Genomic DNA, 108,969 nt, shown 5'->3' on the forward strand with positions numbered 1-108,969 from the left:
AATGCGCGTCTGGTGGTCGAACTGATCCAGCCGATCGCCATGGACGAGGGCCTGCGCTTCGCCATCCGCGAGGGCGGCCGCACCGTCGGCGCCGGCGTCGTCACCAAAGTCGTCAAGTAAACAACCGGCGCGACAGGGCGAATATCATGGCCATGGACAACACCAATATCCGGATCCGGCTGAAGGCCTTCGATCATCGCGTGCTCGATTCATCGACCAGCGAGATCGTGAGCACGGCCAAGCGGACGGGTGCGCAGGTGCGCGGCCCCATCCCGCTGCCGACGGGAATCGAGAAGTTCACGGTCAATCGCTCGCCGCACATCGACAAGAAGTCGCGCGAGCAGTTCGAAATCCGTACGCACAAGCGCGTGCTCGATATCGTCGATCCGACGCCGCAGACCGTGGACGCGCTGATGAAGCTCGACCTCGCCTCCGGCGTGGACGTCGAGATCAAGCTCGGCGCCTAGGCGAGCGGACAAGGGAAGAAGGAACAGGACCATGCGTTGCGGTCTCGTCACCCAGAAGGTCGGCATGACCCGCGTCTTCAATGACGCCGGGGAACATGTGCCCGTCACCGTTCTGAAGGTGGACAATCTGCAAGTCGTCGCCGTCCGCTCGGAAGAGACGGACAAGTACGTCGCTGTGCAGCTCGGCTACGGTAAGGCCAAGGTGAAGAACGTGACCCAGCCGATGCGCGGTCACTTCGCCAAGGCGAAGGTCGAGCCGAAGAAGAAGCTCGTCGAGTTCCGTGTCGCCAAGGATGCAGTCCTTGAAGTCGGCGCCGAGCTGGTGCCTAGCCACTTCGTGCCGGGCCAGTTCGTCGACGTCATCGGCACGACGATCGGCCGTGGCTTCACTGGCTCGATGGTTCGCTGGAACTTCGGCGGTCTCGAAGCCAGCCACGGCGTGTCGGTCTCGCACCGTAGCCATGGCTCGACCGGTAACCGCCAGGATCCCGGCCGTACGTTCCCCGGCAAGAAGATGGCCGGCCACTACGGCAGCGAGCGCGTGACTACGCAGAATCTCAAGATCGTCGCCGTCGACGACGAAAAGGGTCTGCTGCTGGTGTCCGGCGCCGTTCCCGGCCCGGCCAACGGCTACATCATCGTCAAGGACGCGTCCAAGCGCGCCCGCCCCAAGGATGCACCGTACCCGGCCGGCCTGCGCAAGGCTGCCGAAGCGGCTGCACCGGCGGCCTGAGCGGCAAGGATAGGATCATGAAGATCTCCGTTAAGACCATAGAAGGCGGCAGCGCTGGCGAGCTCGATCTTGCCGACGCCGTGTTCGCCGTCCCCGTCCGCAAGGACATCCTGCAGCGTTGTGTGGTGTGGCAGTTGTCGCGCCGCCAGCAGGGCACGCACAAGACCAAGGGTCGCTCCGAGATCACGGCGACGGCCAAGAAGATGTATGCCCAGAAGGGCACCGGCCGCGCCCGTCACGGTAACGAAGCGGCGCCGCAGTTTCGTGGCGGTGGCAAGGCTTTCGGTCCGGTCGTGCGCAGCCATGCCAGCGATCTGCCGAAGAAGGTCCGCAAGCTCGCGCTGCGCACCGCGCTGTCGGCCAAGGCGGCCGAGGGCAAGCTGATCGTGGTCGATGCCGCGACGCTGGCTGAACCCAAGACGTCGAAGCTCAAGGGCCATTTCGGCGCGTTGGGCATCTCGAGCGTCCTGGTCATCGCCGGTGCCGAGGTCGACACCAATTTCGCCCGCGCCGCGGCCAACATCGCCCACGTCGATGTGCTGCCGCAGCAGGGTGCGAACGTCTACGACATCCTGCGCCGCGACACGCTGGTGCTGACCAAGGATGCCGTAAAGCATCTCGAGGAGCGTCTGCAATGAGCGCCAAGCGCTATCCGGCCGAGGTCGTCTCGCGGGCGCGGATGTACGAAGTCATCCGTTCGCCGCTGATCACGGAAAAGACCACCAACGGCTCCGAGCACAGCCAGGTGACCTTCCGTGTCTCGATGGACGCCACCAAGCCCGAGATCAAGCAGGCCATCGAAGGCCTGTTCAAGGTCAAGGTGAAGGCCGTCAACACCGTGACGGTGAAGGGCAAGACGAAGGTTTTCCGTGGCCGTCCGGGCGTGCGGAGCGACTGGAAGAAGGCGATCGTCTCGCTGGTCGATGGTCACAAGATCGACGTGACCACGGGCCTGTAGGACGGGGGAAGCAACAATGGCTTTGAAAACATACAAGCCGATCACGCCGTCGCTACGACAGCTGGTCATCGTCGACCGTACGGGCCTGTGGAAGGGCAAGCCGGTCAAGGAGCTGACGCGCGGTAAGAGCAACACCGGCGGACGCAACAACCATGGCCGCATCACCAGCCATCACATGGGCGGTGGTCACAAGCGCCGCCTGCGCCTGGTCGACTTCAAGCGCCGCAAGTTCGGCGTGACGGCGACGGTCGAGCGTCTCGAGTACGACCCCAATCGGTCGGCTTTCATCGCGCTGATCAAGTACACCGACGGCGAGCTCTCCTACATCCTGGCGCCGCAGCGCCTGAAGGCGGGCGACGAGGTCGTCTCGGGCGAGCGCGTCGACATCAAGCCGGGCAACGCCATGCCGTTGGCCAACATGCCGGTCGGCACGATCGTGCATAACGTCGAATTGAAGAAGGGCCGTGGCGGCCAGCTGGCGCGTTCCGCCGGCACCTACGCCCAGCTCGTCGGCAAGGACGCGGGCTACGCCCAGATCAAGCTGAACTCAGGTGAGCTGCGCCTGGTGCCGGGTGAGTGCCTGGCCACCGTCGGTGCCGTCTCGAACCCCGACAACCAGAACATCGTGATCGGCAAGGCTGGTCGCGCCCGTTGGCTGGGCATCCGCCCGGTCGTTCGCGGCGTCGCCATGAACCCGGTCGATCATCCGCACGGCGGCGGCGAAGGCCGTACTTCGGGTGGCCGTCATCCGGTTACGCCGTGGGGCAAGCCGACCAAGGGTAAGAAGACGCGCAAGAACAAGGCGACGGACAAGTACATCATCCGCCGCCGGCATGCGACGCGCTAGGAGATAGACAGTGGCACGTTCCGTTTGGAAGGGTCCCTTCGTAGAAGGCAGCCTGATCAAGAAGGCCGAGAAGTCGCGCGGCAGCATCCGCAGCGAGGTCATCAAGACCTGGTCGCGCCGTTCGACGATCCTGCCGCAGTTCGTCGGTCTGACGTTCGGCGTCTACAACGGCAAGAAGTTCATCCCGGTGAACGTCACCGAGGAAATGGTCGGTCACAAGCTCGGCGAATTCTCGCCGACCCGCACCTTCACCGGTCATTCCGGTGACAAAAAGGTGTCGAAGGAGTAACGCGCGATGAGCAAGCCATCCGCTCCCCGCCGCGAGGCGGACAACGAGGCCAAGGCCGTGCTGCGCTCCGTGCGCATCAGCCCGCGCAAGCTCGACCTCGTGGCCGCCACGATCCGCGGCAAGAAGGCCGCGACCGCGGTCAATGAACTCACCTTCTCGAAGAAGCGCATTGCGCTCGACGTGAAGAAGGCTCTGAATTCGGCCATCGCCAACGCCGAGAACAACCACAACCTCGACGTCGATCGCCTGATCGTTGCCGAGGCGTCGGTCGGCAAGGGCCTGGTCATGAAGCGCTTCCAGACGCGTGGCCGCGGCCGCGCGGCCGGTATCGTCAAGCCGTTCGCTCATCTCACCATCGTGGTGCGCGAGCGCGCCGAGGCGGAGGACAAGTAATGGGTCAGAAGGTCAACCCGATCGGCCTGCGGCTCGGCATCAACCGGACGTGGGATTCCCGCTGGTACGCCGAAGGCGGCGACTACGCGAAGATGCTCCATGAGGACATCCACATCCGCAAGGTGCTGCGCGAGCGGCTCGCCCAGGCGGGTGTTGCGAAGATCGTCATCGAGCGTCCGGCCAAGCGCGCCCGCGTCACGATCCACACCGCCCGTCCGGGCGTGGTGATCGGCAAGAAGGGCGCCGACATCGAGAAGCTGCGCGGCGACCTCGCTAAGATGACCAAGGGCGAAGTGGCCCTGAACATCGTCGAGATCCGCAAGCCAGAGATCGATGCCACGCTGATCGCCGAGAACATCGCCCAGCAGCTCGAGCGCCGTGTCGCCTTCCGTCGCGCCATGAAGCGCGCCGTGCAGTCGGCGATGCGCCTGGGCGCCCAGGGCATCCGCATCAATTGCTCGGGCCGCCTCGGCGGTTCGGAAATCGCCCGCATGGAATGGTACCGCGAAGGTCGCGTGCCGCTGCACACGCTGCGCGCCGACATCGACTACGGCACCGCCACGGCCTTCACCACCTTCGGCACCTGCGGCGTGAAGGTGTGGGTGTTCAAGGGCGAGATCATGGCGCACGACCCGATGGCGCACGACAAGCGCGCCGAGGAAGCTGCGCCGCAACGCACGCCGGCGCGCGTCGAGCGCACCGAGCAGAGGGACGCGTAAGTCATCATGCTGCAACCCAAGCGCACCAAGTACCGCAAGGCGTTCAAGGGCCGCATCCACGGCGCGGCCAAGGGCGGCTTCAATCTCGACTTCGGCTCCTTTGGGCTGAAGGCGATGGAGCCGGATCGCCTGACCGCACGCCAGATCGAGGCGGCCCGCCGTGCCATCACGCGTCACATGAAGCGTGCCGGCCGTGTATGGATCCGCGTGTTCCCCGACGTTCCGGTGTCGAAGAAGCCGGCCGAAGTCCGCATGGGCTCTGGCAAGGGCGCACCTGAATTCTGGGCGGCGCGCGTCAAGCCGGGTCGCGTTCTGTTCGAGCTCGAAGGCGTATCGGCGACGGTGGCTCGCGAAGCCCTGGCGCTCGCCGCTGCCAAGCTGCCGATCAAGACGCGCTTCGTTGCGCGCGTCGGCGCCTAGGGACGAGGGAGACTGACATGAAGGCCAGCGATCTGCGCCCCAAGACCAAGGACGAGCTCAAGAACGAGCTCGGCAACCTGCGTAAGGAAGCGTTCAACCTGCGCTTCCAGAAGGCAGGCGGCCAGCTTCAGAAGACTGCCCGCGCGCGCCAGGTGCGCCGCGACATCGCTCGCATCAAGACGGTGCAGGGCGAGAAGGCCGCGGGTTAAGGAGTCGTAAATGCCGAAGCGAATTCTCGAAGGCGTCGTCGTCAGCGACAAGATGGACAAGACCATCGTCGTCAAGGTCGAACGGCGCGTTCAGCACCCGATCTACAAGAAGTTCATCCGTAGGTCGAAGAAGTATCACGCGCACGACGAAGCCAATGCCTTCAAGGGCAAGATCGGTGAGATCGTGCGTATCCGCGAGTGCCGCCCGCTGTCCAAGACCAAGAGCTGGGAAGTTCTGGTCGAAGGCGCGAAGGCTTAAGCGGTCGGAGCAAAAGTCATGATTCAGATGCGAACCAACCTCGAGGTCGCCGACAATTCAGGCGCCCGTCGAGTCCAGTGCATCAAGGTGCTGGGCGGCTCCCGCCGCAAATATGCGAGTGTCGGCGACGTCATCGTCGTGTCGATCAAGGAAGCCATTCCACGCGGCCGCGTGAAGAAGGGCGAGGTCCATCGCGCCGTCGTCGTGCGCACCTCGTTCCCGCTGCGCCGCGTCGATGGCAGTGCGATCCGCTTCGATCGCAACGCCGCGGTCCTGATCAGCAAGCAGGACGAGCCGATCGGCACCCGTATCTTCGGACCGGTCACGCGCGAACTGCGGGCCAAGAAGTTCATGAAGATCATCTCGCTCGCGCCGGAGGTGCTCTAAGCCATGGCCAACAAGCTCAAGATCCGGAAGGGTGACCGCGTCAAGGTCATCACTGGCCGCAGCAAGGGCAAGGTGGGCGATGTCCTGCGCGTGCTGCCCGAGGAAAACCGCGTCGTGGTGTCGGGCGTGAACGTCATCAAGCGCCACACCAAGCCGAGCCGGGCCGAGTCCGGCGGCATCATCGAGCGCGAAGCTGCAATCCACGTTTCGAACGTGGCCCTGCTCGATCCGAAGTCCGACAAGCCGACGAAGGTCGGTTTCAAGTTCCTGGAAGATGGCCGTAAGGTGCGCTTTGCGCGCGCCTCCGGCGAGACCATAGACCGGTAGGAGACGGGTCAATGCCCGCGCGACTGCAAGAACGATACAGAGAGACGATCCGTGAGGCCCTCACGAAGGAGTTCGCTTACAAGAACGCCTTCGAAGTGCCGAAACTCGACAAGATCGTGATCAACATGGGCGTCGGCGAGGCGGTCAACGACCGCAAGGCCGTCGATGGCGCCGTAGCCGACCTGACGGCGATCACCGGCCAGAAGCCGGTCGTCACCAAGTCGCGCATCTCGATCGCGACCTTCAAGCTTCGCGAAGGCATGGCGATCGGCGCCAAGGTCACCCTGCGCCGCGATCGCATGTACGAGTTCGTCGACCGCCTGGTGAACATCGCGCTGCCGCGCGTCCGCGACTTCCGCGGGCTGAACGGCAAGTCGTTCGACGGCCGCGGCAACTTCGCAATGGGTCTCAAGGAACAGATCGTGTTCCCCGAGATCGAGTACGACAAGGTCGACATGGTCCGAGGCATGGACATCATCATCTGCACGACGGCGAAGACGGACGCGGAAGCCAAGGCGCTTCTCCGCGGTTTCGACTTCCCCTTCGTGAACTGAGGCCGGAGAAGAAAATGGCCAAGACGAGTTCAGTCGAGAAGAACAACCGGCGCGCCAAGATGGCGAAGCAGTACGCCGCCAAGCGCGCCAAACTCAAGGCGATGGCGGTCGACGACAAGCTGACGCCGGAAGAGCGGTTCGGGGCGCGCCTCAAGCTCGCCAAGCTGCCGCGCAACTCTTCGCCGACGCGCATTCGCAATCGGTGCGAGCTCACGGGTCGTCCGCGGGCCGTGTACCGCAAGTTCAAGCTGTCGCGCCTTGCGCTGCGTCAGCTCGCCTCGCTGGGCGCTCTGCCCGGCGTCGTGAAGTCGAGCTGGTAACGGGGGCCGTAGACCTATGGCAATGACAGATCCCGTCGGCGATTTGCTGACCCGCATCCGCAACGGCCAGTCGGCGCGCCTCGACAGCGTGACCGTCCCGGCCTCGCGCTTGCGGTCGAGTGTGCTCGATGTGCTCCAGCGCGAGGGCTATATCCGCGGCTGGTTCGAAGAAGAACTGCGGCCCGGCGTGAAGGAGCTTCGCGTCGAGCTGAAGTATGACAACGGTCGTCCGGTCATCAAGGAGATCAAGCGCGTCTCCACCCCGGGCCGTCGTGTCTACTCGAAGATCCGCGAGCTGCCGCGTCACTTCAACGGGCTCGGCATCTCGATCCTCTCCACGCCGCGTGGCGTCATGTCCGACGCCGAAGCGCGCGCTGCCAATGTTGGCGGCGAAGTTATCTGCAAGGTGTTCTAGCCATGTCGCGCGTCGGCAAAAATCCGGTTCCGATTCCGGCCGGGGTCACCATCGACCTCAAGGGCCAGCATCTCAAGGCCAAGGGCAAGCGGGGCGAGCTGCAGTTCACGGTGCACGACGACGTGTCGATCGCCCGCGAAGGTGATGCACTCGTCTTCAAGCCGCGCACCGAGAGCCGTCGCGCCCGCATGCAGTGGGGCACGGCGCGTAACATGGTGAGCAACGTCGTCCGTGGCGTGTCTGATGGCTTCACGATCAACCTCGAGATCAACGGCGTCGGTTATCGCGCCCAGGCCGATGCCAAGATGCTGAAGATGCAGCTCGGCTTCAGCCATGACGTCGAGATTCCCATTCCGGCCGGCATCCAGATCAAGGCGTTGAAGCCGACCGAGATCGAGATCAGCGGCGCTGACCGTCAGCGGGTCGGCCAGATTGCGGCCGAGATCCGCAGCCTGCGTCCGCCCGAGCCCTATAAGGGCAAGGGCATCAAGTACTCGACCGAGACGATTCGGCGCAAAGAAGGCAAGAAGAAGTAAAGGCGAGATCCATCATGTCCGATCGCAACGCTCTTTTCGCCCGCCGTCAGCGGCGCACGCGCTACGCGCTGCGCCAGGCTGGCGGTGGTCGCCCGCGCCTCAGCGTGTTCCGCTCGGGCAAGCACATCTATGCCCAGGTCATCGACGACCGTAAGGGCCTGACCCTGGCTGCCGCCTCGTCGCTCGACAAGGACGTCAAGGGCAAGATCAAGACCGGCGCTGACAAGGGCGCGGCTGCCGAAGTCGGCAAGCTGATCGCCCAGCGCGCCATCGCGGCCGGCGTCAAGGAAGTCGTCTTCGACCGTGGCGGCTACATCTATCACGGCCGCGTGGAAGCGCTGGCCAATGCCGCCCGTGAGGGCGGCCTGTCGTTCTGATCGGGAGTTAGTGCACATGGCTCGTTCACCCGGTGGTTCCGGCCGTTCCCCGCGCGAGCGCGAGAGGGGCCGCGATCGCGATCGCGACGAGGAAAACGAACTGACCGACAAGCTGGTCACCATCAATCGCGTTGCGAAGGTGGTGAAGGGCGGCCGGCGCTTCGCCTTTGCAGCGATTGTCGTCGTCGGCGACCAGCGCGGCCGCGTCGGCCACGGCGCCGGCAAGGCGCGTGAGGTTCCCGAGGCGATCCGCAAGGCTACCGAAGCTGCCAAGCGCGGGCTGATCCGCGTGCCGCTGCGCGACGGTCGCACGCTGCATCACGACGTGCGCGGCCGCTTCGGCGCTGGCAAGGTGACGCTGCGGGCTGCCCCGGCCGGTACCGGCATCATCGCGGGTGGCCCGATGCGCGCCATCTTCGAAACGCTGGGCATCAAGGACATCGTCGCCAAGTCGGTCGGCACGTCCAACCCGCACAACATGATCAAGGCGACCTTCAAGGCGCTCGAGCAGCTCAACTCGCCGCGCATGGTGGCGACCCGCCGCGGCAAGAAGGTCGGTGACCTGCTCGGCCGTCGTGAGGATGCCGTCGCCGAAGCGGCCGCTTAAGGAGCCGGACAATGGCCGAAGGCAAGAAGATCAAGATCACCCAGACCGGTAGCCACATTGGACGTACCGAAGATCAGCGCGCGACGCTGATCGGCCTGGGCCTGAACAAGCGCCATCGCAGCCGCGAGCTCGTGGATACGCCCGAGGTGCGCGGCATGATCAACAAGGTGCAGCACCTGGTGCGCATCGACGAGGAAACGCGCTGAGCGGCAAGCTTCGGCGCGGAGGTAGAGAACGATGAGACTGAATCAGATCTCCGACAACCCGGGTGCTCGCAAGGGGCGCATGCGCGTCGGCCGCGGCATCGGCTCGGGCAAGGGCAAGACTGCGGGCCGTGGCGTCAAGGGCCAGAAGTCGCGTACCGGCGTCGCCATCAAGGGCTTCGAGGGCGGCCAGATGCCGCTCTACCGCCGCATCCCGAAGCGCGGCTTCCGTCCGCCGCACCAGAAGATCTTCCAGGTGGTGAACCTCGGCACGCTGCAGAAGGCGATCGACGACAAGAAGCTCGACGCCGGCCAGGTGATCGACGCCGCCGCCATGCAGGCCGCCGGCCTGTTCAAGAATGCCGCAGACGGTGTGCGCCTGCTTGGCAAGGGCGAGATCAAGACCAAGATCGAAGTGAAGGTCGCGGGCGCTTCGGCGTCGGCGATCGCCGCGGTCGAAAAGGCCGGCGGCAAGGTCGAACTACCGCCCAAGCCCGTGGCCGAGGCGGCCTGAACCGGACGGCGTCAACGGGGGCGTCGTGCCCCCTTTGTGTCGTTCACGCGTGAGGTTCCATGGCATCCGCCGCCGAGCAACTTGCATCCAACCTGAACTGGGGCGCTATCGGTAAGGCGACCGAGCTCAAGAAGCGCCTATGGTTCACCGTGGCTGCGCTCGTTGTCTTCCGTATCGGCGCCTATGTTCCGGTTCCCGGCGTCGATCCGCATGCGCTGGCGGAGATCTTCCGCCAGAACGCCGGCGGCATCGCCGGCCTCCTCGATGTCTTCTCCGGCGGCTCGATCGGCCGCATGTCGGTGCTGGCGCTCAGCATCATGCCGTACATCTCGGCCTCCATTATCATGCAGATCCTCACGACGGTCGTACCGTCGCTCGAGGCGCTGAAGAAGGAGGGCGAGGCCGGCCGCAAGAAGATCAACCAGTATACGCGCTACGGCACGGTCATCCTGGCGGCCTTCCAGGCCTATAGCATCGCAATCGGCCTCGAGAGCCAGGTGGCCTCGGCCGGCCCCGTGGTGATCGATCCGGGTATCTTTTTCCGTTTCGTCACGACCGTCACCCTGGTCGGCGGCACACTCTTCCTGATGTGGCTGGGCGAGCAGATCACCGCGCGCGGCGTCGGTAACGGCGTATCGCTGATCATCTTTGCCGGCATCGTCGCGGCGCTGCCCGACGCCATGGTGCAGACGCTCGAACTCGGCCGCACCGGTGCCCTCTCTGCGCTGTTCATCATCGCCCTGATCGTGGGCGTAGTGCTGGTCGTCGCGGTCGTGGTGTTCGTGGAGACGGCGCAACGACGAATCGTGGTGCAATATCCCAAACGCCAGGTCGGCAACCGCATGTATGGCGGCGAAGCCTCGCACCTGCCGCTCAAGATCAACACCGCCGGTGTCATCCCGCCGATCTTTGCCTCTTCGCTGCTGCTCTTCCCGGCCACCATCGCCTCGTTCCAGGGCAATACTGCCGAGCCGGGCTGGATGCAGTGGATGTCGACCTATCTCGGTCACGGCCAGCCGCTCTACCTGCTGGCCTACATCGCGCTGATCGTCTTCTTCTGCTTCTTCTATACGACCGTCGTCTTCAACCCGAACGACACGGCCGACAATCTGAAGAAGAACGGCGGCTTCGTGCCTGGCATCCGTCCCGGCAAGAACACCGCCGAGTACCTGGAATACATTCTCAATCGCCTGACCGTGATCGGCGCGCTCTATCTTTCGGCGGTGTGTATCCTGCCCGAACTGCTGATCGCCCGTGGCGGTGTGCCGTTCTACTTCGGCGGCACCAGCCTCCTGATCGTGGTCTCGGTAACGCTCGACACGGTGACGCAGATCCAGGCGCACCTGCTGGCGCATCAATACGAGGGCCTCATCAAGAAGGCCCGCCTGCGGGGGAAGGGACGATGAACATCATCCTTCTGGGACCGCCGGGCGCCGGTAAAGGCACCCAGGCCCAGCGGCTGCAGCAGGACCGCGGGATGGTTCAGCTTTCGACCGGCGACATGCTGCGTGCGGCCGTGGCGTCGGGCAGCGAGCTCGGCCAGAAGGCTAAGGGCATCATGGAGCGGGGCGAGCTGGTGCCGGACGCGTTGATGGTCGGTCTGATCGAGGATCGGATCGCCCAGCCGGACTGCGCCAAGGGTTTCATTCTGGACGGCTTCCCGCGGACCGAGGCCCAGGCCAAGGCGCTGGACAAGATGCTCGACAAGACGAGCAAGAAGCTCGACCGGGTGGTCGAGATGGAAGTCGACGAGAAGGCGCTGACCGAGCGCATCGTCGGCCGGTTCTCCTGCGCCAAGTGCGGCACGGGGTACCATGACAAATTCAAGCGGCCCAAGGTCGATGGGGTCTGCGACGTCTGCGGCTCGAAGGAATTCAGCCGCCGCAAGGACGATAATGCAGAGACCATGAAGACACGCATGGCCGCTTACAGGGCCCAGACGGAGCCCCTGTTGCCGTACTACAGCGCCCGCGGGGTGCTGCGGAAGGTCGACGGGATGGCTCAGATGGACGAAGTTTACCGCCAGATTTCAGGGGTTTTGGCGGGGACTTGACAAGAGGGAGTTCCGTTGACTCGGGAGCGCAGGTACATATAATCGCGCGCTTTTCCGGGGCCAGCGGAACATGTGACGGGCGCGCGCGAGCGCGCCATAAGTCTTTGAAGGAGTTGAGACTTTGGCTCGTATAGCCGGTGTGAATATTCCGACCGCCAAGCGCGTGGTGATCGGGCTCCAGTACATCCACGGGATCGGTCTGGCGAAAGCCAAGGAGATCTGTGGAAAAGTCGGGATCGACCAGTCGCGGCGGGTAAACACGCTGAACGACGACGAGGTCATCCGCATCCGCGAGACCATCGACCGTGACTACACGGTCGAGGGCGACCTGCGTCGCGAAGTGGCGATGAACATCAAGCGATTGATGGACCTCGCCTGCTATCGCGGCCTGCGGCATCGCCGCGGTCTGCCGGTCCATGGCCAGCGCACGCATACCAATGCGCGCACCCGCAAGGGTCCGGCCAAGCCGATTGCCGGCAAGAAGAAAGTCACGAAGTAAGTCGAGGGGAACCGGATCATGGCCAAGGCTGCAGCCGCTTCGGGCGCCACCGCCGGCGCGCGTCCTCGTCGCAAGGAACGCAAGAACATCATCGCGGGCGTCGCTCACGTGAACGCCTCGTTCAACAACACGATCGTCACGATCACCGACGCGCAGGGCAACACGATTGCCTGGTCGTCGTCGGGCCAGCAGGGCTTCAAGGGCTCGCGCAAGTCGACGCCGTTCGCCGCCCAGATGGCCGCCGAGAATGCCGGCCGCAAGGCGATGGAACATGGCATGCGTACGCTGGAGATCGAAGTGCGCGGCCCCGGTTCGGGTCGCGAGTCGGCGCTTCGTGCGCTGCAGGCCGTTGGTCTCGCCGTCACCGCGATCCGCGACGTGACGCCGATCCCCCACAATGGCTGCCGCCCGCCGAAGCGTCGTCGCGTCTGAGTTCGATTTGAGTGGAGGCGGCGCTTCTGGCGCCGCCCGCTCCTGAGAAATGTATCGCGACTCCCTTCGGGAGTCGCCGAAACCACCGGTCTAGAGAGGTAGCCCTCGTGCTTCAGAAGAACTGGCAGGACCTGATCAAGCCGGAAAAGCTTGTCACCGAAGCCGGCGTTGATCCTGGTCGTACTGCGACCATCGTCGCCGAGCCGCTCGAGCGCGGTTTCGGTCTCACGCTCGGCAACGCGCTGCGGCGCGTTCTCTTGTCGTCGCTCCAGGGTGCCGCCGTCACGTCGATCAAGATCGACAACGTGCTGCACGAGTTCTCGTCGATCCCGGGCGTTCGTGAAGATGTGGTCGACATCGTCCTCAACATCAAGGCGATGGCCGTAAAAATGCAGGGCGATCGCCCGCAGCGTCTCTACCTGCGCGCCGTCGGCCCGGGTGAGGTGACGGCCGGCATGATCGAGCTGCCCGGCGACGTCCAGATCATGGATCCCAAGCACCTGATCTGCACGCTCGACGACGGTGCGTCGATCTCGATGGAGCTGATGGTCGCCACCGGCAAGGGCTACATCCCGGCCTCGGCGAACCGTCCGGAAGATGCGCCGATCGGCCTGATCCCGGTCGACTCGGTGTTCAGCCCGGTCAAGCGCGTTTCCTACAAGATCGAGAACAGCCGCGTCGGTCAGGTCACCGACTACGATCGTCTGTCGATGACGGTCGAGACCAACGGCACGACCCGTCCGGACGACGCTGTGGCGTTGGCCGCGCGCATCCTCCAGGACCAGCTCCAGCTTTTCATCAACTTCGAAGAGCCGCGCGAAGTCCGCAAGGAAGAGCAGCAGGACGATTTCCCGTTCAACCGCAACCTGCTGCGCAAGGTCGACGAGCTCGAGCTGTCGGTTCGTTCGGCCAACTGCCTGAAGAACGACAACATCATCTACATCGGCGATCTCGTGCAGAAGACCGAAGCGGAGATGCTGCGCACGCCGAACTTCGGCCGCAAGTCGCTGAACGAGATCAAGGAAGTGCTGGCCGGCATGGGCCTCCACCTGGGCATGGAAATCCCGGGTTGGCCGCCGGACAACATCGAAGAGATGGCCAAGCGGCTGGAAGAGCCGTACTAGGCCGACAGAAGGATATTAAGTCATGCGTCACGGAAATCGCGGCCGGAAATTCCACCGTACGGCAGAGCATCGCAAGGCGATGTTCTCCAATCTCGCGGGTGCTCTCATCAAGCACGAGCAGATCACGACCACGCTGCACAAGGCGAAGGACCTGCGTCCGATCGTCGAGAAGCTGGTCACGCTCGGCAAGAAGGGTAGCCTGCACGCGCGTCGTCAGGCGATCGGCTTCCTGCGCGATCCCTACGTCGCCGATAAGCTCTTCTCGACGCTTGGTCCGCGCTACTCCAAGCGGGCCGGCGGCTACCTGCGCGTGCTGAAGGCGGGCTATCGCTTTGGCGATGCCGCGCCGATGGCCGTGATCGAGTTCGTCGAGCGCGATGCCACTGCCAAGGGCCAGGACAGCGGCCCGTCGGCCGAGGCCGCTGAACAGCAGGCCGCGGCGTAAGCCTCACCTGCTTCAGACCGAATAGGAAACGCCCGGCCGCTCAGCCGGGCGTTTTTCTTTGCTCGGTTGTCGCCCGGTTCCATGCGACCGGGTAGCGGTTGAAGCCACGGAAGCGGGCGCGGCCACCGCGCTCCGGCGTGCCGTCGCGCACCAACCCATCGAGGCTGTCGACCAGGCGGGCAATGGCGATCGTGCCTTCCAGGCGTGCCAGCACGGCGCCGAGGCACATATGCACCCCCGACCCGAAAGCGAAGTGCCGGTTAGGCTCGCGGCCGGCATCAAAGCGATCAGGCTCAGGAAACTGCGCCGGGTCGCGGTTGGCCGCACCGATGCCGATATGGAGATAGGTGCCGGCCGCCAGCCGCTCGCCGCCGATCTCGAGGTCGGTCGTCAGGCGACGATTGCCGAGCTGGTTGGAGCTCTCGAAACGCAGACCTTCCTCGATACAGGTTTTCAGCAGCCCGGGATTGCCCTTGAGGCGCTGCAGTTCGTCGGGAAAGCGCAGCAAGGCGTCGATGGTATTGCCGATCAGGTTGGTCGTGGTCTCGTGGCCGGCGTTCAGCAGGAAGATACAGTTCTGCACCAGCTCGTCGTGGGTGAGCCGCTCGCCGTCGATCTCGCCATGGATCAAGGTGCCGAGCACGTCATGGTCGTCCGCCGGCCACTGGCGTCTGGTGGCCACCAGCTCGTCCAGATAGGCCGAGAACTCCGCCACCGCTGCGTTGCCAGCCGCCTGCCGCTCCGGCCCGGCGACAGGCTCCAGGGCACCCAGGATGGCGAGCGAATAGCGCCGGAAGGGTGAGCGTTCCCCGGCCGGCACGCCCAGCATGTCGCAGATGACTTCGACAGGGAGCTGGAAGGCGAAATCCTCGACCAGGTCCATGCGGCCGTCGTCGGCGTGCCGGGCGATGAGGCCGTCGACGATCGCCTCGATCCGGGGCTGCAGGGCGGCCAGGGCACGTGGGGTGAAGGCCGCCGCGAGGAGCTTGCGCACGCGGCTGTGCAGCGGCGGATCGTTGAATACCAGGCTGGTCGTGTGATGGCGGTAGAGCGGCGTGCCGACGCCGAACTTGGGTCCAAACTCCGCCTTCTTGTCGGAGCTCATGCGGGCGTCGCGATAGCAGACTGCGACATCGGCGTAGCGCGAGAGGAACACGCTGCCATCGGGCAACCGCTTCACGGGCGCGAAGCGGCGCAACGCGTGATAGCGGGGAAACGGATCGTCGAGGAAGGCGCGATCGAGGGCGGCGAGGTCGAAGCGTTCGGCGAACGCCCGGGCCTCGTCCGCGGGGAGTTCGATCAGGCCGGCGGTCAGAACTGCTCCTCGGAGAGCACAAAGACCGTGCGGCCGGCGGCCTTGAGCGGCCCCAGCTGCGCCAGCGCCGGTGGCAGCATGACTTCGGCATAGAAACGGGCTGTGACCAGCTTGGCTTCGAGGAAGGCTGGATCGCCGTCACGGGCTGCGAGCTTCGTCTGGGCGACGAGGGCGCTCTTGGCCAGCAGCCAGCCCCCCAGCGCTGTGCCGGCCAGTCGCAGGAAGGGTACAGAGCCCGCCAGCGCATTGACCAGCTCGGCCTTCACCGACTGCGCCACCCACTTGGTAGCATCCTCCAGCGCGTCCGCGGCTGATGACAGGCCGACGGCAATGGCCGCCAGATCGTCCCCCGGCGCCGCCTCCAGCTCCTTCACCTGGGCCCGCATCTCTGCGACCAGGCCGAGCATCGTCTCGCCGCCATCCTTGGCTATCTTGCGCCCGACTAGATCTCGCGCCTGGATGCCGTTGGTTCCTTCGTAGATCGGCAGGATGCGGGCATCGCGCAGGTGCTGGGCCGCACCGGTCTCTTCGATGAAGCCCATGCCGCCATGGACCTGCACGCCGGTCGAAGCGATCTCGTTGCCGAGGTCGGTGAACCAGGCCTTCACGATCGGGATCAACAGGTCGACGCGGTCCTGCGTCTTGCGCGCCGTCTCCTTGTCCGGGTGCTTCAGCGCACCGTCGATGCCGGCGGCCGTGTAGTAGCCCAGCGCCCGCATCGCCTCGATCTGAGCCCGCATGGACATCAGCATGCGCCGGACGTCGGGATGATGGACGATCGATACCGGCTGCGGCTGGGGGCTGCCGTCATCCTTGGATTGCACACGGGTGCGGGCGAAGGCGGCCGCCTGCTGATAGGCCCGCTCGGCGATCGCCAACCCCTGGACGCCGACCGAGAGCCGGGCGTTGTTCATCATGGTGAACATGTAGGAGAGGCCGCGGCCTTCCTCACCGACCAGATAGCCCACCGCGCCGCCATCGTCTCCGAAGGACATCACGCAGGTCGGGCTGCCGTGGATGCCGAGCTTGTGCTCCAGCGACACGCAGCGCAGGTCGTTACGCTTCCCAGGCTTGCCGTCGGCATCGACGAGGAACTTCGGCACGATGAACAGCGAGATGCCGCGCACACCTGCAGGCGCATCCGGCGTACGTGCCAGGACGAGATGGACGATGTTCTCGGCCATATCGTGCTCACCGTAGGTGATGAAGATCTTCTGGCCGGTCACGAGATAGTGGTCGCCACTCTTCACGGCGCGGCTCTTGAGCTGGCCGAGGTCGGAACCCGCCTGGGGCTCCGTGAGGTTCATCGTGCCGGTCCATTCGCCCGAGATCATCTTGGGCAGATAGGCGGCCTTCTGCTGCTCTGAGCCGTGATGGTGGATGGCGTCGATCGCCCCCTGGTTCAGCAGCAGCACGAGGCCGAAGCCCATGTTCGCCGCCTGCCACATCTCCTGTACCGTCGTGGCGAGCAGCCAGGGCATGCCTTGGCCGCCGAATGCCGGATCGAAGGGCAGGGAGTTCCAGCCGCCTTCGACGAATTCCTTGTAGATGCCAGCAAATCCGGGGGCGGTGCGGACCACGCCATTCTCGAGCTTGGCGCCGACCTTGTCGCCGTCGCGATTGAGCGGCGCCAGGCCATTGCCGGCGAGCTTGGCGGCTTCCTCGAGCACGGCGTCGATCGTATCGTCGGTCGCATGCTCATAGCCCGGCAAGGCCGCGACACCGGCAAGACCGGCCACCTCGCGCAGCGCGAAACGCATGTCGGCCAATGGGGCTGTATAAGTCATGTGTACTCCTCCGGGCCGCAATATGCCGCGATCGGTCGCTTTTGGCGACCGGCTCGGCTATTTTGGAACCAACATGACCGCTTCAGTATTGCTTGCCATCGATGGTCCTCGCGCGACCATTACCCTCAACGACCCAGCCAAGCACAATCGTCTCGATCCGGCCGGGCTGCGACTCCTGCGGGAGGCAGTCGATAAGGCCGACGCCGATCCGAACATCCGTGTCACGGTGATCACCGGCGCCGGCGATAAGACCTTCTGCTCTGGCTACGACCTGGGCTCGATCCCGGCCGGCGAGCGCCGCGACGAAGGCAGCGACGACAGCTTCGAGAAGGTCATGGACCGGATCGAGGCCATGCGCATGCCGACGCTCTGTGCGCTGAACGGCGGTGTCTATGGCGGCGCCACCGACCTGGCGCTGGCCTGCGACTTCCGTCTGGGCGTCAAGGGAATGCGCTTCTTCATGCCGGCCGCGCGCTTTGGCCTGCACTACTATCCGAGCGGGCTGCGCCGCTACACGCAGAAGGTGAGCCCGAGCTTCGCCAAGCGCGCCTTCCTGCTGTCGGAGGATTTCCACGACGCCGAGCTGCTGGCCGTGGGCTATCTCGACTGGCTGGTCGAACGCGCCGAATTCAAGGACAAGGTGGACGAGAAGGCGGCCCGGCTCGCGAACCTGGCGCCGCTGTCCATGGCGGGCATGAAGCGAGCCATCGAACAGTTCGCCCAGGCGTCACCCGATGTCCCCTCGATCCGCCAAAGCGCCAAGGTCTGTGCGACGTCGGAAGATCTGCGTGAAGGTCTTGCCGCCCTCAGCGAACGCCGGGCTCCAGCCTTCAAGGGCCGCTAGCCAGCGGAGTCGGGGAGCGACAGTTGCCGAAAGCATGCACAGGTTCGGCAATTTGTCGTTTTGGAGGCATTTGGCCCCTTAATCTTTGTGACGATCGCCAATGTTTCTCCCAGGTTAGTGAAGTATCTTGCCCTCCGGTGCGAAACCGAGATATGGCCGCTCACTCAAAGACATCATGCAACGCCGCTTAGCCGCTATCGTCCACGCCGACCTCGCCGGATTCACCCGGATGATGGAAGGGGCCGAGACCCGCACCTTCCGCCACCTCAAGTCAGCCCAGATCGAGGTTTGGCGTCCGGCGATCGACGTCGGTCGCGGCCGCCTGGTCGGCACGGCGGGTGACGCCATGCTGGCTGAGTTCGGCTCGGCCGTCTCGGCCGTGGGCGCCGCCATCGACATCCAGGAGCGCATGGCGCGCTTCAACGAGGCGTTGAACGAAGAACAGCGCATGCTGTTCCGTATCGGCGTGCACCTCGGCGAAGTGATCATCGACGACGAAGACCAGAACATCTTCGGCGACGGCGTCAATCTCGCGGCCCGTATTCAGGCGATCGCCGAGCCCGGCGGCATTGCCGTGTCGCGTGCTGTTCGCGATTTGGTGGAGTTGCGGGTCGAATACGCCTTCCATGACGGCGGTGAGCACCAGCTCAAGAACGTAAGCCGCTCCGTACAGGTGTTCCATGTGCGGCCAGCGCGACAGGCGCCCGGTACGACGACGCGCATGGTCCCGCAGATCACGCTGCGCTTCGAGGGGCCCGACTCCGCGGGCCGCAAGCATCTCTTCGAAGTGGCGATGGAGAAGCTGGTCGGTCAGCCGCAGGGCCTGTTCATCGGCCGCGCCGCTGATCAGTGCGAACTCGTCGTGCCGCATCCTACCGTCTCACGCCGGCACGCCAAACTCACCCTCGCCGGCGAGGCGCTGCAGGTCGAGGACCTGGGCTCGACCAACGGTACTGCGGTGAATGGCATCGCGCTCAAGGCTGGCGCACCGGTAGCCCTGCAAGCCGGCTCCAAGTTACGGCTCGGCGATGTCGAGCTGGTCATCCAGCATATCTAGCTGGATCCTGCCACCATGACCGAAGGCTCTGACACGCAGATCGGCAACACCCCGGCCAACCCGCCGGAGGACGTCGACTACGTTGCGCTGAAGCCTGGCCAGACGATCGGGCGCTACGAGATCCTGTCGGTGTTGGGGCAGGGTGGTTTCGGCATCACCTATCGCGCCCGCGACGTTCAGCTCGGCCGCGAAGTCGCGATCAAGGAGTATCTGCCGTCGGCACTTGCCGTGCGCCAGGACGGGGCGACAGTGCTGCCGCGCTCGACCCGAATGGCCGACGATTTCGGGTGGGGCCGCGATCGCTTCGTCACCGAGGGCCGCACACTTGCCAGCCTGCACCGTGTACCGGCGATCGTGCATGTCTTCGATTTCCTCGAAGCCAACGGCACGGCCTATATCGTCATGGAACTCCTCAGCGGTGAAACGCTCGAGGATCGCATCAACAAGAACGGCAAGCTGACGCCGGAAGAGGTCGACCGCATCCTGTGGCCGCTGCTCGACGGGCTGGAGCAGGTGCACAGTGCGGGCTTCCTGCACCGCGACATCAAGCCGGCCAACATCCTGCTCGATGCCACCGGCAATCCGACGCTCATCGATTTCGGCGCTTCGCGCGCGGCGATGGTCGGTCGCACCGCGGCCATGACCGCGATCTTCACGCCAGGCTATGCCGCGGCCGAGCAGATGACCTCGGCCAAGCAGGGTCCATGGTCCGACATCTACGGACTCGCAGCTACGATCTATCACGCGATCATGGGCAAGGCGCCGCCCAATGCCTTCGATCGCATGCTGGACGACACCTACGAGCCGTTGTCCAAGTTTGCGCCGGTGGGATTTTCGTCAGGTCTTCTGGCTGGCGTTGATGCCGGCCTGACGGTGGCGGCGCGCGACCGGCCGCAGTCGATTGCAGGCTGGCGGCCGATCCTCGGCATGACGTCGGCTCCCGAAGCAGGCGCTACCGTCGTCATGGGCAAGGATACCTCCACGCCCGCCACCCGCGTTTCTGTCCTGGGAGCGCCGACGGTTGCAGCGCCGTCGCCGCATGGGGCGTCTGGAGAACCGAAGAAGAAGACTGGCCTGTGGGTCGCGCTTGCCGCGGTATTGGTCCTGGCGCTGGGTGGCGGCGGCTATTACGCCATGGCGACCCGCGGTCCCGATCCGGAGACGGTGAGGGCTAAGGCAGCAGCCGAGGCCGCCGAAGAGGCGAAGCGCAAAGCACAGGCGGACGCAGACAAGGCACAGGCGGAGGCAGAAAAGCTGCGGGCCGAGAAGGCGCAGCAGGAGGCCAAGGCCAAGGCCGAGCAGGACGCCAAGGACAGAGCCGAGGCGCAGCGCAAGATGGAAGAGGACGCCCTGCGTCGGGCCGAGGCGGCATTCGCCGAGAAGAAGCGCGCCGAAGACGAGGCCCGGCAGAAGGCGGAAGCCGAAGAAGCGGCGCGCAAGAAGGCCGCCGAGGACGCACGCAAGGCCGCCGAATTCGCCGCCGGGAACTTCGACCATTTTGGCAAGACACTGAACCTGATTGTCATCAAGGGGCGGCCGGGTGAAATCAGGCTACAGGGCGCGGACTCGGTCGACGATCCGGAATTGCACAAGCTGGCGGTGAATGCCCTGGCGGAGCAGGCGCGCAACGTGCGCTGCCGCCAGACCGACCGTCTGACCGACGGCACGCCGCTCTATCGTTGCCTTATCACCAAGCGCACCGCCAAGGAGCCGCTGGCCGACGCGCCGGACTCCGAGCGCGATGACCTCGCCCTCACGTTGATCAAGACGGGCCTGTTGCTGGCGTCGTGTGATGCCCCGCGGTCTTATTCAGAGGCCGAAGACGATGCTCGTGGCCGGAAACTATATCTTTGGGGTAGAGTGAACGTTCCAGAGTACAAACGGAGATGTACCAGATGACTGCCTTGACTGCCGATACAGCAGCTCGCTCGTTCAGAAGAATCGCGGTTCGCGTTGTCGGCATGATCGCCGCCCTCGGCCTCGCCACCGGTTGCATGTCCGACGACCAGGGCCGGCCGTCGAACCAGGCGACGGGCACCGTCGTCGGCGCAGCGCTGGGTGGCGTAGTGGGCGGTCTCGCCTTCGGTTCGGTCGGCGGTGTCGTCGGCGGAGCGCTGATCGGCGGCCTGGCCGGCAATCTCGTCGGCAGGGCCCTGGACGACCAGGAGCGCCGCCGCCTCGCCGAGGCGACGCAGAATGCCTTCGTCTCCGAGACCAACGTGCCGACCACCTACACGGTCGAGCCGACCAAGACCTCGTCCTCCTCATCGACGTCGGCGCCGCCGACCATCGTGGCCGCCAAGCCGGTTGCTCCGGCCTCGACGCGCGCCGATGGCAGCACCTGCCGGCCGATCGAGCTGACGGCGACCAAGAACGGTCAGACCACCACCGAGACCACGACTTTCTGCAAGTCGGCGGGCTCGCAGGAGCTGAAGCCCGTCTCCGTCTGATAGAGCACAGTTGAACGAAACGGCCGGCGGTTTCTGATCGCCGGCCGTTTCCATTTCAGGTATCGGCCTCTCGACGCTGGCGGGGGCGACACAACTCCGACATGTTTGCGGGCGAGGAGTGGGAAATGGCAGGCAATCCGAAGGCAGCGAAGCTCAGGGCACTTCTGACGCAGGGTGAGTTTATCCTGGCGCCCGGTATTTATGACGGCATCTCTGCGCGCGTCGCCGATCGCATGGGCTTTCCGGCGCTCTATATGACAGGCTATGGCGCTACGGCCTCGATGCTGGGCCTGCCCGATGCCGGGCTCGCGACCTATTCGGATATGGTGGGCCGCGCCGAGATGATCTGCTCCGTGGTGGAAACGCCGCTGATCGCCGACGCCGATACCGGATATGGCGGGCTGCTGAATGTGCAGCGCACGATCCGCGGCTACGAAGCCGCGGGCGTTGCCGCAATCCAGATCGAAGATCAGGAGATGCCCAAGAAGTGCGGCCATACGCCGGGCCGGCGAGTCGTTCCAGCCGAGGAGATGGCGCTCAAGATCAAGGTCGCTTCCGACGCACGCCGTCACGAGGAAACGTTGATCGTGGCGCGCACCGATGCCCGCACCGCCCATGGGCTCGACGAAGCGCTGCGCCGCGCGCGGCTCTACGAAGAAGCCGGCGCCGATGTGATCTTCGTCGAGTCACCGGAGTCCGAGGCCGAGCTCGAGCGGATCGGCCGCGAAGTCACCAAGCCGCTGCTGGCCAACATGGTCGAGTTCGGCAAGACGCCGCGGGTCGAGGTCGATCGGCTGAAGAAGTGGGGCTTCGACCTCGCGATCTATCCCGGCCTGGGTTTCAGTGTCGCCGCCGAGGCGATGCGGCTTGCCTGGACGCATCTCAAGGATCGCGGCACCAGCAACGGTGTCGAGGTCCCGCAGTATCGTGACATGCACGAGCTGATGGGCTTCGCCGAGGTCTGGGATTTCGAGAAGCGCTGGGCGACATGAACGGCAAGCAGTTCCTCGAGATGCTGTCACGCCTGCCGGCCCGCGTCTGGCTGCAGGCGATCCTCGCGCTGATCGGCTTCGTCATACTGGCGGTGCTGGGCTTTGCGGTGATCGCAGGCGTCGCCGCGGTCGTATTGATCGTGCTGCTGGGCTTCAAGGCCAAGACCTGGATCCTGAACCTGTTCCGCCGCCCGCCGCCGCCCGAGCCGCCGGCGCGTCAGGATCGCAAGGTGATCGACGTGCAGTACGAGATCGTCGATCGCAGCAACGACCGGACGCCCCGGAACTAGAGCGTCACGGGGCGGCGCAGTCCTCAGAGCTGGAGGATCTTGCCCGGGTTCATCAGGTTCTGCGGATCGAGGGCGCGCTTGATGGTGCGCATCGTGTCGAGCTCGACTTTGCTGCGGTAGTGGGCGAGGTCCTCGACCTTGAGGCGGCCGATACCATGCTCGGCCGAGATCGAGCCACCGTGGCTCACCACAAGGTCATAGACGGCACCGCTGATGGCGTGGTGGTAGGTCATGAACTGCGCCTTGTTCCAGCCCGGCGGCGACTGGCAATTGAAGTGCAGGTTGCCGTCACCGACATGGCCGAAGACCACAGGGCGGCAGTCGGGCAGGGCCTTCTTCATGGCGGCGAGGCCCTCCGCCATGAAACCGGCGATGCGGCTCACCGACACAGAGATGTCGTGCTTGATCGAGGGGCCTTCGCGCTTCTGGCCTTCCGAGTGGTTCTCGCGGATCGCCCAGAAGGCGCGTGCCTGCGCTTCGTTCTGGGCGAGCGCTGCATCGAACACGAGGCCCTTTTCCATCGCCTCGCCGAGATAGGCTTCCATCTTCTCGGCGAGCCCGGTCTCGTTGACGCCGGGCCGGCGCGCCCGTGTCGACGACCATTCGAGAAGCACGTACCAGTCGTACTTCTCCTGCAGGGGATCGGTGGAGCCCGGGATATGATCGAGCACGAAGTCGATGCCCTGGCGTGCCATCAGCTCGCAGGAGGTGACGTTGTCTTCGGAGGCGGCGTGCGCACCACTCAGCAGCTCGACGGCAGCCTCCGGTGAGGGGACGGCGATCCAGGCCGTCGCGACATCCTTGGGCTTGGGCCAGAGCCTCAGCACCGCCCTGGTGATGATGCCCAGCGTGCCCTCTGCGCCGAGATAGAGATCGCGCAGGTCGTAGCCGGTATTGTCCTTCTTCAGCGCCCGTAGACCGTTCCAGACCTCGCCCTGCGGCGTCACGACTTCGATTCCCAGCACGAGCTGGCGCGCGTTGCCGTAATGCAGCACCTGCACGCCGCCGGCGTTGGTCGAGAGGTTGCCGCCGATGGTGCAGCTTCCCTCGGCGCCGAGGCTCAGGGGAAAGAGGCGGTCGTGCTGCGCGGCGGTCTCCTGGATGGTCTTCAGGATGACCCCGGCCTCGACGGTCATCGTGTAGCCGATCGTGTCGATATCGAGGATGCGGTTCATGCGGTTGAGCGACAGCACGATCTCGTGGCCGTCCTCGTGCGGCGTGCCGCCGCCCATCATGCCGGTGTTGCCGCCCTGGGGCACGATCGCGACCTTCTCGGCCGCACAGAGCTTCACGACGGCCGCCACCTCTTCGGTGGTGGCCGGCCGCACGATGGCCAGCGCCTTGCCGAGATAAGTCTCGCGCCAGTCGGTGAGATAGGGGTGCTTGCCGTCCTCGTCGAGGATGAGGCCCTTGTCGCTGACGATGGCCCGCAGGCGTTCGATAAGGTCGGTCACAGTCGCAGGATCTTGCCAGGGTTCATGATGTTCTTCGGATCGAGCGCGCGCTTGATGGAGCGCATCGTGTCGAGTTCGATCTTGGACCGATAGTGCGCCAGCTCGTCGATCTTCTCGATGCCGATACCGTGCTCGGCCGAAATAGAACCCGCCATGTCGCGGACCAGATCGTTCACGCCGCGCGTGATGGCCGGGGAATACTGGTGCAGCGTCTGGCGGTCCATGCCCACCGGCCCCATGAAGGAGAAGTGCAGGTTGCCGTCGCCGATATGGCCGAGCGGATAGGGACGGATCGACGGCAGGACGTCGTAGGCCGCCTTGATGCCCTTCTCGATGAAGTCGGGGATCTTGGAGATCGAGACCGAGATGTCGTAGCTGAGGCCGGGACCTTCGGCGCGCGATGCCGGCGCCACCGACTCGCGGATCACCCACATGTTACGCGACTGCGCTTCGTTCTGGGCGATCACAGCATCGAGGACGCGGCCGGTCTCCATTTGGTCGGCGAGGAACTGCTCCATCTTCTCAGACATGCCCTCGGCGCCATCGGCCTTGGGCCGCGACGAGGACCATTCGAGCAGCAGGAACCAGGGCGTATCGGCCTTGAGCGGGTCCTGTGTACCTGGGATGTGGCGCAGCACCATGTCGGTGCAGGCGCGGCTCATCAGTTCGCAGGAGCCGACATTGTCCTCTGACGCGGCATGCGCTTCCGACAGGATCTCGATGGCGGCCTGCGGATCGCGAATGGCGAGCCAGGCCGTTGCCACGTCCTTGGGCGCAGGCCAGAGCTTCAGCACCGCTTTGGTGATGATTCCCAGCGTGCCTTCGGCACCCATGAACAGGTGCTTGAGGTCGTAGCCGGTATTGTCCTTCTTGAGCGCACGCAGGCCGTTCCAGATGTCGCCGTTCGGCAGCACGACCTCGAGGCCCATTACCAGATTGCGCGCATTGCCGTAGCGCAGCACCTGCACGCCCCCCGCGTTGGTCGAGAGATTGCCGCCGATCATGCACGAACCCTGGGCGCCGAGGCTGAGCGGTAGGAAGCGGTCGTGGCTGGCTGCCGTCTCCTGCAGGGTCTGCAGGATGCAGCCGGCTTCGACGGTCATCGAATAACCGACCGGGTCGACGTTCAGGACCTTGTTCATGCGGCCGACCGACAGGACGATGCCGGTGTGCGAGGGATAGGGCGTGGCGCCGCCCATCAGGCCGGTGTTACCGGCCTGCGGCACGATGGCGATGCCGTTGTCGTGGCACAGCTTCACGACCTTGGAGACTTCCTCGACGTTTGCCGGCCGCACCACCACGGCGGCATTGCCCACGATCGAGCCGCGCCAGTCGGTGACGAAGGGTTGCTTGCCCGGTTCGTCCTGAATCAACCCCTTGTCGCCGACGATGGCGCGCAGCGCCTCCAGAAGGGCAGGAGTGACCGGCACGGTCGGAATCACAGGCGCAAGAACGGTATCGGGCATTGTTTCCTCTCGTTTGCCGCAGACTAGCCGTGCCGGCCGGTGCCGTCATCCGCGGCGGCGCGGCGGAGCCTGTCGTTGATCGCAAGGCCGAGGCCCGTCTGCGGAATGGGCATGACCGCGATGCGGCCGATGCCCGGCCTGTCGAGCGCACGCAGCATGGAGAAGAGGTTGGCTGCCGCTTCGCCAAGGTCCGCCGTCGGACTGAGATTGTAGGTCAGCATGGCGCCTGTGGGCACAGTCGGACCGAAAGCCAGTAAGCCTTCGTCGGCCGCAACGCTGATTGCCTCAAGCCGCACCGGCCGCTCTGGTGCGTAGTGGCTTTGCATCTGGCCAGGCGACTTGTGCGCGGCCTCGCCGTTCGGAATGGCGTCGCTGAGCGCAATCGGGCCGATCACCGCCTCGATCGACTCTCTCGTCGCGCCGCCGGGCCGCAGCAGGATCGGCGTTGCCGTCGAGAGATCGAGTACGGTCGACTCGACTCCGACCAGGCAGGGGCCGCCATCGAGGATCATCGGCACTTTGTCGCCCAGCGACTCCGCGACATGCTCGGCCCGCGTCGGGCTTATAGCGCCGCTGCGATTTGCCGATGGCGCGGCGACAGGACGACCGGCGGCACGGATCAGTGCCTGCGCCATGGGATGCGAAGGTGCACGGATCGCCACTGTATCGAGACCGGCCGTCGCCAGAAGCGAGATGGGCGATCCTTTGGAACGCGGCAGCACCAGGGTGAGGGGACCGGGCCAGAAACGGGCGGCCAGTTTTTCCGCCGTCTCGTTCCAGCGCACGAACTGCCGCGCTGCGGCAGCATCCAGCACATGGCTGATCAGGGGATTGAACTGCGGCCGGCCCTTGGCGTCGAAGATCGCGGCAACCGCACGCTCGTTGGTCGCGTCGCCACCCAGCCCGTAGACCGTCTCGGTCGGGAAGGCGACCAGCTTGCCGTCGCGTAGAAGTGTCGCCGCCTCGGCAACCGATTGCGCTGTCGGCTCGACAACCTTCATCGCGCCGCCTTGGTGCGGGCGATGAAATGCGGATTGAGGAACGGCGGATGGCCGTAGGTCAGGGGCTTGCCGCTGACCGTCACGACTTCACCGCCGGCGGCTTCGAGGACGCCCTGGCCCGCCGCCGTATCCCATTCGCTGGTGGGTCCGAAGCGCGGATAGATATCGGCTCTGCCTTCGGCGATCAGGCAGAACTTGAGCGACGATCCTGCTTCCAGCCGCTCGGCGACGGTGAGGTTCTGGGAGCGGAACCAGATATTGAGATCGCTGTAGATCGCATGGCTGCGGCTGGCGCAGGCCGTGAGGCCTTGAGGCGGCGGTGAGCGTGTAGCGATCGCGGTGAAGGCGCCGCCACGCTCGCGCTTATCGGCGCCGAGGCTGGCCGCACCGCGCCACAGGAGACCGGTCGCCGGCGCCAGCACGATGCCGAGCGTCGGGCGGCCATTCTCGATCAGGGCGATGTTCACGGTGAACTCGCCGTTCCTCTTGATGAACTCCTTGGTGCCATCGAGCGGATCGACCAGCCAGAACGGCCCGCCATCGAGCGTAGGCTTGCGGCCGGCCGCCATCTCCTCCTCGGCGACGATGGCTACACCTGGCGTGAGCTTGTGCAGCCCCGCCAGGATGACCGCCTCCGCCGCATGATCGGCATCGGTGACCGGGCTCTTGTCGGCCTTGTTACGCACGCCGAGATCGCCGGCGTAGATGCGCATGATTTCGACGGCTGCTGCTTCGGCGATCTCGGTGCAGGCGTCACGAAGGGTGGTAGGCGGGGGCAATAAGCGGGACATGGACCGCGGCCTTATAGACGGCGGAATGCCTGCCTTGACAGCAAACTTCGCTGCGCTCAGTATTTTAGAACAGCATTCTAATATATAGAACATCATTGGAGAAAGCAATGCCCGTGAAGGTGATTGGGATGATCGGGGTTGCTCCCCCTCAGGGCACGGCGTTGCATGTGATCGCGGGCGGCATTTCGCGGTCGTTCCTTCGCGAATTCGCACAGGCCCACGAAACCGCGGGCTTCGACTACGTCCTGGTTGGCTATTACGCCTCGTCGGCTGACGGCTTCGGCGTCGCGACTTACGCGGCCGCGCACACGGAGAAACTCTCCTACCTGATCGCCCATCGGCCTGGCGTCGTGGCGCCGACACTCGCTGCGCGTGCGGCCGCGACGATGGATCAGCTATCGGGTGGGCGCCTTGCCCTCCACATCATCGTCGGCAACAGCGATGCCGACCAGCAGCGTGAGGGCGACTTTTCGCCGAAGGAGGAGCGCTATCAGCGTGCCTCCGAGTATCTCGAAGTAATGCGCAAGGTCTGGACCTCGACGACACCGTTCGATTTCGAGGGCAGGTTCTACCGCTTCAAGGACGTGTTCTCCGAGGCCAAGCCCTTCCAGCAACCCTATCCGCCGCTGTTCTTCGGCGGCTCGTCTCCGGGGGCGATGGAGATGGGGGCCCGGCACTGCGATACCTTCGCCATGTTCGGCGAGCCGCTTGCCGAGACGGCCGAACGTATCGCCGAGTTGCGACGCATGATGCAGCCCAACGGCCGCCAGCCTCGCTTCAATGTGTCGTTCCGCCCGATCATCGCCGACACGGAAGGCGCGGCATGGGACAAAGCGAAGAAGATTCTCGCTGATCTGCAGGCGGGTGGCTTGCCGACCAAGCCGCAGGACAAGTCCGCCGAACGTCTGGTCGAACTCGCCCGTCGTGGCGACGTGCACGACGAGCGGCTGTGGATGCCGGTGGCTGGCGCGGCAGCCGGCAAGGGCAATACATCATGCCTCGTCGGAACGCCCGAGCAGGTCGCGGCGGCGATGCTGAAGTACTACCGCCTCGGCGTCGCTTCGTTCCTGATCCGTGGATTCGACCCGCTGGGGGATGTCGCGGATTTCGGTCGTGAACTCATACCGCGATTGAAGGCAGGTGCGCTCGAGATAGACCGCGAGCAGGCGGCTGCCTGAATACCTAGCCGCACTGACGACAAGACTGACAAACCATCGGGAGGAAATGTGTTCGGGAAGAAATTTTGCGGCGCCCTAGCGTGTGCCGTGGCTCTTACGTTTGCTTTTGCGGGCGCCGCAGTCGCGCAATACCCGGACAGGCCCATCAAGCTCATTGTTCCCTATCCACCGGGCGCCACGAATGACCTGCTGGCGCGCGTACTTGCCGAACCGCTGGCCAAGGAACTCGGCCAACCGGTGATCGTGGACAATAAAGGCGGCGCGGCCACGGCCATCGGAGCAACGGCGGCCGCAAATGCCGCGCCTGACGGCTACACATTGCTGCTCGGGACAGGCACTACCTACACGCTGAACCCGCTGCTGAAAAAGGGGCTGACCTACGACACCGACCGCGACTTCCGGATGATCTCGATCATCGCCGAGGTGCCGGTGGTGTTCATCGTCAATCCGCAGTTTCCAGCCAAGACGCTGGCTCAATTCGTCGACTATGCGAAGGCTAATCCAGGCAAGATCAACTATTCGTCGCCGGGCCTGGGATCGTCGCTGCATCTCGCGGCAGAGTTGTTTGCGCAGCGCGCCGGGATCAAGATGATGCACGTTCCGTATCCAGGCAGTGCCGGCGCCATGCGGGCGCTGCTGTCGAACGAGGTGCAGATGTTCTCCGAGGTGATCTCCGGTGCACTGCCGCAGATCTCGCAGCATACGGTCGTGCCGCTCGCCATCACGAGTGCCAAGCGACTAGCCGTCGCCCCGGGGATCCCAACTGTTGCCGAGAGCGGCTATCCGGGGTTCGAGGCGCTGGGCTGGTACGGCTTGACCGTCCCCAAGGCGACGCCGGCCGCCGTGGTGAGCCGGTTGGAGGCCGCAATCAACAAGATCCTGGCCAGCGGGGTTCTGCAGGCGCGCTTTGAATCGCTGGCGATCGTCATCCCGGGCCCGCAGGAAGCGGGATCGGCAGAGAAGTATCTCGCCAAGGACCGTGCGCTATGGGAGCCGCTGGTCCGTTCGCTGAACATCTCGCTCGATTGACAGTGGGCGCCGGCGGCATGGACACGACGGTCGTCAAGGCGCTGTCGATCCTGGAGGCCCTTGCCGCCAGCGCCACTCCGCTTGGCGTCACCGAACTCGCCAAGAGCCTTGGCCTTTCCAAGAGCAACGTGCACCGTCTACTGCAGACGCTGATGGGCCAAGGATATGTGGCGTCGATCGATCATCGATACACGGTGACGACGAAGTTGTGGGAGCTGGGCGCCCTCGTCATCGGTCGCCTCGATGTCGCCCGTGTCGCGGCGCCGACCATGCAGAGGTTGGTGGCGGAGGTCGACGAGACTGCCCACCTGTCCGTCCTCGATATGACGACCTGCGAGGTTGTCTCCATCCATAATATCGAGAGCACCCAACCGGTTCGTGCCTATTCACGGATCGGCCAACGCACGCCGGCGCATTGCGTCGCAACCGGCAAAGCCCTGCTTTCGGTTCAGCCGCTCGAGGCGTTGATGGCCTTGCCGGAGGAGTTGCCGCGCTTCACGCCGCACACGGTCTGCCGGCGGGCGGACTTGCTGACGGTCCTGGAGAAGGCGCGGCGCGATGGCTTCTCGACGAATGTCGGTGAATGGCGTGAGCAGGTCGGCGGTGCGGCGGCCGTGGTCTACGATCATGCCGACCGGCCTCTGGCCGCCCTGGGATTGACGGTTCCTGTGGAGCGTCTGCAGCCCGCAGTGATGGACCGCTACATCCCGCTTTTGATTACCGCGGCCAAAGAGATCTCACGACTGATGGGAGCGCCGTTGCAACGACGCTAATCCCTACGGCTTCAGAACCCGGCCGGCCACGGCATCGAGCTTCGCGACAATCTCGGGCGATCGAGCAGCCGGTGCGGTGATGAGCGCATGCTCCAATGCCCGGTCGCAGCCGGCGGGGCATACTTCGGGTCGCGTTTCCTTGAGGCGCGGCGCGATCATGGTGACTAGCGTCTTGGCCTTCTCGGCATTGTCGAGCAGGACACGCACGATATCGGCGACCTGCACATGGTCGTGATCGGGATGCCAGCAGTCGAAGTCGGTGACCATGGCGACGGTGACGTAACAAATCTCCGCTTCGCGGGCGAGCTTGGCCTCCGGCATGTTGGTCATGCCGATGACGTCACAGCCCCAGCTCCGGTAGAGCTTGGACTCGGCCAGGCTCGAGAATTGCGGGCCTTCCATCGCGATGTAGGTGCCGCCGAACTTCACGGGAAAGCCCGCTGCCTTGGCGCAATCGTGGACGGCATGCGCCAGGCGGTTGCAGGTCGGTTGCGCCATCGAGACGTGCGCCACCAGCCCTTCGCCAAAGAAGCTCTTCTCGCGGGCGAAGGTGCGGTCGATGAACTGGTCGACGACGACGAAGTGCCCCGGCGGCAGATCCTCGCGCAGCGAGCCGCAGGCCGAGAGCGAGAGGATGTCGGTGACGCCGACGCGCTTCAGGGCGTCGATGTTGGCCCGGTAGTTGATCGAGGTCGGCGAATGGCGGTGGCCGCGGCCATGGCGCGGCACGAACACGACATCGAGCCCGTCGAGGACGCCGAACAGGAACTCGTCGGACGTCTCGCCGAAGGGCGAGGCCACCCGCCGCCACTCGGCCTTCTCGAGACCGGCGATATCGTAGACGCCACTTCCGCCCAGAATACCCAACACCGTCATGCGCTTCTCCTCGTGGGCGTTGGTGTATCATCCCATCCAGCCAAAAGGGGAGATTTTCATGGGCAAGCTCGACGGCAAGATCACCATCGTGACCGGCGCAACGAGCGGCATTGGCCGCCGCACGGTCGAGCTTTTCGTCGCAGAGGGCGCCCGGGTGGTCGCCACCGGCCGGCGTGCCGAGCTCGGCCGCTCCCTGGAGGAGGCACTGGGCAAGGATCGCTGCGTGTTCGTGCAGGCAGATGCCACGCAGGAAGCCGATGTGAAGAAGGTGCTCGATACCTGCCTCGCCAAGTGGGGCCGGCTCGACTGCCTCTTCAACAATGCCGGTGGGCCGGCCCCGGTCGGCGGCATCGAGACCGTGCCGGTCGAGGGCTTCGATGCGGCCATGGCGACCCTGGTGCGCTCGGTGATGCTCGGCATGAAGCATGCCGCTCCGATCATGATGAAGCAGGGTTCGGGCAGCATCATCAACAATGGCAGCGTCGCCGCCCGCCGGGCCGGCTACTCGACCTCGATGATCTACAGCGCCGCCAAGGCCGCCGTCGTGCATCTCACCGTCTGTGTTTCCATGCAGCTCGGCGAGAAGGGTGTGCGCGTGAACTCGATCTCGCCCGGCGGAATCGCCACCGGCATCTTCGCCAAGGCGCTCGGGCTGCCGGCTGACAAGGCCGACGGTTACGCAGAGGCGGTAAAGGCCAGCATGGCCAAGAACCAGCCGATCCCGCGTGCCGGCATCACGGACGACATTGCGCACGCGGCCGTATTCCTTGCCTCCGACGACTCGACCTTCATCAACGGCCACGATCTCGTGGTCGATGGCGGCCTGGTCGGCGGTCGCCTGTGGACGCCACATCAGGAGGGTGTGAAGGCCATGCGTCAGGCCTTCGGCGTGGACGAGGTCTGACCTTGAGAACGCTGGCAGGCCGGACAGCCCTGGTTACTGGCGCCTCGCGTGGCATCGGTCGTGCGGTCGCGCTTTCGCTGGCAGAAGCGGGGGCAGCCGTTGCCGTGAACTATCGCGAACGTGCCGCCGACGCGCGCGACGTCGTCGCCGCGATCCGCCGCGAGGGCGGCAAGGCCATGGATGTGGCGGCCGACGTGTCCGACGCTAGTGCCGTTGCCGACATGGTGGCGGCGGTGGAGCGCGAGCTGGGGCCGGTCGATGTGCTGGTGAACAATGCCGGCCTCGCGATCATCCGCGGGATCGACGATCTCACCGAAGAGGAATTCGACCGCACGATCGCGGTGAACCTGAAGTCGGCCTTCCTCTGCACGAAGGCCGTCCTGCCTGGCATGCGCGTCCGCAAATGGGGCCGCATCGTCAACGTCTCTTCCGGTGCGGCGCGCGGCGCGGGAGGCATCGGGCCGCACTACAATGCCTCCAAGGCTGGTATGGAAGGCCTGACCCGCGGCTACGCCGCGCGCGTCGTGAAGGACGGAGTCACTGTCAACGCCGTGGCGCCCTCGCTGATCGAGACCGACATGGTCCGCTCAGGCCTCGCCTCGTCGCCGGACCGCATTCCGCTTGGCCGGTTCGGCACGGCAGAGGAATGCGCTCAGGCTGTGATGATGGTGATCGGCAACGCCTACATGACTGGCCAGACCGTCGCGCTCAGCGGCGGCATGTCGTTCCTCTAGCTACTTCTTGGGTTCGACATGGCCGCCGAAGGCGTGGCGCATGGCGGATAGCAGCTTGTTGGCCGTGCCTGCCTGGTCGCGTGACCGGAAGCGGGCGTAGAGCGCTGCCGACAGGACATCGGCCGGCACGGCCTCTTCGATGGCCGTGTTGATCGTCCAGCGGCCTTCGCCCGAGTCCTCGACGAAGCCCGAGTATTTGCCGAGCGCCGGATCCTCGGCCAGCGCCGACGCCGTCAGGTCGAGCAGCCAGGAGCTGACCACGCTGCCGCGCCGCCAGACCTCGGCGACGTCGGCGAGATCGAAGTCGTAGCGCCGCTCCTCCGGTATGTGCGGAGAAGAGGCCTTCTTCAGGATCTCGAAGCCTTCGGCGAAGGCCTGCATCATGCCGTACTCGATGCCGTTATGGATCATCTTCACGAAGTGGCCGGCGCCGCTCGGGCCACAGTGCAGGTAGCCGCGTTCGACCCGGGGGTCGCGGCCGTCGCGGTGAGGCGTCTTGGCGATCGTGCCGCCGCCCGGGGAAAGCGCCTGGAAGACCGGGTCGAGTCGATCGACGGCTTCCTTGGCGCCGCCGATCATCAGGCAGTAGCCGCGCTCCAGACCCCAGACGCCGCCGCTGGTCCCGCAATCGAGATAGTGGATGCTCTTAGCCTTCATGCCCCCGGCGCGACGCACGTCGTCGTGAAAGAAGGTGTTGCCGCCGTCGATGATCGTATCGCCGGGTTCCAGTAGCGTCCCCAGGTGGGCGACGGTCTGCTCGGTGATCTCTCCGGCCGGCAACATCACCCAAACGGCACGCGGCTTTGCGAGGCGGCGTACCAGGTCGGCAAGATCGGCGCCGCCCTGGACATGCTCGCCAGCCAAAGAGGCGACTGCCGCCGGATTTTCGTCGAACACGATGCATTCGTGTCCCTGCCGCGCCAGGCGCCGCACGAGATTACCTCCCATGCGTCCCAGGCCGACCATGCCAAGCTGCATCCGTCTCTCCCGTTCGTTTTCCGAGCCGCGCCCATGATAGGCTCGTGGCCAATGAAGACCATCATCGTCGTCATGGGCGTGTCGGGTTCAGGCAAGACAACCGTCGCTGCCATGCTGGCAGGGGCGTTGGGCGCACGTTTCCTCGAAGGCGACGACCTCCATCCACGCGCCAATGTCGAGAAGATGAAGAGCGGCACGCCGCTTACCGACGCCGACCGGCTGCCCTGGCTGCAATCGATTGCACGCGAGATCGACGTCTGGCGGGTACAGGGCGAGAAGGGGGTGGTCACCTGCTCGGCCCTGAAACGCGCCTACCGTGCCATCATCGTCGGAGATCGGCCGGAGGTGGCGCTGGTCTATCTCCGGGGGGCGCGCGATCTCATCCAGCGTCGCATGGCGGCGCGGCACGAGCACTTCATGCCGGTCGGCCTGCTCGACAGCCAGTTCGCGACCCTGCAGGAACCCGAGCCCGACGAACATCCGATCATCGTCGATGTCGAGGGCGTGCCGTCCGATATCGTCGCGGAGATCATGCGTCGGCTGGGGAAGTGATGCTCAAGATCCTGGGCAAGGCGACATCGATCAATGTCCGCAAGGTCCTGTGGACCTGCGAGGAACTGGGAGTTGCCTACACGCGGCACGATTCGGGGCCGGAGCTGACGCAGAACCCCAACGGCCTCGTGCCGGTGATCGTCGATGGCAATTTCGTGCTGTGGGAAAGCAACACGATCATCCGTTACCTCGCCAACAAGCAAAGCGCGGAAACCCTGCTGCCGCGCGATCCACGCCGTCGTGCCGAGATCGAGAAATGGATCGACTGGCAGGCGACAGAGTTCAACACTGCCTGGCGCTATGCCTTTTCGGCCATCGCCCGACGCAATCCCGCCTACGATGATCCACACCAGATCGAAGCGTCGAAGAAGGAATGGATGCGCATGGTCGGCATCGTCGAGGCGCAACTTGCCACGACGGGCGCCTACATCGCCGGCGATCGCTTCACGCTGGCCGACATCCCGATCGGCCTGTCGGTCAATCGCTGGTTCATGACGGCGATGGAGCGACCGGCGTTTCCAGCCGTCGCGGCCTACTATGGCCGGCTGAGCGAGCGGCCGGCCTTCCTGAAGCACGGCCGCAACGGCGTCGATTGATTGCCGCGGTCGGTCATTCCCGAACGGGCGGACCTTCCAGCACCAGCGGCGCATCGACGGCGGGCTTCACGCCGGGATCGAGGCGGGCGCAGCCGGCGCTCAGCCCATCGCCTGGCGCTTTCTCGACCGGCGCGATGAAGAGAGCCGAGACTTTCAGCTCGCCGATCTTGAGGCGGGCTTCGCTCAGCCATCGCGTCGCGCGTATGGAGGCACCACCCTTGTCGAGCCGGATCCAGCCGCAGAGCAGGGTGCTCTCACCTGAAGTGTCGATGCGCACATACGCCCGGTCGTCGCCCTTGAACGATCCGCCCGCGGTGTTCACCCGCCATTCGAACGGCACGGCGCGGTAGAGCTTCGCGTCCTCGACCGACACGTCGGTCCCGCCGATATAGTCAGTCCGCGCCAGCGATGGGTCGCGGAGCCAGCCTTTGTGGGCGGCAAAACCGAGGGTGAGCAGCACGACACCAAGCAGCAGGATCGCCCATCGGGGCATCGACGTGAGATGCATGGTCAGGCCAGGATCGTCGTCAGACCGCCATCGACCACCAGCGTATGGCCGGTGATGTAGGCGCCGGCGTCGGAGGCCAGGAGCAGCAACGCGCCACGCAGGTCTTCGGGCTTGCCCCAGCGGCTGGCCGCAGTACGGCGCTCCAGCATGTCGCTGAAGTCGCGGTTCTTCTGCAGCGCCACGTTGATCTCCGTGCGGATGTAGCCCGGTGCGATGGCGTTCACCGTGATGTTGGGGCCGAGTTCCGCCGCCAGCGTCTTGGTGAGGCCAACGACACCATGCTTGGCCGCGACATAGCCCGCCACCGAGGCGCGGCCGAGGATTGCCATGACCGAGGAGATGTTGACGATGCGGCCGTACTTGCGCTTCAGCATGTGGCGGCCGACTTCGCGCGCCACGACGAACTGGGCGACGAGGTCCGTCTCGATCGTCTTGCGAAACGTCTCGGTCGGTGTGTCGACGGCATCCTGACGGTAGAGGATGCCGGCATTGTTGATCAGCACGTCGATGCGTCGGTGCCGGCGCACGATCGCCTCGACCTGCTGGCAGACGGCCGCTTCGTCGGTGATATCCAGCGGCACGACATGGGCCTTGCCGCCCTTGCGCGTGATCGCGCGTACGGTGGTCTCGAGTTCCTTCACGGTGCGGCCGGCGCAGAGGACGGTGGCGCCAGCGCCTGCCAAGGTCAGCGCCATGTCGCGACCCAATCCGCGCGATGCGCCGGTCAGCAGAACGACGCGCCCCTTCATCGAAAACAGATCGGCCATGTTCCGCCCGCGCTCCCACTTCTTTGCTTTGCGGGGCGATCCTAGCCTATGAAAGGGGCCGCGAGATATCGGGAGAGAAGCATGGCGAAATCGAACAAGGTCGCGATCGTAACGGGCTCGGCGACAGGTCTGGGCGCTGCATGTGCGATCGATCTGGCAGGCCGCGGCTGGAACGTCGTGATCAACTACACCAAGAGCAAGAAGGAAGCCGACGCGACCTACGAGGCGGTGAAGGCCAAGGGTGTCGAAGCTATCCTGGTGCAGGCCGACATGGGCCAGGACGCGGACTGCAAGAAGCTCGCCGCCGAGACTATGAAGAAGTGGGGCCGTATCGACGGCCTGATCAACAATGCCGGTACGACCAAGTTCCAGAACCAGGGCGACCTCGACGGTGTGACGCCGGAGGACTTCGATCGCATCCTGAGGGTCAACGTCACCGGCCCCTACATGATGAGCCGGGCCGTCTATCCCACGATGAAGAAGCAGTGGGACGAGAACCAGGATCGTGGCTCGATTGTGAACATCTCCTCGATCGCGGGCGTGATGGGTGTCGGCACGTCGATCCCCTACGCGGCCTCGAAGGGCGCGCTCAACACGCTGACGCTGTCCCTGGCGCGCTGGTTCGGGCCGGCGGTTCGTGTGAACACCGTGTGTCCGGGCTTCATCCAGACGCGCTGGCTGCTGGGCGCTCTGGGCGAGGAGAACTATGAAAAGCTGAAGCAAGCCCAGGAACAGACGACGCCGTTGCGCCAGGCCGGCACGCCCGAGCAGATGGCCGAGGCGGCGATCTTCTTCCTGACCAGCGCCAGCAACATCACCGGCGAATTCCTGATCGTCGATGCCGGCACGCATCTCGGCGGCTTGCCGATGAAGGGCCGGTAGTTCGCTCCTGTCTTTCAGTCCGCCGCGTCGTTTGCCGCGGCGGCGTGCGCCCGCGCGAAGGCTTCGGCGGCTTTGTGGACGTGGCGCGTCGCCAGCAATGCCGCCAATTCCTCGTCACCGTCGATCACGGCGGCCAGGATGCCGGCATGTTCCTTCCAGTCCTCGCGGGCACGGTCGCGGCCGTTGATAGCGAAGGCGATGCTGGTGCGTTCACGCAGGGAGCGCATCACCTCCGTCAGCACCGAGTTGCGGCTGGCTTCGGCCAGGCGCTCGTGGAACTCGCCGTTCAGTCGCGCAAGCTGATCGGGCGTGCCGGTCTCCGCGGCCTCGTTGCCGCGCTTCAGCGTCTCGCGTAGCTGCGCCACGATCTCGGGGTCGTGACGGCGCGCCGCCAGGCGGGCGTTCTGGCCCTCCAGCAGGGCGCGGACTTCCACCAGCTCGGCCACTATCTCTGGCGTTATCTCGGCCACGGTGGCGCCGCGGCGCGGCTCCAACCGCACCAGCCCTTCGATGGAAAGGCCGAGCAGGGCCTCGCGCACCGGCACGCGCGATACGCCGAGATCGGCGGAGAGCCTGTCCTCGACCAGACGCTCGCCGGGACGGAACTTGCCTTCGAGGATCTGACCGCGAATCTGGTCGCTGACGACTTTGCTAAGAGAGGTGCGGTCGGCGGCCATGATCAGGCCTTCAAGGTCGCCATGAAGGCGGCGATGCCGGCTTCGCAGCAGGCGATGTCCTGTTCGCCGTTGCCGCCGGAGGCTGCGACGGAGCCGACGCACTGGCCGTCGACGAAGATCGGAAAGCCGCCCACGAACACCGTGAAGCGGCCTTCGTGCTGGGTGAAGATGCCGAACGCCTCTTCACCGGGATAGGCGTTCTTGTAATTGTCGGTGCGCTTGCGATGGCCCGCCGCGGTGAACGCCTTGTTCATCGCGATCTGGACGCTCGTCACCTTGCCACCGTCGAGCCGTCGGAGCGCAATCGGATAGCCCGCATTGTCGGCCACGCAGAGGACCTCGGGGATACCGAGCTCCTCTGCTTTCTTCTGCGCCGCGTCGAGGATGGTGTGTGCCTCGGCGAGGGTGAGAGTGTTGTAGGTATGCACGCTTCGATCCCTGGCTACGCTACGAGATTAGGCTGCGAGCTTCTTACCTTCCGCCTGCGGCTGCACCAGGAACTTGCGATAGAGGCCGTCGAGATAGAGGCGGCGCATCATGGTCGCTTCCTTGACGAGCCGGACGCAGGCCGTGCGCTGTTCGTCTGTGGTGGCGTACTTCTCCACGATCTCGAAGCCTTTCTCGCCATGTTCGGCATCAGCCACGATATGCAGGGTGAAGAAGGTCACCTCATCCTCGGCGAAGCCGTACTTCTCGAGGAGAGGCGGCGTGGTCTTGCTGTAGATGCGCGGCACCTGGCTTTCGAGGCCGATCAGCAGGCCCGACAGTGCTTCGACGAAGGGTTTGTGAGCCTGCGTGGCGCACCAGCTTTGCAGGCCCATGGTTTCGGGCAAGAGCTCACCATTGACCTGGGCTGCCAGGACTTCCGACCGCTTCATGCCGCAGGTCTCGGCAAAGTCGAGCAGGAGATCGGAATGACGCACGGCCGCGAAGTCGCCGGAGCCGACGAAGCCTTCTTCCTCGGTGATGTTCTCCAGCAGGAAGTGCTGCACGTCCCAATGCGGGCAGGAAGCGTAGACGACACCCAACCACTCCGAGAAGTGGCTCACATAATGGAAGTGCTGCTTTACCCACTCGCCCAGCAGCCGCCGGTCGAGCTTTCCCGAGGTCCAGGCCTCGCTCCAGGGATGTACGGCCGAATGACGCTGTTCGATCGCTTCTTCGAGAGCCTGACGGAACGCACTCTTTGCCATTTGAGGCCTCCTTCGGGTTGGAAGCATGATTGTATACAATTTTGCTGATATGAGTCAAAATTGAATCGAAATCCTCCAATATTGTATACTAAATATATGAAAACCGAGGATTACACCGGCGGCGACGCCTTCCAGACCGAGAAACGCACGGTTTTCTCGGGCGATTGGCTGCCGCTCTGCGCGGAGGCCCAGATCGGGCGTCCAGGGGACTTCCTGGCGGCCAGCGTGGGGGGCTGGAGCGTCTTTGGTGTTCGTGACGGGGAAGGCGTTGTACGCGTCCTCCGTAATGCCTGTCGGCACCAGAACATGCAGGTCGTGGGGACACCCTCGGGCAACTGCCAGAGCTTCCGCTGCCGCTTCCATGGTTGGACCTATGACCTTCAGGGCCGCTTTCTGAGCGCCCCAGCGCCAGTCGCCCCCAAGGATCTGCAGTCGACGGATCTGCATCTGGCCAACCTGGCCTGCACGACCGTCTCAGGCCTCGTGTTCTTCAGCCTGGGCTCATCGGCAGCCGCGCCAGAGCTCGGCGGCGATCTGCCAGCTTACGGCGGCACATTGGCGACCGATATCGGCTGCAACTGGAAAGTCTGCGTCGAGCATCTGCTGGCCGAGCACGGGCCATCATCGGACTTGCTGTGGCGTTGGCCGTTGCTGGCGGTGCGCCGGGCGGGAGCGCTCGCGATCGTCGAGCAGATCGTCCCGCACACGTTCCTGCGCACGCGACTCTTCACCCATGTCTTTGGTGGCGCTGTCGAAGAGCACACCCCGGCGGTGGGCCTCATCAAGCAAGCCTGCGAGCAGTTGCAGGCTGATCGAACTGCAGGAACTGCGTGCGCGAGTGACGGCGCATTGATCGTCGATTTCCACCGTCGTCTGGCATCGGCCTATGCGCAGGAACCCGCGGCAACCTGAACGTGCTGTGTCGTGGCCTGTCCGGAGAAGAGTTTTTCTTTCGGATAATCTCCCCTCATGGAGCGCTGTAACTCTTCTCCATGGCGCGTAAAGGCAGCAGGCCCAAGATCATCCGAACACATTCGGAGGTCCTGCCCCCATGACGCTGCAAGAAAATCTCGAAATCCTGTCCAACCTGTCCCACGTCACCGCCGACATGAACTATCTCGTGCCGATGACGGAGCGGCCGCGCAACTACACGTTCGATCCGCCGGCAGGCGTGCCGCGTACCAATGCCGAGCATGAGGCGCATGCGGTGAAGATCCGCGATGCCCGACCGATTGCCGATCACGTGTCGCTCGACGCCAATGGGTTCGCACTGCTGCAGCATCGCAGCGCGGTGAAGGATTTCTTCGACGATGAGGAAGTGCGTCGTGTCTACTATCCCGAGGTCGAGCGCCTCGTGAAGCAGGCGACGGGCGCCTATCGTGTTCACATCTTCGACCATACGACCCGCCGCCGCGTGCCCGACGCGGAGACGCAGGCCGATGCGCCGCGCCAGCCGGTGCGTCGCGTCCATATCGATCACACCGCGCGGTCCGGTCCGCAACGCGTGCGCGACCTGTTGCCGGACGAGGCAGAGGAGCTGCTGATGGGGCGCGTCCAGGTCATCAACCTGTGGCGGCCGATCAAGGGTCCGCTGCAGGATTCACCGCTCGCCGTATGCGACGCAACAACCATCCATTCCGACGATCTGGTGCCGTCCGATCTCGTCTACCCGCATCGTGTCGGTGAGACCTATTCCGTGAAGTACAATCCGACGCATCGCTGGTACTACGTGCCGCAGATGCAGACCGACGAAGCACTTCTCCTGAAGTGCTCCGATACGTCCACCGGCGTCCCCGCGCGCTTCACACCGCACAGCGCCTTCACCGATCCGACCGCGGCGGTTGACGCTCCGCCGCGGGAGAGCATCGAGGTGCGGACGCTGGTATTCCACCGCAGCTAAGACAGTTGAGGGCGTGCCAATGAGTGGCGCGCCCTCGACGACTACGCCGGGATTTCGTGGCCGCGGCCGATGTTGCGGATGATCTCGGTGAGGTGCGGCTTCACCTTGAGCAGCGCCTTACGGTAGGCGACGAGCCCCCGCAGCATCGCGCCGTCGCGCTTCAGAAGCGTATCGGCAAACTGGACCATGCGCGTGTTGGGCCAGCCATGCTTGCGCAGTTCGAGCAGCTTCAGGAAGGCTTGTTCTTCGTAACCCGGCGCATTCTGCGCCATGAGGATGGCTGCAGCCGCGGTCGAGCGCGAGACGCCGGCATGGCAGTGCACCAGCACATGGCCGTCGGGCCGCGCGTGGATGCGCTCGCCGAACGCCAGCACCTTCTCGATATGCGCCGGCGTGCAGGCTTCGAAGCCCGGATACTCCGCGACCACGTCGTCGAAGCGGATCAACTCGTGGTCGATCTCGAAATAGTCGTCGAGCGCCAGCGGGCGGGGCTCGTGGGTGTCGATGATCGACAGGACATGGCTGACGCCGACCGAGCAATGCTGCGGCAGCTCGGGGATGCCGCAGATGGTGACCTTGAAAGGGGGGAGGGACATGGGTTCCAGTTTATAGCAAGCCGCGGGTCATGTGCAGGCCGATGCCCAGCAAGCCGACGAGGAAGATGCGACGGAACATCTCGGGTGACAGCGCTTCGCGCGACTTTTGCCCGAGCCAGACACCGATCGACGTCGGTATCACCGCCGCAAAGCCACCGATGGTGTTGGTCGCGTCGAAGGCGCCTTGCCGGAAAAGCGCCAGGCTGAGCGCACCGATCAGGAAGATGAACATGATGCCCAATGCCTGAACGAGATCATCCTTGTTGATGTCGAGCGACTGCATGTAGGGCAGGAAGGGAACGGCGGAGATGCCGGTGACGCCGGCAATGGCGCCGCTGGAAATGCCGATCAGCGGATTGGCCCAGCGCTCGTTTGCCAGTGACACTTTGGGACGCCAGGCGAGCAGCGCGACCACCGAGTAAGCCGCCAGCATCACGCCAAGCCAGGCCGTGGCACGAGCCGACCCCAATTGCCCCAGAGTTGCGGCGACGAAGAGCAGAGCGGCGACACCGGGAACGGCGAGAGTCCAGAAACGGCGGAACAGGCGCCAGAAGCCGCCACCATAGACCGCCTGCCAGACGTTGGTGATCAGCGTTGGGATGGTCATGATCGCCAGCGAATCCTCGAGCGGGATGGCCAGTGTCATGAGGCCGATGGCGATGGGCGGGAGGCCGATGCCGATCGCACCCTTGGCGATGCCGGCGATGATGAACGCGCCGGCGATCACCAGCATCTGCACTTCGGTCATGTCAGCCCAGCACGCCTTTCGCCAACCGATCGAAGGCCTCCCAGAACAAGGCCCTGATATCGTCGGTTTCCATCATGATCTCATGGCGGGCGTGAGCGATTGTGAAGTGCTCGCCGTGACGGAGCCGGGCTGCAACCTGGGCATGGCTCTTGGGATCGATCAGCCGGTCTTCCCCTGCTGAGATCAGCAGCAGCGGAAGCTGGATGCGTTCGAGGTAGCCCGGTTCGAGCGCTGTGGCCATCGACCGGACCGCCTGGCGGCCCCAGCCCAGGGTCGGCCCGCCCAGGGCGAGCCGGGGATCGGCCGTGAACCAGTCGTCGGTAAAGCGGTAGCGCCGCTCGTCGTGAGTGACGAAGTTGGAATTGAACTCGCGGGCCAGCAGCATGAACGGTCCGGTGCCGAAGAGGTAGCGCTCCTCCACGATCGGGATTTCCGGCATCAGCATCAGGACGGACCGCAGCATGGCCTCGCGGTAGAGGGCGGTCATCGGCGAGACGAACAGCGCGGCGGACAGCGGGCCGGGTCCGTTCTCGGCGAGATCGCGCATCAGGATGTGGCCGCCCATGGAATGGCAGAGCGCCAGGACGGGCCGGGGCGCGACAGGCCCCACAACGCTGTCGAGGAACAGCCGGACATCGGCCATATAGGTGGTGAAATTGTCGATATGGCCTTTGCCGCGGTCGGCAAGGGGACGGTCGGACAGGCCCTGGCCTCGCCAGTCCATGGCGGCGACGGCATAGCCCCGCGCCAGGAGTTCGCCCACGATCTCGGTCGAATACTTCTCGATGAACTCTGCGCGGCCCGTCAGGACGACCACAGTGCCCCGAGCCGGACCTGGTCCCAGGCTGTTCCACCAGGCGTACCGGATGCGCGCGCCGGCGCGCTCAAGGAAGCCATAACGGTCCGCGGCCCGATAGGTTGCAGTGAGGGGGGGCGGCACGCTGGCTGGCGCAGCCGTCGGATCCTGATTGGTCATTCTTTAAGGCGTTTTGGCGAAGGTCTCCGGTCAAAGCCAGCGGAGAATTAGGCATTTTGGCCATCATCCCTGTCAGTCTCTTTACCGCTGGGGGAGGCGCGGGCTATAGATCGCGCCGTCGCCTGATCGCCTGCGAAGGGTCGTAGACGAGGAAATCTGGCGCAAGGAAACCTCCAAGAGGTCTGCCGCACTGCGTGGTAGTCGGCTCGTTTGGTGAGTCGATCCGGCACGGTCCTTGCGTCGACGTCAGTCGCCCGCAGGAGACATGCGACCGCGATCCCGAAGCGAGCATGCGCCATCGGCGGAAGCCGGAGCTGTCAAACCTTTCATGATGCGTCGGGGTCTCGTTCTTCTGGTTGCAGCATTGGCCACGGTTGTCGGCTGGCGCCTGCTCGATGGCTATCTCCAGGCTGCGAATGTCGAAGGTCCGTTGCATGGCGTGACCTACGCTCCCTGGGCGAAGGACCAGGACCCGCTCGAAGGCAAGTCGAGCGGCGTCTGGAGCTTCCTGCGCACCGCTGTGTCCGACGCACCGACACCGCAGATCAAGCCGCGCAAGGAGCAGATGGAGCGCGACTTCGCGATGCTCTCCGGCAAGGTCAACTACGTCCGTACCTATCGCACGACCGACGGCGGTGACGTGATGCCGGCCCTTGCCACGAAGTATGGGCTGAAGCTCGTCCCCGGCGCCTGGATCTACAGCGCCAACGAGGCCAAGCAGCAGTTCGGCCGCGAGGCTGGCGAGGTGAACGGCGAGGAAACCAGCGCTCTGATCCGTATCGCCAACCAGAATCCCAGCGTCGAGCGCGTGCTGGTTGGTAACGAGAACATCCTGCGCTGGGACGGCGAGCGCGACCGGCGCGATCCCAACGCCGTCAGCCCGGCGCAGCTCATCCGCGAGATCAGGAACGTCAAGCGCAACGTCAAGGTGCCCGTCAGCACCGCCGAGCCGTGGCACATCTGGGAGCGCTATCCCGAACTGGTGCGCGAGGTCGACTATCTCGCCGTGCACATCCTGCCTTACTGGGACGAGCAGTCGAGCTCGACGCCGCTCGAATACCTCAAGGAAAAGATCGGGCTGCTGCGCAAGCTCTATCCCAACAAGAACATCGTCGTGACCGAGGTCGGCTGGCCGTCGAACGGTGCGGCGCGCCGCAGCCCGGGCACCGGCCTGGTGAAGTATGCGACGCCGGCCGAGCAGGCCAAGAACGTGCGCGACATGGTGGCGTGGCTGCGCTCGCAGAACATCGACACCTTCGTCGTCGAAGCCGTCGATCAGCCGTGGAAGTCGTACGACCTCGAAGGCAAGGCGGGCGGCTATTGGGGCCTGTGGAATGCCGACCGGCAACAGAAGTTCGCCTGGAGCGGCCCGATCGAGACCTTCCCGCAGTGGATCTCCTGTGCAGCCTGGTCGCTGGGCGTCTCTGTTCCGCTGATGCTGCTCTTCCTGTGGCGCTGGCCGCGGATGGGCGCGGCGGGGCAAGTGGGCTTCTGCGCCTTGCTGGCCCTGTCGGCGAGCGCCGTGGCCTACGGCGCGTCGGTCGCCGCCGGGACCTACATGCTCACCTCCGAAATGGTGAGCTGGGCCGCGCTCGCCTTCTTCCTCGTGATCAGCCTCGGCATGGCCCTGATCCAGGCATTGGAAATGGCAGAAACGATCTGGCGTGGTCGTTGGACGCGCGAGGCGCTGCCGGCTGCCGAGATGATTGCCCGCCAGCCCGCCGATCGCCATTGGCCCAAGGTCTCGCTGCATCTTGCGATCTGCAACGAGCCGCCGGCGATGGTGATCCAGACGCTCGATTCGCTGCAGCAGCTCGACTACCCGAACTTCGAAGTCATCGTCATCGACAACAACACCAAGGATCCCGCGGTGTGGCGTCCGGTGCAGGACTACTGCGCCCAGCTCGGCGAGCGCTTCAAGTTCTTCCACTTCGACGTGATGAAAGGCTTCAAGGCCGGCGCGCTGAACTACGTGCTGAGCCAGACAGCGCCCGATGCCGAGGTGATCGGCGTCATCGACAGCGACTACATGGTGCGCCCGGATTGGCTGAAGGCGCTGGTGCCGTACTTCGACGACGCCAAGATCAGCTACGTCCAGGCGCCGCAGGATCACCGCGACTGGAAGGGCGACCGGTTCAAGGAGATGTTGAACTGGGAATATGCCGGCTTCTTCGACATCGGCATGTGCCTGCGTAACGAATACGACGCCATCATCCAGCACGGCACGATGACCCTGGTTCGCCGCTCCTGCATGGAGGAGATGGGCGGCTGGGCGACATGGTGCATCACCGAAGACACCGAGCTTGGCCTTCGGCTGATGGAGAAGGGCTACGGCGCGATGTACAGCCGCGAGCGCTTCGGTCATGGCCTGACCCCCGATCATTTCGCCGGCTACAAGAAGCAGCGCTTCCGCTGGGCCTACGGCGCCATGCAGATCATGAAGGCGCATGCCGGCAAGATGCTGGGCAACCAGACCAAGCTCACCTTCTGGCAGAAGTTTCACTTCGTCGCCGGCTGGCTGCCGTGGTTCGCCGATGCGCTGAACCTGATCTTCACCTGGGCGGGCCTCGCCTGGGTCCTGGCCGTCGTGCTGCCGCCGCTGTTCGGCATCAAGCCGGTCGGCCTGCCGCCGGCCGAGTTCATTGTGCCAACCATCGGCATCTTCGTCTTCAAGCTGGTCTACTCGTTCGGCCTCTACTTCGATCGCGTGCGCTGCACCTTCCGGCAGAGCATTGGCGCGTCGCTGGCGGGCCTGGCGCTCACCTATACGGTGGGCCGTGCGGTGATCTATGGCCTGGCGACCAGTCGTCTGCCCTTCATGCGTACGCCTAAGATGGACGAGCGTGCGACCTTGGGCATGGCGCTCGGCATGGCACGCGGCGAAGCCGTGCTCGCGGTATTGCTGTGGCTGGCCGCCATTGTGCTTTGGACCACGAACGGCGTCGTCAATCCCGAGGCGCGGCTTTGGGCCGTGTTCATGGTCGTCCAGTCGCTGCCTTTCGCCGCCGCTGTCTATGTCTCCATGGTCAATGCTCTGGAGCAGATGCGGCATGCCCGGACGGTGTTCGAGGCCACGCCGGCGGCCCCGGCGACGACCGCTCCCGCTCTGCAACCCGCACAGTAAGGGGAGGGCGCTTTTCCCTGTCGACTCAGTGAAAGCGTCTGTTAGCGTTTGATCATGCCCTCGATCGAGTCACCCGACGGTCTCGGCTCGCGCTCAGGAACGGCCCTGTTCCTGAAGCGCTGGCTGCGCCGCCCCTTCGCGATGGGCTCTGTCGTCCCCAGCGGCCGCTTGCTCGGCCAGGCGATGGCCGGAGCGGCTCTGGCCGCCATGGACGGACGCGAGGGACATGTCATCGAACTTGGCGCCGGGACCGGGCAGGTCACCAGAGCGTTGCTAGCGGCCGGGATTCCTGCCGACCGGCTGGCGCTGGTCGAACGTGAACCCGAACTGGCCGCCTTTCTGCGCCGCCATTTTTTGGGGCCGCGCATCATCGAGGGTGACGCCACGCGCCTTCCACATCTCTTGCAGGAACAGGGGCTCGGCTCGCCGGCAGCCATCGTTTCCAGCCTGCCGCTGCTGTCGCTGCCAGCCGAGGTCGTGAACGGTATCGTTCGCGGCGTTTTCGATGCCCTGCCGCGGGGTGGCGCCCTCGTGCAATTCACCTACGGCCCCAAGCCGCCGGTGCCACTCGCCCTGCGCGAAAGCCTGAGGCTCGTGGCAACGAGAGGCAAGCGGATATGGCGTAATATACCGCCGGCGGTCGTCTGGACGTTCCGGAGGCCTGAAGGCGCGTGAAATCGTTTCGTTTTGATCAGACGCTGCGCGACGAAGTCACTGCTCGTCTCGGCCGCTTCGACCTTCGTCGCCGTGTTGACGCCGGAGCGCTGAAACGAGCCGCGGTCGCGGTCGTCATTGTCGAGGCCGACCAGCCGGGTGAGGCGGCCTTCCTGCTCACCAAGCGCACGCCCAAGCTGCGGGCCCATGGTGGCCAGTGGGCACTGCCCGGTGGCCGCGTCGATCCCGGCGAGACGATCGAGCAGACCGCGCTACGCGAGCTGCACGAGGAGCTGGGCGTGCTGGCTTCGACCGACGACATCCTGGGCACGCTCGACGACTATCCAACACGCTCGGGCTATCTGATCGCGCCGGTCGTCGTTTGGGCGCCGGGCATCACGGTGGCTCCCAATCCCACCGAGGTGGCGGGCGCTTATCGCATCGGCTGCGGCGAGCTGTTCCGAGACGGCTCCCCCGAGATCGTGGCGATCGAAGAATCCGACCGGCCGATCATTCGACTGCCCTTGCCGGTCGCGACGGTGAATGCACCCACGGCCGCTTTGTTGTTTCAGTTCCGCGAAGTAGCTCTGGCCGGCCGCGACACCCGCGTCGACCACTACGAGCAACCCGTCTTCGCCTGGCGTTAGAATCGAAGATTGGCGTTCGCGGCGAGTGCCGGTCGCCGCTTCAGGAACACCGTCGTTTCCTGTTCCAGCACGGCTTCACCTCGCTGATTGATCGTGACCTGACGCACGCGCGCGATCCCACGGTCGGGTTTGGACGCAGAAAGACGCAATTCAACGATGTCGGTCACCACGCGCAGCGTGTCGCCGGGGCGCACGGGCCGGGCGAACTGAACCTCGCCGATGCCGGGTGATCCCAGGCTGCAGGCGCGGAACACGCCGAGGTCGAGCCAGAGGCGCAGCGTCACGCTCATCGTGTGCAACCCCGATGCGATCAACCCGCCATAGGTCCACTTCTTGGCGAACTCGACATCGATATGGAACGGTTGTGGATCCCACTGGCGCGCGAACTCGATGATGCCGGCTTCGGTCATCGTGAGGCCACCGCTCGTGAAACGGTCGCCGACCTTGAAATCCTCGTAGTAGCGATCCGTCAAAGGACCAGCTCCATGTAGACGGTGCCTGGGCACCGGGTTCCGATAACAGGATGTAATCGCGACGAGGCTCATCGGGTGATGAGCCTTCGTCACGCCCCTTATTTTGGCGCCGATTATGTCGAGTCTGAGACGTTGGTATCCGCGAGGCCGGCCGCATCGCGAGGCGGTGCGACAGGGGCGGGGTGGGATGCGGCCATTCTTCGGTCCTTGTGCTAGCCTGTCAGCGGAAACGAACTCGGAGACTTGGGATGCGGACTAATCCGACGCGACGCCGTGCATTGGCGCTGGCGGGTGCGGCAAGTGCAGCGCTGGCGGCCCCGGCAATCGCGCAATCGCCCTGGCCGAGCAAGCCAGTGAGGTTCGTCGTGCCCTTCCCACCGGGACAGGCGGCCGACATCTTCGCGCGCCTGATGGCCGAGAAGCTGACCGACATCTGGAAACAGCAGGTGATCGTCGAGAACAAGGGCGGCGGCAGCGGCATTCCCGCCACGGAATACGGCAAGGCGGCGGCCCCCGACGGCTACACGTTGATGGTCGTCTCGAGCGGGACGTTCGGCGTCAATCCCAGCCTCTATCCCGATCTGCCCTACAAGCCGCTCGTCGACTTCCTACCGATCTCCAACATCTTCCTCGTGCCGCTGGTGATCGTGGCCCACCCCACCCTGCCGGTGAATACGCTGGCGGAGCTGATTGCCCTCGCCAAGAAGGAACCCGGCAAGCTTTCCTATGCCTCGGCAGGGCCGGGGACGTCGCAGCATCTCAGCATGGAGCTGTTCAAGCTCAAGGCCGGTCTCGACATCGTGCATGTGCCCTACAAGGGCAGCGGACCGGCCATGGCCGATTTGTTGGGGGGCCACGTGAAGCTCATGATGGACAGCACCGCCTCGGCGCTGAACCATATCCGCGACGGCCGCATCAAGGCTTTGGCGGTGACGACGGCCCGGACGGCGCCACCGCCGCTCGACAATATCCCGCCCATCGCCAAGACCCTGCCGGGCTTCGATGCCGCCGGCTGGTCGGGCCTCGCCGCGCCGGCGCGGACGCCGCTCGAGATCGTGGCTCGGGTCAACAAGGACGTGACGGCGCTGCTGAACGACGATGCGGTGATCCGCCAGATCGAGCAGCGCGCCGCCATTCCAGCGCCGGGGTCGCCGATCCATTTCGCCGAGTTCATCAAGAAGGAAATCGACACCTGGGGCGAGGTCGTGAAGGCGACGGGAACGAAGCCGGGGACCTGAGCGCACCATGAAACTTTACAGCCTCAAGAACGGCGTCAATCCGCGCCGTGTCCGCATCTTCCTGGCCGAAAAGCGGGTGTCCGTTCCTGTCGAAGAGTTCGACATGGAAAGTGCCGGCCACAAGCAGCCGGCCTTTCTGGCCAAGAATCCACTCGGCACCCTGCCGGTCCTCGAACTGGACGACGGGACGCTGATCTCCGAATCGGTCGCGATCTGCCGCTACTTCGAGGAGATGATTCCCGAGCCGCCCCTGTTCGGCCGCTCCTCGCTGGAGCGGGCGCAGGTCGAGATGTGGAACCGCCGCATGGAGCTCGAACTCCTGCTGCCGACCATCGATGTCTTCGTGCACACCAACCCGTTCTGGGTCGGCAAGCGCACGCAGATTGCGGCGTGGGGCGAGCAGCGCCGCAAGGTGCTGGTGGAGCGCATGGGCTGGCTCGACCGGGAACTTGCAGGCCGCGAGTTCATCGGCATCGACCGATACAACATCGCCGACATCACCGCACAGGTGGCTCTCTTGACGGCGCGGGGCGCCCTGAAGCTCGCGATTCCCGAGGATCACGCCAACCTGACGCGTTGGTGGAACGCCGTCTCGTCACGCCCGACGGCGCGAGCGTAGTCATTTACTGCAGCAAGAAAAAAGGGACGCCCGAAGCCTCGGACATCCCTTTATCAAGGCGAGTCTAGGCGACAAGAAACAGACTGGCAACGCGCGACGCATTGCAATAGATGAGAGCCCCTTCGCATCAGATGGGGCACAGATGATCGCTTGCGGTTTGGATTTCGGGACGTCGAACTCGGCGATCGGCGTTGCGCGCGACAAGACAGCGGCGCTGGTGCCCGTCGAAGCAGACAGCACCCTGATGCCAAGCGCCGTGTTCTTCGATTACGAAACCAAAGGCCGGATGCTGTTCGGCGACGAGGCCATCTCGGCCTATGTCGAGCAGACCGAAGGCCGGCTGATGCGGGCGCTGAAGTCGATCCTGGGATCTCCCTTGATCGAGGAGGAAACCCTCCTGGGGGGCCGCAAGGTGCCGCTCAAGCAGGTCGTCGAGATCTTCGTTCGACACCTCAAGCACAAGGCCGAGGCCTTCGCCGGGCAGGAGATCACGACTGTCGTGCATGGTCGGCCGGTGCGTTTCGTCGACGATGACGACGCGGCGGATGCGCGTGCACAGACGGTGCTCGAGGGGATCGCCAAACAGGTCGGGTTTCGTGACGTCGCGTTTGTGTACGAGCCCATCGCCGCCGCCCATCACTACGAACAGACGGTGCAAGGCGAGGAGTTGGCGCTCATCGCCGATATCGGCGGCGGCACGAGCGACTTTTCCATCATCCGCGTTGGACCACAGCATCGGGAGCGCACCGATCGTGCTCGGGACGTGCTCGCGACGGCCGGCATTCGCGTGGGCGGCACCGACTTCGATACTGCGCTCAACCTCGCCGCGGTGATGCCGCTCCTGGGGCTGGGCACGCAGCTCGTCAAGAAGAGCCTGCCGATGCCGAACGCGCTCTATCACGAGCTGGCCGCCTGGCCGACGATCAACTTCGCGTACACCTACAGGAACGAACGCCAACTCGCCGAACTGGTCTCGCTCGCGCGCGAACCCGAGAAGGTGGAACGTCTGCTGACCGTTGTGCGTGAGCGGCTCGGCCATCGCGTGGCCTTCGCCGTGGAAGATGCCAAGATCGCTCTGAGTGCGGAGGAGCGCGCGGCTGTGTCTCTGGCGTTTCTCGAGGCGGGCCTATCGGTCACAGCGACGCGCGCCGAATTCGACGGCGCCATCGAGACGAGGACGGAACGCCTTTACAGGTCCGCCAGTGAATGCATCGCGGCGGCGGGCGTGAAGCCTGCAGCTATCGACACGATCTTCCTCACGGGCGGGTCGAGCCGTGTACCGGCCGTGCGTGCGGCGATCGGACGGGCGGCACCGTCCGCCCGTCTTGCCAGTGGCTCGGATCTCCTGTCCGTCGCGTCGGGACTGACGCAGATGGCCGGGATCTTTTGATCGCGGCGCGTCTGCCTCTCAGAGGCCGAAGGTCCGCAGGCCGTAGATCAGGCCGACCACCAGCAGGCCAATGAAGATCGTCTCGGTGATCAGCAGCATCACTGGACCCATGCCGATGCGTGCCAGCGCCAACAGCGACGTCTTCATGCCCAGGGCCGCGATGGCCGTGATGATCAGGAACGAAGAGACCTGACCCACCGCATCGCGCACGTCGGCCGGCACGACGCCCATCGAATTGAGCGCGGCCAGTGCCAGAAAGCCGAACAGGAAGACCGGCGGCGTTGGGCGGGCGGCACTTTGCGGGCCGCCGCTCTTGGCCACCCACCAGGCGATGCCGGCGATGGCCGGCAGCAAGGCAGCCACGCGCAGGAGCTTGGTGATAATGGAGTCGCTCAGGACCTGCGGGCCCATCGTCTGGCCCGCGCCGGCGACTTGCGCCACGTCGTGGATGGCACCGCCCAAAAACACGCCCATCTCGAACAGCGAGAACCGCAGCACATCGTGCAGGGTGGGGTAGATCACCATCACGACAGTGCTGAGGAAGTTGACGCCCATCACCGTGAAGGCGAGGTCGCGGTCGGAATTCTCGTGCTTGGGCAGCACGGCCGAAGCGGCCATTGCAGCCGCGGCGCCGCAGACGCCGGTGGCGCAGCCGGTCAGCAGGCCGAAATCGCGGCTGAGACCAAAGAAACGTGCCGCCCAGGCGCCGAAAACGATGGTGCAGGCGACGGCCGCTACGGCGATCACGATCGGCAGCGCTCCGCCGTCGACGAGCTGGCCGAGGGTCAGCCGCGCGCCCAGCAGGGCGACGCCGATGCGGAGCAGGGTGCGTCCGGCGAATTCCAGTCCGGGCTTCAGCACCGTCTTGGTCGACAGGGGCTGCAACGCCATGCCGATCACCAGGGTGAGGATCAGCGGCGGCACCCAGACGGCGCCGAAACGCAGCAGGCTATGGGTGTCGAGATAGAACGCCACGGCCGCGATGGCGGCGCAGAGGGCAATGCCGGGGGCGGAGCGGCGGAGGTTGTCGGGCGCCCAGAGCCGCGCCAGCTCTACGGCGACGGTGCTGCTACGCATCGAGAATGGCGACGAGCTGGCCTTCGCCGATTGCCTCGCCTTCGCTGACCCTGATTTCCTTGATGACGCCCGCCTTGGGGGACAGCACCGGGATTTCCATCTTCATCGACTCGAGGATCATGATCTCCCCATCGACATCGACGCGATCGCCGGGTTTGAGCTGGATCTTCCAGACATTGCCCGCGATCTCGGACTTCACATTGACGACGGCCATTCCCGTAGCTTCTCCCGCTCTGCGCTAGCGTTCCTTATGCTTTTCGGCCACCGCGCGCGCCAGTGCAAGGGCAGAGCCGCCCACACGGGCGTCTAGCCGATATGCCGCCGCGTTGGCGTCCGAGATTATTCCGTCCTGCAAAGTGGAGCGGCCATCGCCGATGCAGGCGGACTGCGCCGCGACGGCGATGGCGGCGATACCGTGCTTGTCGAGTTCGGCCAGCGCCAGGACGCCACCCCGATCGGCGCCGAAGCCGGCATCGTTGAACATCAGCAGGAGCGGCTGGAAAGGCGCCGTCGCTGCTGCGGCATTCAGCGCACCATGGCTGCCCGTGGCGACGATGCGCCCCTGGTCCTCGGGTATCAGCAGGCTGGCCGAATCGGCGCAGATTACGCTCTCGACCAGGTGTCGGCTCTCCCCCTTGGCCGGAGGCATCACATGCGGCCAGGGCGCCTGCTTGAGAAGTTCGGCGGCTTCGCCGACCGGGATGCCCGGCACGACGCCGCACTTCATCGCGAGTCCGTTCGCGCGGCTGATGATGCCTCTGCGCTGCAAGTCGGCCGCATCGCCGATGCGCGCACTGGCCGTCGCCACGGCTGCCATCGCCATGCCGAGCTTGTCGGCGTAGGCGAGGCCGCTGACACCGGCTTCATCCTTGCCGATGCCGGCATCGTGGTGGATGGCGGCCCGGCAGCCGTATTTGGCCGACATGTAGGCGGCATAGACCGCAGCATGAGAGCCGGTGATAACGACAGCGCCGTCCGCTTCGGGCGGCAGCTTGGTGACACTGTCGAAAGTCAGGACGGCAACGGACATCGCGCGAACCTAGCGGGGACGCTATACCTCGGCCATGTCCGAACCGGTGGACAACAAAGTGAGCATCCTGGTCCTGCAACATCCGCAGGAGCAGGATCGCGTCCTGGGCACGGCACGGCTGATCGCCGCGACGCTTGCCAACGCCAAAGTCGTGATCGGCCTCTCGTGGCGCAACCTCGCGCATGCCGTCAAGGAACCGGCCGAGGCCAAGGACTGGGGCGTGCTCTATCTCGGTTCGACGCATGCGAAGGGGCGGGCGCCTCTGGTCGCCGTCGATCGGAAGGGCGAGCCACTGGCCGATCAGGCGGCCGGGCTGGCCGGCCTCAAGGGCCTGATCGCGCTCGACGGCAACTGGGCACAGGCCAAGGCATTGTGGTGGCGCAACCCGTGGCTGACCAAGCTGCGCCGGTTCGTGGTCGTACCCGACGGCCCCTCGCTCTACGGCGACCTGCGGCGCGAAGCGCGGCCGGATGCCGTGTCGACCCTAGAGGCCGTTGCGCTGGCGCTTCAGGTGCTGGAAGGCGATGCTGCAGTGCGGGAACGCCTGCTCCTTCCCTTCCGCGAGCTGCTGGCCAAGGCCCGCGCCGCCGGCGTTCGCGATTCCAAACGGGATCGTCGGTCCAGGCGTTAGCCCCTATACTCCATCCATGCTCGACCAGCCGGTAGCCCAGCTTCCCGTTTCCCAGCGCACCAACCCGGAGCGCTCCTTCACCGAGGAAGTCCGGGCGCTGCGATTGGGCGAGGGCGAGGTCTTCCGCGGCGAAGGCATCCTGGCCGTCACCAAGGCGATCCTTCAGTCGGGCGTCGCCTATGTCGGCGGCTATCAGGGCGCGCCGGTCTCGCATCTCGTGGACGTGCTGGTCGAATCGCAGGACCTGCTCGACGAGCTCGGCGTCCATCTCGAGACCTGCACCAACGAATCCTCGGCGGCGGCGCTGCTCGGCGCTTCGATCAACTATCCGATCCGAGGCTGCGTCACCTGGAAGTCGATCGTCGGCACCAACGTGGCGGCCGATGCGCTGTCCAACCTTGCCTCGCCCGGCGTCATCGGTGGCGCGCTGATCGTGGTCGGTGAGGACTATGGCGAAGGCGCCTCGGTCATCCAGGAACGCACCCAGGCTTATGCGCTGAAGTCGTCCGTCTGGCTGATGGATCCGCGGCCTTCGCTGCCGACCATCGTGCGCTGCACGGAGAAGGCCTTCGAGCTCTCGGAAGCCACCAATACGCCGGTGATGATGGAGCTGCGCATTCGCGCCTGTCATGTCACCGGCGAGTTCATCGCCAAGGACAACAAGCCACCGGCGATCTCGCGGAACCATCGCCTCGCCAATCCGGCGGTGCATAACTACGACCGCATCTCTCATCCGCCGTCGACCTATGCGCATGAGAAGGTGAAGGTCGAGGTACGCCAGCCGGCCGCCGAGCGCTTCATCGTCGAGCATGGGTTGAACGAATTTCTGCCCGGCGAGCGCTCCGATCTCGGCATCATCGTCCAGGGCGGCATCACCAACGTGCTGGTGCGGGGCCTCGATCGCCTGGAGGTCGAGGGCAAGATCCCGACGCTGGTGCTGAACGTCACGCATCCGCTGGTGCCCGACCAGATCGCCGATTTCTGCAAGGGCAAGCGCGCCGTGCTGATCGTCGAGGAGGGCGCGCCCGACTATATCGAGCAGGCGATCCACGCCCTTCTGCGCAAGCGCGACATCGACACCAAGATCTACGGCAAGGACGTCCTGCCGATGGCCGGCGAATACACGGCGGAGGTGGTGACGGACGGCCTGCTGAAGTTCTTCGCGCAATCGGCCAACGATATCGACCTCAGCAAGCCACGCGAGCGCTTCGAGGTGGCACGTGCCGGCCGGGCAGAGGCACAGCGTCTGCTGGGCGGGCCGCTGCCGCTCAGGCCGCCAGGCTTCTGTGTCGGCTGTCCCGAACGGCCGGTCTTCTCGGCCATCAAGCTGCTCGAACGCGAAGTCGGCAAGGTCCACATCTCGAGCGACATCGGCTGCCATTCCTTCGCGACTCTGGCGCCGTTCAACCTCGGCAATTCAATCCTGGGCTTCGGCATGTCGCTGGCGGCTGCCGGCGCTGTGGCGCCAGTCATGCAGAAGCGCACCATCTCGGTGATGGGGGATGGCGGCTTTTGGCACAATGGTCTGCTGAGCGGCGTTGCCTCCTCGATGTTCAACCGCGGTGACCGCGTGCTGGTCATCATGCAGAACGGCTACACCTCGGCGACCGGCGCGCAGTTCATTCCCAATACCTCGGGCAATCGCCGCGACGGCGAGACGACGTCGGACATCGCGGCCACCCTGAAGGCGATGGGTGTCGGCTGGCTGCGCACCATCAGGACGTACAATGTCGGCACCATGCTCAAGACCCTGCGCGAGGCGATGAGCACGGACGACAAGGGCCTCAAGGTCATTGTCGCCGATGGCGAATGCCAGCTTGCCCGCCAGCGCCGTATCCGTCCGCAGATTGCCGCCCAGCTCAAGCGCGGCGAGCGGGTTGTGCGTACGCGCTATGGCGTCGATGACGAGGTCTGCACCGGCGATCACTCCTGCATCCGGCTCTCGGGCTGTCCGTCGCTGGTCGTGAAGCCGAGTCCCGATCCGTTGCGCACGGACCCCGTGGCCAGTGTCAACAACGGCTGCGTGGGTTGCGGCCTCTGCGGTGAAGTGGCGGACGCGGCCGTGCTCTGCCCGTCTTTCTACAAGGCGGAGATCGTGCAGAACGCTACCTGGTGGGACCGCCTGAAATGGCGTGTGCGGTCGACCGTTATCGGAGCGATGGCGAGTGCCTAAGCCTGTTACGATCCTGATCGGAGCCCTGGGCGGCGACGGTGGCGGCGTGCTGTGCGACTGGATTGTCACGGCGGCGCAAAGCCAGGGGCTGGGCGTGCAGGCCACGCAGATTCCTGGTGTCGCGCAACGCACGGGCGCCACGACCTACTATCTCGAAGTGATGCCCGGGACCGCGCCGGCTGTTTCGGTGCTGGCGCTCAATCCGGCCATCGGCGAAGTCGACGTGGCGCTCGCGACCGAGCTTCTGGAAGCCGGCCGTATGATCTTCAACGGCTTCGTGACGCCCGATCGCACGACCTTGATTGCTTCGACCCATCGCGTGCTAGCGATCGGCGAGCGCATGGCGATGGGTGACGGCAGCTTCGATGTCGGCCGCCTGTTGCGCGCCGTGAAGGAACGCAGCAAGGAACAGATCCTCTTTGATATGGATCAGGCGGCTGAGGAGTCGGGGGGCGTGATCAACGCCGTCCTGCTGGGCGCATTGGCCGGATCGGGCAAGCTGCCGATCGCCGACAGCGCTTTCGAGGCCGCCATCCGGCACGCCGGCAAGTCGATCGATACCAATCTCGCGGCCTTTGCCTTCGGACGTGGCCATGCACGCGGTGAACTGGAGCAGGCGGTGCGGGAGCACCGCAAGCGGCAAGCCGCGGCGCAGGGTGTCGAAGATCTGATCGAGCGGGCGCGGCGGACCTATCCAGCCTCGAGCCTCGATATCGTCGAAGAGGGCATTCGCCGCCTCACTGGCTATCAGGATCGTGGCTACGCGACGCTCTATCTCGATCGGCTGGACACGATCCACGCCCTGGGCTCGGCCGATCTCCTGCGTGAGGTGGCGCGGCATCTCGCCGTGCGCATGTCTTTCGAGGATGTGATCCGTGTGGCACAGGCCAAGACGTCGGCGGAGCGGGTGGCGCGGGTTCGGGCCGAAGTACGCGCCAAGGACCAGGAACCACTTACGATCACGGAGCACTTCAAGCCAGGCATCGAGGAGATCGCCGCCGTACTGCCACCGGGCCTCGCTCGTCGCTTGCTCGCCTGGGGAGAGCGCACAGGCCGGCTGGGCAAGACCTACTTCTCCATGCATGTGCGCACGACGACCATCCTGGGCTTTGCGCGTCTGCGCCTGGTTGCCGGCCTACGCTGGTGGCGCCCGCGCACCTTCCGCTATGTCGAGGAACAGGCCGAGATCGAGCATTGGCTGGAACAGATTCGCGCTGCGTCACGGCTCAGTGTCGATCTGGCGCGTGAAATCGCGGAGCTGGCGCGACTCATCAAGGGGTATGGCGATACCTACAAGCGTGGGCTGGGCAACTATCGCCGCATCTCCGACGAGGTGATCGCTCCGGCGCTGGCCGGTCGTCTGTCGCCGAGAACCGCAGCCGATGCCGTGGCCAACGCGCGTGTGGCGGCCCTTGCCGATCCTGAGGGAGAGACCTTGTCGAAGACCTTGGCGGCCATCGCATCCGCCAGTCCACCGCTCCGGCAGGCCGCCGAGTGATCGATGTCTCGGCTCTCGCGCGGCGGGACACATTCGCCCGCGGCCTCGGCATCGAGCTGGTCGAAGCGTCGCTCGGCCGGGCCGTGACGCGCGTCACCATCGAGGAGCGCCATCTGAACTTCAACGGCGTCGGCCATGGCGGCTTGACCTTCACCCTGGCGGACGCCGCCTTCGGCTATGCCTGCAATTCGCAAGGCGCCGTCTCCGGCAGCATCGACGCCCACATGATCTATAGTATGGCCACGCGCATCGGCGATGTGCTGACGGCCACGGCGGTCGAAATCTCACGCTCCAGCAAGGCTTCGAACTACCGCATCGATATCGTGCGTGCCGACGGCAAGCTGGTGGCTGCGATGACCGGTACCGCGCTGATCAGCGGCAAGCCGGTGGTGATCTGAACCATGGCGCTCATCAGTCGACACGAGATCACCGTCGAGTGGGGCGACTGCGACCCCGCCGGTATCGTCTACTATCCGGCCTACTTCCGCTGGTGCGATCAGTCGACCTATCGGCTGTTCCTCGCGGCCGGCCTCAAGAGGGACGACATCACCAGCGGCCAATGGAAAGAAGGCACGCCCCTGGTGAAGGCGGAATGCTCTTTCCGCCGTCCCTCACAGCATGGCGAGACGTTGGTGATCGAAAGCCACGTCTCGCGCTTCGGCACGAGTTCCTTCACCATCAGCCATGTGTTCCGCGATGCTTCGGGCGTGGTTGCGGCCGAAGGGTCAGAAACCCGTATTTGGGCTCGCAAGGACGGCGACGCGCGTTCCCTGCGCGCGGTCGAGCTCCCCGAGGACGTCAGGCGGAGTCTCGGAGGGTAGGGCAGGCGAGAGTTCATCGATGGCGCGGTAGATCGTGGCACCGATGTCGTTCTGATAGAGCCACAGACTGTTGGCTTGGCCGTCGAAGTTGGGCTCGCCGCCCATGCTGGCTGGCAGCCTGTATCCTGTGCCAAGACCGATACCAAACAGATTGGGGAGCTTTCTCTGGTCTGCAGTCAGCAGGCAGCAATCGTCGCCGACGGCGATTCCGCCTTTGTCGGCGTTGAGCTCGAAGCGCTCACCATTGCTGTCGAACACCGGCAGGGTTACCGAGCGATAACCGAAGCAGGGTACGACCAGTGCCGCGGCGTCGATCGCTGTGTGCAGTTCGGTGGCGGACAGATCCTGCAAGGCCATGCGTACAACGCGAGTCTCGGGCTGTAATCCAGGGCGGTCGGTGATCTGGCGCCAGGTCTCGCGTCCATAGCCGCGCAGGCCACCCATCCGGTTGACCCTTTGCGTGCGCGGACAGATATCGCCCGGGGCAACATCATACCCGTCGTGCCTGGCGGCATCCTGGTCGGGATAGAAGATGCGAGGCTCACGGCGTTGCACGATGGCGATCTGTCCGGGAGCAAGGTGTTGTGCAGCAGGGAGCTCCAACAATGCGCCGGCTGCAGCGTAGGCGCTGTGAGAACCACCCAGAATGAGAATGCGCCTCGAGCCTGCGACCGCCATGAGTTTGTTGGCGTCGCACAGCCCTTCGACGGTCAGCAGCTGGTCCGACGGGATGACGTGCCGTTCGGGAGGGACTGGCAGCTGTGGACAATGCTGCCTGCCACCCATTGCCAGAATGGCGGACCGGGCGGAAAGGACGAAGCTGCTACCCTCCGGACACGTAGCGGTGACGGTGACGCTGCCGTCCGGGTGAAGCCGAACGGCTTGAGCTGTCGTGCGCAGGTAGAGCGAGGAGGGGCCCGTAAACATCGCTCCGAGAGCCGAGCCGATCCGGCGCATGAAGCGGTCGACAAGGGCGAGCGGTGGAAAGCTCTGGCGATACCCAGCCATTTCGTGCGTGACCGGATCGTCACGCAGGCAAGCCAGGGTGGCAGGCAAGTGCGGGGCTTCGAGACATTCCAAATACGAACCGCCCAGCGAGTCGGAATGGATGCCGAACCTGCCCAGGGTCCCGCCGAGATGGGCTTGGCGTTCGACGATGGCGACGCCGCGATTGAGCCAGGTTGGCAGCAGCCCCTGTTGCGCTGCCCAGATCAACGGTCCCAATCCACCGGGACCGCCTCCAACGATGATTGTGGAGAGAAGCGGCATGACGCGATGCTTAGCCGAGCACGTCATGGAACACCCGTGCCACGCGCGCTACGACCTGCTCGTCGACCGCGCTCGAGGTGGGGAGATTGATGCCAGTGGCGGAAAGCTCGAGGCTGACGGGGCAAGCGCGCGCATACTTGTTGTAAGGTGGCAAGGTGGACAGCGGATGGAAGAAGGGCCGCATCTCGATCCCGGCCTTGTGGGCCGCATGCATGATGGGCAGGCGCTTTTCCGCCGACACCTGCACGCAGGCCAGCCACACGACAGGCTCGTATTCATCCGGCAGGGTTGGTGGGAAGCGCACGCCCGGAATACCTCGAAGTGCCTCATGATAGAGGGCTGCGATGCGGGCGTTACGGCGCAACGTGCCGCCGATGCGCCAAAGTTGTGCTCCGCCAATGGCGGCCTGGAGGTTGGTGATCCGGTAGTTGTATCCGACACGTTCGTGCCAGTAGGCCCGCTCCGGGGACATGCCATGGTCGCGCAGCAGGCGCATAGAAGCAGCGAGGTCTTCTGAATTGGTCAGGCACATGCCACCTTCGCCAGTCGTTACGATCTTGTTGGCGTAGAAAGAAAAGCAGCCGACATCGCCGAACTGGCCAACCAGACGTCCGTCGTAGCGCGCGCCGTGGGCTTCCGCGCAATCCTCTACCACGGCAATGCCGCGGCTCCTGGCATAGTCGGCTATCGGACCGATCTCGGCTGGCCGGCCGTAGAGATGAACCGGGATGATTGCCTTGGTTTGCGACGTGCAGGCGCTTTTGACCGCCTCCAGCGTCATGCACCATGTCGTGCGATCCACGTCGACGATCACCGGCGTCGCGCCGCAGTAGAGCACGGCATTGATGGTCGCGGCGAAGGTGAGATCCGGCACGATGACTTCGTCGCCTGGCCCCACGCCGAGCGCAGCCAGTGCCAGATGCAGGGCAACGGTGCCGTTCGACACGGCGATACCATGCCGGGTGCCGACGAACTGGCTAAACTCGTCTTCGAACTTCGCAACGTAGGGGCCCTTGCTCGAAATCCAGCAAGAGATGAAGGCATCGAGCATCGAGCGGAATTCGTGACGCGTCAGGTGCGGCTTGGCGATCTGCACAGGTTCGGTCGAACGATCAGTCGCTATGCCGGTCAGGCGTCCGGTAGGATCGAGCACTGGCTTCAGGACTTCGCCGTCAGTGTCATTGCGCTGATGGGGGGCTACGCCTGCTGCCGTGTTGGCGAGATGCCAACCTATGGTTGGATCATGGATCGCCGTACCATGCAGCAAGGCGTGGCGTATGTCGTCGAGCGTAATGCGTCCGATTAGGCTGCGATCATCCTCGATGACGAAGCAGCTCCCCAATCCGTTATCCAGGCACTTCTCGATAACCGACAGAACACTTTCAGATTTGTTGCAAACGAAGGTTGATGCAAACGGCATCTCCTCCGATACAGCCAACGCCATCTTGCCTCCCTTTCGCGAGACACCCCTCTCGCGGTGCCCGGGGCTGGCGGGCATGGTGTCATAATGAAATCGCCGCCCTGTAACGCGCTAGTGTCCAGATTGTGTCCGCCGCCAAGCAGAAGCCCTGCAACAAGAGCCACCTGCTTCGTTCAATCGCGATAGCACTGACACGAGTTGATCACTGGTGACGCGGCTGGCCGCACCACATCGTTGCCAAATGCAATGCCTATGGATCACGCTTGCCGATCCGGAGCCGGCGACGAACGGCCAGCTCATCTATTCCAAAGGGCTAATCGAAGCGGCTTGCGATGCTGGCGCCTCTCTCACGGTGATCGGTCTGGTGCGGCCTCAGACCAAGCGGCCACTGATCGATCCATCTGGCATCGTCTGGCAACTCGGACGGGAGCAGCCAAAATCATCTTGGCGTCGCCTGATTTCGCGTGATCCGGGTGCAGCGGCCCGCGTGGCACCAGAGATGGTCCAAGCGCTCGAGAGCGCGCTCACAGAGCAATCGTGGGATGCTATCGTATTCGACAGTATCTGTGCGGGGTGGGCTCTGGATCGGGTCCTGCACCACCGGCGGCAGAGCGCTCGACCGCCACACATCGTCTATGTTGCACACAATCACGAGATCACAGTGGCACGGCGCGTTGCACGCGACGCTCGTGGTTTGAAACGGCTGTTGAAAGTGATCGATCGGATGAAGGTGATCGAGCTGGAGCGGCGATTGATCGCCTCGGCCGATCTGCTGACGTCCAACACCCCGGATGATTGCCGTCTCTTTGCCGCTGATCGAGGTAACCAGCCCGTCGCATTCCTGCCGCCCGGCTATGGTGGACCGCGGGTGGCTGCGCGCATCATCGATGCAGCAGTGCCGCGGCGCGCGATCCTGGTCGGCAGCTTGGATTGGCCCCCCAAGCGGGTCAGTCTGGAAGCCTTCCTCGTCGCCGGCGCCGCCATTCTTGCCGAGGCCGACGTCGGCCTGCAGATCGTGGGCGAGGTGGAAACGGCCTACCTTGAGAAGCTTCGCCGGCGCTTCCCCTCCGTGGAGTTCGTGGGGCCTGTCCCGGACGTCCAATCCTATATGGCCGGCGCTCGACTGGCGCTGGTGCCTGATCTATTGGGCGGTTTCAAGCTCAAGGGGCTCGATTACGCCTTCAATCGCCTGCCCATCCTCGCGATGCGCATGGGGCTCCCGGGGATGCCGCTGCGTGACGGGCACAGCATTGGCCTGTTCGACAGTCACCAGGCGCTTGCAGAGGGGGTCGTCGCCATGATCGACGACTTTCCGCGCCTGAACGCCTGGCACGAGCGCGCCTACACAGCCTGCGCCGATCGCTTCGATTGGAAGCGTATTGGCCGCCATCTTCTCGCGCACATGCGTGAACCCGCCGATATCAAGCGGCGATCTGGGACAGTCGATCGGAAATCTGATGGAGCGTCTTCTCCGGCTCGTCTGGCGGCAGAAAGATGAAGTTGTAGACATAGCGGCCGAAGCGCTGGCGGGCCTGCAGCGGGGCGATCAGGTTGGGCAGGTTGACGGGATCCTGCATGCGCGCGATCGAGAACTGCTCGATGAGTTCAAGATGCCCGTCGTAGACAAAGTAGCCACGATAGCCCAGGCGATCGAAGTAGGTTCGGGCACGCGCAAGACCGCCGGGCGACAGGCGCTCGTCGAGTTCGACGAGCATGCGTGGCTGGCATCGACGAATGGTCCTGGCGGCGCCATCGAGCACTGCCTGTTCATGGCCTTCGACGTCGATCTTGATGAACCCGACATTGCCGCCGTAGATGCTGTCGAGACAGTCCATCGGCACCTTGATGGACCGTCGCGTAGGATAGGTGATGGAGGCTGTCGTCGAGATGGTGGAGCATCCGGTCACCGTCACACCATCGACGACCGGCATGTTGAGTTCAGCCGTGCCAGCCCGATCCGACAGCGCCATGGTCTTGACGATGACGCCCTCGTGGAACTTATGGGTGAGGGCATCGGCAAGTGCTGGCAAAGGCTCGAAGGCAATGACGCGACGGGCGTAGCGCCGCAGGAAATGCACATAGCTGCCGTCGTTGGCGCCAACGTCGATCGCATCGCAGTTCCGATGACACAGGAACTCCAGGAGATGCAGCTCGACTTCGCCATAGCGTCCATAGAAGCGCGCTTCCCGCCAGTTGAGCAGGGCTTGCGGACAATAGGGCGCAAGTGTTCGGCGGAACTGCTTGAAGAGGCTGCCGTCAGGCGGCTGCCTCGAGATCGAGCCTGCGGCGTTTCCAGGTGTAGCCATCGGAACCCTCACATGGGGAGGGCACCGTAGGCCGGGACCGCCAGAAAAGGCCGTGATCAGGCGGTGATTTCTCCGCGGCGTCAGGTCGCCTTCAGGATATCAGCCATCTTCTCGCCCACCATGATCGAGGGCGCGTTGGTATTGCCGGAGGGCATGGTCGGGAAGATCGACGCGTCGGCCACGCGCAATCCTTCGAGACCATGCACCTTGAGCTTGTCGTCGACGACAGTGCCAGGGCCTTGCGGGCCCATGCGGCAGGTGCCGATCGGGTGGTAGGCCGTCTGCGAATTGTTGCGGATCCAGGTGAGGATTTCGTCGTCGCTCTTCACCGAAGCGCCGGGCGAATACTCCTCGTCGCGATAGGTGTCCATCGGTGCAGCATCGACGATCTTCCGCATCATGCGGAAGCCCGCGACCATTGCATCCTGATCGATCTTGTCGGCCAGGAAGTTGAAGCGGATCGCCGGATGCGCCTTGGTATCGGGCGACTTGATGTGGATCGAGCCCAGGCTCTCAGGCCGGAGCTGATAACAGGCGATGGTCATCGAGGGGAAGTCCTGCAGCTTGCGGGTCTTCGGGTCCTTGATGGAGTAGGGCACGAGATGCATCTGCACGTCGGGCGTCTCGAGTTCCGGCCGCGTCTTCAGGAAGGCAAGCAGGGGCGCCGACGGCAGGCTCATGAAGCCGCCGCCGGTGGCGAGGTACTTCATCATCTGCGTGACGGCCCCGAGGCCGCGCGCCATGTGATTGTAGGAAACGTTGGCGACCTTCAGGCGCCAGATGATGCGGGCGTTGATGTGATCGCGAAAATTCTCGCCGACGGCCCGCAGCTCGTGCTTCACCTCGATGCCGTGCTTCTTCAGGAGCTCGGGCTGGCCGATGCCGGAGAGTTCGAGGATTTGCGGGCTGGCGACGCCACCAGCCGAAAGAATCGTTTCCCTGGCACGCGCCTGGACGATCTTGCCGTCCTTCTCGTACTCGACGCCGACACAGCGCTTGCCGTCGAGCAGGACGCGCAACGTGTGGGCGTTGGTGACGACATGCAGGTTCGATCGCTTCATCGCCGGCTCGATGTAGCAATGGGCCACGCTCATGCGGCGGCCCTTGTAGATCGAGGTCTGCGTCTTCACGACGCCTTCCTGATCCTCGCTGTTGTAGTCCGGGTTGGTCTTGAAGCCGGCTGCTTTCGAAGCGTTGAACAGAGCATCGTAGAGCGGGTTCTGGTCGGGCACGGTCGAGACCTTGAGCGGACCCTGTGTGCCACGGCCGTTGGAGCCGTCGCCGTCGACGAAATTCTCGATGCGGGTGAAGACCGGCGCGACGTCACGCCAGCTCCAGCCGCGGCAGCCCATCTGCGCCCAGGTGTCGAAGTCGAGTGGCTGGCCGCGCACCCAGACAAGGCCGTTGATCGAGCTGGAGCCGCCCAGGAGTTTTCCGCGCGGCACCGGAATGGTCCGGTTGGCCGTGTTGGCCTCCGGCTCGGACTGGTAGAGCCAATTGGCCGCCGGATTGTCGATCAGCAGGCCGAAGGAGAGGGGCATCCGCGAATAGGGATGACTGGCGGCGCCGGCCTCCAGCAGGAGGACCTTGTTCGTCGCTGTTTCCGACAGACGGGCTGCAAGCGCGCCGCCTGCCGACCCTGCGCCAACGATGATGTAGTCGTACTCAGCCATTTCCCCCGGTTCCCGTGTCTTAATGTCGTGAATGTGAGCCTAGCGCACCGCCATGCGATTAACAGGAGCAATCTCGTCTCGACAGGATTGCAGGGTCATGTTCCGATAAGCGGTCGCCGTTGCTGGGGAGCCGGCGGCTCAATTTTTGTGGAAGTAACGCCAAGATGCTGGCTCTGGTCCGGGTCGCGCTGAAGCGACCCTATACGTTCGTCGTCCTGGCGCTGCTCATCCTGATCGTAGGTCCGCTCGCGGCAATGCGGACCCCGACCGACATTTTCCCCGAAATCCGCATCCCGGTGATCGCCGTTGTCTGGCAGTACACCGGCCTGCCCCCCGACCAGATGTCGGGCCGTGTCATGCTGAATTTCCAGCGGGCACTCACCACTACCGTCAACGACATCGAGCATATCGAGGGCACGTCGTACACCGGCGTCGGCATCGTGAAGATCTTCTTCCAGCCGGGCACTGATATCCGCACAGCCAACGCACAGGTCACCGCCATCTCGCAGACCGTGCTGAAGCAGATGCCGCCCAACATCACGCCGCCGCTGATCCTGAACTACAACGCCTCGACGGTGCCGATCATCCAGCTCGCGCTTTCGGGCAAGGGCATGTCGGAGCAGGCGGTGTTCGACCTCGCCATCAACACGGTGCGCGTGCCGCTGGTCACCGTGCCAGGCGCGGCGATCCCGTTCCCCTTCGGCGGTAAGTTCCGCCAGATCCAGATCGACCTCGATCCTGCCGCCATGCAGTCGCGCGGCCTGTCGGCCAACGATGTGGCCAATGCGCTCGCCGCGCAGAACCTGCTGACCCCGGTCGGTACGCAGAAGATCGGCAGTTACGAATACGCCATCCAGCTCAACAACGCGCCGACCGACTTCAAGGCCTTGGCCGACCTGCCGGTCTTCTCGGCCAATGGCGCCATGGTCTATCTGCGCGACGTGGCACAGGTCCGTGACGGCAATCCGCCCCAGACCAATATCGTCCATGTCGACGGTGGCCGATCGGTCCTGCTGCAGGTCCTGAAGAACGGCTCGACCTCCACGCTCGCCATCATCGACGGCATCAAGGACAGGGTCGGAGAACTCAAGAAGTCGCTGCCCGAGAACCTCAGCATTGCGCTTCTGGGCGACCAGTCGCTGTTCGTGAAGGGCGCGATCACCGGCGTCGCCTTCGAGGCGGTGCTGGCGGCCGTCCTGACCAGCCTGATGATCCTGCTGTTCCTGGGGAGCTGGCGTTCGACGGTCATCATCGCGACCTCGATCCCGCTGGCTATCCTGGGATCGATCGCGTTGCTCGCAATGGCTGGCGAAACGCTGAACATCATGACCCTGGGCGGGCTGGCGCTCGCCGTCGGCATCCTGGTCGACGACGCCACGGTCACCATCGAGAACATCAACTGGCATCTCGAACAGGGCAAGGATGTCGAGACGGCGATCATGGATGGCGCCCGCCAGATCGTGACGCCTGCGTTCGTGTCGCTGCTCTGTATCTGCATCGTCTTTGTGCCGATGTTCTTCCTGGAGGGTGTGGCGCGGTTCCTCTTCGTGCCGATGGCGCTGGCGGTCATGTTCGCCATGGTCTGCTCGTTCATCCTGTCGCGCACCCTGGTGCCGACGATGGCGAACTACCTGCTGAAGCCGCATGACGCGCATGGCCACGGGAAGCCGCCGACACGCAATCCACTCATCCTGTTCCAGCGCGGCTTCGAAGCGCGCTTCGAAGCCTTCCGCGCGGCCTATCACGACCTGCTGGGTCTGGCGCTGCGCCATCGCACGGTGTTCATCTGCGCCTTCATGGCGTTCGTGATGGCGTCGTTCCTGTTGGCCCCGTTCCTCGGGCGCAACTTCTTCCCCACCGTCGATTCGGGTCAGATCCTGATGCACGCGCGCGGTCCCGTGGGCACCCGTGTCGAGGAAAGCGCCAACGACTTCGTAGCAATCCAAAGGGCCATCCGTCAGATCATCCCGCCGCAGGAGATCCAGACGATGGTCGACAATATCGGCATGCCGGTCAGCGGCATCAACATGACCTATAACAATACCGGCACGATCGGCCCGCAGGACGGCGATATCCAGATCAAGCTCACGGAGCACCACGGCCCGACGGCGGACTATGTGCGCGAGTTACGGCGCCGACTGCCCGAGATGTTTCCGGGCTACACGTTCTCGTTCCTGCCGGCCGATATCATCAGCCAGATCCTGAACTTCGGCGCGCCGTCGCCGATCGACGTGCAGGTCCGTACATCCGACCTGAATGCCGGCTTTGACTATGCCAACAAGCTGCTGGCCCGAATCCGCAAGGTGCCGGGCGTCGTCGATGCGCGCATCCAGCAGTCGCGCGCCAGCCCGGTCTTCGCCGTCGATATCGACCGCACGCGCGCGCAGTATGTCGGGCTGACGACGCGTGACGTCACCAATTCGCTGGTCGTGAATCTTGCCGGATCGAGCCAGGTCGCGCCGACGTACTGGCTCAATCCAGCAAACGGCGTTTCCTACTCGATCGTGATGCAGACGCCGCAGTACCGGTTAGATTCCCTGTCCGCCCTGTCGAATTTGCCGATCGCAGCACCGGCGGCCTCGTCGTTGCAGGTGCTGGGTGGCATCGCCGACGTGCGCCGTGACACGGCAAATGCGGTGGTCTCGCAGTATGACCTGCAGAGCATGGTGCAGATCTATGCTGGCGTGCAGGGCCGTGACCTCGGTGCTGTCGCGTCCGATATTCGGGCGATCCTGAGCGAGCTGGCCAAGGACGCGCCACCGAGCGTCCGTGCAGTCAAGCTGCAGGGGCAGGTCAAGACGATGGAGAGCGCTTTCTCCGGCCTGCTGTTCGGCCTCCTGGGCGCGATCGTGCTGATCTACCTGCTGATCGTGGTCAACTTCCAGTCCTGGAGCGATCCGTTCGTCATCATCACGGCGCTCCCGGCGGCGCTCGCCGGCATTGTCTGGATGCTGTTCGCCACCAACACTACGCTTTCGGTTCCCGCGCTCACCGGCGCCATCATGTGCATGGGCGTGGCGACGGCGAACTCGGTGCTGGTCATCTCTTTCGCGCGCGAGCGGTTGCTGGAGTTGGGCGACGCGACGGCCGCGGCGCTGGAGGCGGGCTATGTGCGCTTCCGTCCCGTGCTGATGACCGCGCTGGCGATGATCATCGGCATGGCTCCGATGGCCTTGGGCATGGGCGAGGGCGGCGAGCAGAACGCGCCCCTCGGCCGCGCCGTCATCGGCGGCCTCATTTTTGCTACGATTGCGACGTTGGTCTTCGTGCCCGTCGTTTTCAGTGTCATTCACCGTCACTACGGCAAGGCGGCGCAAGCGCCCGCCGCCATTCCCGGAGCCCCGCATGTCGCCTGAGCAACCACCTGCCCCCCGACCTCGATCGCGACGTGGCCTCGCGATTGCCGGGACCATCTGTGCCCTGGCTCTTGTCGTGGTCGTTGCTGACGGCATTCGGGACCGGCAGGCGAGTGAAGCCAAGCTCAAGGAGTGGACGGATACGCAGGCGGTTCCAACGGTCGCCCTGATCAGCCCCTCCCTGCAGGCTAACAAGAGCTATCTCGACCTGCCCGGACGCCTCGAAGCCTACTCGCGGGCACCGATCTATGCCCGCGTCGGCGGCTTCCTGAAGGCCTGGCATGTCGATATCGGCACGCCGGTGAAGGCCGGGCAGCTCCTGGCCGAGATCGAGGCGCCCGACCTCGATCAGCAGCTTCTGCAGGCCAAGGCGGCTTTGGCGAGCGCGCAGGCGGCCGAGGCCCTGGCGACGGTGACGGCGCAGCGCTGGCAACAGCTTGGCAGCAGCAACGCCGTCTCGAGGCAGACCGTCGACGAGAAGACCGGCGATCTCACCGTCAAGCAGGCGCTGGCCAAGGCCGCCCAAGCGACGGTGGATCGGCTGGAAGTGCTGTCGGACTTCAAGCGCCTCGTGGCCCCCTTCGATGGCATCGTCACCACGCGCAACACCGATGTCGGTGCGCTGATCAATGCCGACTCGAGCGCCGGACTGGCGCTGTTCGTGATCTCCGACGTCCAGAAACTGCGCCTGTCGGTCAGCATCCCGCAGAACTACGTGCCGGCGGTGAGGCTGAACACCAACGTGCAGATCACCGTCCCCGAGTATCCCGGCAAGGTCTACAACGGCCAGGTCGAGGCGTCTGCGCGAGCGGTCGATGCACAGACTGGCACGACGCGCATGCAGGTCGTCGTCGACAATCGCGGGGGTGAGCTCATGCCCGGCGCCTTTGCCAACACGCGCATCGAGTTGCCGGCCAACACGCAGGCGCTGGCCGTCCCGGCTGGTGCGCTGATCTTCGACCGCAAGGGTCTGCGTGTCGCGACCGTCGGCGCCGACAACAAGGTGAAGCTGAAGCAAGTCACCATCGCGCGCGATCTCGGCCAAGTGGTCGAAATCGGCAGCGGTCTGACGGCAGAAGACCGCGTGATCGAGAGCCCGCCGGATGGTCTGGTCGATGGCGACCTCGTGCGCGTCGTGAATACCGCCAAGCCGCAAGCCGTGCGATAAGCTCTCGCCAGAACGGCGGGGGAGACGGCGATGCTCGAGACGGAAAAGGGCAAGGCAGAGGTATCGAAATTCACGATCGACCTCGCGATCCGCATCGCCCTGATTGCCGGCGTGGTCTATGTGAGCCTGCTGCTCCTGCGGCCGGTGGCGCCCCTGATCCTGTGGGCCATCATCCTCGCGGTGGCCGTCTTTCCCCTGTTTAGGGTGATGCGCCGGCGCCTCCACCTGCGCAGCGGCCTGACCGCGGCGGTGCTGTCGCTCCTGCTGCTGGTGCTGCTGCTCACGCCCGTCATCGTTCTCGCGGGCTCGGCTATCGAGACACTCAACGCCTACGCGCAGATGCTGCTGCGCGGCGATCACGTCGTGCCACCACCGCCGGAATCAGTCCGCGCCTGGCCCCTGGTGGGCGAACGGGTCTACGATTTCTGGAAGCACGGCTCAGCAGATATTCGGACCCTGCTGGCCTCCCATGTTGGCGAGATCGCCTCGCTGGGCCGCTGGGTCGGCCGGATCGCCGCCGGGGTCTTCTTTGAGGTGTTGCAGTTTGCCGGTGCAATCATCGTGGCAGGCGTCCTGCTCGCCTATGCAGAGAAGCTCGCGGAAACGGTGGGCGGGCTGGCCGGCCGTATCGCCGATGCGCGGGGCCGGCACTTTGTCGAGATCACCGGCTCGACTATTCGGAATGTGTCACAGGGGGTGATTGGCGTCGCCCTGCTGCAATCGGCCCTGCTGGGCATCGGCATGCTGCTGGCCGACGTCCCCTTTGCCGGTGCCATCACCTTCGTCTGCCTCGTGCTGGCGATCGTCCAGGTCGGCCCCAACATCATCATGATCCCCGTGATCATCTGGGTATGGTTCGAGCAGCCGGTGCTGGTGGCTGTGCTATTCACCGCCTACACGGTGCCCTTGCTTCTGCTCGACAATGTGCTTCGACCGATCCTCATGGCGCGAGGTCTGCAGACACCCATGGCCGTCATTCTGGCGGGCGTGATTTGCGGGACCCTGGCGGGCGGGTTGATCGGGCTGTTCGTCGGCCCCGTCGTGCTGGCGGTGTTCTACGATCTGGTGACGGCCTGGATCGCCAGCGGCCACCACATCAACGGCGAGGATACTTCCCCGAAGGTTGAAGCTCTCGACCGACGCAGCTGACGGCCGTACGTCGTACCGCGCCCGTGTATAGTCATGCACCTCTTTAGGGGAGTTGCATGGTCCGTCGTCTTGTCGCCGTCTTGTGTAGTGTTCTGGCATTCGTTTTCTGGAGTGGTGGTCCTGCTCTGGCCCAGGCACCGGATGGCGCCCGCGTCTTTCTGGTGCTCGATGCTTCTGGCTCGATGTGGGGCAGGGTGGGCAACCAGACCAAGATCGAGGTGGCGCGCGAAACCATCCGTTCCCTCCTGAAGGACTGGCGACCGCAGGACCAGCTCGGTCTCGTGACCTACGGCCATCGCCGCAAGGGTGACTGCGGCGATATCGAGGTTCTGAGGCAGGTTGGTCCGGTCGATGCCGATGCGCTGATGGCGCAGGTAAACGGCATTTCCCCCAAAGGCATGACGCCGATGACCGCCTCCGTGAAAATGGCGGCGGAGCAGCTCAAGTCGAACGAAGGACTGACCAGCGTCATTCTTGTTTCGGACGGTGTCGAGACCTGCAAGGCCGATCCATGTTCGGTGGCAGCCGAGCTGAAGAAGGCGGATGTGAAGCTGGTTGTGCATACCGTAGGCTTCGACATTCAGGACCGACAGGCTGCCAAGCAGCTCGAGTGCATGGCAGCCGCCACCGGCGGCCTCGCTCTGTCGGCCGGCAATGCCGGTGAACTCGGCAAGGCAATTGGTCAGGCAGTCGAGGCCGCCCGCCAGAAGGCGCCCGTCAAGGCGCCACCTCCACCGGCACAACCGAAGGCCGAACCCAAGCCGGAGTGGAACCTCGAAGGGTCGGTCCGGCTTGCCGAAGGCGACGATCCACTGGTCGGTAAGGACTACATCGTCTGGGTTTTCTACAAGCCCGCCCCGCGCGGGGTTGATCCCGAATATGTCCAGACATCCAACAACAGCCAGATAGAGGCGGAGCTCGCGCCAGGCGAATACCTGGTCCAGGTCGATGTCGGTTCCGTCAAATACAAGACGACGGCGAAGGTCGAGGCCAACAAGATGAACCGCCTCGACGTGGTGCTGAATGCGGGCCGTCTCGCGCTCCGCGCCAAGCGAACCGCCGACGAGAACCAGAAGGGCGACGTATTCTGGGAGGTCACGGCAAAGAGCGACGGGTCGATCGTGTTCAACTCCTACGATGCCGAGACGTCGACCATTGTTCCGGCCGGCAAGTACGCGGTGTCGATGACCATGGGGGCCGCAAAGCTCGCGCGCGATGTCGAGGTCGCCGCTGGTGACACGACGGCAATCGAGATCGTGGCCGGCGTCGGCCGCATGCAGGGTTCGATCTTCTTCGCTAAGGGCGGGCCGGCGCTGCGCGATCCGTTCATCGAGATCTTTGCCGGCGCCGAGCCGGTCGAGAACGAAACCTCCGTCATCAACGCCTATGACAGTGCGCCCAAGTTCGATCTGGCCGCTGGCGTTTACCGCGCTCACATCAAGTCGGATGCTGTCGATCGTACGTTCAAGTTCGAGATCAGGGCAGGTCAGCGGCTCGACATCGAGTTTCCACTTGATGCTGGCATTGCTGCCTTCGACGCACCCGGCGTCGACACGATCGAGATCAAGGGTGCTGGCCGCGACATCTACGGCGAGCGCACGAACGTCACCACGCTCTATGAACCGTTCGGTAACTTCGCGTTGCCAGCCGGCAAGTATGTCGTGGTTGCGATCAAGGGCGACGCCAGGAAGGAGGCGGAATTCGAGATCGCCGCCGGCCAGCGTACGGTGACGAAGATCACGTTGCCCTGACGGCAAAAACAGAACCCCGCCCGCTTGCGGCGGACGGGGTTCGCTCGGGACATGATCCCCTCCCGTTCAGGAAGTTTGGCCTGCCTGCTTTCCTCGCGGCTGCCGGGATAAATGGCTCGCGGGCTTCCGGTGCCGCGTCACCCGTTCCGGTTAGGTGGATCCATAGGCGATACCTACCTCCCTATCCTCTCAGGAAAGGTAGGTCTGGCACCGGTGGACAATCAAGACAGCGGCGCTGACCTATTTCTTCTTCGGCCGAATGGCGTCCCACTGTTCGTCTGTCCAGTCGAGCATGGCGGAGGTGTTGGCGCCGCCACCGCCCGATTGCAGCATCTTGCCACCATCGATCACCACGGCATCGCCGTTGATGTAGGCCGCACCGTCGCTCACCAGGAACGCCGCGAGATTGGCGAGCTCGATATGCTCGCCGACACGGCGCATCGGGATGGCCTTGGTCATGTCCTCGTTGCCGCCGCGCTCCTTGGGCATGAGCCGGCTCCACGCACCTTCGGTCGGGAAGGGGCCGGGCACGATGGCGCAGGTGCGGATACCCTTGGGTCCCCATTCGACGGCTAGGCTCTTGGTCATGGCCAGCACACCCGCCTTGGCCATGGCCGACGGCACCGTGAACGGCGCGCCGGTGAGCGAGGAGACCGTGAGGATCGACATCACCACCTTGTTGCGTTCGCCAGCGTCGATCCAGCGACGGCCGGCCGCGACGGTGCAATAGGCCGAACCGTGCAGCACGATGCCGAGGACGGCATCGATCGCCCGCGAGGACATCTTGTGGGTCTGTGCCAGGATCTGGCCGGCGGCGTTGTTCACCAGGATGTCGAGCGGGCGCTTGGCCCAGATCGTGTCCATCATGGCTTCGACGGCATCAGGCACACGTACGTCGCAGGCCACGGTCTCGATCTCGCCGCCGGTTTCCTTGGCGAGCTCGGCGGCCGTTTCCTTCAGGAGGTCCTCGCGACGGCCGCAGATCACGACGTTGGCGCCGAGTTCGAGGTAGCGATGCGTCATCGAGCGGCCAAGGCCCGTGCCACCACCCGTGACCAGGATGCGCTTGCCCTTCAGCAGGTCGGATTGAAACATCGTGCGCGCTCTACTTATTGATTTCGGTGAAGGCGATGCTGGAAGAGACCAGCTTTTCGATCTCGGCCGCCGAGTAGCCCGCCTCGGCCAGCACGGCCTTGGTGTCGGTACCGAACTTCTTGGGCTTGGTGCGCACCTCAGGCGGGGTACGCGAGAGCTTCACGGGATTGCCGACGTTCCGCCAGCCATCCTTCTCCCACACCATGCCGCGGTGCTTGGTATGCGGGTGCTCCATGACGTCGGGCACTTCGAGGACGGCAGCGGAAGGCACGCCACCCTTCATCAGTTCCTGGGAGAACTCGTTGGCGTCGCGGTCCTTCAGGAGTTCCCGTAGTTCGGCCTCCAGCTCGGCGCGATGGGCGACGCGTTCCTTGTTGGTCTTGAAGCGCGGATCGTCGGCCAGCTCCGGCTTGCCCAGCATTTGCGTCAGCTTGCGGAACTGTCCGTCGTTGCCGGCGCCGACGACGATGTTGCGGGTCTTGGTGGGGAAGTTGGAGTAGGGCACCAAGCTCGCATGGCTGTTGCCAACCAGCTTTGGCTTGAGATCGGCCATGAAGTAGTTCGGCGCATGCGGCTGATGCAGGGCGATGGCGCTGTCGTACAGCGTCGCGTCGACGAACTGCCCCTTGCCCGAGCGGTTGCGCTCGTAGAGCGCCATCATGATGCCGATGGTGGCGTTCATGCCGGTCGATAGATCGACCACGGGCACGCCGATGCGAACTTGGCCGCCTTCGGGCGAACCGTTGACCGAGACGAGGCCGGCCGAGGCCTGAACCATCGCGTCGTAGCCCGGGAAGCCACCCAGCGGACCGTCGGCGCCGAAGCCCGAGACGCGGGCATGGACGAGGCGCGGAAACTTCTTGGAGAGGGTGTCGGCATAACCGATGCCCCACTTCTCCATCGTGCCGGTCTTGAAGTTGTCGATCAGCACATCGGCCGTCTCGAGCAGCTTCATCAGCACGTCGCGGCCTTCGGGCTTGGACAGGTCGAGGGCGATGGTGCGCTTGTTGCGGTTGATGCCGGCGAAGTAGGCGGAGATGCCTTCCTGGTCGAACGGAGGACCCCAGAGCCGGGTCTCGTCACCCTGTGGCGGCTCGACCTTGATCACCTCGGCGCCATGGTCGGCCAGCATCTGGCCGCAATAGGGGCCGCCCAGAACGCGCGACAGGTCGATGACTTTCAGGCCTTCCAGGGCGCCACGACTGGCCTTGGGCATCTCGTTCCACTCCTCAACTTCGTAGGGAAGGCGGGGTTATAGACCATGCCCGTGCAGGCCGGTACCGTCCGGCTATGATCGAACGCGAGCTTGATATCGCCACGCAAGATGGCGCCATGAACACCTATACGGTGCGACCCGACGACGGTGGGCCGCTCCCGGTTGTCCTCATGCTGATGGATGCGCCGGGCGTGCGGGAGGGCCTGCGCGAGATCTGCCGCCGCATTTCGCAGTCCGGGTACTACGTGCTGCTGCCAAACCTCTACTATCGCACCACGCGCGAATTCGTCCTGGGGCCGACGCGCAATCACCCCGACGGCGAGGCGAATATGAAGAAGATGTTCGCCATGGTCGCGTCGATCTCCAACGCCAAGGTCGCGGCCGATACCGGCGCCGTGCTCGACGTGCTGCCGACGCTGCCTGATGCGCGGCCCGGCAAGGTTGGCTTGGTCGGCTACTGCATGAGCGGCGCCTTCGTGACGGCGGCGGCGGCGAAGCATCCCGATCGCATCGCCTGCTTCGCGTCCTACTACGGAACGCGCCTGATCACCGACAAGCCCGACTCGCCGCACCTGATGCTGGGAGGCATCAAGGCCGAGGGCTACTACGCCTTCGCCGAGTACGACACCTACGTGCCTCTGTCGGAGGTGGCCAACTTCGAGACGCTGCTGGCATCGGCGCCCTTTCCGTCGAGGGTGGAGACTGAACTGGGCACGCATCACGGCTATGCCTTCTCCGATCGCGGCAACCTTCACGAAGCGGCGCGAGAGAAACACTACGAACGCATGCTGGCGCTCTATCGCCGGCACACCGGTTAGGGGAGCGTCATGCTGAACGGTATTCACGGGCATCAAGATATCGAACGTGTGGTCTATGGCCGGCCGGCAGGTGCGGCGCTGCGGGCCGAAGCCGAGCGCCTCGGGGCCAAGCGTGTTTTCGTCACGACCTCCAAGTCGGTGGCGCAGAGTGCGCTGCTCGCTTCGGTGATCAGCGATCTCGGCGATCGTTATGCTGGTGTCTATGCGGGTATCACGGCGCATTCGCCACGGCCCTGCGTCATCGAAGGCGCGGCGAGGGCGCGCGAAGCCGGCGCCGACCTGATCGTTGCGGTCGGCGGTGGCTCGGTGATCGACGCGACCAAGGTCATGCTGATCGCGCTCTGGCAGAACGCCACGGCCGTCGACGATCTCGATCTCTACCGGGCCGGCAAGCCGAAGGAGGGGGCCGCGCCGCCCGCCGAAGCGATCAAGCCACCAGCCGGCGCCATTCGCATGATCGCGGTGCCGACGACGCTCTCGGCCGCGGAATTCAACGCCTTTGCCGGCATCACGGACCCGCGCAAAGGCATCAAGGAGAGCTTCGGTCACCGCCTGATCGTGCCCCGGGTGATCGTGCTCGATCCTGCCGCGACTCTGGCGACACCGATGGATCTCATGCTCTCGACCGGGCTCAAGGCGGTCGACCATGCGGTCGAGCGGCTGTGTTCGCAGCAGGCGCATCCCTTCGTGCTGGGCACGGCGACGGAAGCGCTGAAGCTCCTGGCCCGCGCTCTGCCGGCGCACAAGGCCAAGCCCGACGATATGGAAACGCGGCTCGACCTGCAGTTTGGCATGTGGCTGTCGATCGGCGCGGGCACGTCGGGCGTCGGTGTCGGGGCAAGCCATGGCATCGGCCACGTACTGGGCGCCGCCTGCCATGTGCCGCACGGCCACACCTCCTGCGTGATGCTGCCGTCGGTGCTGCGCTGGAACTTGCCGGCCAATGCCGAACGCCAGAAGCGGGTCGGCGAGGCTTTCGGCAAACCCGACGCTGCGGCTGGCGATCTGGTCGAAGCGTTGGTGAAGTCGCTGGGCCTGCCAGGGCGGCTGTCGGAAGTCGGTGTCGGGCGGGATCGCTTTCGCGAGGTCGCCGAGAAGTCGATGCACGACCGCGCCGTTCTCAACAATCCACGGTCGATCGCGGGACCGGATCAGGTGATGGAGATTCTCGAACTGGCTGCCTGAATCAGAATTGATTTGGTCCCCAAACGATATAGTCTGGAGTCACTCCAGAGTAGCGTGCGTTCGTATAAGCAAGACAGAAAAGACAAGAGGAAACGCTAGCAAGAGGGGACACGCCATGATGCGAATGGCTTTGGGCGCGCTCGCGGTTTCGGCCGCGGCCATGCTCGCCATCGCGCCGGCCTCGGCGCAGGACAAGGTCAAGATCGGCTACGCCATCTCCAAGACCGGCCCCAATGCCGGTGGCGCCAGCATCACCCAGATCCCGAACTACGAGATGTGGGTGAAGGAGGTGAATGGCAAAGGCGGCCTGATGATCGGCGGCAAGAGAGTGCCGATCGAGGTTGTAGAATACGACGACCGGTCCAACTCGGAGGAAGCGGTTCGCGCCGTCGAACGCCTGGTCACCCAGGACAAGGTCGATCTCCTGTTTCCACCCTGGGGCACCGGCCTCAACCTCGCGGTCGGCCCGGTGTTCAACAAATACGGCTATCCGCAGCTCACCTTCAGCGCGGTGACCGATCGCGCGCCGGAGCTCGCCAAGCGCTGGCCCAACAGCTTCTGGCTGCTGGGGACCAGCAAGCAATATGTCGATGCGCTGGCCGATCTTCTCAAGAAGATGCGGGACGAGGGCAAGATTGGCCCCAACATCGCGATGATCTCGATTGCCGACGGCTTCGGCATCGATCTCAGCCAGGCCGCGCGCAAGAGCTTCGGCGATGCCGGCTTCAAGCTCGCCTACGACAAGAGCTACCCGATCGGCACGCAGGATCTCTCGCCGCTGATCGGCGAGGCGCAGCGCTCGGGCGCTGACACCTTCGTGGCCTTCTCCTATCCGCCCGATACGATGGCGCTCACCGAGCAGTCCAAGGTCGCCTCCTATGCACCCAAGGTGATGTTCCTGGGCGTCGGCGTGGGCTTCCCGATGTACCCGCAGCGCTTTGGCGCCAATGCCGATGGCATCATGTCGCTCGGTGGCTGGTCCAAGGACAATGCCTCGACAGCGGCCTACGCCAAGAAGCACGAGGAGATGTTCAAGCGCGGACCCGACCGCTGGGGCAGCCAGATCGGTTACTCCTCGCTGCAGATGCTCGAGCAGGCCATCGAGCGGGTCGGCAAGATCGACCGCGCCGCCATCATCAAGGAGCTGCAGACCGGCACCTTCGACACGGTGCTGGGCAAGGTGAAGCTGGTCGATAACCAGATGAAGGACAACTACTGGCTGATCGGTCAGTGGCAGGACGGCTTCTTCGTCGGTGTTGCTCCGCAGCGTCCGGGCGTCGGCACGCCGACGGTACCCAAGGCGCCTTGGAAGTAGTGAGTCCCGGAGAAGGACACCAGACCGGCAGGTAAGCGCCGATGCTGCTCGAAGTGACGCTATCCGGCGTGACGCTCGGTGGCATGTATGCACTGGTCGCGATGGGGTTGACGCTGCAATACGGCGTCGCCCGCATCATGAACCTTTCCTACGGAGAGCTGCTGATCGCTGCGGCGTTTGCAGCTCTCTGGTTCTATTCCGGTCTGGCGCTCAGCCCGCTGCTCGGCCTGCTGGTCGTGCCGCCGCTCGCCTTTGCGCTGAGCTATGCCATCTATCGCATCCTGCTGCAGCCCCTGGTGCGGCGGGCCAAGACCCGCGACGCACTGGAGGTCGACAGCATCCTGGCGACCTTCGGGCTGCTGTTCGTGATCCAGGGCGTGATGCTGGCGGTCTTCGGCGGTGCTTACTACAGCTACTCCTTCCTCAGCATCCCTCTGAACATCGCCGGTGCCACGGTCGCGGCCAATCGCTTGCTGGCGCTGGTGCTGGCGGTGGTGATCGGGCTTGGCCTCTACCTAGCCCTGACGCGCACCCGGCTCGGTACGGCCGTACGGGCCGTGGCTGTCGATCCGGTGGCGGCTCAACTCGTCGCCATCGATGTCCGCACGGCGTCGGCGCTGGCCTTCGCCCTGGGCGGGGCACTGGTCGCCGCGGCCGGTGTCCTGGTCTCGATGTTCCTCACCTTCAACGCCAACCTCGGCGTGGTCTTCACCTTGAAGGCCCTGGTCGTGGTGATCATGGGAGGTGTCGGTAACCTTTTGGGCGCGCTGATCGCGGGCTTGATTCTTGGCCTCGTCGAGAACTACGTTGCCGTGTTCATCGACCCTGGCCTGACCTTGGCCGCGACCTACGCGATCTTCCTGATCGTGCTGCTGGTGCGGCCACAGGGCCTGCTCGGCCGGTCAAGCCGATGAGCCGCCGCGAGACCCTCTCGATTCTGGGCGGTGCCTTCACCGCCGCGGCCCTGGCCTGTGTTCCGTTCCTCTTCGGCGACTATGGTCTGTCGCTTGCCATCAACATCGTGAGCTATGCCGTGCTGGCAACGGCCTGGAGCCTGTTCTCCGGGCCGACGCGCTACGTATCGTTGGCGACCGTCGCCTTCTTCGGCATCGGCGCCTACACCACGGCCGTCTTCGCCGAGACCCTGCCATGGCCTGCGGTGCTGGCGATCGCGGCCGGTGTCGGCGTTGTGGTTGCGACGGTCGTCGGCCTGTCGACGCTCCGGCTCTCGGGCGTCTATTTCGTGATCTTCAGTTTCGGCCTCGCCGAGCTGGTCCGCCAGCTCGTGACCTGGTGGGAGGTCAACAAGACCCGCACGTTGGGCCGCTATGTGTTCACCGACATCACCGCTGCGCAAATCTACTGGCAACTGCTGGCGTTGGCCGTTCTGGTCTTCGTGGCCGGCTTCCTGATCGGCCGCTCCCGCCTCGGCCTGGCCCTGCGGGCGATCGGCGACGACGAGACGGTGGCGCGGCACACCGGCATCGACACGACGCGCGCCAAGGTCGCGCTGTTCGTGTTGAGCACCGTTTTCATGACCCTGACGGGTGCCATCATGGCGCCGCGCTGGACCTACATCGATCCCGCCATTGCCTTCAATCCGGTCGTGTCCTTCACCGTGCTGATCATGGCGCTCCTGGGCGGCGTCCATCGTCTCTATGGCCCCGTACTGGGCGTCGTGCCGCTGGCCCTGCTGTTCGAATTCCTGCTGGCGCGCTTCCCGAACCATTTCAGTATCATGGTCGGGCTGGTCTTCATCCTGATCGTCTACGCCATTCCGCGCGGCATTGCGGGCTTGGTCGAGCAGGCCGTGCGGCGGCCGGCATGAGCGTGCTTCTGCAGGTCGAGGGGCTGACGCGCCGTTTCGGCGGGCTCGTGGCGGTGGACGCGCTGTCCTTCTCTATAGAACCTGGAGAAGTGGTGGGGCTGCTAGGCCCCAACGGATCGGGCAAGACCACGGTGTTGAACTTGCTGTCCGGTGCGCTCAAGGCCGATGCAGGCAGCATTGCGTTCAAGGGGCAGTCGATCAGCGGGAGTGCCGTGCACACGATTGCACGGCTGGGCGTCGCCCGGACGTTCCAACTTGTCCGGCCTCTGGCGTCACTCTCTTGCCATGACAACGTCCTGACCGGCCTTGCCTTCGGCCGCAGCCGTGCTTGGGGAACTGCGGCACGGGCGACGGCCGATGCGCTGCTCGACCGGGTGGGGCTCGGCCGAGCGCGCGATACGCTGCCGGGGGAACTTACCTACATCGACCAGAAGCGGCTGGAGCTGGCCCGCGCATTGGCGCTGCAGCCCGACCTACTGCTGCTCGACGAATGGCTGGCCGGCCTCAACCCGACCGAATTGGAAGAGGGCATTGCCCTGATCCGCAGCCTCAGCGGACAGGGCATCACCATCCTGCTGGTCGAGCATGTCATGGATGCCATCCGCTCCCTTTGCGGTCGCCTGCTGGTTATGAACACGGGCCGCTTGATTGCGTCCGGCCCGCCGCAACAGGTGCTGGCCGATCCCGAGGTCGTGCGCGCCTATCTCGGAGACGATGGCGATGCTTGAGGTCGCCCATCTCTCCGTCCAGTACGGCAGGCATCGCGCCGTAGATAATGTTGGCCTGACGGTCGGGGCCGGTGAGATCGTCGTTGTGCTGGGCGCCAATGGCGCCGGCAAATCCTCGGTTCTGAAGGCGGTGGCCGGTCTGCAGCGTCCCGGTACAGGCACGCGGGTGACGCTCGGCGGGCGCGAGCTGGTGGGATTGCCCGCCCACACCATTGTCGAAGCAGGCCTTGCCCTGGTGCCGGAAGGACGCGGCATCTTCGGTGAGCTGACAGTGCGCGAGAATCTGCTGCTGGGCGCCTTCGCCCGCCGTGCCCGCGCCGACGAAGACCGCAATCGAGCCCGCGTCCTGGCGCTGTTCCCGCGACTGGCCGAGCGGCTGGAGCAGACGGCCCGGACGATGAGCGGCGGCGAGCAGCAGATGGTGGCCATCGGCCGGGCGCTGATGTCGGCGCCCGAGTTCCTGCTGCTCGACGAACCCTCGCTCGGTCTTTCGCCGCTGCTCTGTGGCGAACTGTTCCGCGCACTGGAGCGTATTCGCGGCGACGGCATCTCCGTGCTGCTGGTCGAGCAGAACGCCAAGCGCAGCCTGGCCATCGCCGATCGTGGCTATTTGATCGAGAATGGCAGGGTCGTCGGTGCAGGGAGGGCGGCCGACCTGGCCCGCGATCCGGCGGTCCAACGTGCTTATCTCGGCGGCACAAGGCAGGGCTAGATGGGAATCCTCGAGAACAAGACCTGCATTGTGACTGGCGCGGCCGGCAGCCTGGGCCTCGCAAGTGTGCGGCGCTTCGTCGAGGAGGGCGCCCGCGTCATGCTGGTGGATCGCGATCGCGACGGGCTGAGTGCCGCGCTCAAGAATCTGCCGGAGGGCCGGGCCACCGCCATGCTCGCCGATGTCGCCGACGCTCGCGATACGGCAGCTTATGTGAACGCCACGGTCGCCCGCTGGGGGCCGATCGACGTGCTGTTCAGCAACGCCGGCATCAGCGGCGTCATCCGTCCGGTGACGGAATACCCCGAAGAGGTGTTCGACGCGGTGATGGCGGTGAACCTCAAAGGCTCCTTCCTCGCCTGCAAGTATGGGCTGCCGCAGATGCGCGACGGCGGCAGCATTGTCATGACGTCGAGCGTGGTGGGTGTCACCAGCGATCCGGGCATCGTGGCCTATGCAGCCTCCAAGCATGGCCTGATCGGACTGATGCGCACCGTCGCCAAGGAAGCAGCACCCCGGCGCATCCGGGTCAATGTTGTGGCGCCGGGACCGATCGACAACGACTTCCAGCGCGAAGTCGAGAGCGGGCTCACCCAGGCACTGGGCACCGACGCGGGCAAGTTTCTCGATTCGGTCATCCCGCTCGGCCGGCACGCTAGCGCCGAGGAGGTATCGCGCACGGTGCTGTTCCTGGCCTCGGAGCAGAGCTCCTTCACGACCGGAAGCGTCGTGATGGCGGACGGCGGCATGCACATCTGAAAGAAACGACAAAGGAGGAAGGGATGGAATTCTGGCGCAACCTCAAGCCCATCGAGAAGGTCTTCCAGCCCGATGCCTTGCCGGAGGTCTATACCGCCGACGCGGCGACCGATGACGAGCGCTACTACGTGCCCTTCACCGAGACTGTGTCGTCGCGACCGCTCTGGATCTCGCCCAGCCAGAACAAATGGTGCGACATCCTGATGGCCAAGGCCGCCGGGCTGGTGAACCGGCACTATCACCCGCACGAGGTCTTCGCCTACACGATCTCGGGCAAGTGGGGGTATCTCGAGCATGATTGGACGGCCACCAAAGGCGACTTCATCTACGAGACGCCGGGCGAGGCCCACACGCTGGTGGCCTACGACCATCCCGACCCGATGAAGGTGTTTTTCATCGTCAAAGGCCCGCTGGTCTGGCTGGACGAGAAGGGCGATCCGGATGGCTACTTCGACGTCCACCAGTACATCGCGCTCTGTAAGGCGCACTATGACAAGGTCGGTCTGGGTTCGGCCCTGATCGACAAGCTCTATCGCTGAAAAGCGGTCTTGCCGCTTCTTACTTCCAGAAGTCGCACGGCCCGCGGTGTCCCTTGCGAATCGAGCCACGACATGCGCTGCCCGACGGACAGGCCGAGCAGTGCCGTGCCGACCGAGCTGAGAACGGAGATCATACCAAGCGACCGCCGACCGCTGCTCGTCACCAGGGTCACGTCGTGAATCGCACCGCTTCGTTCTTCGAGATAGCTCCCCGGCACATGGAGCGTCAGGCAATCTGCTGGCACCTCCGCCCCGCGGACGATGTGAGCACGATGCAACTCGTCGGCCAAACGTGACGCCGAAACGTAGCGGCCGGCGGCAATCGCCTCGCGAACGAGTTCGGAAAGGACGGAGAGGTCTTCGCTTGTCACCGTGATGCCGGGACGCTCATCGTTCTTGAGCATTGTGGGAGCATCATCGAGAGCGGTCGCTAACAAGTCAAAGCGACGAACCGCGCGTCGCAGCCAACTTGAATTCGGTGAGCAAGCCACCACATTGCGAACCATGTCTGCGCGAACCAATGCTCATCAGATGAGGCTGCCCAATAAGGCGCATGCCTTCTCCCGGGACGGGTTCGCGACCTTCTGACGTCCGCTCCATCCCGGGTCTTCTCGCAACAATACGATCGTTGTGTCGGCGTACGAACATGCGGCGCCGTGATGGAGGGGGAGCGTGGTCGCTCGGCTTGTGGGCTTGTACTGCTACGACTGCAATCGCGACGTGCCGCGTGCGGCCATTCGGTGTGTTTGGTGCTTCGGCCGGGTCGAGTTCTTCAGGGGAGATGGTCGCGGCGACGATGGCAGAGACGTCGTTCTTCCGGCGCAGGACACTTTTGAATGCGCCCGGCCGGTCATCGCTGCGACGGCCCCATCGACGCCCCGCCGTGTTTGACTTCCTGTGCGAAGTATCCCACGTATGTCGGCATCATGCTGAGGTTCCCGACTTACTGTCGATTCCTTTGCCGTACGGGCAATCTGATCGCGGGCATCTAGCCCCGAGCTCATCGCGCGTCGTCGCATCCCGGGCTCGGGGAAACTAACACCAAGACAACCGAATACGCTGATCTTGGTGTGACGGGCTCGCTGAAGCGGCCGGAACGACGCTTTCTGACACATTCGGATTTCGCGCTCGCGAGTTGCACTCGCCAGTGGATCGTCGCGCGCGGGCCCGCGCAGGCTAAAGGCAGGAACGTCCATCGCAGAGGAGGTGGCACATGACATCCGGAACAGACGACAAGGCTCTGCGGGCGCAAAGCAGATCCGGGATGGAGGGAGCTCGGGACAACGTCGTAACGCTCATTCCCAAAGCCAGAATCGAGACGGCCGCGAAAAAGCGCGCCACCGAGCTTCCTGTGCCTGATCAGAAGGTCGACCCGCGTCGTCACGATGGCGACGACGATCCTGGACCGAGTGCAGCCTGAGCCGATGCCGCATCCGGCATCGGCGACGCGCCTGATGCCTCTCTCTGTCTACGTTCATCAGCAGGGTCCCTGCGTAGGAGGGAAAACTGAATGGAGAAAGTCGTTCGCGTCGGCATGGCGACGCTTCGGAATGAACGCGCCAACGGCCACGACGTTTCGCATGAACCTGCGCTCGACCACGACCACTTCATCGAGCGGGACGGCATGCGATTCGCCGGAACCCATCTCATCGTCGATCTCTGGCAGGCATCCAACCTCGATGACATCGATGCGGTGGACGCGGCGCTACGCAAGGCGGCAGACGCTGCAGGTGCCACTCTCCTCAACATCGACCTGCATTCCTTTACGCCCAACGGTGGGATCACAGGCGTGGCCGTGCTCGCCGAAAGTCATATCTCGATCCACACGTGGCCGGAGCATGCCTATGCGGCAGTGGACGTCTTCATGTGCGGGGATGCGCAACCCCACAAGGCGGTCGAGATGCTCAAGCGTGCCTTCTTGCCGGGGATGCTGACGATTTCCGAGCACAGACGGGGAGTGATGCCGTGAGGTCGTTCCTGGAGAAGTCGTCCGATCACCATTCACAGGTGCTGTCGGTCGATCGGGTTTTGCACCACGGCCGGACCGCTTTTCAGGATGTCCTCATCTTCGAGAACCGGCTCTTCGGCAAAGTTCTCGTGCTTGATGGCGTCATCCAGCTGACCGAATGGGACAACCACATCTATCATGAGATGATCGCGCACGTGCCGCTGATGGCGCATGGCTTGGCGGAGCGGGTACTCATCATCGGTGGTGGGGACGGGGGCGCGCTCAGGGAAGTGCTCAAGCACCCAGTCAGGGAGGTCGTCCTGATCGAGATCGATCGCGAGGTCATCGAGCTTTCGCAACGGTTTTTTCCGGACGTGTCGGCCGGAGCCTTCTCCGATCCACGTTCCACGGTAATCGTGAGCGATGGCATCGAGTACATCGCCGAGACGGAGTCGCACTTCGATGTCGTCATCATAGATTCGACCGATCCTATCGGGCCCGGCGAGCAGCTTTTCTCTGAGGTTTTCTATCGTCGCTGTCGAAGCCGGCTCTCTCCCGGCGGGATCGTTGTGGTGCAAAGCGGTGTTGGGTTCCATCAGCCGGAGCCGTTGGCAAACGTCTGCGATCGTCTGGCGGGCGTCTTCGGGACGGCAAAGCCCTTCCTCGCGCCGGTGCCGACCTACGCGGCGGGCGCGCTGGCGCTCGTTGCCGCCGGCTCGTCCGGCAAGGCATTGCGACCTCCGAAGAAGATCCTGCAGGAACAGTTTCGCCCGCTGGAGGGCAAGACCCGCTACTATCGACCGGAAGTGCACCGAGCTGCCTTCACCATGGCGCCGGTATTCGGGCAAGGGCGCACCTAGCTGTATGGACGCGCCGCCGAGGAGGATACTTCTGGCGACAGATCTCAGCGCTCGCGGCGATCGTGCGCTTCCCAGAACAGACGCTGACAGTCTTCCACGCCTATAGCGCTCCAGTGTCCGGGTTGGTGGCAAACGCGGCGTCCTATCGGAGGGAGTACCGGAAAGTGGCCGCGCGGGAGTGCGAGGCCTTCCTAGAGACGGTCGCCAGGCCAAAGACCGGCTGGCGGGAACCTCGCGTGTTTGTCGAGGACGGCGCTCCAGGCTCCTTGCTGCGCGACTACGTAGAGGACCAGGAAGTCGATCTGGTCGTCCTCGGATCAAGCGGGCGCAACGCGATCGTGGACGTCCTTGTCGGCTGCGCTGCAAAGTCGATCAGGCACGAAGTGCCCTGCGACACCCTGCTCGTCAGGAGCTGATTCTATTGTACCCTCATGAGGTCTTCTCATGAGATTCCAGCTCTTGAACGCTGTAGTTCCCTGACGATGTCAGAGGGGCAAACCAGTCACGGGTGCGATCATGCCTGACGTCAGAGCTGCCGATTCCACCAATCTCGTTCGTCCGCCAATGGCGGCCTGGGTCGAGGCGCCGGTCAATTACCTGGCCGATCTCAGCATCAAGCCGGTCACCTACAATCCGCCGCTCGGCACGGGGCTGCCGCGACGTGAAGGGAACTACCGCGACTTCGTGGTGCGCATTCACGACGCCCGGCCATTCGTGCGCGATCTCTCGCTCGATCGCCAGGCGTTTATCCTGACGCATCATGATACGGAGGTCCGTGACTTCCTCGATGAAGAGGAGGTACGCACCAGATATCACGCCGAGGTCGAGGCGCTGATCAAGCGCGAAACCGGCGCGGCCAAGGTCGTGGTCTTCGATCATACGGTGCGCACGGCTGATCGCGCGGTGGAGCGTGGTCTACGTACTCCAGTGCGCAGTGTGCACAACGACTACACCGAAAAGTCAGGCCCTCAGAGGGTGCGTGATCTGCTCCCCGCCGACGAAGCCGAGGTACGGCTCAAGAAGCGCTTCGCCGAGTACAATGTGTGGCGCAACATCGACCAAGCGCCGATCGAGATGGCGCCACTGGGCTTCGTCGATTCCGAAAGCATGGCACCGCGCGATCTCGCTATCTGCGACCTGGTCTATGCCGACCGCACCGGTGAGATCTACCAGGGCGTCTACAACGCCGATCACCGCTGGTGCTACTTCCCGGCGATGACGCGCGACGAGGCCATCCTGATCAAGTGCTACGACTCGCTGAAGGATGGTCGGGCGCGCTTCTCGCTGCATTCAGCGTTCGACGATCCGACGTCGCCGGCCAATGCGAGGCCGCGCCAGAGCATCGAGGCCAGGGCCTTCGCTTTCTTCGACTGAACGGGACTACGAGTTCGCGATCGCTTCGAGGTGCTCGACCAGTTCCTCGGGATTGCTGAAGAACGGCGAGTGCCCGCATTCCATCGTGATCACCTTGCACGGTGTCATCTTGACCATCTCGCGCTGCAGCCGGATGCGGATCGCATTGTCGAAGGTGCACTCGATATACCAGCGCGGCACCGAACCGAATCGGTCCTCCGTGAGCGTCACGGGCGTGGTCGAGATCGAAAGCGGCTGGGGCCGAAGCCGCTCCATTGCCTTGTAGCGGTCCTCCGGCGAGACGTCGGAGTAGAAGAGGGCAGGCAGCTTGTCGCGCGCGAATGTGTAAGTCTTGCCATCGGGGCTGACCTGGCGGGACAGCCGGAACATCGCATCGGGTTCGAGGTTGGTCATGTCCCGGCCGCACTTGCCCGAGGTCGGCAACAGGGCGCAGAGGTAGACCAGTGCCTTCAGCTTGCGTCGCCGCGCTTCGGCAAGCTGGCTGATCGTGATGCCGCCCAACGAATGGCCGACCAGAATGACCTGGTCGTCCATCTTGTCGAGCAGGCGGGCGAGCTTTTCGACATTGTCGGCCAAGGTCACGACGGCCGGCGGAGTCTGGTCCTTGCCGAGGCCGGGGAGATCGGGGGCGCAGACCTTGTGGCCGTTGGCCTCGAGGAGCGGCACGACCTTCTCCCAGGACCAACCACCCGTGCACGCGCCGTGTACCAGTAGAAATGTCGCCATGATCCGCTTAACCCCGACCGACGACGGTACGCGCGCCGGGAGCAGGCACGAAGAAATCAGGCATCAGCGGCGTGCCGGGTGAGACCGCATACTGGTCGAAGTTCGTCACGCCTTCGGCTGCCAGCACTTCGTCGTCGATGAAGAAGTTGCCGGTGCATTGCCGCGCCGGTCGGCAGAAGATCGCATGAGCCGCATCGGCCATGATCTCGGGCTTGCGGCAACGCTTCATACCTTCTTCTCCGCCTAGAATATTCTGGATTGCTGCCGTCGCGATGCCGGTACGGGGCCACAGGCAATTGAAGGCGATACCCTTGTCCTTGAACTCCTCGGCCATCGCCCAGGCGAAGACCGACATGCCGTACTTGGCGAGCGTATAGGCGGCGTGATTGGCGAACCACTTCACGTCGAAGTCGAGCGGCGGCGAGAGGTTGAGGACGTGCGGGTTGGCGGCCTTCTCGAGATGCGGGACGCACTTCTGCGAGACCAGGAACGTGCCGCGCGCGTTGATCTGGTGCATCAGGTCGTAGCGTTTCATCGGCGTGGCGAGCGTGCCCGTCAGGCTGATGGCGCTGGCATTGTTCACCAGGATGTCGATGCCGCCGAACTTCGCGACAGTCTCGGCGACTGCCTTCTCGACGCTCTGCTCGTCGCGGATATCGCAGGCGAGGGGCAGGGCCTTGCCACCGGCCTTCTCGATGTCCTCGGCCGCCGAGAAGATCGTGCCCGGCAGGCGGGGATCGGGCTTCACGGTCTTCGCCGCGATCGCGACGTTGGCGCCGTCGCGCGCAGCGCGCAGCGCGATCGCCAGTCCAATGCCACGGCTGCCGCCGGTCACGAACAGGGTCTTGTTACCCAAACTCATGGCGCCCCCAAGAAATCTTTGGGCTCTATAGCCGGACCTAGTTGAGGCCGCTAGTGTCGCCTCACTCAAGGGAGGCATGCATTGAATCCGTGCTTTGAAACCGCCACGCGGCTCGCCCGCGCTATTCGCAGCGGGCGATTGAGTTCCGTCGAAGTGACCGAGGCGCACTTGCAGCGGATCGCGCGGGTGAACGGTCCCATCAATGCAATAGTCCTGGTCGATCGGGAAGGTGCAATGAAGGCGGCGCGGGCGGCCGACCGCGCGCTCAAGGCATACAAGGCGGGCAAAAAGGGCGCGACGCTCGGTCCGCTGCACGGCGTGCCGATCACGATCAAGGAGGCCTTCGATATCGCCGGCCTACCGACGACCTCCAGCCACCCGCCGCTCAAGGACAATATCGCCAAGGCCGACGCCAGCATCGTGGCGCGCTTGCGCGCTGCGGGCGCGGTGATCCTGGGCAAGACCAATGTGCCCGAACTCTGCGCTGACTTTCAGACCGACAGCCCTCTGTTCGGCACCACCAAGAACGCCTGGGATGCGCGCCGCACGGCGGGTGGCTCGACCGGCGGCGGTGCCGTCGCCGTCGCAGCGCGACTGTCGCCGCTGGAACTCGGCAGCGACATCGGCGGCTCGGTGCGCAACCCGGCACACTTCAACGGCATCTTCTCGCTGAAGCCCACGGAGTGGCGCGTGCCCTCGCACGGCCATGTGCCGGACCTGCCTGGCATGACGCGTACCGTGCGTTACATGGGGACCTTCGGTCCGCTGGCCCGCTCGGTCGACGACCTCGAGACGGCGCTCCGGATCATTGCCGGTCCCGACGGCCACGAAGCCGAAGCCCCGCCCGTGCCTCTCGGGCCGACGCCCAAATTGTCGGCCAAGGGGCTGCGCATCGCCGTCCTCACCAGCAATCCGCTGGTCACGGTTTCCGCCGACACGGGAGCGGTCGTGGAGACGACTGCCCGGCTGCTCACCAAGGCAGGGGCCAAGGTGAAGCACGTCTCGCCGCAGGCGCTGGACTGGCAGCAGGCCTGGGACGACTGGTCGGACCTCTTCCAATACCTGATCCGTGCATTGCAGCCGCTCGGCGAGCGCGAGCGCTTCTTCGGCAGGGATCAGTCAAAGGACCCATCGACGAGATCGGTAGCGCGGGCCTCACGCCTCGATCTCGGGCAGTTCTTCGCTGTCCTCGACCGCCGCGATCAGCTCATCCGCCGTTGCGAGGCCTTCCTCGACGACTACGATGCTTGGCTGATGCCGGTGATGCCGGACGTGGCCTTCATCCGTCAGCCGCAGAGCCAGCCGCTCAGCATAGACGGCGTCGACCATCCTTATTTCTTTGCCGGCACGTCCTACAACTTCCTGGCCAACCTCACGGGCCAGCCGTCCATAGTGCTGCCGTGCGGCCTCTCCCGCGAAGGCCTGCCGATCGGGCTGCAGCTCGTCGGCAAGCGCTGGGGGGAGGCGAAGCTTCTCGGTATCGCCAAGGCGCTTGAGAAGCTCCTACCACCCTGTCCGGTGCCGCCAGACTACAAGGACTGAGATCATTCCACCTTGACGCCGGCCTTGTCGATGATCGGCTTCCATTTGGCGAACTCCGCCTTTTGGAAGGCTGCGAAAGCGTCAGGCTGCATTTGGGCGGGCGTCGGGATGTCCTGGCCGAGATCTTCGAGCTTGCGCCGGATCTCCGGGTCCTTGAGGGCGGCGACCGCCGCAGCGTTCAGCTTGTCGATGATGTCACGCGGCGTGCCTTTGGGCGCCCAGAGGCCGTGCCAGATCGCGACCTCGATGCCGGGGAAGCCGGCCTCGGCCGTGGTCGGGATATCGGGCGCGGCCGCCGTCCGCTGCTTGGCGGTCACGGCATAGACCTTGAGCTTGCCCGCGCGCACATGCGGCAGGGAATTCGAGGACTGATCGATCATGATCTGGATCTGATTGGCGATCAGGTCCTGTACCGCCGGGCCGGTGCCGCGGTAGGGCACGAGCTGGTAGTTGGTGCCGGTGACGGCGAAGAAGGCCAGCGCACCGATATGGGAGCCTGAGCCCATGCCTGCCGTGCCGCCCGATATTTTGCTCGCATTGGCGTTCAGATAGGCAACGAGCTCCTTCAAGTCCTTCGCCGGAACCTGGTTCGAGGTGACGACCAGCAGCGGATTGGACGGCAGCAGGGCGACCGGCAGCAGATCGTTCTGCAGGTCGTAGTTCAGGTTCTTGTAGATCGCACCGTTCACCACGTTGGTGCCGAGATGGCCGATGCCGATTGTGTAGCCGTCGGGCGCAGAGCGGGCGAGCTTGCCCATGGCGATCGATCCCGCGGCGCCCGTCACATTGTCGATGATCAGCTGCTGGCCAAGCTCCTTGGACATGCGCTCACCCACGATGCGTGCCATCACGTCGGTCGGCCCACCGGCGGAAAAGGGAACAATGAGGTTGATCGGTTTGTTCGGATAGGCCTGGCCGAACGCCGGGCTCGCTGCCGCCACCGCCAGCATGGCGAGCGCACTTCTACGCAACATCGCACATCCTCCCTGACTTTCTCGTTGGCAGGGAGCCTAGCGGGCCGATGCCCTCAACGCCATCGTGGCGATATCAATGCGCAGGGGGATCGAGCGCCATGGTGACCAGCACCGTGCGGTTGGAAACCTGCTGGCCCTCGTGCACGGAGATCGCCTCGACCTTGGCATCAAGGGCCGCCTTGAGCTGGTGCTGGATCTTCATGGCTTCGAGCACGACCAGGGTCTGGCCGCGGCTCACCTGCTCGCCGGGCGCCACTTTGATCGAGACGATGCGGCCATCCATCGGGGCGCGCAGCTTGCCGTCGCTTCCCGCTGCGGCGGTTTCGGGCGGGGCATAGGTCTTGTCGGTGAAGCGCACGGTGAAGGCATCGAGATCGACCACGATATCGTCGCCGTCGATATGGAAAGGCATCTCGTGGGGAGGCCGAATTCCGTCGACATGGAGCAGGCGCTCCGCGCCATTGGCCGCCAATCGGATCGGCGTCGGCTCGGGATTGGAGTTACGCCAGCCGCGCAATGGGGCCGGATAGTGTTCCGCCGAAGCCTGCCACAGGAGGTTCGCCGCCGCCGTCCAATGCGCATCGCTGATCGCAGGACCTGGGAACTCGTGCTTCGTGAGAAAGGCCGTCGTTGCCTCGCCGGCCGCGAACTCGGGATGCTCCAGCAGGCGGATCAGGAAATGCCGATTGGTCGTCGGACCCAGCACGACAGTCTCGCGCAGTGCACGGATCAGGCGGGTTCGCGCTTCCTCGCGCGTGGCGCCATGGGCGATCACCTTGGCGATCATCGGATCGTAGAAGGGCGAGATCGCAAGCCCGTCCTTCATGCCATGGTCGATGCGCACGCCGGGGCCGGTTGCGGGCCGCCACACATCGATGCGGCCGGTCTGGGGCAGGAAGCCACCATAGGCATCCTCGGCATAGAGGCGCACTTCGATGGCGTGTCCGGCAAACGTGATGTGATCCTGCGTCAGCGGCAGCTTCTCACCGCGGGCGACACGGAGCTGCCACTCGACGAGATCGAGCCCGGTGATCGCTTCCGTCACCGGATGCTCGACCTGCAAGCGGGTGTTCATCTCCAGGAAATAGAACACACCATCACTGCCCAGGAGGAATTCGACCGTCCCGGCGCCGCGGTAGCCGATCGCTTCTGCGGCTGCAACGGCGGCTGCGCCCATGCGCCGGCGCAGATCGGCGTCCACGGCGGGCGAGGGTGCTTCCTCGATCACCTTCTGATGGCGGCGCTGCACCGAGCAATCGCGTTCGCCGAGGTGGACGACGTTGCCGTGCGCATCGGCGAAGACCTGGATTTCGACATGCCGGGCATCGACCACGGCTTTTTCCAGGATCAACTCGCCGGACCCGAAGGCGCTCTCGGCTTCGGTGCGTGCCGTGCGGATCGCTTCGAGCAGGTCGCCGTCGTGCTCGACCAACCGCATGCCGCGGCCGCCACCGCCCGCCGCGGCTTTAACCATGACCGGCAGGCCGATCTTGCGCGCTTCCTTCTCGAGGTTGCCGTCGCTCTGGTCGGCGCCCTGATAGCCCGGCACGCAGGGGACCTTGGCCTCGATCATGCGCCGCTTGGCGGCGGCCTTGTTGCCCATGGCTGCGATGGCCGAGGCCGGTGGGCCGATGAAGACGATGCCAGCCTTCTCGCACGCCGCTGCGAATGCCTCGTTCTCCGAGAGGAACCCATATCCTGGGTGGATCGCATCGGCGCCCCTCTTGCGGGCGGCTTCCAGGATGCGGTCGATGCTAAGATAGCTTTCACCGACAGGCGGTGGGCCGACCCGGACGGCTTCGTCGGCAAAGGCGACGTGCGGCGCTTCCTTGTCGGCGTCGGAGTAGACTGCGACGGTGCGATAGCCCATCGCCTTGGCCGTGCGCATCACGCGCCAGGCGATCTCGCCGCGATTGGCGACCAGAACCTTGGTGAAGCCCATCACGCGACCGTCCTCATTCTACCGCCCAACGCGGCGGCCGCTTCTCGGCGAAAGCACGCAGCCCTTCGGCAGCCTCAGGACCGCGGCGCGCTTCGGCGAACTTGTCGGCAGCGAAGTCGAGAACCGACGACAGCGGCTCGCTGCCGACCTTCATCACGACCTGCTTGGTGAGAGCGTTGGCGATCGGCGCGCACTTGTCGATCTGCTTCAGGATCTCTTCCAGCTTGGCATCGAGGGCTGCGGAGTCCGCCACGAGATAGTGCGCAATGCCGAGCCGCAGCGCTTCGGGACCCTTGAAGCGAGCTGCGGTGAGGGTGAGATGCCGGGTCTGCGGCACGCCGATGCGGGCGGCGACGAAAGGCGCGATCTGTGCCGGCACGATGCCGAGCGCCGTCTCGCTCATGGCGAAGCCCGCGCCTTCGGTGCAGATCGCGACGTCGGAGACGCAGAGGATGCCGAAACCACCCGCAATGGCGAAGCCTTCGACGGCGGCGACCACGACCTGCGGGCTGGTGTTCATCATCTCGAGGAACGACCCGAACTGGCGGTTCCAGACCGCGATCGGGTCCTTCTCGCCGGGCTTGGGCTTCTCGGTGAAGCTCTGCTCCATGTTCTTGAGGTCGGCGCCGGCGCAGAAGGTGCCGCCGGCTCCACGCAGGACCACGACCTTGATGTCGCGACGATCACGCAGGATCTCGAAGACGCTGCGCAGCTCGCCGATCAGGGTCGGGTTCAGCGCATTCTTCACGTCGGGGCGATTGAGGGTGACATGCAGGCGTGAACGATCGCGATGCAGCAGGAGGGTCTCGTACTTGTCGGCGAACTCGGCCATTGGGAGCTCCAAACTTGTGTCAGCGATCCAGGTCGGCGAATCAGGTCAGCGATTTTCCAGACGGGGCAGGGTGCCCATCAGCTTGGAGATGATCTGCAGCATCACCTCGTCGGCGCCGCCGCCGATCGAGGCGAGGCGTGAATCGCGGAAGGCGCGTGCCGTGGGCGACTCCCACAAATAGCCCGCGCCGCCCCAGTATTGCAGGCAGCCATCGGTCACCAGGCGCACCATGCGACCGGCCTTGAGCTTGGCCATCGAGGCCAGCATCGTGACGTCGGTGCCGTCGAGATACTCCTCGCAGGCGCGATAGCAGAGGGACCGCACCAGTTCGACCTCGGTGCGCAGCTCGGCGAGCTTGAAATGGATCACCTGGTTGTCGAGCAGCGGGCGGCCGAACACCTTGCGCTCGCGCGTGTATTCGATCGTCTGGTCGATCAGCCGCTCCATGCCGACCACGGCGCTGATGGCGCCCCACAGCCGCTCCTCCTGGAACTGCTGCATCTGGTAGACGAAGCCCATGCCTTCCTGACCGATCAGGTTTCGGACCGGCACCTTCACATCATCGAGGAAGATCTGTGCCGTATCGGAGCTGCGCATGCCGAGCTTGTCGAGCTTCTTCACGACCTCGACGCCCTTGGTCTTCATCGGCAGGCAGATCAGCGACTTGTTCTTGTGGACCGGACCCTCGCCCGTGCTGGCCAGCAGGCACATCCAGTCGGCCTGGGTGCCGTTGGTCGTCCACATCTTGCCGCCGTTGATCACCCAGTCGCCGCCGACGCGGCGGGCCGTGGTCTTGATCGAGGCGACGTCCGAGCCGGCGCCCACTTCCGAGACGCCGAGGCAGGCGACATAGTCACCGGCAATCGACGGCGTCAGGAATTCCTTGCGCAGCTCATCACTGCCGTAGCGCGCCAGTGCCGGTGTGGCCATGTCGGTCTGCACACCGATCGCCATCGGCACCGAGCCGCAGTTGATGTGGCCCAACTCCTCGGCCATCACCATGGCGTAGGAATAGTCGAGCCCCATGCCGCCGTATTCGACCGGCTTGTTGATGCCGAGCAGGCCGGCATCGCCCAGCTTCTTGAACACCTGATGGGCGGGGAAGATGCCGTCCTCTTCCCATTTGTCGACATGCGGATTGATGTCCTTGTCGATGATCGCCCGGAGCGTGCGGCGGATCTCGTCATGTTCCTGTGTGAACTGCATGGCGCGCTCCTACCGGTTGCCCAATCGGGGCAGGGTGCCCATCAGCTTGGAGATGATCTGAAGCATGACTTCGTCGGCGCCGCCGCCGATCGAGCCCAGTCGTCCGTCGCGGTAGCCGCGCGCCACCGGATTGTCCCAGAGATAGCCCGCGCCGCCCCAGTATTGCAGGCAGGAGTCCGACACCTCGCGGCGGAGCCGACCGGCCTTCAGCTTGCCCATCGAGGCAAGCATCGTGACATCCTTGCCGGCGAGATAGTCCTCGCAGGCGCGGTAGACGATGGATCGCAGCGCCTCGACCTCGCTCTTGAGCTCGGCCAGGCGGAAATGGATCACCTGGTTGTCCAGCAGCGGCCGGCCAAAGACCTTGCGTTCGCGGGTGTATTCGATGGTGGCGTTGATCAGCCGCTCGCAGGTCATCAGGGAGCCGGCGCCCGCCCATAGCCGCTCTTCCTGGAACTGCTGCATCTGATAGATGAAGCCCTGGCCCGGCTGGCCGATCGTGTAGCGCACAGGCACCCGGACATCGTCGAGGAAGGTCTGCACCGTGTCCGAGGCACGCATGCCGAGCTTGTCGAGCTTCTTCACGATGGAGACACCCTTCGTCTTCATCGGCACGACGATCAGCGACTTATTCTTGTGTGCCTGGCCGTCGCCAGTGTTGGCCAGCAGGCACATCCAATCGGCTTGCGCGCCGTTGGTCGTCCACATCTTGCCGCCGTTGATCACCCAGTCACCGCCGACGCGGTGTGCCGTGGTCTTGATCGAGGCGACGTCGGAGCCTGCGCCGGTCTCCGAGACGCCGAGGCAGGCGACATAGTCGCCGGTGATCGATGGCGCCAGGAACTCCTTGCGCAATTCGTCGCTGCCGTAGCGGGCGAGCGCCGGTGTCGCCATCGAGATCTGCACGCCGGTCGCCATGGGGATCGAGCCGCCATTCACCATGCCGAGCGATTCCGCGCAGATCATGGCGTAGGAGAAATCGAGGCCGGAGCCGCCGAATTCGACCGGCTTGTCGACGCCGAGCAAGCCGGCATCGCCCATCTTCTTGAAAAGCTCGTGGGCGGGGAATTGGCCTTCCTGCTCCCACGCGTCGACGTGAGGATTGATCTCGCGATCGATCAGCGTCTTCCAGGTCTGGCGCAGCGCCTCGTGCTCGGGGGTGAATTTCATTCGCTACATCCTCGCGACGCCGAAGGTGATGGGATTGAGGGGCCGCACGATCGACTCGCGGGCAATCGACAGGGTGAAGGCGAGCACGCGGCGCGTGTCGCGCGGATCGATGATGCCGTCGTCCCAGAGATGCGCTGTGCCATAGAGCGCCGTCGATTCGCGCTCGAACTGGTCGACGATGCTCTTGAACATCTTGTCGATCTGCTCGCGCGGCGGCTCCTTGCCTTCGCGCTGGAACTTCTGCTCCGTCACCGTCTTCATGACGCCGGCCGCCTGTTCGCCGCCCATCACCGCCGTGCGGCTGTTGGGCCAGGCGAAGATGAAGCGCGGATCGTAGGCGCGGCCACACATACCGTAGTTGCCGGCCCCGAAGCTACCGCCGATCACGATGGTGATCTGCGGTACGGTGGCGTTGGCGACGGCCTGGATCATCTTCGAGCCATGCTTGACGATGCCGCCACGCTCGGCCTCGGTGCCGACCATGTAGCCGGTGGTGTTCTGCAGATAGACGATCGGTGTGCCCTGCTGGCAGCAAAGCTGGATGAACTGGGCCGCCTTCACGGCGCCCTTGGTGGTGATCGGGCCGTTGTTGCCGATCAGCGCCACCGGCTCACCCTCGATCTCGGCCCAGCCGCAGATCGTCTGCTGGTCGAACAGGCCCTTGAATTCGAGGAAGTCCGAACCGTCGACCAGCCGCGCGATGACCTCGCGTACGTCGTAGGGATCCTTGTGCGATGGCGGGACGACGCCGCAGAGTTCGTCGATGTCGTAGAGCGGGTCCTTGAACGGCTTGGTCTTGCTCGGCGGCAGCTTGTCGTTCCAGTGCCACTTGGCGATCACGTCGCGCGCCATACGGACGCCGTCGGCATCGTTCTCGGCCATCCATTCGGCAACGCCGGACACAGTGGCGTGCATCTCCGCGCCGCCCAGATCTTCGTCGGTGGCGATCTCGCCGGTCGCGGCCTTCAACAGCGGCGGCCCGGCCAGGAAGACCTTGGCCTGGTTGCGCACCATGATGACGTAGTCGGAGAGGCCGGGCAGATAAGCGCCGCCGGCCGTCGACGAGCCGTGCACGACCGTCACCTGGGGAATGCCGCGGGCCGACATGCGCGCCTGGTTGGCAAAGCCACGGCCGCCGGGAATGAAGATCTCGGCCTGATAGAGAAGATTGGCGCCGCCGGATTCGACCAGGTTCACAACCGGCAGCTTATTCTCCATCACGATCTGCTGGACGCGCTGGCCCTTGCGCTGGCCGGAGGGCGCGACGGTGCCGCCTTTGATGGCCGAGTTCGACGCCGTCACGATGCAACGCACGCCCTCGACATAGCCGATGCCGGCGACGGAGCCGCCGCCCGCGCTCGAACCATCCTTGTCGTCATGCATGCGATAGCCGGCCAGCGGCATCAGTTCGAGGAATGGCGCGCCGCGATCGAGCAGCAGGGCAATGCGTTCGCGCGGCATGAGCTGCTTACGTTTGCGGAAACGCTCACGTGACTTCTCGGACGCGGCCTGCACGCTCGCCTCGGCGTCGCGGAACTCCTGGATCGCCGCCAGCATGCGCTCGCGGTTCTTCTTGAACTCGTCGCCGTTGCGGTCGACCTGGCTTTCGATGATGGGCATGGGTCTCAGCCGCCCAACACTTTGGGCGTCTTGGCGAGGTGGAAGCCGTTGAAGGCCTGGGACTTGTCAGTGGCGGGCAGGTCGACGGACCGGTTGGCCAGCGGCACGCCGCCGTCGATACGGATTTCCGTGCCGGTGATGTAGGCCGACGCGTCGCTCAACAGGAAGCAGACGGCGGCTGACACTTCGCTCTCCGTACCGAGGCGGCCGAGCGGGCAGTAGCCCTTGAGCTTGGGGATCTGCTCCTTGAACTCGCCAGTATAGGTGTCCATGCCGGAGGAGGCGATCCAGCCCGGCGCGACGGAATTCACGCGCACGCCGGCCGCCGCCCATTCGTAGGCGAGCGTCATGGTGAGGTTTGCCATGCCGGCGCGGGCGGCGCCGGTATGAACCATGTTGGGAAAGCCGTTGCGATAGTCGGCCGTCATGTTGACGATCGAGCCACCGTGGTTCTGCATTGATTGAGTGAAGACTTCGCGGCTGACCAGGAAGCCGCCGGTGAGATTATTGCGCACCACCACGTCGAAGCCTTTAGCGCTGAGCGACGCGGCCGGCGAGGGGAACTGGCCGCCGGCATTGTTGAACAGGCCATGGATGCGGCCGTTGTTGGCGACCATCGCGGCCACCGCGTCCTTGACCTGGGTTTCCTCGCGGATGTCGAAGACATGCGTCTCGCAAGAGCCGCCAGCCGCTTCGATCTCGCCCCGAACGGTGTCGAGCTTCTCCTGCTTGCGGCCGCAGATCGCGACGTGGGCGCCGAGGGCGGCGATCTCGTGGGCAGTGCAGCGGCCAATTCCGCTGCCGCCGCCGGTCACGATGACGGTCCGGCCGTTGAACAGTCCCGGCGTGAAGACCGAGCGATACGACATGTTTCCTCCGCCTTTGACACGGCAGTTATCGGCCGCCCGCTGGTGCATCCAAGCATCTTGTGATGTGCGGTTCGTTACTCGGGCTGTATTTGACGTTTACGTAAAGGTCAAGTAAGCCGGGCCAGGTCATTTCATTGGGCAATTCGACCTGGGAGCAAGCCATGACGTTGCAGGAAATCACCGCGAAAATGACGGAAGGGGCCTCGAAGAAGTCCGCCTTCGGGAACTCTGTGAAGTTCGCCACGGATCAAGGCATCGTGCACATCGACGGTAACCAGAATCCGCCGGCGGTGAGCAACGACGACAAGGCCGCCGATTGCACCATCAAGATGGATTTCAGCGATTTTGCCGACCTGATCGGTGGCAAGCTCGACGGCATGACGGCGTTCATGACCGGTAAGCTGAAGATCGAAGGCGACATGGGCGTCGCCATGAAGCTGCAGAGCATCCTGCGCTAACGCGCTCGACAAGCTCGATACAGACAGGGCCCCTTGCGGGGCCCTTTTTGTTTGCGGGACTCAGGCCTCTCGGCTCTTGTGATAGTGCCGCTTGGCCTTGGCGCGGTTGCCGCAGCTTTGCATCGAGCACCAGCGCCGTTTGCCAGCGCGGCTGTCGTCGAAGAAGAGCCAGCCGCATTCGGGATTGGCGCAGCGGCGCACGCGGTCGAGTCGCGGACCCGCCAGCAGGTCGCCCGCTGACCACAGCACGGGCGCCAGCAGTGCCAACGCCGTTCCCGACCGGATATCGACATCCCAACCATAGAGGCCGCGCTCGCGACGCAGGGTCGTGCGGGCAGGGGCCTCGGCCAGTGCGTGGTTCAGAGCCTCGAGATCGCGCGCGGCCGGCGCCTTGTCCTGCGCCTCGGCATCGAACAGCCGGTGGATCAGTTCGCGCAGCTCAATTGCCTGACCAAACTCCTTGCGAACGAGTGGCTTTGCGCTTTTCGGACCTCCGTTGGCGGCACTCCAAACCGCAAGATCCTCCGGCTGGTTCAGGGTTTCCGTCGGTGTCGCCTGACCGCGCCAATAGCGGGTGTTCACGAATTCCAGGCAGAGGTCGGGGCGGTTCATGGGCGGGACTTACTAACCGGTTGACAGGTTGACAAGCCGATTGGCTCATCTTAACCATATAACCAGTTATATAGTTAAACAGGAGGAATTGCCATGTTCGACCATGTTTCCATCGGCGTTGCCGACATCGCCCGCACCCGGAAGTTCTACGACGCAGCGTTGAAGCCATTGGGCTACACGCTGTTGAGCGACGGCGAGAGTTCACTGGGTTACGGCGACAAGGCCGTAGGTCTCTGGATCAGTGCGACGGGCAAGCCCGTGAAGGCCGACATGGAGTCGGGCCTGCACTTCTGTCTCGTCGCCGAGGATCGCAAGGCGGTCGACGCTTTCCATGCGGCGGCGCTCAAGGCCGGCGGCAAGGACAACGGCAAGCCCGGCGTCCGCGCCGACTACAGCCCGAACTATTATGCGGCTTTCGCCATCGACCCTGATGGTTATCGCATCGAAGCTTACTGCGGGAAGTGAACCGATCCTGCCTTGCAAGCGGCGCCTTCGGGACCATCTTGAAGGCGACCGCATCCAGCAGGGCAGCCATGACCGCACACACCGTCAAGTCCGCAACGCCTGCTGAGATCGCGGATGTTGCGGATCTGTTAACGCTGGCCTTCAGCACCGATCCGGCGGCACGCTGGAGCTGGGCTGATCCCCGGGTTTATCTCGCGAGCTTCCCGCGCTTTGTCCGGGCGTTTGGCGGTGCCGCATTCCAGCGCGGCACGGCGCATGTCACCGAAGGCAACAAGGGCGCGGCGCTTTGGCTGCCGCCCGGCGCCGAACCGGATGAAGAAGCGATGGGTATCCTGATGCAGGAGACCGTGCCGGAACATATCGGCAAGGACGCGATCACCGTGATGCAGCAGATGGGGAACTACCATCCCAAGGAGCCGCATTGGTATCTGCCGTTGATCGGCATCGATCCGATGCATCAAGGTAAGGGCCTGGGCGGTGCCCTCATGCGGCATGCGTTGGCAGAGTGCGATCGCGACGGCAGTCTCGCTTATCTCGAATCGAGCAATCCGCGGAACGTCCCGCTCTATCAGCACCTCGGCTTCGAGCTGCTTGGCACCATCCAGGCCGGTTCTTCACCACAACTCTTTCCCATGCTGCGCAAACCGCAACGGAGGACGTGATGCTGAAAGGCCGCTGCTTCTGTGGTGCTGTCCGCTACGAGACTACGGCCAGCCCGTCCGAAGAAACCGCCTGCCATTGCTCGATCTGTCGCCGGACGACGGGTGCGCCGTTCGTCGCCTGGTTCACCGTACCGCTATCGTCGTTGACGATCTCCGGTAACACGACGACGTTCCAATCCTCGCCGGCAGCCTCGCGCAGCTTCTGCCCGAAGTGCGGCACGCAGATCACATTCCAGTCGTCGCATCATCCCGATCTGATTGATCTTACGACCTGCTCGCTGGAAGATCCGGAGCAGGTGCCGCCAATCAATCACACCTTCGACGAGTCACGGCTCGCCTGGGTGAAGCTCGCGGACGAGCTTCCCGTCTGTCCGAAGTCTCGGCCGAGCTAGAAGCCGACAGCCGCGCCGTCGCGGCGGCTTTCCGACGCGCCAAGGTAGGGGCCGCCGTCGGGATAGCGCCAGATGATCTGGCTGGAGCCGAAATCGAAGCTGGGCATCTTGGTGCGCGTGAGCCGGTGGCCACGCGTCTCCAGCCCCTCGAGCGTTCCGTTCGGCATATGCTCCTCGGTCCACACCGTGCCGTCAGTTTCGTGGACGCGCCAGCGCGGTGCATCGATGGCGGCCTGCGGGTTCTGGCCGTAGTCGACGATGCGCGAGAAGACCTGCATGTGGCCCTGCGGCTGCATGGCGCCGCCCATCAGGCCGAAGGTCGCAACCGGCTTGCCATCCTTGGTGATGAACGCAGGGATGATCGTGTGGAAGGGCCGCTTCTTCGGCCCGACTTCATTGGAATGGCCCTTGGTCGTGACGAAGCCCGTGGCGCGGTTCTGTAGCGCAATGCCCGTGCCCGGGACGACGACACCGGAGCCGAAGCCCGTGTAGTTCGACTGGATCAGCGACACCATCATGCCCGACTGATCGGCGGTGCCGAGATAGATCGTGCCGCCATCCCTCGGCGTGCCCGGGCCGAAGTCCTTGGCCTTCTTCGGATCGATCAGCTTGGCGCGGCTCTTGAGATAGTGCTTGTCGAGCAGCTGCGCCGGCGTCACTTCCATGAAGCGCGGATCGGCTACGTAGCGGTAGATGTCGGCGAAGGCGAGCTTCATCGCCTCGATACGGAGATGCGTGACTTCAGGGCCGTCGCAGTCATGTCCGGCAATCTCGAAGTTCTCGAGGATGCCCAGCGCCATGCAGGCGGCGATGCCCTGACCGGACGGCGGGATCTCGTGCAGCGTCGTGCCGCGATAGGTGAGGCCGATCGGATCGACCCAGTCGGGTTGGTGGGAGGCAAGATCGTTCTTGCGCAGCGCGCCGCCGGTCTCGCGAGCATACCGGTCCATCGCCTCGGCGAGTTCACCATGATAGAAGGCCTCGCCCTTGCTTTCGGCGATCTTGGTGAGCGTCTTCGCCTGGTCGGGAAACTTCCAGATTTCGCCCGGCTTCGGGGCGCGACCGTTCGGCAGGAAGGCCTTCACCCAGCTTTCCTGACCCTTCAGCCGGTCGATGGCGCGATCCCACTGTTGGGAGACCATGTAGGAAACGCGGAAGCCGTCGTGCGCGTACTTGATTGCCGGCTCGAAGAGATCGGCGAAGGGCAGCTTGCCGTAGCGCTTGTGCAGTTCCATCCAGAGTGACACCGCGCCCGGCGTCGTCACGCTGCCCCAGCCGACATGGGGCATCTTGTCCTGCCCGGCATACTGGTCGGGCGTCATCAGCTCCGGCGAGTGGCCCGACGCATTGAGGCCGACGAGCTTCTTGCCGTCCCACAGGATGCAGAAAGCGTCAGCACCGATGCCGTTCATCGTCGGCTCGACGATGGTGATGGCGATCGCGCTCGCGATGGCGGCGTCGACGGCATTACCGCCCTTGGCCATCATGCGCAGGCCGGCCGTGGCGGCGAGGTGCTGGGAGGAGGCGACGACGTTGTCGGCGAAGACCGGCAGCTTCTTGGTGCTGTAGGGAAAATCGTACGTGAAAGACGGCACCTCGAAATCCTTTCTACTTCTGTTTCGAGGCCGTGAGGGCCTCGATGCGCGCCACAAAGCGCGGCGTCTGCAGGAACTGCCGGTGTTCGGCGGCACTCTTGCCGAGGAGGCGGGACAGGTCGAACAGGCCGGAACCCGCGATCTCCCCCATCCGCCCGGAGAGCATCACGCGTTCGCCAAGCCGCAGGGTTTTTAGCGCCGCGATGGCCGCTTCGGAAAGGCCCGGCGGCGGCGTCGCACGCGATCGTGTGGAGAACAGGTCGGCGACGGAGCCGGCAAAGGCCAGGGCCCAGTCGTTGAATGCGTAGAGCGAAACTTGGCGGCCGACGTCGATGGTGAGGGCCACATCCTGGGCATTGCCCTCGATCTTGGTCAGCGTTCCGCACCAGTCGGTGAAGGCACCGGTCTTTCCGGCCAGGGCAATGCTCTGCTTGGCGGCTTCTTCGACCTGCAGCGGATTGTTGGAGGCAAGCGCTGGCTTGGCCAGCGCCTGCAACCCATCGAGGAAAGCCTTCTGCTCGGGGTTACGCTCATGGCAGGGCCGGTCGAAACAGCCCCCCAGCACGAAGCTGGCGCCGCCAAAAAGGATTGCTCGTCGCTTCACGCTCTCATCTTAGCGCTCCCCGCCCCATCGATTGAAGGGCGGGGAGGGAAGAAGATGACCGATTACGCCGCCTTGGCTTGGGCCTTGGCGCGCTCTTCCTCCTTGAGTTCCTTCTTGGAGAGCTTGCCAACCGGCGTCTTGGGCAGTTCGGCGCGGATTTCGAGCGCGACCGGCATTTCGTGCTTGCCGACACGCGTAGCCAGATGCGTCTTCATCTCCTCGAAGGTGAGCGCAGCGCCGGGCTTCAGCTTCACGAACACCTTGGGCGCTTCCTGGCGATAGGGATCGGCGATGCCGATCACGATGCACTCGTCGACCGCCGGGTGCTCGTACATGGCCTCTTCGATCATGCGCGGATAGACGTTGTAGCCCGAGGAAATGATCAGGTCCTTGGAACGGTCGACAAGGAACAGCCAACCGGCTTCGTCCATGTAGCCCATATCGCCGGTACGCAGGCCCATCCAGTTGCTCGCAGGATGGCGGAACAGAACCTTCTCGCTTTCCTCCGGCTTCTTCCAATAGCCCTTCATGACCTGCGGGCCGATGATGCAGACCTCGCCGACATGCTCCTTGCCGGGCGGCAGGACGCGGTCGGGATTCTCCATGTCGCGGATCTCGATGATCGTGCCCGGCATCGGTACGCCGCATGAGCCGACCCGGCGCACGCTCTTGTCGACCGGGCAGATCGCGCCGGTGGGCGACGTCTCGGTGAGGCCGTAGCCTTCGATCAGGGTGGCGCCCGTCAGCTTCTCGAAGCTCTGCTGCACTTCGACGGGCAGCGGTGCGCCGCCCGACATGCAGATCTTGAGCGACTTGAGGTCGAGGCCCTGTGCCTTGGGATGCTTGTTGATCGCGGTGTAGAGCGTCGGCACACCGGGCAGGAATGTCGGCTTCTTCTTGCCGAGATCGTTCACGATCATGTCGATGTCGGGCCGCGGATAGAGGATGAGCTGGTTGCCGTTGCGCACTGCGCCCAGCATGATTCCCGACAGGGCGTAGATGTGGAACAGCGGCAGCACGCACACGACCTTCTCGGTGCCGGGCGTCGTGTACGGCGTCGTCCAGGCCTGGCCCTGGCTCATCGCGGCCATGACGCAGCCATGCGTGAGCATCGCAGCCTTCGGCAAGCCGGTCGTGCCGCCGGTGTATTGCAGCAGCGCGACTTCGTCCCAGAGGTTCTCGCTCGCCGGCTTGTGCGGCGTGTATTTGCCGTCGTTGGCGAGGAGGTCCTTGAACGCCATGTGCCAGTCGTCGCGTGGCCAGACAGACAGCTCTTTCTTCTTGGCGATCGGATAGAGCCAGTTCTTGGGCCAGGGCAGATAGTCGGCGATCGATCCGACGATCAGCTTCTTCAGCCGCGTCTTGCCGCGCATCGCGGCCATCTTCGGATAGAGCGCGGTGACATCCAGCGTCACCAGGATGTCGGTTTCGGAGTCGCCGATCTTGAACTCGAGCTCGCGCGCTGCGTCGAGGGGGGAATAGTTCACCACTCTGCCGCCGGCCTTCAGCACGCCGAAGAAGGCAATCAGGTAATGCGGTGTGTTGGGAAGATAGAGGCCGACATTGACGCCGGGCTTCACGCCGAGCTTCTGAAAGCCGGCCGCCGCCTTGTCGGAGGCTTCCTTGTACTCCTGGAAGGACATTACCTTGTCGAGGAAGTCAGTGAACGGCCGGGCGCCATACTGCGCGCAGCATTCGTCAAAGATCTGGTGAATGGTCTTGTTCGGTACTTCGAGCTCCCACTTCACGCCCGGCGGATAGCTCTTCTCCCAAGGATAGTTAGCCATTCTTTGTGTTCCTCCCTGCATCAACTATGCGAGGGCGGTGGCTGCAGGGTCAAGGCGAGGTCATGCCGGCGGTAGCCAATAGGTGTAGGCGTAAACCGTGCGGAAACCCTGAGCCTCGTAGAGGGGAAGGGCCGCTGCGTTGGCAGCGACGACCTGCAGATAGGCGTAGCGGGCGCCCTGCTGCCACGCCCAGGCATAGAGGCTCTCCGTGACACGACGGGCCAGTCCCTGACGCCGCGCCTCTGGCATCACCAGCACATCGAACAGGCCCATGTGATCGCCGTCGACAGCGCCGATCGCCATGGCCATTGGGCGGCCCTCATGCTGGACCAGGGCGAAGCCTTTGGGCGTAGCGATGGCGGCAAGCATCCTCTCCATCGTCTCGCGATGCTCCGGCCGGACCGGACTATGCGCACAAAATGCCTCGATCCAGGCAGGCGTCGGTTGCGGCTGGATCTCGACGACAGGATCGGTTGCGAAGCCCTCATGGAGTGGACAGCGCTGGACGAGACTGCGTTCGACGTTGCTGTAGCCGCGCGCTGCGAGCAGTTCGGGCATGACCGCTGGCGCCAGGGGGCTCAGGCGCCAGGCCGGACGCTGGCCTCGCGCCCGATATGGTGCTTCCAAAGCTTCAATGTCGGTTGAAGCATTCTCTTCTAATGCATTGATTGAATTGGTTCTTTTTGTATAGCCATTGGAGAACCGCAGACGCCAGCCATCGAGATCGCGGCTTTCCAGTGCGGGCCAGCCGCGGAAGGCCAGCTCTTCGAGCCGACGAACTTCATCCAATTTATGAGGAGGTGACATTGAGCGTCCTCTGTGATAATTTAATATTCAATAATAACAGTCATTTATTTTTCCTCCTGCAAGTTGCACATGAAGTTCGACCGCCCCTTCGTCGACTTTTGTGTTTGCTGGCAGTCGCCCCGTCGCCATTCCTCCCACGCGATCGGTCTCCGGCTGCCAGCGATCCTTCCGGTCGTCCTGCTGATCTGCCTGGCGCTCGCCGGCTGCGGAAGCTCCGGTCGCTCAGGCGCAGGCTACGCTGATAGTCCGCCCCGCGACCGGGTTGCCCTGACCGCCTGGCAGGAATGGACCAAATTCGGCCGCGCGACAGTCGTCTATGGCGGGCAGGCCGGTGGCTACGTCAACCGGCCGGGCATTACCGAGCGGAGTGAGCCTCTCGCCAGCCGGGTCGGCGATTATTGGGGAGCCTGTGGTCGGCCCGAGTGGAATGGGCGGACGTCGGGTAGACCTTGGTCGGGGGCCTTCGTCACCTGGGTGATGGCCCGGTCTGGCTACAGTGCCTCGGCCTTCCCGCGGGACGGCCGCCACGGCGCCTATCTGTCTGCGCTCTATGATCGCGAACGGGCCTCGCGCAGCGCACCTTTCCGCCTTCATGCCCCCAGCGAATACGCGCCCAAGCCTGGCGATCTCGTCTGTACGGGCACTGCCGGGCCGACCTGGCGTTACTCCGACCCCCGGACGGCTCACCGACGCCTCGACAATACGGCCAACCACTGTGACATCGTCACCGATGTACGCGGCGGCTATGTCCAGGCTATTGGCGGCAACGTGAAGAACAGCGTGGCTATGAGCCTCTATCCCGTCGATTCGCGGGGTCGACTGGTGCCTGTTTCCGGTCGGTCGTGGCTCGTCGTGGTTGAGAAACGTTCCTGACCACTGCGCCTTCGGGCTTAGTTGCCTGCTGGATGAAATATTTTTTAAAGTTGTACTGCCAGCGATATCCCTGGCAGCGCGCTGTGTAATAGAGTTGGCAATCCCCGGTAGTGATGGGGTCGATCAGAGAAGGGTACGCTGAGTGGCGGGGATAATGCGACCTCCTGTTATCGGGGATGCACGTTCGGAATTGGCGAAGGCACTGGCGACCTGTCGGTCGTCTTATGTCGGCGTCGCGGTGTTCACGGGTATCCTGAACATCCTTTACCTGACGGGCTCGTTCTTCATGCTCCAGGTCTACGACCGGGTGCTACCGAGCCGTAGCGTACCGACCCTGGTCGGCCTCTGTGTGTTGGCGCTCGTCCTCTACGGCTTCCAGGCCCTCCTCGACATTCTGCGCAACCGTGTGCTGATCCGCATCGCCGGCGGCTTTTCCGACCAGCTCGATTCCCGGATCTATCAACTCCTCATCAAGTTGCCGCTGCGCGCACCGGGTATGGGCAATTTCGAACCGGCCCGCGATCTCGATCAGATCCGTGGCTTCATGTCGGGCGGCGGACCGGCCGCGTTGTTCGATCTACCCTGGCTGCCGCTCTATCTCGGCATTTGCTACCTGTTCCATCCGTTGATCGGCGCGACTGCGACAGTGGGTGCAATCATCCTGGTCATCATTACAGCGCTGACCGAGGTGAAGGTCCGCAAGCCGTCGATCGAGGCCTCTGCGCTGTCCGCGCAGCGCAACAGCCTTGCCGAGGCGAGCCGCCGCAACACCGAGGTGTTGCATGCCATGGGCATGGTCGGGCGCTTTTCTGCCCTCTGGACCGAAACCGGCCGCCGTTATCTCGCCGCGCAGCAGCAGGCCGGCGACATTACCGGTGGCATGGGCGGTCTCTCCCGTGCACTGCGCATGATGTTGCAGTCGGCGGTGCTGGCTGTGGGCGCCTATCTCGTCATTCACCAGCAGGCCTCGGCCGGCATCATCATCGCAGGCTCGATCCTGTCGGCGCGTGCTCTCGCGCCGGTCGAGGTGGTGATTGCGCAATGGCGGGTCTTCGTTGCGGCGCGCCAGAGCTGGCGCCGTCTCAACAACCTGCTGGCCCGCATGCCCGTTGAGCCGGCAATGATGGAGCTGCCCAAGCCGCGCCACACGCTCGCCGTCGAAGGCATCAGCGTCGCGCCGCCGGGCTCCAATACGGTGGTCCTCCAGGATATCGCTTTCAGCCTGAAGGCAGGGCAGGGGCTGGGCATCATCGGACCGAGCGCGTCGGGCAAATCGACGTTGGTGCGGTCGATCGTCGGTGTCTGGATGATCGCGCGCGGCAAGGTGCGGATCGACGGCGCATCGCTGGACCAATGGTCGCCCGAAATGCTGGGCCAGCATGTCGGCTATCTGCCTCAGGACATGGAACTGTTCGCCGGCACCGTTGCCCAGAACATCGCCCGTCTCGATCCCGAGCCACCTTCGGACAAGGTCATCGCGGCCGCTCAGGCTGCGGGCGTGCACGAGCTGATCCTCGGCTTGCCCAACGGCTACGAAACACAGATGGGCGAGGGTGGTGCGGCTTTGTCGGCGGGCCAGCGGCAGCGCGTTGGCCTGGCGCGCGCGCTCTACAACGACCCCTTCCTCGTCGTGCTCGACGAGCCCAATTCCAGTCTCGACCATGAGGGTGACGAAGCGCTCACGCGCGCCATCATGGGCGTTCGCGCCCGCGGCGGAATTGCGATC

121 protein-coding genes (1 of these 121 only partly in view) are annotated in these 108,969 nt (G+C 64.5%); 80 read left to right on the forward strand and 41 right to left on the reverse strand.

The features are described 5' to 3' along the window. The 28 genes from EPO50_RS25440 to rplQ all read left to right on the forward strand — a co-directional run. A partial coding sequence (locus tag EPO50_RS25440; protein ID WP_296349086.1) for a hypothetical protein occupies positions 1-120 on the forward strand: 120 nt, incomplete at its 5' end. Between the two features lie 32 nt (positions 121-152). Then, positions 153-467 carry a 30S ribosomal protein S10 gene (gene rpsJ, locus EPO50_RS25445; protein ID WP_068198221.1) on the forward strand — a complete coding sequence of 105 codons (315 nt, stop codon included), beginning with the start codon at positions 153-155 and terminating at the stop codon, positions 465-467. Between the two features lie 31 nt (positions 468-498). Then, entirely contained in the window at positions 499-1,200 is a 702-nt protein-coding gene (rplC, locus tag EPO50_RS25450) for a 50S ribosomal protein L3 (protein ID WP_296348811.1), read from the forward strand. Between the two features lie 17 nt (positions 1,201-1,217). Then, positions 1,218-1,838, forward strand: coding sequence for a 50S ribosomal protein L4 (gene rplD / locus EPO50_RS25455; RefSeq protein ID WP_296348813.1), 621 nt, complete (start codon positions 1,218-1,220; stop codon positions 1,836-1,838). Then, the gene (locus tag EPO50_RS25460) at positions 1,835-2,158 is read left to right on the forward strand and encodes a 50S ribosomal protein L23 (RefSeq protein WP_296348815.1); all 324 of its coding nucleotides are present in this window, start codon (positions 1,835-1,837) and stop codon (positions 2,156-2,158) included. Before rplD ends, EPO50_RS25460 begins: the two co-directional genes overlap by 4 nt. 16 nt (positions 2,159-2,174) lie before the next feature. Beyond that, the gene (rplB, locus tag EPO50_RS25465) at positions 2,175-3,005 is read left to right on the forward strand and encodes a 50S ribosomal protein L2 (RefSeq protein WP_296348816.1); all 831 of its coding nucleotides are present in this window, start codon (positions 2,175-2,177) and stop codon (positions 3,003-3,005) included. Positions 3,006-3,015: 10 nt separating this feature from the next. Then, entirely contained in the window at positions 3,016-3,294 is a 279-nt protein-coding gene (gene rpsS / locus EPO50_RS25470; protein WP_296348818.1) for a 30S ribosomal protein S19, read from the forward strand. A 6-nt stretch (positions 3,295-3,300) separates the two neighbouring features. Beyond that, positions 3,301-3,687, forward strand: a complete 387-nt coding sequence (gene rplV / locus EPO50_RS25475) for a 50S ribosomal protein L22 (RefSeq protein ID WP_296348819.1) — start codon at positions 3,301-3,303, stop codon at positions 3,685-3,687. Then, the gene (gene rpsC / locus EPO50_RS25480) at positions 3,687-4,406 is read left to right on the forward strand and encodes a 30S ribosomal protein S3 (RefSeq protein ID WP_296348820.1); all 720 of its coding nucleotides are present in this window, start codon (positions 3,687-3,689) and stop codon (positions 4,404-4,406) included. Before rplV ends, rpsC begins: the two co-directional genes overlap by 1 nt. A 6-nt stretch (positions 4,407-4,412) precedes the next feature. Beyond that, positions 4,413-4,826: a 50S ribosomal protein L16 gene (rplP, locus tag EPO50_RS25485; protein ID WP_296348822.1), complete on the forward strand. Its 414-nt coding sequence runs from the start codon at positions 4,413-4,415 to the stop codon at positions 4,824-4,826. Positions 4,827-4,843: 17 nt separating this feature from the next. Continuing rightward, positions 4,844-5,035 carry a 50S ribosomal protein L29 gene (rpmC, locus tag EPO50_RS25490; RefSeq protein ID WP_296348826.1) on the forward strand — a complete coding sequence of 64 codons (192 nt, stop codon included), beginning with the start codon at positions 4,844-4,846 and terminating at the stop codon, positions 5,033-5,035. A 10-nt stretch (positions 5,036-5,045) separates the two neighbouring features. Further along, positions 5,046-5,294 carry a 30S ribosomal protein S17 gene (rpsQ, locus tag EPO50_RS25495; RefSeq protein ID WP_020695015.1) on the forward strand — a complete coding sequence of 83 codons (249 nt, stop codon included), beginning with the start codon at positions 5,046-5,048 and terminating at the stop codon, positions 5,292-5,294. Between the two features lie 18 nt (positions 5,295-5,312). Beyond that, positions 5,313-5,681 carry a 50S ribosomal protein L14 gene (gene rplN, locus EPO50_RS25500; RefSeq protein ID WP_092829893.1) on the forward strand — a complete coding sequence of 123 codons (369 nt, stop codon included), beginning with the start codon at positions 5,313-5,315 and terminating at the stop codon, positions 5,679-5,681. A gap of 3 nt (positions 5,682-5,684) precedes the next feature. Next, on the forward strand, positions 5,685-6,008 hold the full coding sequence (gene rplX, locus EPO50_RS25505; protein WP_020695017.1) for a 50S ribosomal protein L24: 324 nt from the start codon (positions 5,685-5,687) through the stop codon (positions 6,006-6,008). Positions 6,009-6,019: 11 nt separating this feature from the next. After that, positions 6,020-6,562, forward strand: a complete 543-nt coding sequence (gene rplE, locus EPO50_RS25510; protein WP_296348833.1) for a 50S ribosomal protein L5 — start codon at positions 6,020-6,022, stop codon at positions 6,560-6,562. 14 nt (positions 6,563-6,576) lie between these two features. After that, a complete protein-coding gene (gene rpsN / locus EPO50_RS25515) occupies positions 6,577-6,882 on the forward strand; it encodes a 30S ribosomal protein S14 (RefSeq protein ID WP_296348835.1) in 306 nt (101 codons plus the stop codon). Between the two features lie 16 nt (positions 6,883-6,898). Next, positions 6,899-7,297, forward strand: a complete 399-nt coding sequence (gene rpsH / locus EPO50_RS25520) for a 30S ribosomal protein S8 (RefSeq protein ID WP_043283652.1) — start codon at positions 6,899-6,901, stop codon at positions 7,295-7,297. Positions 7,298-7,299: 2 nt separating this feature from the next. After that, positions 7,300-7,833, forward strand: a complete 534-nt coding sequence (rplF, locus tag EPO50_RS25525; RefSeq protein WP_296348838.1) for a 50S ribosomal protein L6 — start codon at positions 7,300-7,302, stop codon at positions 7,831-7,833. A gap of 14 nt (positions 7,834-7,847) precedes the next feature. Beyond that, a complete protein-coding gene (gene rplR / locus EPO50_RS25530) occupies positions 7,848-8,210 on the forward strand; it encodes a 50S ribosomal protein L18 (protein ID WP_020695022.1) in 363 nt (120 codons plus the stop codon). Between the two features lie 16 nt (positions 8,211-8,226). Further along, positions 8,227-8,817 (forward strand): 30S ribosomal protein S5, encoded by a 591-nt coding sequence (rpsE, locus tag EPO50_RS25535; RefSeq protein WP_296348842.1) that lies wholly within the window; start codon positions 8,227-8,229, stop codon positions 8,815-8,817. 11 nt (positions 8,818-8,828) lie between these two features. Next, on the forward strand, positions 8,829-9,023 hold the full coding sequence (rpmD, locus tag EPO50_RS25540) for a 50S ribosomal protein L30 (protein ID WP_020695024.1): 195 nt from the start codon (positions 8,829-8,831) through the stop codon (positions 9,021-9,023). A gap of 31 nt (positions 9,024-9,054) precedes the next feature. Continuing rightward, positions 9,055-9,534 carry a 50S ribosomal protein L15 gene (gene rplO, locus EPO50_RS25545; protein ID WP_296348845.1) on the forward strand — a complete coding sequence of 160 codons (480 nt, stop codon included), beginning with the start codon at positions 9,055-9,057 and terminating at the stop codon, positions 9,532-9,534. A gap of 59 nt (positions 9,535-9,593) precedes the next feature. Then, positions 9,594-10,940, forward strand: coding sequence for a preprotein translocase subunit SecY (gene secY / locus EPO50_RS25550; protein WP_296348847.1), 1,347 nt, complete (start codon positions 9,594-9,596; stop codon positions 10,938-10,940). Next, on the forward strand, positions 10,937-11,587 hold the full coding sequence (locus EPO50_RS25555; RefSeq protein WP_296348849.1) for an adenylate kinase: 651 nt from the start codon (positions 10,937-10,939) through the stop codon (positions 11,585-11,587). Before secY ends, EPO50_RS25555 begins: the two co-directional genes overlap by 4 nt. A gap of 121 nt (positions 11,588-11,708) precedes the next feature. After that, entirely contained in the window at positions 11,709-12,086 is a 378-nt protein-coding gene (gene rpsM, locus EPO50_RS25560) for a 30S ribosomal protein S13 (protein WP_296348851.1), read from the forward strand. Positions 12,087-12,104: 18 nt separating this feature from the next. Then, entirely contained in the window at positions 12,105-12,518 is a 414-nt protein-coding gene (gene rpsK, locus EPO50_RS25565; protein ID WP_296348853.1) for a 30S ribosomal protein S11, read from the forward strand. Between the two features lie 53 nt (positions 12,519-12,571). After that, on the forward strand, positions 12,572-13,642 hold the full coding sequence (locus tag EPO50_RS25570) for a DNA-directed RNA polymerase subunit alpha (RefSeq protein ID WP_296349088.1): 1,071 nt from the start codon (positions 12,572-12,574) through the stop codon (positions 13,640-13,642). Between the two features lie 22 nt (positions 13,643-13,664). Then, the gene (rplQ, locus tag EPO50_RS25575) at positions 13,665-14,087 is read left to right on the forward strand and encodes a 50S ribosomal protein L17 (RefSeq protein ID WP_296348854.1); all 423 of its coding nucleotides are present in this window, start codon (positions 13,665-13,667) and stop codon (positions 14,085-14,087) included. A gap of 40 nt (positions 14,088-14,127) precedes the next feature. Here rplQ and EPO50_RS25580 read toward each other — a convergent pair whose 3' ends face one another. Together EPO50_RS25580 and EPO50_RS25585 are read right to left on the reverse strand one after the other, a co-directional pair. After that, positions 14,128-15,267 carry a cytochrome P450 gene (locus EPO50_RS25580; RefSeq protein ID WP_296348855.1) on the reverse strand — a complete coding sequence of 380 codons (1,140 nt, stop codon included), beginning with the start codon at positions 15,265-15,267 and terminating at the stop codon, positions 14,128-14,130. A 131-nt stretch (positions 15,268-15,398) separates the two neighbouring features. Continuing rightward, positions 15,399-17,189, reverse strand: coding sequence for an acyl-CoA dehydrogenase (locus tag EPO50_RS25585; RefSeq protein ID WP_296348857.1), 1,791 nt, complete (start codon positions 17,187-17,189; stop codon positions 15,399-15,401). 73 nt (positions 17,190-17,262) lie between these two features. Between EPO50_RS25585 and EPO50_RS25590 the strand changes: the two genes are divergently transcribed. The 6 genes from EPO50_RS25590 to EPO50_RS25615 all read left to right on the forward strand — a co-directional run bounded on the left by EPO50_RS25590 (position 17,263) and on the right by EPO50_RS25615 (position 22,822). After that, a complete protein-coding gene (locus tag EPO50_RS25590; RefSeq protein ID WP_296348859.1) occupies positions 17,263-18,033 on the forward strand; it encodes an enoyl-CoA hydratase/isomerase family protein in 771 nt (256 codons plus the stop codon). A gap of 175 nt (positions 18,034-18,208) precedes the next feature. Beyond that, positions 18,209-19,090, forward strand: a complete 882-nt coding sequence (locus EPO50_RS25595; protein ID WP_296348860.1) for an adenylate/guanylate cyclase domain-containing protein — start codon at positions 18,209-18,211, stop codon at positions 19,088-19,090. A gap of 15 nt (positions 19,091-19,105) precedes the next feature. Further along, on the forward strand, positions 19,106-20,989 hold the full coding sequence (locus tag EPO50_RS25600; protein ID WP_296348862.1) for a protein kinase: 1,884 nt from the start codon (positions 19,106-19,108) through the stop codon (positions 20,987-20,989). Continuing rightward, positions 20,986-21,540, forward strand: coding sequence for a glycine zipper domain-containing protein (locus tag EPO50_RS25605; RefSeq protein ID WP_296348864.1), 555 nt, complete (start codon positions 20,986-20,988; stop codon positions 21,538-21,540). Before EPO50_RS25600 ends, EPO50_RS25605 begins: the two co-directional genes overlap by 4 nt. Positions 21,541-21,665: 125 nt before the next feature. Beyond that, the gene (locus EPO50_RS25610) at positions 21,666-22,532 is read left to right on the forward strand and encodes an isocitrate lyase/PEP mutase family protein (RefSeq protein ID WP_296348866.1); all 867 of its coding nucleotides are present in this window, start codon (positions 21,666-21,668) and stop codon (positions 22,530-22,532) included. Continuing rightward, positions 22,529-22,822 carry a hypothetical protein gene (locus EPO50_RS25615; protein WP_296348868.1) on the forward strand — a complete coding sequence of 98 codons (294 nt, stop codon included), beginning with the start codon at positions 22,529-22,531 and terminating at the stop codon, positions 22,820-22,822. The genes EPO50_RS25610 and EPO50_RS25615 overlap by 4 nt, the downstream gene beginning before the upstream one ends. Before the next feature lie 23 nt (positions 22,823-22,845). Here EPO50_RS25615 and EPO50_RS25620 read toward each other — a convergent pair whose 3' ends face one another. Genes EPO50_RS25620 through cysQ form a run of 4 tightly spaced genes read right to left on the reverse strand, consistent with a single transcriptional unit; the run spans position 22,846 to position 27,534 of the window. Continuing rightward, entirely contained in the window at positions 22,846-24,276 is a 1,431-nt protein-coding gene (locus EPO50_RS25620; protein WP_296348870.1) for an FAD-binding oxidoreductase, read from the reverse strand. Continuing rightward, positions 24,273-25,742, reverse strand: a complete 1,470-nt coding sequence (locus EPO50_RS25625) for an FAD-binding oxidoreductase (protein WP_296348873.1) — start codon at positions 25,740-25,742, stop codon at positions 24,273-24,275. The genes EPO50_RS25620 and EPO50_RS25625 overlap by 4 nt, the downstream gene beginning before the upstream one ends. 23 nt (positions 25,743-25,765) lie before the next feature. Further along, a complete protein-coding gene (locus EPO50_RS25630) occupies positions 25,766-26,743 on the reverse strand; it encodes an L-threonylcarbamoyladenylate synthase (protein WP_296348875.1) in 978 nt (325 codons plus the stop codon). Beyond that, entirely contained in the window at positions 26,740-27,534 is a 795-nt protein-coding gene (cysQ, locus tag EPO50_RS25635; RefSeq protein ID WP_296348877.1) for a 3'(2'),5'-bisphosphate nucleotidase CysQ, read from the reverse strand. The genes EPO50_RS25630 and cysQ overlap by 4 nt, the downstream gene beginning before the upstream one ends. Before the next feature lie 107 nt (positions 27,535-27,641). On the opposite strand from cysQ, the gene EPO50_RS25640 reads away from it, so the two are divergent. The 3 genes from EPO50_RS25640 to EPO50_RS25650 all read left to right on the forward strand — a co-directional run bounded on the left by EPO50_RS25640 (position 27,642) and on the right by EPO50_RS25650 (position 30,514). Further along, entirely contained in the window at positions 27,642-28,712 is a 1,071-nt protein-coding gene (locus EPO50_RS25640) for an LLM class flavin-dependent oxidoreductase (RefSeq protein WP_296348879.1), read from the forward strand. A gap of 87 nt (positions 28,713-28,799) precedes the next feature. Then, the gene (locus EPO50_RS25645) at positions 28,800-29,741 is read left to right on the forward strand and encodes a tripartite tricarboxylate transporter substrate binding protein (protein WP_296348880.1); all 942 of its coding nucleotides are present in this window, start codon (positions 28,800-28,802) and stop codon (positions 29,739-29,741) included. 17 nt (positions 29,742-29,758) lie between these two features. After that, complete coding sequence (locus EPO50_RS25650) at positions 29,759-30,514, forward strand: IclR family transcriptional regulator (protein ID WP_296348883.1); 756 nt, start codon at positions 29,759-29,761, stop codon at positions 30,512-30,514. 3 nt (positions 30,515-30,517) lie between these two features. Here EPO50_RS25650 and EPO50_RS25655 read toward each other — a convergent pair whose 3' ends face one another. Next, on the reverse strand, positions 30,518-31,390 hold the full coding sequence (locus EPO50_RS25655; RefSeq protein WP_296348885.1) for an S-methyl-5'-thioadenosine phosphorylase: 873 nt from the start codon (positions 31,388-31,390) through the stop codon (positions 30,518-30,520). 58 nt (positions 31,391-31,448) lie between these two features. Here EPO50_RS25655 and EPO50_RS25660 point away from each other — a divergent pair, with 58 nt between their 5' ends. Together EPO50_RS25660 and EPO50_RS25665 are read left to right on the forward strand one after the other, a co-directional pair. Beyond that, the gene (locus EPO50_RS25660; RefSeq protein WP_296348887.1) at positions 31,449-32,294 is read left to right on the forward strand and encodes an SDR family oxidoreductase; all 846 of its coding nucleotides are present in this window, start codon (positions 31,449-31,451) and stop codon (positions 32,292-32,294) included. Positions 32,295-32,296: 2 nt separating this feature from the next. After that, positions 32,297-33,028, forward strand: coding sequence for an SDR family NAD(P)-dependent oxidoreductase (locus EPO50_RS25665; RefSeq protein ID WP_296348889.1), 732 nt, complete (start codon positions 32,297-32,299; stop codon positions 33,026-33,028). Here the strand turns inward: EPO50_RS25665 and gnd are convergent, their stop codons facing one another. Further along, the gene (gene gnd / locus EPO50_RS25670; protein ID WP_296348891.1) at positions 33,029-34,006 is read right to left on the reverse strand and encodes a phosphogluconate dehydrogenase (NAD(+)-dependent, decarboxylating); all 978 of its coding nucleotides are present in this window, start codon (positions 34,004-34,006) and stop codon (positions 33,029-33,031) included. It lies immediately after the preceding gene. Positions 34,007-34,057: 51 nt separating this feature from the next. Between gnd and EPO50_RS25675 the strand changes: the two genes are divergently transcribed. Together EPO50_RS25675 and EPO50_RS25680 are read left to right on the forward strand one after the other, a co-directional pair. Further along, positions 34,058-34,558 carry a gluconokinase gene (locus tag EPO50_RS25675; protein ID WP_296348893.1) on the forward strand — a complete coding sequence of 167 codons (501 nt, stop codon included), beginning with the start codon at positions 34,058-34,060 and terminating at the stop codon, positions 34,556-34,558. Continuing rightward, positions 34,558-35,154, forward strand: a complete 597-nt coding sequence (locus tag EPO50_RS25680) for a glutathione S-transferase N-terminal domain-containing protein (protein WP_296348894.1) — start codon at positions 34,558-34,560, stop codon at positions 35,152-35,154. Before EPO50_RS25675 ends, EPO50_RS25680 begins: the two co-directional genes overlap by 1 nt. 13 nt (positions 35,155-35,167) lie before the next feature. Here the strand turns inward: EPO50_RS25680 and EPO50_RS25685 are convergent, their stop codons facing one another. Both EPO50_RS25685 and EPO50_RS25690 read right to left on the reverse strand, forming a co-directional pair. Next, a complete protein-coding gene (locus EPO50_RS25685; RefSeq protein WP_296348897.1) occupies positions 35,168-35,662 on the reverse strand; it encodes a hypothetical protein in 495 nt (164 codons plus the stop codon). 2 nt (positions 35,663-35,664) lie between these two features. Beyond that, complete coding sequence (locus EPO50_RS25690; protein WP_296348898.1) at positions 35,665-36,429, reverse strand: SDR family oxidoreductase; 765 nt, start codon at positions 36,427-36,429, stop codon at positions 35,665-35,667. An 81-nt stretch (positions 36,430-36,510) separates the two neighbouring features. On the opposite strand from EPO50_RS25690, the gene EPO50_RS25695 reads away from it, so the two are divergent. Continuing rightward, a complete protein-coding gene (locus EPO50_RS25695) occupies positions 36,511-37,311 on the forward strand; it encodes an SDR family NAD(P)-dependent oxidoreductase (protein WP_296348900.1) in 801 nt (266 codons plus the stop codon). A gap of 14 nt (positions 37,312-37,325) precedes the next feature. Here EPO50_RS25695 and EPO50_RS25700 read toward each other — a convergent pair whose 3' ends face one another. Genes EPO50_RS25700 through EPO50_RS25710 form a run of 3 tightly spaced genes read right to left on the reverse strand, consistent with a single transcriptional unit; the run spans position 37,326 to position 39,181 of the window. Then, entirely contained in the window at positions 37,326-37,988 is a 663-nt protein-coding gene (locus EPO50_RS25700) for a GntR family transcriptional regulator (protein ID WP_296348902.1), read from the reverse strand. 2 nt (positions 37,989-37,990) lie between these two features. Continuing rightward, positions 37,991-38,416, reverse strand: coding sequence for a heme-binding protein (locus EPO50_RS25705; protein ID WP_296348904.1), 426 nt, complete (start codon positions 38,414-38,416; stop codon positions 37,991-37,993). Between the two features lie 27 nt (positions 38,417-38,443). After that, positions 38,444-39,181, reverse strand: a complete 738-nt coding sequence (locus tag EPO50_RS25710) for a TenA family transcriptional regulator (protein ID WP_296348906.1) — start codon at positions 39,179-39,181, stop codon at positions 38,444-38,446. Between the two features lie 96 nt (positions 39,182-39,277). Here EPO50_RS25710 and EPO50_RS25715 point away from each other — a divergent pair, with 96 nt between their 5' ends. Both EPO50_RS25715 and EPO50_RS25720 read left to right on the forward strand, forming a co-directional pair. Then, a complete protein-coding gene (locus tag EPO50_RS25715) occupies positions 39,278-40,093 on the forward strand; it encodes a Rieske (2Fe-2S) protein (protein WP_296348909.1) in 816 nt (271 codons plus the stop codon). A 139-nt stretch (positions 40,094-40,232) separates the two neighbouring features. Further along, entirely contained in the window at positions 40,233-41,081 is an 849-nt protein-coding gene (locus tag EPO50_RS25720; protein ID WP_296348911.1) for a CmcJ/NvfI family oxidoreductase, read from the forward strand. A 41-nt stretch (positions 41,082-41,122) separates the two neighbouring features. Here the strand turns inward: EPO50_RS25720 and EPO50_RS25725 are convergent, their stop codons facing one another. Genes EPO50_RS25725 through EPO50_RS25735 form a run of 3 tightly spaced genes read right to left on the reverse strand, consistent with a single transcriptional unit; the run spans position 41,123 to position 43,401 of the window. Beyond that, positions 41,123-41,677: a protein-tyrosine phosphatase family protein gene (locus tag EPO50_RS25725; RefSeq protein ID WP_296348913.1), complete on the reverse strand. Its 555-nt coding sequence runs from the start codon at positions 41,675-41,677 to the stop codon at positions 41,123-41,125. Between the two features lie 10 nt (positions 41,678-41,687). Beyond that, the gene (locus EPO50_RS25730; RefSeq protein ID WP_296348915.1) at positions 41,688-42,425 is read right to left on the reverse strand and encodes a sulfite exporter TauE/SafE family protein; all 738 of its coding nucleotides are present in this window, start codon (positions 42,423-42,425) and stop codon (positions 41,688-41,690) included. A 1-nt stretch (position 42,426) separates the two neighbouring features. Further along, positions 42,427-43,401, reverse strand: a complete 975-nt coding sequence (locus EPO50_RS25735; protein ID WP_296348917.1) for an alpha/beta fold hydrolase — start codon at positions 43,399-43,401, stop codon at positions 42,427-42,429. A gap of 328 nt (positions 43,402-43,729) precedes the next feature. Here EPO50_RS25735 and EPO50_RS25740 point away from each other — a divergent pair, with 328 nt between their 5' ends. From EPO50_RS25740 to EPO50_RS25750, 3 genes are read left to right on the forward strand one after another with little or no spacing between them, the layout of a single operon-like run. Then, entirely contained in the window at positions 43,730-46,525 is a 2,796-nt protein-coding gene (locus tag EPO50_RS25740; protein WP_296348919.1) for a glycosyltransferase, read from the forward strand. A 54-nt stretch (positions 46,526-46,579) separates the two neighbouring features. Continuing rightward, a complete protein-coding gene (locus tag EPO50_RS25745) occupies positions 46,580-47,200 on the forward strand; it encodes a phospholipid methyltransferase (RefSeq protein WP_296348921.1) in 621 nt (206 codons plus the stop codon). Beyond that, the gene (locus EPO50_RS25750; protein WP_296348923.1) at positions 47,197-47,826 is read left to right on the forward strand and encodes a CoA pyrophosphatase; all 630 of its coding nucleotides are present in this window, start codon (positions 47,197-47,199) and stop codon (positions 47,824-47,826) included. The genes EPO50_RS25745 and EPO50_RS25750 overlap by 4 nt, the downstream gene beginning before the upstream one ends. On the opposite strand, the gene EPO50_RS25755 is transcribed toward EPO50_RS25750, so the two are convergent. Continuing rightward, entirely contained in the window at positions 47,823-48,299 is a 477-nt protein-coding gene (locus EPO50_RS25755) for a MaoC family dehydratase (RefSeq protein ID WP_296348925.1), read from the reverse strand. The two genes, EPO50_RS25750 and EPO50_RS25755, sit on opposite strands and share 4 nt — an antisense overlap. A 248-nt stretch (positions 48,300-48,547) precedes the next feature. Between EPO50_RS25755 and EPO50_RS25760 the strand changes: the two genes are divergently transcribed. The 3 genes from EPO50_RS25760 (at position 48,548) to EPO50_RS25770 (ending at position 51,546) form a co-directional block, all read left to right on the forward strand. Then, positions 48,548-49,537 carry a tripartite tricarboxylate transporter substrate binding protein gene (locus tag EPO50_RS25760; protein WP_296348927.1) on the forward strand — a complete coding sequence of 330 codons (990 nt, stop codon included), beginning with the start codon at positions 48,548-48,550 and terminating at the stop codon, positions 49,535-49,537. Positions 49,538-49,544: 7 nt separating this feature from the next. Next, positions 49,545-50,156 (forward strand): glutathione S-transferase family protein, encoded by a 612-nt coding sequence (locus EPO50_RS25765; RefSeq protein WP_296348929.1) that lies wholly within the window; start codon positions 49,545-49,547, stop codon positions 50,154-50,156. Between the two features lie 142 nt (positions 50,157-50,298). Further along, entirely contained in the window at positions 50,299-51,546 is a 1,248-nt protein-coding gene (locus tag EPO50_RS25770) for an Hsp70 family protein (protein WP_296348931.1), read from the forward strand. A gap of 18 nt (positions 51,547-51,564) precedes the next feature. Here the strand turns inward: EPO50_RS25770 and EPO50_RS25775 are convergent, their stop codons facing one another. From EPO50_RS25775 to EPO50_RS25785, 3 genes are read right to left on the reverse strand one after another with little or no spacing between them, the layout of a single operon-like run. Next, positions 51,565-52,623, reverse strand: a complete 1,059-nt coding sequence (locus tag EPO50_RS25775) for a putative sulfate exporter family transporter (protein WP_296348932.1) — start codon at positions 52,621-52,623, stop codon at positions 51,565-51,567. Further along, entirely contained in the window at positions 52,616-52,837 is a 222-nt protein-coding gene (locus tag EPO50_RS25780; RefSeq protein WP_296348934.1) for a biotin/lipoyl-binding carrier protein, read from the reverse strand. Before EPO50_RS25780 ends, EPO50_RS25775 begins: the two co-directional genes overlap by 8 nt. Before the next feature lie 24 nt (positions 52,838-52,861). Next, positions 52,862-53,653: a hypothetical protein gene (locus EPO50_RS25785; protein WP_296348936.1), complete on the reverse strand. Its 792-nt coding sequence runs from the start codon at positions 53,651-53,653 to the stop codon at positions 52,862-52,864. A 34-nt stretch (positions 53,654-53,687) separates the two neighbouring features. Between EPO50_RS25785 and EPO50_RS25790 the strand changes: the two genes are divergently transcribed. From EPO50_RS25790 to EPO50_RS25810, 5 genes are read left to right on the forward strand one after another with little or no spacing between them, the layout of a single operon-like run. Beyond that, positions 53,688-54,284 (forward strand): DTW domain-containing protein, encoded by a 597-nt coding sequence (locus EPO50_RS25790; protein ID WP_296348938.1) that lies wholly within the window; start codon positions 53,688-53,690, stop codon positions 54,282-54,284. A gap of 16 nt (positions 54,285-54,300) precedes the next feature. Continuing rightward, positions 54,301-56,457: an indolepyruvate ferredoxin oxidoreductase subunit alpha gene (locus EPO50_RS25795; RefSeq protein ID WP_296348940.1), complete on the forward strand. Its 2,157-nt coding sequence runs from the start codon at positions 54,301-54,303 to the stop codon at positions 56,455-56,457. After that, the gene (locus tag EPO50_RS25800) at positions 56,450-57,955 is read left to right on the forward strand and encodes an indolepyruvate oxidoreductase subunit beta family protein (protein ID WP_296348942.1); all 1,506 of its coding nucleotides are present in this window, start codon (positions 56,450-56,452) and stop codon (positions 57,953-57,955) included. Before EPO50_RS25795 ends, EPO50_RS25800 begins: the two co-directional genes overlap by 8 nt. After that, a complete protein-coding gene (locus EPO50_RS25805) occupies positions 57,952-58,353 on the forward strand; it encodes a hotdog fold thioesterase (RefSeq protein WP_296348945.1) in 402 nt (133 codons plus the stop codon). Before EPO50_RS25800 ends, EPO50_RS25805 begins: the two co-directional genes overlap by 4 nt. Positions 58,354-58,356: 3 nt before the next feature. Next, the gene (locus EPO50_RS25810) at positions 58,357-58,776 is read left to right on the forward strand and encodes a thioesterase family protein (RefSeq protein ID WP_296348947.1); all 420 of its coding nucleotides are present in this window, start codon (positions 58,357-58,359) and stop codon (positions 58,774-58,776) included. Here EPO50_RS25810 and EPO50_RS25815 read toward each other — a convergent pair. Together EPO50_RS25815 and EPO50_RS25820 are read right to left on the reverse strand one after the other, a co-directional pair. Further along, the gene (locus EPO50_RS25815) at positions 58,681-59,991 is read right to left on the reverse strand and encodes a hypothetical protein (protein WP_367268063.1); all 1,311 of its coding nucleotides are present in this window, start codon (positions 59,989-59,991) and stop codon (positions 58,681-58,683) included. The genes EPO50_RS25810 and EPO50_RS25815 overlap by 96 nt on opposite strands. A gap of 64 nt (positions 59,992-60,055) precedes the next feature. Beyond that, entirely contained in the window at positions 60,056-61,489 is a 1,434-nt protein-coding gene (locus EPO50_RS25820) for an aminotransferase class I/II-fold pyridoxal phosphate-dependent enzyme (RefSeq protein WP_296348950.1), read from the reverse strand. 217 nt (positions 61,490-61,706) lie between these two features. Here EPO50_RS25820 and EPO50_RS25825 point away from each other — a divergent pair, with 217 nt between their 5' ends. Then, positions 61,707-62,963: a glycosyltransferase gene (locus tag EPO50_RS25825; protein ID WP_296348952.1), complete on the forward strand. Its 1,257-nt coding sequence runs from the start codon at positions 61,707-61,709 to the stop codon at positions 62,961-62,963. Here the strand turns inward: EPO50_RS25825 and EPO50_RS25830 are convergent. Next, a complete protein-coding gene (locus EPO50_RS25830) occupies positions 62,887-63,771 on the reverse strand; it encodes an FkbM family methyltransferase (RefSeq protein ID WP_296348954.1) in 885 nt (294 codons plus the stop codon). The two genes, EPO50_RS25825 and EPO50_RS25830, sit on opposite strands and share 77 nt — an antisense overlap. 80 nt (positions 63,772-63,851) lie before the next feature. Further along, positions 63,852-65,444 (reverse strand): GMC family oxidoreductase, encoded by a 1,593-nt coding sequence (locus EPO50_RS25835; protein WP_296348956.1) that lies wholly within the window; start codon positions 65,442-65,444, stop codon positions 63,852-63,854. A gap of 164 nt (positions 65,445-65,608) precedes the next feature. Here EPO50_RS25835 and EPO50_RS25840 point away from each other — a divergent pair, with 164 nt between their 5' ends. From EPO50_RS25840 to EPO50_RS25855, 4 genes are read left to right on the forward strand one after another with little or no spacing between them, the layout of a single operon-like run. Continuing rightward, positions 65,609-68,800 carry an efflux RND transporter permease subunit gene (locus tag EPO50_RS25840; RefSeq protein WP_296348957.1) on the forward strand — a complete coding sequence of 1,064 codons (3,192 nt, stop codon included), beginning with the start codon at positions 65,609-65,611 and terminating at the stop codon, positions 68,798-68,800. After that, on the forward strand, positions 68,790-69,968 hold the full coding sequence (locus tag EPO50_RS25845) for an efflux RND transporter periplasmic adaptor subunit (RefSeq protein WP_296348959.1): 1,179 nt from the start codon (positions 68,790-68,792) through the stop codon (positions 69,966-69,968). Before EPO50_RS25840 ends, EPO50_RS25845 begins: the two co-directional genes overlap by 11 nt. A 30-nt stretch (positions 69,969-69,998) precedes the next feature. Next, entirely contained in the window at positions 69,999-71,117 is a 1,119-nt protein-coding gene (locus EPO50_RS25850) for an AI-2E family transporter (protein ID WP_296348962.1), read from the forward strand. Between the two features lie 56 nt (positions 71,118-71,173). Next, positions 71,174-72,868: a VWA domain-containing protein gene (locus EPO50_RS25855; RefSeq protein WP_296348964.1), complete on the forward strand. Its 1,695-nt coding sequence runs from the start codon at positions 71,174-71,176 to the stop codon at positions 72,866-72,868. Positions 72,869-73,108: 240 nt separating this feature from the next. Here the strand turns inward: EPO50_RS25855 and EPO50_RS25860 are convergent, their stop codons facing one another. Together EPO50_RS25860 and EPO50_RS25865 are read right to left on the reverse strand one after the other, a co-directional pair. Then, positions 73,109-73,963 (reverse strand): SDR family oxidoreductase, encoded by an 855-nt coding sequence (locus EPO50_RS25860; protein WP_296348966.1) that lies wholly within the window; start codon positions 73,961-73,963, stop codon positions 73,109-73,111. Positions 73,964-73,973: 10 nt separating this feature from the next. Further along, positions 73,974-75,179, reverse strand: a complete 1,206-nt coding sequence (locus tag EPO50_RS25865) for a CaiB/BaiF CoA-transferase family protein (RefSeq protein ID WP_296348968.1) — start codon at positions 75,177-75,179, stop codon at positions 73,974-73,976. Between the two features lie 74 nt (positions 75,180-75,253). On the opposite strand from EPO50_RS25865, the gene EPO50_RS25870 reads away from it, so the two are divergent. The 9 genes from EPO50_RS25870 to EPO50_RS25910 all read left to right on the forward strand — a co-directional run bounded on the left by EPO50_RS25870 (position 75,254) and on the right by EPO50_RS25910 (position 83,063). Beyond that, the gene (locus EPO50_RS25870; RefSeq protein WP_296348970.1) at positions 75,254-75,997 is read left to right on the forward strand and encodes a dienelactone hydrolase family protein; all 744 of its coding nucleotides are present in this window, start codon (positions 75,254-75,256) and stop codon (positions 75,995-75,997) included. Positions 75,998-76,006: 9 nt separating this feature from the next. Continuing rightward, on the forward strand, positions 76,007-77,182 hold the full coding sequence (locus EPO50_RS25875) for an iron-containing alcohol dehydrogenase (RefSeq protein WP_296348972.1): 1,176 nt from the start codon (positions 76,007-76,009) through the stop codon (positions 77,180-77,182). A 115-nt stretch (positions 77,183-77,297) separates the two neighbouring features. After that, positions 77,298-78,497 carry an amino acid ABC transporter substrate-binding protein gene (locus EPO50_RS25880; RefSeq protein WP_296348974.1) on the forward strand — a complete coding sequence of 400 codons (1,200 nt, stop codon included), beginning with the start codon at positions 77,298-77,300 and terminating at the stop codon, positions 78,495-78,497. A 41-nt stretch (positions 78,498-78,538) separates the two neighbouring features. Further along, the gene (locus EPO50_RS25885; RefSeq protein ID WP_296348975.1) at positions 78,539-79,411 is read left to right on the forward strand and encodes a branched-chain amino acid ABC transporter permease; all 873 of its coding nucleotides are present in this window, start codon (positions 78,539-78,541) and stop codon (positions 79,409-79,411) included. Continuing rightward, positions 79,408-80,325, forward strand: coding sequence for a branched-chain amino acid ABC transporter permease (locus EPO50_RS25890; protein ID WP_296348978.1), 918 nt, complete (start codon positions 79,408-79,410; stop codon positions 80,323-80,325). The genes EPO50_RS25885 and EPO50_RS25890 overlap by 4 nt, the downstream gene beginning before the upstream one ends. Next, a complete protein-coding gene (locus tag EPO50_RS25895; RefSeq protein WP_296348980.1) occupies positions 80,322-81,053 on the forward strand; it encodes an ABC transporter ATP-binding protein in 732 nt (243 codons plus the stop codon). The genes EPO50_RS25890 and EPO50_RS25895 overlap by 4 nt, the downstream gene beginning before the upstream one ends. Continuing rightward, positions 81,046-81,765, forward strand: a complete 720-nt coding sequence (locus EPO50_RS25900) for an ABC transporter ATP-binding protein (protein ID WP_296349089.1) — start codon at positions 81,046-81,048, stop codon at positions 81,763-81,765. Before EPO50_RS25895 ends, EPO50_RS25900 begins: the two co-directional genes overlap by 8 nt. Then, positions 81,766-82,524: an SDR family NAD(P)-dependent oxidoreductase gene (locus tag EPO50_RS25905; protein ID WP_296348982.1), complete on the forward strand. Its 759-nt coding sequence runs from the start codon at positions 81,766-81,768 to the stop codon at positions 82,522-82,524. It abuts the gene before it with no gap. A gap of 23 nt (positions 82,525-82,547) precedes the next feature. Then, positions 82,548-83,063 (forward strand): 2,4'-dihydroxyacetophenone dioxygenase family protein, encoded by a 516-nt coding sequence (locus EPO50_RS25910; protein ID WP_296348984.1) that lies wholly within the window; start codon positions 82,548-82,550, stop codon positions 83,061-83,063. On the opposite strand, the gene EPO50_RS25915 is transcribed toward EPO50_RS25910, so the two are convergent. Continuing rightward, positions 83,054-83,467, reverse strand: a complete 414-nt coding sequence (locus tag EPO50_RS25915; protein ID WP_296348986.1) for a hypothetical protein — start codon at positions 83,465-83,467, stop codon at positions 83,054-83,056. The two genes, EPO50_RS25910 and EPO50_RS25915, sit on opposite strands and share 10 nt — an antisense overlap. A 1,130-nt stretch (positions 83,468-84,597) precedes the next feature. Between EPO50_RS25915 and speD the strand changes: the two genes are divergently transcribed. The 4 genes from speD (at position 84,598) to EPO50_RS25935 (ending at position 87,245) form a co-directional block, all read left to right on the forward strand. Beyond that, complete coding sequence (gene speD / locus EPO50_RS25920) at positions 84,598-85,032, forward strand: adenosylmethionine decarboxylase (protein WP_296349091.1); 435 nt, start codon at positions 84,598-84,600, stop codon at positions 85,030-85,032. Continuing rightward, complete coding sequence (gene speE / locus EPO50_RS25925; protein WP_296348988.1) at positions 85,029-85,871, forward strand: polyamine aminopropyltransferase; 843 nt, start codon at positions 85,029-85,031, stop codon at positions 85,869-85,871. The genes speD and speE overlap by 4 nt, the downstream gene beginning before the upstream one ends. A 62-nt stretch (positions 85,872-85,933) precedes the next feature. After that, a complete protein-coding gene (locus tag EPO50_RS25930) occupies positions 85,934-86,287 on the forward strand; it encodes a universal stress protein (protein ID WP_296348990.1) in 354 nt (117 codons plus the stop codon). Positions 86,288-86,387: 100 nt separating this feature from the next. Next, positions 86,388-87,245, forward strand: coding sequence for a CmcJ/NvfI family oxidoreductase (locus tag EPO50_RS25935; RefSeq protein ID WP_296348991.1), 858 nt, complete (start codon positions 86,388-86,390; stop codon positions 87,243-87,245). A 6-nt stretch (positions 87,246-87,251) separates the two neighbouring features. Here the strand turns inward: EPO50_RS25935 and EPO50_RS25940 are convergent, their stop codons facing one another. Together EPO50_RS25940 and EPO50_RS25945 are read right to left on the reverse strand one after the other, a co-directional pair. Continuing rightward, the gene (locus EPO50_RS25940) at positions 87,252-87,971 is read right to left on the reverse strand and encodes an alpha/beta fold hydrolase (RefSeq protein WP_296348994.1); all 720 of its coding nucleotides are present in this window, start codon (positions 87,969-87,971) and stop codon (positions 87,252-87,254) included. Positions 87,972-87,978: 7 nt separating this feature from the next. After that, positions 87,979-88,833, reverse strand: a complete 855-nt coding sequence (locus tag EPO50_RS25945) for an NAD(P)-dependent oxidoreductase (RefSeq protein ID WP_296348997.1) — start codon at positions 88,831-88,833, stop codon at positions 87,979-87,981. An 81-nt stretch (positions 88,834-88,914) separates the two neighbouring features. Between EPO50_RS25945 and EPO50_RS25950 the strand changes: the two genes are divergently transcribed. Continuing rightward, complete coding sequence (locus EPO50_RS25950) at positions 88,915-90,375, forward strand: amidase (protein WP_296348999.1); 1,461 nt, start codon at positions 88,915-88,917, stop codon at positions 90,373-90,375. A 2-nt stretch (positions 90,376-90,377) separates the two neighbouring features. On the opposite strand, the gene EPO50_RS25955 is transcribed toward EPO50_RS25950, so the two are convergent. The 7 genes from EPO50_RS25955 to EPO50_RS25985 all read right to left on the reverse strand — a co-directional run bounded on the left by EPO50_RS25955 (position 90,378) and on the right by EPO50_RS25985 (position 98,988). After that, entirely contained in the window at positions 90,378-91,349 is a 972-nt protein-coding gene (locus EPO50_RS25955; protein WP_296349000.1) for a tripartite tricarboxylate transporter substrate binding protein, read from the reverse strand. A 73-nt stretch (positions 91,350-91,422) separates the two neighbouring features. Next, positions 91,423-93,291 carry an acetyl-CoA carboxylase biotin carboxylase subunit gene (locus EPO50_RS25960; protein ID WP_296349093.1) on the reverse strand — a complete coding sequence of 623 codons (1,869 nt, stop codon included), beginning with the start codon at positions 93,289-93,291 and terminating at the stop codon, positions 91,423-91,425. A gap of 13 nt (positions 93,292-93,304) precedes the next feature. Beyond that, positions 93,305-94,123 carry an enoyl-CoA hydratase-related protein gene (locus EPO50_RS25965; protein WP_296349002.1) on the reverse strand — a complete coding sequence of 273 codons (819 nt, stop codon included), beginning with the start codon at positions 94,121-94,123 and terminating at the stop codon, positions 93,305-93,307. A gap of 45 nt (positions 94,124-94,168) precedes the next feature. Beyond that, positions 94,169-95,329: an acyl-CoA dehydrogenase family protein gene (locus EPO50_RS25970; RefSeq protein ID WP_296349004.1), complete on the reverse strand. Its 1,161-nt coding sequence runs from the start codon at positions 95,327-95,329 to the stop codon at positions 94,169-94,171. Between the two features lie 9 nt (positions 95,330-95,338). Further along, positions 95,339-96,499, reverse strand: a complete 1,161-nt coding sequence (locus tag EPO50_RS25975; protein WP_296349006.1) for an acyl-CoA dehydrogenase family protein — start codon at positions 96,497-96,499, stop codon at positions 95,339-95,341. Between the two features lie 3 nt (positions 96,500-96,502). Then, entirely contained in the window at positions 96,503-98,119 is a 1,617-nt protein-coding gene (locus EPO50_RS25980; RefSeq protein ID WP_296349008.1) for an acyl-CoA carboxylase subunit beta, read from the reverse strand. A 5-nt stretch (positions 98,120-98,124) separates the two neighbouring features. Further along, positions 98,125-98,988 carry an SDR family oxidoreductase gene (locus tag EPO50_RS25985; protein ID WP_296349010.1) on the reverse strand — a complete coding sequence of 288 codons (864 nt, stop codon included), beginning with the start codon at positions 98,986-98,988 and terminating at the stop codon, positions 98,125-98,127. A gap of 161 nt (positions 98,989-99,149) precedes the next feature. Between EPO50_RS25985 and EPO50_RS25990 the strand changes: the two genes are divergently transcribed. Continuing rightward, positions 99,150-99,446 (forward strand): SCP2 sterol-binding domain-containing protein, encoded by a 297-nt coding sequence (locus EPO50_RS25990; protein ID WP_296349012.1) that lies wholly within the window; start codon positions 99,150-99,152, stop codon positions 99,444-99,446. A 60-nt stretch (positions 99,447-99,506) separates the two neighbouring features. Here EPO50_RS25990 and EPO50_RS25995 read toward each other — a convergent pair whose 3' ends face one another. Beyond that, positions 99,507-100,058 (reverse strand): ABATE domain-containing protein, encoded by a 552-nt coding sequence (locus tag EPO50_RS25995; protein ID WP_296349014.1) that lies wholly within the window; start codon positions 100,056-100,058, stop codon positions 99,507-99,509. Positions 100,059-100,151: 93 nt separating this feature from the next. Between EPO50_RS25995 and EPO50_RS26000 the strand changes: the two genes are divergently transcribed. From EPO50_RS26000 to EPO50_RS26010, 3 genes are all read left to right on the forward strand, one after another. Further along, positions 100,152-100,523: a VOC family protein gene (locus EPO50_RS26000; protein ID WP_296349016.1), complete on the forward strand. Its 372-nt coding sequence runs from the start codon at positions 100,152-100,154 to the stop codon at positions 100,521-100,523. Between the two features lie 68 nt (positions 100,524-100,591). After that, positions 100,592-101,185: a GNAT family N-acetyltransferase gene (locus EPO50_RS26005; protein ID WP_296349094.1), complete on the forward strand. Its 594-nt coding sequence runs from the start codon at positions 100,592-100,594 to the stop codon at positions 101,183-101,185. Then, positions 101,185-101,577: a GFA family protein gene (locus EPO50_RS26010; protein WP_296349018.1), complete on the forward strand. Its 393-nt coding sequence runs from the start codon at positions 101,185-101,187 to the stop codon at positions 101,575-101,577. The genes EPO50_RS26005 and EPO50_RS26010 overlap by 1 nt, the downstream gene beginning before the upstream one ends. On the opposite strand, the gene ggt is transcribed toward EPO50_RS26010, so the two are convergent. The 4 genes from ggt to EPO50_RS26030 form a co-directional block, all read right to left on the reverse strand. Further along, positions 101,574-103,172 (reverse strand): gamma-glutamyltransferase, encoded by a 1,599-nt coding sequence (gene ggt, locus EPO50_RS26015; RefSeq protein WP_296349021.1) that lies wholly within the window; start codon positions 103,170-103,172, stop codon positions 101,574-101,576. The genes EPO50_RS26010 and ggt overlap by 4 nt on opposite strands. Before the next feature lie 13 nt (positions 103,173-103,185). After that, the gene (locus EPO50_RS26020; RefSeq protein ID WP_296349024.1) at positions 103,186-103,776 is read right to left on the reverse strand and encodes a hypothetical protein; all 591 of its coding nucleotides are present in this window, start codon (positions 103,774-103,776) and stop codon (positions 103,186-103,188) included. Positions 103,777-103,838: 62 nt separating this feature from the next. Beyond that, positions 103,839-105,563, reverse strand: coding sequence for a long-chain fatty acid--CoA ligase (locus EPO50_RS26025; RefSeq protein ID WP_296349027.1), 1,725 nt, complete (start codon positions 105,561-105,563; stop codon positions 103,839-103,841). Between the two features lie 60 nt (positions 105,564-105,623). Next, complete coding sequence (locus EPO50_RS26030; RefSeq protein WP_296349029.1) at positions 105,624-106,121, reverse strand: GNAT family N-acetyltransferase; 498 nt, start codon at positions 106,119-106,121, stop codon at positions 105,624-105,626. Positions 106,122-106,439: 318 nt separating this feature from the next. Between EPO50_RS26030 and EPO50_RS26035 the strand changes: the two genes are divergently transcribed. Together EPO50_RS26035 and EPO50_RS26040 are read left to right on the forward strand one after the other, a co-directional pair. Beyond that, positions 106,440-107,243 carry a DUF2272 domain-containing protein gene (locus tag EPO50_RS26035; RefSeq protein WP_296349031.1) on the forward strand — a complete coding sequence of 268 codons (804 nt, stop codon included), beginning with the start codon at positions 106,440-106,442 and terminating at the stop codon, positions 107,241-107,243. 154 nt (positions 107,244-107,397) lie between these two features. Next, on the forward strand, positions 107,398-108,969 hold the 5' portion of the coding sequence (locus EPO50_RS26040) for a type I secretion system permease/ATPase (protein WP_296349033.1). The gene runs 201 nt beyond the window's last position; only the first 1,572 of its 1,773 coding nucleotides appear in the window; it begins with the start codon at positions 107,398-107,400; its stop codon lies off the right edge, out of view.

It is taken from the genome of Reyranella sp. (assembly GCF_004297405.1).
GTDB lineage: Bacteria > Pseudomonadota > Alphaproteobacteria > Reyranellales > Reyranellaceae > Reyranella.

What these genes read in the sequence shown, in the direction of transcription:
- rpsJ (WP_068198221.1), top strand. Translation starts at nt 153, where the DNA reads ATGGACAACACCAATATCCGGATCCGGCTGAAGGCCTTCGATCATCGC.
- rplC (WP_296348811.1), top strand. Translation starts at nt 499, where the DNA reads ATGCGTTGCGGTCTCGTCACCCAGAAGGTCGGCATGACCCGCGTCTTC.
- rplD (WP_296348813.1), top strand. Translation starts at nt 1,218, where the DNA reads ATGAAGATCTCCGTTAAGACCATAGAAGGCGGCAGCGCTGGCGAGCTC.
- EPO50_RS25460 (WP_296348815.1), top strand. Translation starts at nt 1,835, where the DNA reads ATGAGCGCCAAGCGCTATCCGGCCGAGGTCGTCTCGCGGGCGCGGATG.
- rplB (WP_296348816.1), top strand. Translation starts at nt 2,175, where the DNA reads ATGGCTTTGAAAACATACAAGCCGATCACGCCGTCGCTACGACAGCTG.
- rplV (WP_296348819.1), top strand. Translation starts at nt 3,301, where the DNA reads ATGAGCAAGCCATCCGCTCCCCGCCGCGAGGCGGACAACGAGGCCAAG.
- rpsC (WP_296348820.1), top strand. Translation starts at nt 3,687, where the DNA reads ATGGGTCAGAAGGTCAACCCGATCGGCCTGCGGCTCGGCATCAACCGG.
- rplP (WP_296348822.1), top strand. Translation starts at nt 4,413, where the DNA reads ATGCTGCAACCCAAGCGCACCAAGTACCGCAAGGCGTTCAAGGGCCGC.
- rpmC (WP_296348826.1), top strand. Translation starts at nt 4,844, where the DNA reads ATGAAGGCCAGCGATCTGCGCCCCAAGACCAAGGACGAGCTCAAGAAC.
- rpsQ (WP_020695015.1), top strand. Translation starts at nt 5,046, where the DNA reads ATGCCGAAGCGAATTCTCGAAGGCGTCGTCGTCAGCGACAAGATGGAC.
- rplN (WP_092829893.1), top strand. Translation starts at nt 5,313, where the DNA reads ATGATTCAGATGCGAACCAACCTCGAGGTCGCCGACAATTCAGGCGCC.
- rplX (WP_020695017.1), top strand. Translation starts at nt 5,685, where the DNA reads ATGGCCAACAAGCTCAAGATCCGGAAGGGTGACCGCGTCAAGGTCATC.
- rplE (WP_296348833.1), top strand. Translation starts at nt 6,020, where the DNA reads ATGCCCGCGCGACTGCAAGAACGATACAGAGAGACGATCCGTGAGGCC.
- rpsN (WP_296348835.1), top strand. Translation starts at nt 6,577, where the DNA reads ATGGCCAAGACGAGTTCAGTCGAGAAGAACAACCGGCGCGCCAAGATG.
- rpsH (WP_043283652.1), top strand. Translation starts at nt 6,899, where the DNA reads ATGGCAATGACAGATCCCGTCGGCGATTTGCTGACCCGCATCCGCAAC.
- rplF (WP_296348838.1), top strand. Translation starts at nt 7,300, where the DNA reads ATGTCGCGCGTCGGCAAAAATCCGGTTCCGATTCCGGCCGGGGTCACC.
- rplR (WP_020695022.1), top strand. Translation starts at nt 7,848, where the DNA reads ATGTCCGATCGCAACGCTCTTTTCGCCCGCCGTCAGCGGCGCACGCGC.
- rpsE (WP_296348842.1), top strand. Translation starts at nt 8,227, where the DNA reads ATGGCTCGTTCACCCGGTGGTTCCGGCCGTTCCCCGCGCGAGCGCGAG.
- rpmD (WP_020695024.1), top strand. Translation starts at nt 8,829, where the DNA reads ATGGCCGAAGGCAAGAAGATCAAGATCACCCAGACCGGTAGCCACATT.
- rplO (WP_296348845.1), top strand. Translation starts at nt 9,055, where the DNA reads ATGAGACTGAATCAGATCTCCGACAACCCGGGTGCTCGCAAGGGGCGC.
- secY (WP_296348847.1), top strand. Translation starts at nt 9,594, where the DNA reads ATGGCATCCGCCGCCGAGCAACTTGCATCCAACCTGAACTGGGGCGCT.
- EPO50_RS25555 (WP_296348849.1), top strand. Translation starts at nt 10,937, where the DNA reads ATGAACATCATCCTTCTGGGACCGCCGGGCGCCGGTAAAGGCACCCAG.
- rpsK (WP_296348853.1), top strand. Translation starts at nt 12,105, where the DNA reads ATGGCCAAGGCTGCAGCCGCTTCGGGCGCCACCGCCGGCGCGCGTCCT.
- rplQ (WP_296348854.1), top strand. Translation starts at nt 13,665, where the DNA reads ATGCGTCACGGAAATCGCGGCCGGAAATTCCACCGTACGGCAGAGCAT.
- EPO50_RS25585 (WP_296348857.1), bottom strand. Translation starts at nt 17,189, where the DNA reads ATGACTTATACAGCCCCATTGGCCGACATGCGTTTCGCGCTGCGCGAG.
- EPO50_RS25590 (WP_296348859.1), top strand. Translation starts at nt 17,263, where the DNA reads ATGACCGCTTCAGTATTGCTTGCCATCGATGGTCCTCGCGCGACCATT.
- EPO50_RS25595 (WP_296348860.1), top strand. Translation starts at nt 18,209, where the DNA reads ATGCAACGCCGCTTAGCCGCTATCGTCCACGCCGACCTCGCCGGATTC.
- EPO50_RS25600 (WP_296348862.1), top strand. Translation starts at nt 19,106, where the DNA reads ATGACCGAAGGCTCTGACACGCAGATCGGCAACACCCCGGCCAACCCG.
- EPO50_RS25605 (WP_296348864.1), top strand. Translation starts at nt 20,986, where the DNA reads ATGACTGCCTTGACTGCCGATACAGCAGCTCGCTCGTTCAGAAGAATC.
- EPO50_RS25610 (WP_296348866.1), top strand. Translation starts at nt 21,666, where the DNA reads ATGGCAGGCAATCCGAAGGCAGCGAAGCTCAGGGCACTTCTGACGCAG.
- EPO50_RS25615 (WP_296348868.1), top strand. Translation starts at nt 22,529, where the DNA reads ATGAACGGCAAGCAGTTCCTCGAGATGCTGTCACGCCTGCCGGCCCGC.
- EPO50_RS25625 (WP_296348873.1), bottom strand. Translation starts at nt 25,742, where the DNA reads ATGCCCGATACCGTTCTTGCGCCTGTGATTCCGACCGTGCCGGTCACT.
- EPO50_RS25630 (WP_296348875.1), bottom strand. Translation starts at nt 26,743, where the DNA reads ATGAAGGTTGTCGAGCCGACAGCGCAATCGGTTGCCGAGGCGGCGACA.
- cysQ (WP_296348877.1), bottom strand. Translation starts at nt 27,534, where the DNA reads ATGTCCCGCTTATTGCCCCCGCCTACCACCCTTCGTGACGCCTGCACC.
- EPO50_RS25640 (WP_296348879.1), top strand. Translation starts at nt 27,642, where the DNA reads ATGCCCGTGAAGGTGATTGGGATGATCGGGGTTGCTCCCCCTCAGGGC.
- EPO50_RS25650 (WP_296348883.1), top strand. Translation starts at nt 29,759, where the DNA reads ATGGACACGACGGTCGTCAAGGCGCTGTCGATCCTGGAGGCCCTTGCC.
- EPO50_RS25655 (WP_296348885.1), bottom strand. Translation starts at nt 31,390, where the DNA reads ATGACGGTGTTGGGTATTCTGGGCGGAAGTGGCGTCTACGATATCGCC.
- EPO50_RS25660 (WP_296348887.1), top strand. Translation starts at nt 31,449, where the DNA reads ATGGGCAAGCTCGACGGCAAGATCACCATCGTGACCGGCGCAACGAGC.
- gnd (WP_296348891.1), bottom strand. Translation starts at nt 34,006, where the DNA reads ATGCAGCTTGGCATGGTCGGCCTGGGACGCATGGGAGGTAATCTCGTG.
- EPO50_RS25675 (WP_296348893.1), top strand. Translation starts at nt 34,058, where the DNA reads ATGAAGACCATCATCGTCGTCATGGGCGTGTCGGGTTCAGGCAAGACA.
- EPO50_RS25680 (WP_296348894.1), top strand. Translation starts at nt 34,558, where the DNA reads ATGCTCAAGATCCTGGGCAAGGCGACATCGATCAATGTCCGCAAGGTC.
- EPO50_RS25685 (WP_296348897.1), bottom strand. Translation starts at nt 35,662, where the DNA reads ATGCATCTCACGTCGATGCCCCGATGGGCGATCCTGCTGCTTGGTGTC.
- EPO50_RS25690 (WP_296348898.1), bottom strand. Translation starts at nt 36,429, where the DNA reads ATGGCCGATCTGTTTTCGATGAAGGGGCGCGTCGTTCTGCTGACCGGC.
- EPO50_RS25695 (WP_296348900.1), top strand. Translation starts at nt 36,511, where the DNA reads ATGGCGAAATCGAACAAGGTCGCGATCGTAACGGGCTCGGCGACAGGT.
- EPO50_RS25700 (WP_296348902.1), bottom strand. Translation starts at nt 37,988, where the DNA reads ATGGCCGCCGACCGCACCTCTCTTAGCAAAGTCGTCAGCGACCAGATT.
- EPO50_RS25710 (WP_296348906.1), bottom strand. Translation starts at nt 39,181, where the DNA reads ATGGCAAAGAGTGCGTTCCGTCAGGCTCTCGAAGAAGCGATCGAACAG.
- EPO50_RS25715 (WP_296348909.1), top strand. Translation starts at nt 39,278, where the DNA reads ATGAAAACCGAGGATTACACCGGCGGCGACGCCTTCCAGACCGAGAAA.
- EPO50_RS25720 (WP_296348911.1), top strand. Translation starts at nt 40,233, where the DNA reads ATGACGCTGCAAGAAAATCTCGAAATCCTGTCCAACCTGTCCCACGTC.
- EPO50_RS25725 (WP_296348913.1), bottom strand. Translation starts at nt 41,677, where the DNA reads ATGTCCCTCCCCCCTTTCAAGGTCACCATCTGCGGCATCCCCGAGCTG.
- EPO50_RS25730 (WP_296348915.1), bottom strand. Translation starts at nt 42,425, where the DNA reads ATGACCGAAGTGCAGATGCTGGTGATCGCCGGCGCGTTCATCATCGCC.
- EPO50_RS25735 (WP_296348917.1), bottom strand. Translation starts at nt 43,401, where the DNA reads ATGACCAATCAGGATCCGACGGCTGCGCCAGCCAGCGTGCCGCCCCCC.
- EPO50_RS25740 (WP_296348919.1), top strand. Translation starts at nt 43,730, where the DNA reads ATGATGCGTCGGGGTCTCGTTCTTCTGGTTGCAGCATTGGCCACGGTT.
- EPO50_RS25745 (WP_296348921.1), top strand. Translation starts at nt 46,580, where the DNA reads ATGCCCTCGATCGAGTCACCCGACGGTCTCGGCTCGCGCTCAGGAACG.
- EPO50_RS25760 (WP_296348927.1), top strand. Translation starts at nt 48,548, where the DNA reads ATGCGGACTAATCCGACGCGACGCCGTGCATTGGCGCTGGCGGGTGCG.
- EPO50_RS25765 (WP_296348929.1), top strand. Translation starts at nt 49,545, where the DNA reads ATGAAACTTTACAGCCTCAAGAACGGCGTCAATCCGCGCCGTGTCCGC.
- EPO50_RS25770 (WP_296348931.1), top strand. Translation starts at nt 50,299, where the DNA reads ATGATCGCTTGCGGTTTGGATTTCGGGACGTCGAACTCGGCGATCGGC.
- EPO50_RS25775 (WP_296348932.1), bottom strand. Translation starts at nt 52,623, where the DNA reads ATGCGTAGCAGCACCGTCGCCGTAGAGCTGGCGCGGCTCTGGGCGCCC.
- EPO50_RS25780 (WP_296348934.1), bottom strand. Translation starts at nt 52,837, where the DNA reads ATGGCCGTCGTCAATGTGAAGTCCGAGATCGCGGGCAATGTCTGGAAG.
- EPO50_RS25785 (WP_296348936.1), bottom strand. Translation starts at nt 53,653, where the DNA reads ATGTCCGTTGCCGTCCTGACTTTCGACAGTGTCACCAAGCTGCCGCCC.
- EPO50_RS25790 (WP_296348938.1), top strand. Translation starts at nt 53,688, where the DNA reads ATGTCCGAACCGGTGGACAACAAAGTGAGCATCCTGGTCCTGCAACAT.
- EPO50_RS25795 (WP_296348940.1), top strand. Translation starts at nt 54,301, where the DNA reads ATGCTCGACCAGCCGGTAGCCCAGCTTCCCGTTTCCCAGCGCACCAAC.
- EPO50_RS25810 (WP_296348947.1), top strand. Translation starts at nt 58,357, where the DNA reads ATGGCGCTCATCAGTCGACACGAGATCACCGTCGAGTGGGGCGACTGC.
- EPO50_RS25820 (WP_296348950.1), bottom strand. Translation starts at nt 61,489, where the DNA reads ATGGCGTTGGCTGTATCGGAGGAGATGCCGTTTGCATCAACCTTCGTT.
- EPO50_RS25825 (WP_296348952.1), top strand. Translation starts at nt 61,707, where the DNA reads ATGCAATGCCTATGGATCACGCTTGCCGATCCGGAGCCGGCGACGAAC.
- EPO50_RS25830 (WP_296348954.1), bottom strand. Translation starts at nt 63,771, where the DNA reads ATGGCTACACCTGGAAACGCCGCAGGCTCGATCTCGAGGCAGCCGCCT.
- EPO50_RS25835 (WP_296348956.1), bottom strand. Translation starts at nt 65,444, where the DNA reads ATGGCTGAGTACGACTACATCATCGTTGGCGCAGGGTCGGCAGGCGGC.
- EPO50_RS25840 (WP_296348957.1), top strand. Translation starts at nt 65,609, where the DNA reads ATGCTGGCTCTGGTCCGGGTCGCGCTGAAGCGACCCTATACGTTCGTC.
- EPO50_RS25845 (WP_296348959.1), top strand. Translation starts at nt 68,790, where the DNA reads ATGTCGCCTGAGCAACCACCTGCCCCCCGACCTCGATCGCGACGTGGC.
- EPO50_RS25850 (WP_296348962.1), top strand. Translation starts at nt 69,999, where the DNA reads ATGCTCGAGACGGAAAAGGGCAAGGCAGAGGTATCGAAATTCACGATC.
- EPO50_RS25855 (WP_296348964.1), top strand. Translation starts at nt 71,174, where the DNA reads ATGGTCCGTCGTCTTGTCGCCGTCTTGTGTAGTGTTCTGGCATTCGTT.
- EPO50_RS25860 (WP_296348966.1), bottom strand. Translation starts at nt 73,963, where the DNA reads ATGTTTCAATCCGACCTGCTGAAGGGCAAGCGCATCCTGGTCACGGGT.
- EPO50_RS25865 (WP_296348968.1), bottom strand. Translation starts at nt 75,179, where the DNA reads ATGCCCAAGGCCAGTCGTGGCGCCCTGGAAGGCCTGAAAGTCATCGAC.
- EPO50_RS25870 (WP_296348970.1), top strand. Translation starts at nt 75,254, where the DNA reads ATGATCGAACGCGAGCTTGATATCGCCACGCAAGATGGCGCCATGAAC.
- EPO50_RS25875 (WP_296348972.1), top strand. Translation starts at nt 76,007, where the DNA reads ATGCTGAACGGTATTCACGGGCATCAAGATATCGAACGTGTGGTCTAT.
- EPO50_RS25880 (WP_296348974.1), top strand. Translation starts at nt 77,298, where the DNA reads ATGATGCGAATGGCTTTGGGCGCGCTCGCGGTTTCGGCCGCGGCCATG.
- EPO50_RS25885 (WP_296348975.1), top strand. Translation starts at nt 78,539, where the DNA reads ATGCTGCTCGAAGTGACGCTATCCGGCGTGACGCTCGGTGGCATGTAT.
- EPO50_RS25890 (WP_296348978.1), top strand. Translation starts at nt 79,408, where the DNA reads ATGAGCCGCCGCGAGACCCTCTCGATTCTGGGCGGTGCCTTCACCGCC.
- EPO50_RS25895 (WP_296348980.1), top strand. Translation starts at nt 80,322, where the DNA reads ATGAGCGTGCTTCTGCAGGTCGAGGGGCTGACGCGCCGTTTCGGCGGG.
- EPO50_RS25900 (WP_296349089.1), top strand. Translation starts at nt 81,046, where the DNA reads ATGCTTGAGGTCGCCCATCTCTCCGTCCAGTACGGCAGGCATCGCGCC.
- EPO50_RS25905 (WP_296348982.1), top strand. Translation starts at nt 81,766, where the DNA reads ATGGGAATCCTCGAGAACAAGACCTGCATTGTGACTGGCGCGGCCGGC.
- EPO50_RS25910 (WP_296348984.1), top strand. Translation starts at nt 82,548, where the DNA reads ATGGAATTCTGGCGCAACCTCAAGCCCATCGAGAAGGTCTTCCAGCCC.
- EPO50_RS25915 (WP_296348986.1), bottom strand. Translation starts at nt 83,467, where the DNA reads ATGCTCAAGAACGATGAGCGTCCCGGCATCACGGTGACAAGCGAAGAC.
- speD (WP_296349091.1), top strand. Translation starts at nt 84,598, where the DNA reads ATGGCGACGCTTCGGAATGAACGCGCCAACGGCCACGACGTTTCGCAT.
- EPO50_RS25935 (WP_296348991.1), top strand. Translation starts at nt 86,388, where the DNA reads ATGCCTGACGTCAGAGCTGCCGATTCCACCAATCTCGTTCGTCCGCCA.
- EPO50_RS25940 (WP_296348994.1), bottom strand. Translation starts at nt 87,971, where the DNA reads ATGGCGACATTTCTACTGGTACACGGCGCGTGCACGGGTGGTTGGTCC.
- EPO50_RS25945 (WP_296348997.1), bottom strand. Translation starts at nt 88,833, where the DNA reads ATGAGTTTGGGTAACAAGACCCTGTTCGTGACCGGCGGCAGCCGTGGC.
- EPO50_RS25955 (WP_296349000.1), bottom strand. Translation starts at nt 91,349, where the DNA reads ATGTTGCGTAGAAGTGCGCTCGCCATGCTGGCGGTGGCGGCAGCGAGC.
- EPO50_RS25960 (WP_296349093.1), bottom strand. Translation starts at nt 93,291, where the DNA reads ATGGGCTTCACCAAGGTTCTGGTCGCCAATCGCGGCGAGATCGCCTGG.
- EPO50_RS25965 (WP_296349002.1), bottom strand. Translation starts at nt 94,123, where the DNA reads ATGGCCGAGTTCGCCGACAAGTACGAGACCCTCCTGCTGCATCGCGAT.
- EPO50_RS25970 (WP_296349004.1), bottom strand. Translation starts at nt 95,329, where the DNA reads ATGCAGTTCACACAGGAACATGACGAGATCCGCCGCACGCTCCGGGCG.
- EPO50_RS25975 (WP_296349006.1), bottom strand. Translation starts at nt 96,499, where the DNA reads ATGAAATTCACCCCCGAGCACGAGGCGCTGCGCCAGACCTGGAAGACG.
- EPO50_RS25980 (WP_296349008.1), bottom strand. Translation starts at nt 98,119, where the DNA reads ATGCCCATCATCGAAAGCCAGGTCGACCGCAACGGCGACGAGTTCAAG.
- EPO50_RS25985 (WP_296349010.1), bottom strand. Translation starts at nt 98,988, where the DNA reads ATGTCGTATCGCTCGGTCTTCACGCCGGGACTGTTCAACGGCCGGACC.
- EPO50_RS25990 (WP_296349012.1), top strand. Translation starts at nt 99,150, where the DNA reads ATGACGTTGCAGGAAATCACCGCGAAAATGACGGAAGGGGCCTCGAAG.
- EPO50_RS25995 (WP_296349014.1), bottom strand. Translation starts at nt 100,058, where the DNA reads ATGAACCGCCCCGACCTCTGCCTGGAATTCGTGAACACCCGCTATTGG.
- EPO50_RS26000 (WP_296349016.1), top strand. Translation starts at nt 100,152, where the DNA reads ATGTTCGACCATGTTTCCATCGGCGTTGCCGACATCGCCCGCACCCGG.
- EPO50_RS26005 (WP_296349094.1), top strand. Translation starts at nt 100,592, where the DNA reads ATGACCGCACACACCGTCAAGTCCGCAACGCCTGCTGAGATCGCGGAT.
- EPO50_RS26010 (WP_296349018.1), top strand. Translation starts at nt 101,185, where the DNA reads ATGCTGAAAGGCCGCTGCTTCTGTGGTGCTGTCCGCTACGAGACTACG.
- EPO50_RS26025 (WP_296349027.1), bottom strand. Translation starts at nt 105,563, where the DNA reads ATGGCTAACTATCCTTGGGAGAAGAGCTATCCGCCGGGCGTGAAGTGG.
- EPO50_RS26030 (WP_296349029.1), bottom strand. Translation starts at nt 106,121, where the DNA reads ATGCCCGAACTGCTCGCAGCGCGCGGCTACAGCAACGTCGAACGCAGT.
- EPO50_RS26035 (WP_296349031.1), top strand. Translation starts at nt 106,440, where the DNA reads ATGAAGTTCGACCGCCCCTTCGTCGACTTTTGTGTTTGCTGGCAGTCG.